Source organism: [Rhizobium] kunmingense (genome assembly GCF_977018605.1).
Map to the genome: position 1 here is coordinate 269656 of NZ_CDRNXG010000001.1, position 110978 is coordinate 380633.

111 protein-coding genes, 1 tRNA gene and 1 pseudogene (2 of these 113 only partly in view) are annotated in these 110978 nt (G+C 62.3%); 48 read left to right on the top strand and 65 right to left on the bottom strand.

Going from position 1 to position 110978, the window contains the following annotated elements:
* The 3 genes in view from AC0JZ4_RS01485 to AC0JZ4_RS01495 are tightly spaced (at most 2 nt apart) and all read left to right on the top strand, a layout consistent with a single transcriptional unit that may run on beyond the window.
* On the top strand, positions 1–522 hold the 3' portion of the coding sequence (locus tag AC0JZ4_RS01485; RefSeq protein ID WP_471884697.1) for an L-threonylcarbamoyladenylate synthase. The gene continues 471 nt to the left of window position 1, outside the view; 522 of the gene's 993 nt are visible here — the last part of the coding sequence; its start codon lies beyond the left edge, outside the window; the stop codon is at positions 520–522.
* Between the two features lie 2 nt (positions 523–524).
* Positions 525–1973: an FAD-binding oxidoreductase gene (locus AC0JZ4_RS01490; RefSeq protein ID WP_471884698.1), complete on the top strand. Its 1449-nt coding sequence runs from the start codon at positions 525–527 to the stop codon at positions 1971–1973.
* Positions 1970–2341, top strand: coding sequence for a winged helix-turn-helix domain-containing protein (locus AC0JZ4_RS01495; RefSeq protein WP_471884699.1), 372 nt, complete (start codon positions 1970–1972; stop codon positions 2339–2341). The genes AC0JZ4_RS01490 and AC0JZ4_RS01495 overlap by 4 nt, the downstream gene beginning before the upstream one ends.
* Before the next feature lie 4 nt (positions 2342–2345).
* Here the strand turns inward: AC0JZ4_RS01495 and AC0JZ4_RS01500 are convergent, their stop codons facing one another.
* Complete coding sequence (locus AC0JZ4_RS01500; RefSeq protein WP_471884700.1) at positions 2346–4937, bottom strand: DUF1217 domain-containing protein; 2592 nt, start codon at positions 4935–4937, stop codon at positions 2346–2348.
* Positions 4938–5273: 336 nt separating this feature from the next.
* Here AC0JZ4_RS01500 and AC0JZ4_RS01505 point away from each other — a divergent pair, with 336 nt between their 5' ends.
* A complete protein-coding gene (locus tag AC0JZ4_RS01505) occupies positions 5274–5840 on the top strand; it encodes a DUF6101 family protein (RefSeq protein WP_471884701.1) in 567 nt (188 codons plus the stop codon).
* A 115-nt stretch (positions 5841–5955) separates the two neighbouring features.
* Here the strand turns inward: AC0JZ4_RS01505 and ubiA are convergent, their stop codons facing one another.
* The 3 genes from ubiA to AC0JZ4_RS01520 all read right to left on the bottom strand — a co-directional run bounded on the left by ubiA (position 5956) and on the right by AC0JZ4_RS01520 (position 10911).
* Positions 5956–6906, bottom strand: coding sequence for a 4-hydroxybenzoate octaprenyltransferase (gene ubiA / locus AC0JZ4_RS01510; RefSeq protein WP_471887748.1), 951 nt, complete (start codon positions 6904–6906; stop codon positions 5956–5958).
* 276 nt (positions 6907–7182) lie between these two features.
* The gene (locus tag AC0JZ4_RS01515) at positions 7183–8439 is read right to left on the bottom strand and encodes a class I SAM-dependent methyltransferase (protein WP_471884702.1); all 1257 of its coding nucleotides are present in this window, start codon (positions 8437–8439) and stop codon (positions 7183–7185) included.
* 171 nt (positions 8440–8610) lie between these two features.
* Entirely contained in the window at positions 8611–10911 is a 2301-nt protein-coding gene (locus AC0JZ4_RS01520) for a Tex family protein (RefSeq protein ID WP_471887749.1), read from the bottom strand.
* A 250-nt stretch (positions 10912–11161) separates the two neighbouring features.
* Here AC0JZ4_RS01520 and AC0JZ4_RS01525 point away from each other — a divergent pair, with 250 nt between their 5' ends.
* From AC0JZ4_RS01525 to AC0JZ4_RS01540, 4 genes are all read left to right on the top strand, one after another.
* Complete coding sequence (locus AC0JZ4_RS01525) at positions 11162–11362, top strand: hypothetical protein (RefSeq protein ID WP_471884703.1); 201 nt, start codon at positions 11162–11164, stop codon at positions 11360–11362.
* Between the two features lie 128 nt (positions 11363–11490).
* Positions 11491–12762, top strand: coding sequence for a phosphoribosylamine--glycine ligase (gene purD / locus AC0JZ4_RS01530; protein WP_471884704.1), 1272 nt, complete (start codon positions 11491–11493; stop codon positions 12760–12762).
* Between the two features lie 101 nt (positions 12763–12863).
* Positions 12864–13346 carry a plant virulence effector HPE1-like domain-containing protein gene (locus AC0JZ4_RS01535; RefSeq protein ID WP_471884705.1) on the top strand — a complete coding sequence of 161 codons (483 nt, stop codon included), beginning with the start codon at positions 12864–12866 and terminating at the stop codon, positions 13344–13346.
* A 266-nt stretch (positions 13347–13612) separates the two neighbouring features.
* Positions 13613–15445 (top strand): methyl-accepting chemotaxis protein, encoded by a 1833-nt coding sequence (locus AC0JZ4_RS01540; protein WP_471887750.1) that lies wholly within the window; start codon positions 13613–13615, stop codon positions 15443–15445.
* Positions 15446–15601: 156 nt separating this feature from the next.
* On the opposite strand, the gene AC0JZ4_RS01545 is transcribed toward AC0JZ4_RS01540, so the two are convergent.
* From AC0JZ4_RS01545 to AC0JZ4_RS01575, 7 genes are all read right to left on the bottom strand, one after another.
* Positions 15602–15907: a type II toxin-antitoxin system RelE/ParE family toxin gene (locus tag AC0JZ4_RS01545; protein WP_471884706.1), complete on the bottom strand. Its 306-nt coding sequence runs from the start codon at positions 15905–15907 to the stop codon at positions 15602–15604.
* Positions 15900–16151, bottom strand: coding sequence for a type II toxin-antitoxin system ParD family antitoxin (locus AC0JZ4_RS01550; RefSeq protein ID WP_471884707.1), 252 nt, complete (start codon positions 16149–16151; stop codon positions 15900–15902). Before AC0JZ4_RS01550 ends, AC0JZ4_RS01545 begins: the two co-directional genes overlap by 8 nt.
* Before the next feature lie 104 nt (positions 16152–16255).
* Positions 16256–18409 carry a glycine--tRNA ligase subunit beta gene (gene glyS / locus AC0JZ4_RS01555; protein WP_471884708.1) on the bottom strand — a complete coding sequence of 718 codons (2154 nt, stop codon included), beginning with the start codon at positions 18407–18409 and terminating at the stop codon, positions 16256–16258.
* A 107-nt stretch (positions 18410–18516) separates the two neighbouring features.
* Positions 18517–18840 (bottom strand): type II toxin-antitoxin system PemK/MazF family toxin, encoded by a 324-nt coding sequence (locus AC0JZ4_RS01560; RefSeq protein ID WP_471884709.1) that lies wholly within the window; start codon positions 18838–18840, stop codon positions 18517–18519.
* A 2-nt stretch (positions 18841–18842) separates the two neighbouring features.
* Positions 18843–19061, bottom strand: coding sequence for an antitoxin MazE family protein (locus tag AC0JZ4_RS01565; protein ID WP_471884710.1), 219 nt, complete (start codon positions 19059–19061; stop codon positions 18843–18845).
* A 64-nt stretch (positions 19062–19125) separates the two neighbouring features.
* Entirely contained in the window at positions 19126–21045 is a 1920-nt protein-coding gene (locus tag AC0JZ4_RS01570) for a DUF2207 domain-containing protein (RefSeq protein WP_471884711.1), read from the bottom strand.
* A 14-nt stretch (positions 21046–21059) separates the two neighbouring features.
* A complete protein-coding gene (locus tag AC0JZ4_RS01575) occupies positions 21060–21611 on the bottom strand; it encodes a LemA family protein (RefSeq protein WP_471884712.1) in 552 nt (183 codons plus the stop codon).
* Positions 21612–21737: 126 nt separating this feature from the next.
* On the opposite strand from AC0JZ4_RS01575, the gene AC0JZ4_RS01580 reads away from it, so the two are divergent.
* Entirely contained in the window at positions 21738–22043 is a 306-nt protein-coding gene (locus AC0JZ4_RS01580; RefSeq protein WP_471884713.1) for a type II toxin-antitoxin system RelE/ParE family toxin, read from the top strand.
* On the top strand, positions 22040–22330 hold the full coding sequence (locus tag AC0JZ4_RS01585; RefSeq protein ID WP_471884714.1) for an addiction module antidote protein: 291 nt from the start codon (positions 22040–22042) through the stop codon (positions 22328–22330). Before AC0JZ4_RS01580 ends, AC0JZ4_RS01585 begins: the two co-directional genes overlap by 4 nt.
* A gap of 34 nt (positions 22331–22364) precedes the next feature.
* On the opposite strand, the gene AC0JZ4_RS01590 is transcribed toward AC0JZ4_RS01585, so the two are convergent.
* The 5 genes from AC0JZ4_RS01590 to AC0JZ4_RS01610 all read right to left on the bottom strand — a co-directional run bounded on the left by AC0JZ4_RS01590 (position 22365) and on the right by AC0JZ4_RS01610 (position 25939).
* Complete coding sequence (locus tag AC0JZ4_RS01590) at positions 22365–23294, bottom strand: glycine--tRNA ligase subunit alpha (RefSeq protein WP_471887751.1); 930 nt, start codon at positions 23292–23294, stop codon at positions 22365–22367.
* 239 nt (positions 23295–23533) lie between these two features.
* The gene (locus tag AC0JZ4_RS01595) at positions 23534–23725 is read right to left on the bottom strand and encodes a hypothetical protein (RefSeq protein WP_471884715.1); all 192 of its coding nucleotides are present in this window, start codon (positions 23723–23725) and stop codon (positions 23534–23536) included.
* Positions 23726–23788: 63 nt separating this feature from the next.
* Complete coding sequence (locus tag AC0JZ4_RS01600) at positions 23789–24652, bottom strand: S49 family peptidase (RefSeq protein WP_471884716.1); 864 nt, start codon at positions 24650–24652, stop codon at positions 23789–23791.
* A 114-nt stretch (positions 24653–24766) separates the two neighbouring features.
* On the bottom strand, positions 24767–25564 hold the full coding sequence (locus AC0JZ4_RS01605) for a tRNA1(Val) (adenine(37)-N6)-methyltransferase (RefSeq protein WP_471884717.1): 798 nt from the start codon (positions 25562–25564) through the stop codon (positions 24767–24769).
* A gap of 153 nt (positions 25565–25717) precedes the next feature.
* Positions 25718–25939, bottom strand: a complete 222-nt coding sequence (locus AC0JZ4_RS01610) for a putative signal transducing protein (RefSeq protein WP_471884718.1) — start codon at positions 25937–25939, stop codon at positions 25718–25720.
* Positions 25940–26050: 111 nt separating this feature from the next.
* On the opposite strand from AC0JZ4_RS01610, the gene AC0JZ4_RS01615 reads away from it, so the two are divergent.
* The 4 genes from AC0JZ4_RS01615 to moaB all read left to right on the top strand — a co-directional run bounded on the left by AC0JZ4_RS01615 (position 26051) and on the right by moaB (position 30548).
* Positions 26051–27067, top strand: coding sequence for a polyprenyl synthetase family protein (locus tag AC0JZ4_RS01615; protein ID WP_471884719.1), 1017 nt, complete (start codon positions 26051–26053; stop codon positions 27065–27067).
* Positions 27068–27253: 186 nt separating this feature from the next.
* On the top strand, positions 27254–29092 hold the full coding sequence (locus AC0JZ4_RS01620; protein ID WP_471884720.1) for a tetratricopeptide repeat protein: 1839 nt from the start codon (positions 27254–27256) through the stop codon (positions 29090–29092).
* Positions 29092–30009, top strand: a complete 918-nt coding sequence (locus AC0JZ4_RS01625) for a 4-(cytidine 5'-diphospho)-2-C-methyl-D-erythritol kinase (protein ID WP_471884721.1) — start codon at positions 29092–29094, stop codon at positions 30007–30009. Before AC0JZ4_RS01620 ends, AC0JZ4_RS01625 begins: the two co-directional genes overlap by 1 nt.
* Positions 30006–30548: a molybdenum cofactor biosynthesis protein B gene (gene moaB, locus AC0JZ4_RS01630; protein ID WP_471884722.1), complete on the top strand. Its 543-nt coding sequence runs from the start codon at positions 30006–30008 to the stop codon at positions 30546–30548. Before AC0JZ4_RS01625 ends, moaB begins: the two co-directional genes overlap by 4 nt.
* Before the next feature lie 107 nt (positions 30549–30655).
* Here moaB and AC0JZ4_RS01635 read toward each other — a convergent pair whose 3' ends face one another.
* Positions 30656–31171, bottom strand: coding sequence for a glycosyltransferase family 2 protein (locus tag AC0JZ4_RS01635; protein WP_471884723.1), 516 nt, complete (start codon positions 31169–31171; stop codon positions 30656–30658).
* 127 nt (positions 31172–31298) lie between these two features.
* On the opposite strand from AC0JZ4_RS01635, the gene AC0JZ4_RS01640 reads away from it, so the two are divergent.
* Positions 31299–32456 (top strand): PA0069 family radical SAM protein, encoded by a 1158-nt coding sequence (locus AC0JZ4_RS01640; RefSeq protein WP_471884724.1) that lies wholly within the window; start codon positions 31299–31301, stop codon positions 32454–32456.
* A gap of 225 nt (positions 32457–32681) precedes the next feature.
* The gene (locus tag AC0JZ4_RS01645) at positions 32682–33344 is read left to right on the top strand and encodes a ribonuclease HII (protein WP_471884725.1); all 663 of its coding nucleotides are present in this window, start codon (positions 32682–32684) and stop codon (positions 33342–33344) included.
* Between the two features lie 558 nt (positions 33345–33902).
* Here AC0JZ4_RS01645 and AC0JZ4_RS01650 read toward each other — a convergent pair.
* The 9 genes from AC0JZ4_RS01650 to AC0JZ4_RS01690 form a co-directional block, all read right to left on the bottom strand.
* Positions 33903–34382: a F0F1 ATP synthase subunit B gene (locus AC0JZ4_RS01650; RefSeq protein WP_471884726.1), complete on the bottom strand. Its 480-nt coding sequence runs from the start codon at positions 34380–34382 to the stop codon at positions 33903–33905.
* Positions 34383–34385: 3 nt separating this feature from the next.
* Complete coding sequence (locus tag AC0JZ4_RS01655; RefSeq protein WP_471884727.1) at positions 34386–35039, bottom strand: F0F1 ATP synthase subunit B; 654 nt, start codon at positions 35037–35039, stop codon at positions 34386–34388.
* 220 nt (positions 35040–35259) lie between these two features.
* Positions 35260–35487: a F0F1 ATP synthase subunit C gene (locus tag AC0JZ4_RS01660; protein WP_028750571.1), complete on the bottom strand. Its 228-nt coding sequence runs from the start codon at positions 35485–35487 to the stop codon at positions 35260–35262.
* Positions 35488–35557: 70 nt separating this feature from the next.
* Positions 35558–36310: a F0F1 ATP synthase subunit A gene (locus tag AC0JZ4_RS01665; RefSeq protein WP_471884728.1), complete on the bottom strand. Its 753-nt coding sequence runs from the start codon at positions 36308–36310 to the stop codon at positions 35558–35560.
* Positions 36311–36369: 59 nt separating this feature from the next.
* A complete protein-coding gene (locus AC0JZ4_RS01670) occupies positions 36370–36717 on the bottom strand; it encodes an AtpZ/AtpI family protein (RefSeq protein ID WP_471884729.1) in 348 nt (115 codons plus the stop codon).
* A 248-nt stretch (positions 36718–36965) separates the two neighbouring features.
* The gene (locus AC0JZ4_RS01675) at positions 36966–38156 is read right to left on the bottom strand and encodes a cell wall hydrolase (protein ID WP_471884730.1); all 1191 of its coding nucleotides are present in this window, start codon (positions 38154–38156) and stop codon (positions 36966–36968) included.
* 205 nt (positions 38157–38361) lie between these two features.
* Positions 38362–40263, bottom strand: a complete 1902-nt coding sequence (locus AC0JZ4_RS01680; RefSeq protein WP_471884731.1) for a potassium transporter Kup — start codon at positions 40261–40263, stop codon at positions 38362–38364.
* Between the two features lie 154 nt (positions 40264–40417).
* Positions 40418–41596 (bottom strand): Mrp/NBP35 family ATP-binding protein, encoded by a 1179-nt coding sequence (locus AC0JZ4_RS01685; RefSeq protein WP_471884732.1) that lies wholly within the window; start codon positions 41594–41596, stop codon positions 40418–40420.
* A gap of 420 nt (positions 41597–42016) precedes the next feature.
* Entirely contained in the window at positions 42017–42748 is a 732-nt protein-coding gene (locus AC0JZ4_RS01690) for a LuxR family transcriptional regulator (protein ID WP_471884733.1), read from the bottom strand.
* A 366-nt stretch (positions 42749–43114) separates the two neighbouring features.
* Between AC0JZ4_RS01690 and AC0JZ4_RS01695 the strand changes: the two genes are divergently transcribed.
* Both AC0JZ4_RS01695 and AC0JZ4_RS01700 read left to right on the top strand, forming a co-directional pair.
* Positions 43115–43996 (top strand): SMP-30/gluconolactonase/LRE family protein, encoded by an 882-nt coding sequence (locus AC0JZ4_RS01695; RefSeq protein WP_471884734.1) that lies wholly within the window; start codon positions 43115–43117, stop codon positions 43994–43996.
* Positions 43997–44173: 177 nt separating this feature from the next.
* Complete coding sequence (locus tag AC0JZ4_RS01700; RefSeq protein WP_471884735.1) at positions 44174–44800, top strand: PRC-barrel domain-containing protein; 627 nt, start codon at positions 44174–44176, stop codon at positions 44798–44800.
* 84 nt (positions 44801–44884) lie between these two features.
* On the opposite strand, the gene AC0JZ4_RS01705 is transcribed toward AC0JZ4_RS01700, so the two are convergent.
* A complete protein-coding gene (locus AC0JZ4_RS01705) occupies positions 44885–46927 on the bottom strand; it encodes an oxidoreductase (protein ID WP_471884736.1) in 2043 nt (680 codons plus the stop codon).
* Between the two features lie 417 nt (positions 46928–47344).
* On the opposite strand from AC0JZ4_RS01705, the gene AC0JZ4_RS01710 reads away from it, so the two are divergent.
* The gene (locus tag AC0JZ4_RS01710) at positions 47345–47632 is read left to right on the top strand and encodes a type II toxin-antitoxin system RelE/ParE family toxin (RefSeq protein WP_471884737.1); all 288 of its coding nucleotides are present in this window, start codon (positions 47345–47347) and stop codon (positions 47630–47632) included.
* Positions 47633–47685: 53 nt separating this feature from the next.
* Here the strand turns inward: AC0JZ4_RS01710 and AC0JZ4_RS01715 are convergent, their stop codons facing one another.
* Both AC0JZ4_RS01715 and AC0JZ4_RS01720 read right to left on the bottom strand, forming a co-directional pair.
* Entirely contained in the window at positions 47686–49041 is a 1356-nt protein-coding gene (locus AC0JZ4_RS01715) for a putative bifunctional diguanylate cyclase/phosphodiesterase (RefSeq protein ID WP_471884738.1), read from the bottom strand.
* A 46-nt stretch (positions 49042–49087) separates the two neighbouring features.
* On the bottom strand, positions 49088–50758 hold the full coding sequence (locus AC0JZ4_RS01720; RefSeq protein WP_471884739.1) for a response regulator: 1671 nt from the start codon (positions 50756–50758) through the stop codon (positions 49088–49090).
* A 373-nt stretch (positions 50759–51131) separates the two neighbouring features.
* Between AC0JZ4_RS01720 and mutL the strand changes: the two genes are divergently transcribed.
* Together mutL and AC0JZ4_RS01730 are read left to right on the top strand one after the other, a co-directional pair.
* Positions 51132–53036, top strand: coding sequence for a DNA mismatch repair endonuclease MutL (gene mutL / locus AC0JZ4_RS01725; protein WP_471884740.1), 1905 nt, complete (start codon positions 51132–51134; stop codon positions 53034–53036).
* Between the two features lie 78 nt (positions 53037–53114).
* Entirely contained in the window at positions 53115–53348 is a 234-nt protein-coding gene (locus AC0JZ4_RS01730) for a DUF2093 domain-containing protein (protein ID WP_471884741.1), read from the top strand.
* A gap of 11 nt (positions 53349–53359) precedes the next feature.
* On the opposite strand, the gene AC0JZ4_RS01735 is transcribed toward AC0JZ4_RS01730, so the two are convergent.
* From AC0JZ4_RS01735 to AC0JZ4_RS01770, 8 genes are all read right to left on the bottom strand, one after another.
* A complete protein-coding gene (locus AC0JZ4_RS01735) occupies positions 53360–53623 on the bottom strand; it encodes a hypothetical protein (RefSeq protein ID WP_471884742.1) in 264 nt (87 codons plus the stop codon).
* The gene (locus tag AC0JZ4_RS01740; RefSeq protein ID WP_471884743.1) at positions 53620–54057 is read right to left on the bottom strand and encodes a putative toxin-antitoxin system toxin component, PIN family; all 438 of its coding nucleotides are present in this window, start codon (positions 54055–54057) and stop codon (positions 53620–53622) included. The genes AC0JZ4_RS01735 and AC0JZ4_RS01740 overlap by 4 nt, the downstream gene beginning before the upstream one ends.
* A gap of 32 nt (positions 54058–54089) precedes the next feature.
* On the bottom strand, positions 54090–55136 hold the full coding sequence (gene lpxK / locus AC0JZ4_RS01745; protein ID WP_471884744.1) for a tetraacyldisaccharide 4'-kinase: 1047 nt from the start codon (positions 55134–55136) through the stop codon (positions 54090–54092).
* Positions 55137–55140: 4 nt separating this feature from the next.
* Complete coding sequence (locus AC0JZ4_RS01750; protein WP_471884745.1) at positions 55141–55875, bottom strand: HAD family hydrolase; 735 nt, start codon at positions 55873–55875, stop codon at positions 55141–55143.
* Positions 55872–57200, bottom strand: a complete 1329-nt coding sequence (waaA, locus tag AC0JZ4_RS01755) for a lipid IV(A) 3-deoxy-D-manno-octulosonic acid transferase (RefSeq protein ID WP_471884746.1) — start codon at positions 57198–57200, stop codon at positions 55872–55874. The genes AC0JZ4_RS01750 and waaA overlap by 4 nt, the downstream gene beginning before the upstream one ends.
* 157 nt (positions 57201–57357) lie before the next feature.
* The gene (locus tag AC0JZ4_RS01760; RefSeq protein WP_471884747.1) at positions 57358–57600 is read right to left on the bottom strand and encodes a DUF4170 domain-containing protein; all 243 of its coding nucleotides are present in this window, start codon (positions 57598–57600) and stop codon (positions 57358–57360) included.
* A 61-nt stretch (positions 57601–57661) separates the two neighbouring features.
* The gene (locus tag AC0JZ4_RS01765; RefSeq protein WP_471884748.1) at positions 57662–58462 is read right to left on the bottom strand and encodes a 3'(2'),5'-bisphosphate nucleotidase CysQ; all 801 of its coding nucleotides are present in this window, start codon (positions 58460–58462) and stop codon (positions 57662–57664) included.
* Between the two features lie 4 nt (positions 58463–58466).
* On the bottom strand, positions 58467–59813 hold the full coding sequence (locus AC0JZ4_RS01770; RefSeq protein WP_471884749.1) for a TldD/PmbA family protein: 1347 nt from the start codon (positions 59811–59813) through the stop codon (positions 58467–58469).
* A gap of 161 nt (positions 59814–59974) precedes the next feature.
* On the opposite strand from AC0JZ4_RS01770, the gene AC0JZ4_RS01775 reads away from it, so the two are divergent.
* Positions 59975–61792 (top strand): monovalent cation:proton antiporter-2 (CPA2) family protein, encoded by a 1818-nt coding sequence (locus tag AC0JZ4_RS01775; protein ID WP_471884750.1) that lies wholly within the window; start codon positions 59975–59977, stop codon positions 61790–61792.
* Positions 61793–61796: 4 nt separating this feature from the next.
* Here the strand turns inward: AC0JZ4_RS01775 and AC0JZ4_RS01780 are convergent, their stop codons facing one another.
* Genes AC0JZ4_RS01780 through AC0JZ4_RS01790 form a run of 3 tightly spaced genes read right to left on the bottom strand, consistent with a single transcriptional unit; the run spans position 61797 to position 65371 of the window.
* On the bottom strand, positions 61797–62675 hold the full coding sequence (locus AC0JZ4_RS01780) for a patatin-like phospholipase family protein (RefSeq protein ID WP_471884751.1): 879 nt from the start codon (positions 62673–62675) through the stop codon (positions 61797–61799).
* A gap of 5 nt (positions 62676–62680) precedes the next feature.
* The gene (gene rsmD, locus AC0JZ4_RS01785; RefSeq protein ID WP_471884752.1) at positions 62681–63241 is read right to left on the bottom strand and encodes a 16S rRNA (guanine(966)-N(2))-methyltransferase RsmD; all 561 of its coding nucleotides are present in this window, start codon (positions 63239–63241) and stop codon (positions 62681–62683) included.
* Positions 63242–63244: 3 nt separating this feature from the next.
* Positions 63245–65371, bottom strand: a complete 2127-nt coding sequence (locus AC0JZ4_RS01790) for a pseudouridine synthase (protein ID WP_471884753.1) — start codon at positions 65369–65371, stop codon at positions 63245–63247.
* Between the two features lie 148 nt (positions 65372–65519).
* Between AC0JZ4_RS01790 and AC0JZ4_RS01795 the strand changes: the two genes are divergently transcribed.
* On the top strand, positions 65520–65975 hold the full coding sequence (locus AC0JZ4_RS01795; RefSeq protein ID WP_471884754.1) for a nucleoside deaminase: 456 nt from the start codon (positions 65520–65522) through the stop codon (positions 65973–65975).
* 45 nt (positions 65976–66020) lie between these two features.
* Here the strand turns inward: AC0JZ4_RS01795 and AC0JZ4_RS01800 are convergent, their stop codons facing one another.
* Both AC0JZ4_RS01800 and ileS read right to left on the bottom strand, forming a co-directional pair.
* Positions 66021–66653: a hypothetical protein gene (locus AC0JZ4_RS01800; protein ID WP_471884755.1), complete on the bottom strand. Its 633-nt coding sequence runs from the start codon at positions 66651–66653 to the stop codon at positions 66021–66023.
* Between the two features lie 137 nt (positions 66654–66790).
* Positions 66791–69790, bottom strand: coding sequence for an isoleucine--tRNA ligase (ileS, locus tag AC0JZ4_RS01805; protein WP_471887752.1), 3000 nt, complete (start codon positions 69788–69790; stop codon positions 66791–66793).
* A gap of 66 nt (positions 69791–69856) precedes the next feature.
* Between ileS and AC0JZ4_RS01810 the strand changes: the two genes are divergently transcribed.
* Together AC0JZ4_RS01810 and AC0JZ4_RS01815 are read left to right on the top strand one after the other, a co-directional pair.
* Positions 69857–70402, top strand: a complete 546-nt coding sequence (locus AC0JZ4_RS01810) for a hypothetical protein (RefSeq protein ID WP_471884756.1) — start codon at positions 69857–69859, stop codon at positions 70400–70402.
* 4 nt (positions 70403–70406) lie between these two features.
* A complete protein-coding gene (locus tag AC0JZ4_RS01815) occupies positions 70407–70691 on the top strand; it encodes a type II toxin-antitoxin system RelE/ParE family toxin (protein WP_471887753.1) in 285 nt (94 codons plus the stop codon).
* Positions 70692–70712: 21 nt separating this feature from the next.
* Here AC0JZ4_RS01815 and AC0JZ4_RS01820 read toward each other — a convergent pair whose 3' ends face one another.
* The 3 genes from AC0JZ4_RS01820 to AC0JZ4_RS01830 are packed head-to-tail and all read right to left on the bottom strand — an operon-like array spanning position 70713 to position 72847.
* Positions 70713–70952, bottom strand: a complete 240-nt coding sequence (locus tag AC0JZ4_RS01820; RefSeq protein ID WP_471884757.1) for a BrnA antitoxin family protein — start codon at positions 70950–70952, stop codon at positions 70713–70715.
* A 4-nt stretch (positions 70953–70956) separates the two neighbouring features.
* A complete protein-coding gene (locus AC0JZ4_RS01825; RefSeq protein ID WP_471884758.1) occupies positions 70957–71961 on the bottom strand; it encodes a bifunctional riboflavin kinase/FAD synthetase in 1005 nt (334 codons plus the stop codon).
* A 37-nt stretch (positions 71962–71998) separates the two neighbouring features.
* Entirely contained in the window at positions 71999–72847 is an 849-nt protein-coding gene (locus tag AC0JZ4_RS01830; RefSeq protein WP_471884759.1) for a TIGR01459 family HAD-type hydrolase, read from the bottom strand.
* A 196-nt stretch (positions 72848–73043) separates the two neighbouring features.
* Between AC0JZ4_RS01830 and AC0JZ4_RS01835 the strand changes: the two genes are divergently transcribed.
* Positions 73044–74165 (top strand): acyltransferase family protein, encoded by a 1122-nt coding sequence (locus tag AC0JZ4_RS01835; protein ID WP_471884760.1) that lies wholly within the window; start codon positions 73044–73046, stop codon positions 74163–74165.
* Here the strand turns inward: AC0JZ4_RS01835 and chrA are convergent.
* Positions 74162–75490: a chromate efflux transporter gene (chrA, locus tag AC0JZ4_RS01840; RefSeq protein WP_471884761.1), complete on the bottom strand. Its 1329-nt coding sequence runs from the start codon at positions 75488–75490 to the stop codon at positions 74162–74164. The two genes, AC0JZ4_RS01835 and chrA, sit on opposite strands and share 4 nt — an antisense overlap.
* A gap of 352 nt (positions 75491–75842) precedes the next feature.
* On the opposite strand from chrA, the gene groES reads away from it, so the two are divergent.
* Together groES and groL are read left to right on the top strand one after the other, a co-directional pair.
* Complete coding sequence (gene groES / locus AC0JZ4_RS01845; RefSeq protein ID WP_471884762.1) at positions 75843–76139, top strand: co-chaperone GroES; 297 nt, start codon at positions 75843–75845, stop codon at positions 76137–76139.
* A 56-nt stretch (positions 76140–76195) separates the two neighbouring features.
* A complete protein-coding gene (gene groL / locus AC0JZ4_RS01850; protein ID WP_471884763.1) occupies positions 76196–77839 on the top strand; it encodes a chaperonin GroEL in 1644 nt (547 codons plus the stop codon).
* Positions 77840–78039: 200 nt separating this feature from the next.
* Here the strand turns inward: groL and AC0JZ4_RS01855 are convergent.
* A pseudogene (locus tag AC0JZ4_RS01855) lies at positions 78040–78135 on the bottom strand (carboxymuconolactone decarboxylase family protein); the annotation flags it as partial.
* A gap of 158 nt (positions 78136–78293) precedes the next feature.
* Here AC0JZ4_RS01855 and AC0JZ4_RS01860 point away from each other — a divergent pair.
* On the top strand, positions 78294–80261 hold the full coding sequence (locus tag AC0JZ4_RS01860; protein WP_471884764.1) for a methyl-accepting chemotaxis protein: 1968 nt from the start codon (positions 78294–78296) through the stop codon (positions 80259–80261).
* Between the two features lie 78 nt (positions 80262–80339).
* Here the strand turns inward: AC0JZ4_RS01860 and AC0JZ4_RS01865 are convergent, their stop codons facing one another.
* Positions 80340–80654 carry a hypothetical protein gene (locus AC0JZ4_RS01865; protein WP_471884765.1) on the bottom strand — a complete coding sequence of 105 codons (315 nt, stop codon included), beginning with the start codon at positions 80652–80654 and terminating at the stop codon, positions 80340–80342.
* Positions 80655–81116: 462 nt separating this feature from the next.
* Here AC0JZ4_RS01865 and AC0JZ4_RS01870 point away from each other — a divergent pair, with 462 nt between their 5' ends.
* A complete protein-coding gene (locus tag AC0JZ4_RS01870) occupies positions 81117–81563 on the top strand; it encodes a DoxX family protein (protein ID WP_471884766.1) in 447 nt (148 codons plus the stop codon).
* A 73-nt stretch (positions 81564–81636) separates the two neighbouring features.
* On the opposite strand, the gene AC0JZ4_RS01875 is transcribed toward AC0JZ4_RS01870, so the two are convergent.
* From AC0JZ4_RS01875 to hisS, 4 genes are read right to left on the bottom strand one after another with little or no spacing between them, the layout of a single operon-like run.
* Positions 81637–82245 (bottom strand): class I SAM-dependent DNA methyltransferase, encoded by a 609-nt coding sequence (locus tag AC0JZ4_RS01875; RefSeq protein WP_471884767.1) that lies wholly within the window; start codon positions 82243–82245, stop codon positions 81637–81639.
* Positions 82246–82276: 31 nt separating this feature from the next.
* Positions 82277–82975 (bottom strand): ATP phosphoribosyltransferase, encoded by a 699-nt coding sequence (hisG, locus tag AC0JZ4_RS01880; protein WP_471884768.1) that lies wholly within the window; start codon positions 82973–82975, stop codon positions 82277–82279.
* Positions 82975–84084: an ATP phosphoribosyltransferase regulatory subunit gene (locus tag AC0JZ4_RS01885; protein ID WP_471884769.1), complete on the bottom strand. Its 1110-nt coding sequence runs from the start codon at positions 84082–84084 to the stop codon at positions 82975–82977. Before AC0JZ4_RS01885 ends, hisG begins: the two co-directional genes overlap by 1 nt.
* Positions 84085–84088: 4 nt before the next feature.
* Positions 84089–85621 carry a histidine--tRNA ligase gene (gene hisS / locus AC0JZ4_RS01890; protein WP_471884770.1) on the bottom strand — a complete coding sequence of 511 codons (1533 nt, stop codon included), beginning with the start codon at positions 85619–85621 and terminating at the stop codon, positions 84089–84091.
* 147 nt (positions 85622–85768) lie between these two features.
* Here hisS and relB point away from each other — a divergent pair, with 147 nt between their 5' ends.
* From relB to AC0JZ4_RS01920, 6 genes are all read left to right on the top strand, one after another.
* Positions 85769–85996 (top strand): type II toxin-antitoxin system RelB family antitoxin, encoded by a 228-nt coding sequence (gene relB / locus AC0JZ4_RS01895; protein ID WP_471884771.1) that lies wholly within the window; start codon positions 85769–85771, stop codon positions 85994–85996.
* Positions 85980–86189 (top strand): type II toxin-antitoxin system RelE family toxin, encoded by a 210-nt coding sequence (locus AC0JZ4_RS01900; RefSeq protein ID WP_471884772.1) that lies wholly within the window; start codon positions 85980–85982, stop codon positions 86187–86189. Before relB ends, AC0JZ4_RS01900 begins: the two co-directional genes overlap by 17 nt.
* A gap of 3 nt (positions 86190–86192) precedes the next feature.
* Positions 86193–86954: a hypothetical protein gene (locus AC0JZ4_RS01905; RefSeq protein ID WP_471884773.1), complete on the top strand. Its 762-nt coding sequence runs from the start codon at positions 86193–86195 to the stop codon at positions 86952–86954.
* Between the two features lie 100 nt (positions 86955–87054).
* Entirely contained in the window at positions 87055–87441 is a 387-nt protein-coding gene (locus AC0JZ4_RS01910) for a hypothetical protein (protein WP_471884774.1), read from the top strand.
* A gap of 54 nt (positions 87442–87495) precedes the next feature.
* Positions 87496–87873: a CopM family metallochaperone gene (gene copM / locus AC0JZ4_RS01915; RefSeq protein ID WP_471884775.1), complete on the top strand. Its 378-nt coding sequence runs from the start codon at positions 87496–87498 to the stop codon at positions 87871–87873.
* Between the two features lie 241 nt (positions 87874–88114).
* Complete coding sequence (locus AC0JZ4_RS01920; protein ID WP_471884776.1) at positions 88115–88819, top strand: HAD family hydrolase; 705 nt, start codon at positions 88115–88117, stop codon at positions 88817–88819.
* A gap of 16 nt (positions 88820–88835) precedes the next feature.
* On the opposite strand, the gene AC0JZ4_RS01925 is transcribed toward AC0JZ4_RS01920, so the two are convergent.
* Positions 88836–89477, bottom strand: coding sequence for a DNA-3-methyladenine glycosylase I (locus AC0JZ4_RS01925; RefSeq protein ID WP_471884777.1), 642 nt, complete (start codon positions 89475–89477; stop codon positions 88836–88838).
* 213 nt (positions 89478–89690) lie between these two features.
* Here AC0JZ4_RS01925 and AC0JZ4_RS01930 point away from each other — a divergent pair, with 213 nt between their 5' ends.
* Together AC0JZ4_RS01930 and AC0JZ4_RS01935 are read left to right on the top strand one after the other, a co-directional pair.
* Positions 89691–90560 carry a L,D-transpeptidase gene (locus tag AC0JZ4_RS01930; protein ID WP_471884778.1) on the top strand — a complete coding sequence of 290 codons (870 nt, stop codon included), beginning with the start codon at positions 89691–89693 and terminating at the stop codon, positions 90558–90560.
* A 152-nt stretch (positions 90561–90712) separates the two neighbouring features.
* Positions 90713–91396, top strand: coding sequence for a L,D-transpeptidase (locus AC0JZ4_RS01935; protein WP_471884779.1), 684 nt, complete (start codon positions 90713–90715; stop codon positions 91394–91396).
* Between the two features lie 149 nt (positions 91397–91545).
* On the opposite strand, the gene AC0JZ4_RS01940 is transcribed toward AC0JZ4_RS01935, so the two are convergent.
* Positions 91546–91851 carry a YjiS-like domain-containing protein gene (locus AC0JZ4_RS01940; RefSeq protein WP_471884780.1) on the bottom strand — a complete coding sequence of 102 codons (306 nt, stop codon included), beginning with the start codon at positions 91849–91851 and terminating at the stop codon, positions 91546–91548.
* Between the two features lie 191 nt (positions 91852–92042).
* On the opposite strand from AC0JZ4_RS01940, the gene AC0JZ4_RS01945 reads away from it, so the two are divergent.
* Positions 92043–92993 carry a LysR substrate-binding domain-containing protein gene (locus tag AC0JZ4_RS01945; protein WP_471884781.1) on the top strand — a complete coding sequence of 317 codons (951 nt, stop codon included), beginning with the start codon at positions 92043–92045 and terminating at the stop codon, positions 92991–92993.
* Positions 92994–93000: 7 nt separating this feature from the next.
* Here AC0JZ4_RS01945 and AC0JZ4_RS01950 read toward each other — a convergent pair whose 3' ends face one another.
* Both AC0JZ4_RS01950 and AC0JZ4_RS01955 read right to left on the bottom strand, forming a co-directional pair.
* On the bottom strand, positions 93001–93285 hold the full coding sequence (locus AC0JZ4_RS01950) for a BrnA antitoxin family protein (RefSeq protein WP_471884782.1): 285 nt from the start codon (positions 93283–93285) through the stop codon (positions 93001–93003).
* Positions 93248–93523, bottom strand: a complete 276-nt coding sequence (locus AC0JZ4_RS01955) for a BrnT family toxin (RefSeq protein ID WP_471884783.1) — start codon at positions 93521–93523, stop codon at positions 93248–93250. The genes AC0JZ4_RS01950 and AC0JZ4_RS01955 overlap by 38 nt, the downstream gene beginning before the upstream one ends.
* Before the next feature lie 144 nt (positions 93524–93667).
* Here AC0JZ4_RS01955 and AC0JZ4_RS01960 point away from each other — a divergent pair, with 144 nt between their 5' ends.
* Positions 93668–94570 carry a LysR substrate-binding domain-containing protein gene (locus tag AC0JZ4_RS01960; protein WP_471884784.1) on the top strand — a complete coding sequence of 301 codons (903 nt, stop codon included), beginning with the start codon at positions 93668–93670 and terminating at the stop codon, positions 94568–94570.
* Here the strand turns inward: AC0JZ4_RS01960 and AC0JZ4_RS01965 are convergent.
* Together AC0JZ4_RS01965 and guaB are read right to left on the bottom strand one after the other, a co-directional pair.
* Complete coding sequence (locus tag AC0JZ4_RS01965) at positions 94567–94986, bottom strand: MAPEG family protein (RefSeq protein ID WP_471884785.1); 420 nt, start codon at positions 94984–94986, stop codon at positions 94567–94569. The genes AC0JZ4_RS01960 and AC0JZ4_RS01965 overlap by 4 nt on opposite strands.
* Positions 94987–95146: 160 nt before the next feature.
* Positions 95147–96640: an IMP dehydrogenase gene (guaB, locus tag AC0JZ4_RS01970; protein ID WP_471884786.1), complete on the bottom strand. Its 1494-nt coding sequence runs from the start codon at positions 96638–96640 to the stop codon at positions 95147–95149.
* A gap of 292 nt (positions 96641–96932) precedes the next feature.
* On the opposite strand from guaB, the gene AC0JZ4_RS01975 reads away from it, so the two are divergent.
* Both AC0JZ4_RS01975 and AC0JZ4_RS01980 read left to right on the top strand, forming a co-directional pair.
* Complete coding sequence (locus AC0JZ4_RS01975) at positions 96933–97244, top strand: type II toxin-antitoxin system HigB family toxin (protein ID WP_471884787.1); 312 nt, start codon at positions 96933–96935, stop codon at positions 97242–97244.
* Between the two features lie 17 nt (positions 97245–97261).
* Complete coding sequence (locus AC0JZ4_RS01980; protein ID WP_471884788.1) at positions 97262–97642, top strand: helix-turn-helix domain-containing protein; 381 nt, start codon at positions 97262–97264, stop codon at positions 97640–97642.
* A 108-nt stretch (positions 97643–97750) separates the two neighbouring features.
* On the opposite strand, the gene AC0JZ4_RS01985 is transcribed toward AC0JZ4_RS01980, so the two are convergent.
* Positions 97751–98764, bottom strand: coding sequence for an MBL fold metallo-hydrolase (locus AC0JZ4_RS01985; RefSeq protein WP_471884789.1), 1014 nt, complete (start codon positions 98762–98764; stop codon positions 97751–97753).
* Between the two features lie 218 nt (positions 98765–98982).
* On the opposite strand from AC0JZ4_RS01985, the gene AC0JZ4_RS01990 reads away from it, so the two are divergent.
* Positions 98983–100392 (top strand): DHA2 family efflux MFS transporter permease subunit, encoded by a 1410-nt coding sequence (locus AC0JZ4_RS01990; protein WP_471887754.1) that lies wholly within the window; start codon positions 98983–98985, stop codon positions 100390–100392.
* A 3-nt stretch (positions 100393–100395) separates the two neighbouring features.
* On the opposite strand, the gene AC0JZ4_RS01995 is transcribed toward AC0JZ4_RS01990, so the two are convergent.
* Entirely contained in the window at positions 100396–101199 is an 804-nt protein-coding gene (locus AC0JZ4_RS01995) for an RlmE family RNA methyltransferase (protein WP_471884790.1), read from the bottom strand.
* Entirely contained in the window at positions 101196–102884 is a 1689-nt protein-coding gene (locus AC0JZ4_RS02000) for a Ppx/GppA phosphatase family protein (protein ID WP_471884791.1), read from the bottom strand. The genes AC0JZ4_RS01995 and AC0JZ4_RS02000 overlap by 4 nt, the downstream gene beginning before the upstream one ends.
* A gap of 269 nt (positions 102885–103153) precedes the next feature.
* On the opposite strand from AC0JZ4_RS02000, the gene AC0JZ4_RS02005 reads away from it, so the two are divergent.
* Together AC0JZ4_RS02005 and AC0JZ4_RS02010 are read left to right on the top strand one after the other, a co-directional pair.
* A tRNA-Gln gene (locus AC0JZ4_RS02005) sits at positions 103154–103227 on the top strand.
* 180 nt (positions 103228–103407) lie between these two features.
* A complete protein-coding gene (locus AC0JZ4_RS02010) occupies positions 103408–104391 on the top strand; it encodes an acyltransferase family protein (protein WP_471884792.1) in 984 nt (327 codons plus the stop codon).
* 44 nt (positions 104392–104435) lie between these two features.
* Here the strand turns inward: AC0JZ4_RS02010 and AC0JZ4_RS02015 are convergent, their stop codons facing one another.
* Positions 104436–105230 carry a pseudouridine synthase gene (locus AC0JZ4_RS02015; RefSeq protein WP_471887755.1) on the bottom strand — a complete coding sequence of 265 codons (795 nt, stop codon included), beginning with the start codon at positions 105228–105230 and terminating at the stop codon, positions 104436–104438.
* Positions 105231–105487: 257 nt separating this feature from the next.
* Between AC0JZ4_RS02015 and prmB the strand changes: the two genes are divergently transcribed.
* The 3 genes from prmB (at position 105488) to AC0JZ4_RS02030 (ending at position 109113) form a co-directional block, all read left to right on the top strand.
* Positions 105488–106402, top strand: coding sequence for a 50S ribosomal protein L3 N(5)-glutamine methyltransferase (gene prmB / locus AC0JZ4_RS02020; RefSeq protein ID WP_471884793.1), 915 nt, complete (start codon positions 105488–105490; stop codon positions 106400–106402).
* A 92-nt stretch (positions 106403–106494) separates the two neighbouring features.
* Positions 106495–107745 (top strand): NAD(P)/FAD-dependent oxidoreductase, encoded by a 1251-nt coding sequence (locus tag AC0JZ4_RS02025; RefSeq protein WP_471884794.1) that lies wholly within the window; start codon positions 106495–106497, stop codon positions 107743–107745.
* A gap of 36 nt (positions 107746–107781) precedes the next feature.
* A complete protein-coding gene (locus AC0JZ4_RS02030) occupies positions 107782–109113 on the top strand; it encodes an NAD(P)/FAD-dependent oxidoreductase (RefSeq protein ID WP_471884795.1) in 1332 nt (443 codons plus the stop codon).
* A 40-nt stretch (positions 109114–109153) separates the two neighbouring features.
* Here the strand turns inward: AC0JZ4_RS02030 and AC0JZ4_RS02035 are convergent, their stop codons facing one another.
* The 3 genes from AC0JZ4_RS02035 to AC0JZ4_RS02045 all read right to left on the bottom strand — a co-directional run.
* Positions 109154–109807 (bottom strand): TetR/AcrR family transcriptional regulator, encoded by a 654-nt coding sequence (locus tag AC0JZ4_RS02035; protein ID WP_471884796.1) that lies wholly within the window; start codon positions 109805–109807, stop codon positions 109154–109156.
* Positions 109808–109984: 177 nt separating this feature from the next.
* A complete protein-coding gene (locus AC0JZ4_RS02040; RefSeq protein WP_471884797.1) occupies positions 109985–110512 on the bottom strand; it encodes a gluconokinase in 528 nt (175 codons plus the stop codon).
* Between the two features lie 33 nt (positions 110513–110545).
* Positions 110546–110978: the 3' end of an AbrB family transcriptional regulator gene (locus AC0JZ4_RS02045; protein ID WP_471884798.1), read on the bottom strand. It continues 599 nt past the right edge of the window; 433 of the gene's 1032 nt are visible here — the last part of the coding sequence; its start codon lies beyond the right edge, outside the window — the gene reads right to left on this strand; the stop codon is at positions 110546–110548.

Consider the following 110978-nt stretch of genomic DNA (forward strand, 5'->3'; position numbering starts at 1 on the left):
GTGATGGATGATCTCGGCGGGAAGCTGGAGCTGATCATCGACGGCGGCGCTTCGCCGGTGGGTGTCGAATCGACGATCATCCGCGTCGATCCCGAAACCGGCACGATACTGCTGCTGCGCCCCGGCGGGCTTGCCGCCGACGAGATCGCCAGCGTTGCGGGCCGGGCGATCAGGCGGCGCGAGGGGCCGGCGGCGATCATCGAGGCGCCGGGCATGCTCGCCTCCCATTATGCGCCGGGGGCGGCGGTGCGGCTGAATGCGACATCCGTCGAAGAGGGCGAGGCGCTGATCCGCTTTCATGATGTGCAGGTTACAGGCATCGAGAAAGCCAAGGCGGTTTTCGATCTCAGCCCATCCGGCAGCCTTGCGGAAGCGGCGGCAAACCTGTTCGAATACCTGAAGCGCGCCGATGCCACGGGTGCGGCGCATATTGCCATTACCGCCATTCCCGACGGGGGACTGGGCGAAGCGATCAACGACAGACTGGCGCGCGCGGCAGCGCCACGCGATGGGGAGACTTAGGCATGGACGTGATGACACCGGCAGCGGACCTGCTCGACCGCTTTGCGGCAATCGTCGGCGAAGCCAATGTGGTGCGCGACCAGACGGAGCTTGCGCCGCGCCTGATCGAAAACCGTGGCCTCTACAAGGGGTCGTCGCCGATGCTTCTGAAACCCGGCTCGACGGCCGAGGTTTCCGCCATCATGACGCTTGCCAGCCAGACGGGCACCGCAATCGTGCCGCAGACGGGCAATACCGGTCTGGTCGGTGGGCAGACGCCGCGCGCCGGCGGCAGCGACATTCTGCTGTCGCTGGAGCGGATGAACAGGATCCGCGATGTCGATCCGGTCGCCAATGTTCTGGTGGTCGATGGCGGCGTCATTCTGGCCGACGTGCATACGGCGGCGGAAAAGGTCGAGCGGCTGTTTCCGCTGTCGCTCGGCTCGGAAGGCTCGTGCCGGATCGGCGGCAATCTTTCCACCAATGCCGGCGGAACGGCTGTGCTCGCCTATGGCAACATGCGCCAGCTTTGCCTCGGGCTGGAAGTGGTGCTGCCGACCGGCGAGATCTGGGACGGACTGCGCCGGCTGAAGAAGGACAACACGGGATACGATCTGCGCGACCTGTTCATCGGCGCGGAGGGAACGCTCGGGATCATTACCGGCGCGGTGTTGAAACTCTTTCCCCGCCCGGTCGGCCATCAGGTGGCGCTGGCGGGGCTTGCCTCGCCCGAAGATGCGCTGAAGCTGTTCGACAAGGCCTCGACCCTGTGCGGCACGGCGCTGACCGGTTTCGAGCTGATGCCGCGCATCGGCATCGAATTCACCAGCCGCCATATCGACGGCGTGCGCGATCCGCTGGAGAGCCCGCATGCCTGGTATGCGCTGATCGACATATCGACCTCGGATTCGGCGGAGACCGCCGAAGTGATGGTCAATTCGCTGCTCGAACAGGGGTTTGAAGCCGGGCTGGTGCAGGATGCCGTGATCGCCTCGTCGGTGGCGCAGCAGAAGGCGCTGTGGCACATGCGCGAAAGCATGTCGGATGCGCAGAAACCGGAAGGCGGCTCGATCAAGCATGACGTTTCCGTGCCGGTGTCGAAAATACCGGAATTCATGGCGCTGGCGGAAAAGGGCGTGATGGCCGCCATGCCCGGCGCCCGCATCTGCGCCTTCGGGCATCTGGGCGATGGCAACATCCATTACAACATTTCCCAGCCGGTGAGTGCTGACAAGCAGGCGTTTCTCGATCGCTGGCGCGAGATCAACGAGATCGTCCATGCGGTTGTGCTTGAACTCGGCGGCTCGATTTCGGCCGAGCACGGGATCGGCCAGCTGAAGCGCGACGAGCTGTCCCATATCCGCTCGCCGATCGAGATGGAGCTTATGCACCGGATCAAGACGGCTTTCGACCCGGCCGGGATCATGAACCCCGGCAAGGTCTTGGCCGGGTCTTCGGGACGCGCCGAATGAGCCATATCCGCAAGGCGACGATTCGCATCGATTTCGATATCGGCGTCCGGCTGGGACCGGGCAAGGCGCAGCTGTTGGAGCTGATCGTCGAGCATGGCTCGATCCGCGCCGCAGGTGCCTCGATCGGCATGTCCTACCGTCGCGCCTGGCTTCTCGCCGACGAGATCAACCGGATGTTCAAGGTGCCGTCGATCGCCACCCGCCATGGCGGCAAAAGCGGCGGTGGCGCGGGGCTGACGGAATTCGGCGAGGAACTTCTCACCCGCTACCGGCGCATGGAAGCGGCGATGAAGGAGGCGGCGGGCGCCGATTTGGAATGGCTGTCAGCCAACATCGATCCGGCCTTCACCCCGCCCTCCAAAGACTGACGGTTTACCGGCCGCCGAGCTGGGCCAGCGCCCAGAGCGTATCGGCGCTGATGCCGGCCGAGCCGTTGCTGCCGTTGAGGATGGATACGGCCGGTGAGTTCAGGGCGGAGTTGTTTTCCAGATCATAGAGCGCGGTGAAGCGCTCGATCAGCCGGTTGAGCTTGGCGGGGTCTGACAGGTCTTCGAGATTGAGGTTCTTCTCGACGACCTTGGCCTGCGCATCGACATCCATGTTGCTGAATTCGGTGGGCAGGCTGTAGGTGACGCGGAAGAACTCGGCCAGCGCATCGTCGCCGAGGATGACATAAGGGTCGGTCATCGTGTCGGCCATGCGCTGGAAATAGAGCGCCAGACGCACGCCTGCATTGTCGTTGCCCTGCTCGGTTTCCAGGAGCTGGCGCAGATACATCGACTGGGTGGCGACGATCTCGCCGCCATTCTGGACCGCGCCGCCCTTGGCCCGGTCGATCTCGCCCTCGGCATCGAAATTGAACGAGCCGACGATCTGGGCGAAGCGCTTGTCATCCTGCTGGTTGACGAAGCTTTCGGGGTCGTCGATGTCGGAGCTGAAGATCTGCTCGAGGAAGTCGTTGGTGATCGTTTCGGGGTCGAAGCCTTCGGCAATCAGGATGACGTCCAGCAGCCGGCGATCGGCAAGCAGCTGGGTGCGATTGTCGAGCCGCTGCATGGCATCGGTATAATACTGGCTGTCCTCTTCGGCGGCCGTGCGGGCGGCCTCAAGCTCGTCGCCTTCGAGATGCCTCGTCTGGCGCAGGATATAGTCCTTGGCGACATTGGTGATCGTGGAGCTGGACTGGGCGAGGACGGGATTGGTCACGTCGCCATCGCTGTTGAAATTGAAGAGCTTGGCGAGCGACAGGAACCGTTCGTCGTTCAGCGTGTAAACATAGCTGGACGGATCGGAGAGGTCGCTTCGCAGGACCTGGCTGATGACGAACTTCGAGACGGACGCGGGATCGATGCCAACGGCGTCGAGCGCGAACTCGTAGGTGATCTGGGCGTCCGAGCTTAGAAAATCATCCAGACTTTCCACCGCGGCCATATCCGACCGGTAGAAGGTGATCGCCCTGTCCAGTTCCTCTTCCTGGGTGTCGTTCCAGCGCGACATGTAGTCGTTGCGGGTGGCGGTGGTCTGCGCCGTCGTCTGCGCCGCCCCGGCCGTCGTCGTGCCGTCGGTGCCAAAGTTGAAGGCGTTCGCGAGCACCAGATATTGAGGGTTCTGCTCCGAGAAACGGTTGGCGTAGCTGTTGGGGTCGGAGAGATCGCTGGTGAGGATCTGATCCAGCGTCGAGCGGACCACGGTGGGTTCGTCGAGATCGAAGGCAGTGCGCAGATACTGGTAGATGCGCTGGTCGGCCAGAAGGTCGTCGACCGTGGTGATGGTGGCGATTTTGCTTTCGAAATATTCCTGATTGAAGATCGCCTCGGCGCGGGTGACGCGTTCCTGGCCTTCGAAATAGTCGGCGACGATATCCTGTCGCTTGCTTTCGCTGAGCGCCCCGCCCGCCGGAACGCTGCCATCGGCGTTGAACTGAAAATCCTGCGCCAGCCTTTCCAGCTGCTGGTAATAGGCGATGCCGCTGCCCTGGCTTCTCATGATGGCCGACAGCTCGGTTCTTCTGGCGCTGGTCTGGTCGATGGGCACGAGCCGTGCGTCCAGTTCGTCGAAACGCGCCTGCGTCTGCGAAAGAGACGCCTGGTCGCGGGCGATCAGCGTGTCGGTTTCGTCCAGCTGTGCCTGCAGGGCATCGATCTCGGCCTGCAGCGCCTGCTGGTCGCCGCCGCTGTTCATTTCACTGCGCTTCGCCTCGATCTGCGCCTCGAAATCGGCCTTGCGCTGCTGGCCGAGGCTGATCGATTGCTCGTATGTGGGGATGGCGGCGCGCGCCGAAATGCGCTCCGCAAGCTCGTTATCCTCGGTTCTGGCGGTGTTGTAGGTCGCGAGCCTCGGGGCAAAGGCGGTGTTGAAATAGCTGTTCGGATCACTCAGGTCGCTGGTCAGCGCGCCCTTGATCGCGGCATAGTTATAATAGGTTCCATCGATGCCATAAGCGGTGAAGACATATTCGCGCAGCTGGTCGTTGCGCAGGAATTCGTCGACGCTGTCGATATTGCCCTGCCCGAACATGACGTTGAAATAGCGCGTGTCTTCCTGCGTCTTGTCCTCGAGCGCGGTGATCTGCTGATTGTAGAAATCGACGACGTCGTCGATCTGCGCCTCGGACTGGGCGACGGCGGTTTCCGGGTTGACGCCGCCGAAATTGAAGGCGGCGGCAAAAGTGGTATAGCGCTCATCGGTCAGGCGGTTGGCGAAACTGTTTTCATCCGACAGGTCGCTTTCCAGCACCTGTTTCATGAAGGCCCTGGCATAGGTCATTTCGCCGAGGCCGTGGGCCGTCATGGCGAAACTGTAGAGTCGGTAGTCGTCGAGGAACTCGTCGACCGTCGTCACCTTGCCGATGTTTTCCTGGTAATAGGCCTGATCGTTGGAAACCTGTGTCTGGCTGGAGATCCGCCTGAGGCTCGCGGTCATATCGCGGTTGACGAGATCATAGCTGAGATAGGTCGATACCATGCGGAGGGCCTCACTGGTCAGTCTGCGCTGCTTTCGCAATGATGCAGCATGAGCCTTGCCCGGAGCTTTTTCCAAGCTTTCCACAGCCTTTGACTAACGATTTGACGCCCTGTCCCGCGGCGGGACGAGAGTGGCCCGTTCACCCTTCGGAAACCGCGATAATTGCGGCTTTCGGTAACCATCAGGGGAAGCAAACTTTCCTTAACCGCGATCTTTAAGCAGTTCTGGCAAGGCCGCCGCCTAATGTGTGCCCATCAGAGGACAAAAGTCCCGCAAGAGATACCGACAACGGAAAACCGGAAGCGGCTCTCAGGTAAAACAAGGGTAGCATACGCGATGAACAAAACCGTTCTGAAGCCCGATTGGGCAGGATCGACATTGAGGCTCGATCCGTCTCGCTTTCCGCAGCAGATCACCTATGCGCTGAGCGAAACATCAGGAAATGTCACGATCACCATCGACGAGCGCGGCGCCGTGCTGCGCAAGATTCTTCCGGGCAGCGGCCTGCCGTTGTCCTTCGCGCTGCCGGCGCGGGCCTTCAAGGGCGTTGCCGCCCGCGCCATCGACCATGGCGACGGCGAAGTCACCGTGACGCTCGAACTGCATCACGACGATCCGGATCTCTGCATCCCGCTGCTCGTCGCACACGATCTCTGCGACATCGCCGCCGACTGGCGTTCGTGGTCGGATGCATTCCGCATTCCGATGCTGATGGTGGAAGCCGACGGCGTTGCCCGTCCGCTGGAAAACCATATCGGCGACGTGCGCGCCCAGACGGCGCGTCCGCGCCGCCGCCACTCCTATTTCGCTGCACGGCGTCCCCGCTTCCTCGTTCGCCGCACCACCGGCACACTCGGCGTGGCGATGAAGATCGAGGGCAAGGAAATCATCGCCCGCAGGTAAGGGAGATGTCCCTCTCCTGCACAAGGCACAGCAAAAAAGCCCGGCTTTCGAGCCGGGCTTTTTCGTTTTGGTGCAGGCCTTGTCGTGAAGGCCGAGTGTCCCTGCCGCGATCGCTTCAGAACAGATAGGATATCAACAGGCCGGCAAACAGCGTCGCGCCGATGCGTGTGTTGAACTTGAACAGTCGCAGGCAGTGATCGGGATTGCCGATGTCCAGAATGAGGATCTGCCAGGCCAGCATGACCGCCGCGGCGACAAGACCGAGATAGGCGACAAAGCCTGCATCCGCAGCGATGAACGAGAAGAGCAGCAGAAGAAGGGTTGCCCCATAGAGGCCGACCAGCCAGCCCTTGGTGTTGTCACCAAACAGGCGCGCGGTCGAGCGGACGCCGATCAGCTCGTCATCCTCCTTGTCCTGATGGGCGTAGATCGTGTCATAGCCGATCGTCCAGGCGACGGCGGCGAGATAAAGCCAGATCGCGGCCCAGGACAGCGAACCGAAGATCGCCGCCCAACCCATCAGCGCCCCCCAGGAGAAGGCAAGTCCGAGAAAGAACTGCGGCCAGTCGGTAAAGCGCTTGGCGAAGGGATAGATCGCCACCACGGCCAGCGAGGCAATGCCGAGCAGGATCGAAAAGCCGTTGAACTGGACGAGGACAAGCAGCCCGACCAGCGCCTGGAGCGCGAGGAAGACCTTGGCGCCGAAACGGGTCACCCGGCCGGACGGCAGCGGGCGCGAACGGGTGCGGGCCACTTCCATGTCGATATCGTGGTCGACGAGATCGTTGTAGGTGCAGCCGGCGCCGCGCATGGCGACGGAACCGACGAACATCAGGAACAGATAGAAGAGGACGGTGGCGATGGAGACGTCCGGATCATCGGATGCGGCATCGGCTGCCAGCGCCACGGACCAGAAGCATGGCCACATCAGAAGCTGCCAGCCGATGGGGCGATCCCAGCGGGCCAACTGCGCATAGGGCCAGAGCCACCGCGGCAGGACGCGATAGACAAAATTGTCGGAAGGCGCATCGGCCACGCGGGCGCCGGTATCGGAAGTATTTGTCATCATGGCCGAGGTTCTAGCGCCGGGGATTTGCGGTGGTCAAGGAGGTCAACCACTGCCGAAGGTGCAAGGAGCAATCCCCTCACTGGCAATTTCTGAAACTTAGCCTGCGGCTAAGATTTCGAAATTGCTTTCTCTCCCACAAGGGGAGAGATGCTGGAGGGCGAGGCACCCTCGAGGCGCTACCTCTCCCCTTGTGGGAGAGGATACAAAATCAAGATCTTAGCCAAATGCTAAGTCTTAGATTTTGTTGGTGAGGGGTTCAAACGCCACTCAAAATCAAACAGCAATCCTGTCCAGCGGCACCCTTTCCTGCTCGAACGCCTTCAGCTCCGCCTCGCGCTGATAGATGTAGTCGCGATTGTCCGGCACGGCATTGCGCTGCTTGACGATCTGGATCTGGAAGATGTGGAAGGCCTCGTGGGTGAAGGCCATTTCGGAGGCGGCGAGGTAGAATTCCCACATGCGGACGAAACGCTCGTCATAGAGAGCGACCGCCTTGTCCTTGTTGGCCATGAAGCGCTCGCGCCAATGGCGCAGCGTATAGGCGTAGTGCATCGGCAGGATTTCGACATCGGAGACGAGCAGGCCCGCCTTTTCGATCGCCGGCAGGACTTCCGCCAGCGAGGGAATGTAGCCGCCCGGGAAAATGTATTTCTCGATCCAGGGATTGTTGTAGATCGCCGGATAGGGCTGGCCGATCGAATGCAGCACCATGACGCCGTCATCGGCCATGACGTCGTTGACCTTATTGAAGAACTTTTTGTAGTTCAGCCGCCCGACATGCTCGAACATGCCGACCGAGACGATGCGGTCGTAGCTTTTGGTCGGCGGCAGATAATAGTAATCCTGCAGCTCGAAGCGGACGCTGTTGGCAAGTCCCCGTTTTGCCGCGCGCTCGCGGGAGATCTTCAGCTGTTCGGTGGACAGCGTGATGCCGGTGACGTCGACGCCGGACGATTCCGACAGGTACATCGCCATGCCACCCCAGCCGGAGCCGATTTCGAGTGCCTTCTGGCCCGGTTCGGCCAACAGTTTCGCCACGATATGGCGCTTCTTGGCGATCTGCGCCTCATCCAGCGAAATGCCAGGCGGATTGAAATAGGCGCAGGAATATTGCCAGTCCTCGTCGAGAAACAGCGCGAACAGCTTTTCGTCGAGATCGTAATGGTGCGAGACGTTGCGGCGATTGTGGTTGACCGGGACCCGGTTGCGGAACTGCGCCTCGATCATGCGGCCGATGCCGCGGACGATCATGCCGAAGGTCAGGCCTTCCGACAAAGTGTTGTCCTTGATCAGCGCCAGGAACTCGTAGATGTCGCCCTCCTCGACCAGAAGCTTGCCGTCCATATAGAGCTGGCCGAGCTGCAATTGCGGATCGCGCAGAAGATCCCGCTCCGCCGCCTCGTCGGTGAAACGGATGGCGACGGTTCGCCCTCCCCCGCCGCCATAGCGCTGTTCACCGCCCGTGCCGCGAACGACAAGTGTACCTACCTTGATGATTTTGCTGAGAAGATTGTGAAGGGACGAGGCCATAAGCCCACCTCCTAAATACTAAGGTTGCCTTACTATCTTTGCAAATCTAATCGCTGAACGCAGGACTGCAAGCACATTCCTGCCGTGAAAATGACACAAAACAACACGCCGTCAAACGGTTGTCTGACGGCGTACATCCAAAGGTGGAGTTGAGTGGGAAGCTCGTCGAATTCAGCGCTTTTTTAAAGCTTCCGCGAGTGCCGCACCGAAAGCGCCCTGCGAGGACGATTTTTCGGTCTTCATGAATTTTTGCTGGGCCGGCTTGGCACGATCGCCGCCGCGCGGACCGGATGGTGCCGGTTCGCCGCCATCCTTGCGCATGGTGAGGCCTATCCGCTTGCGCTTCACATCCACCTCGACGACACGGACCTTCACCACGTCGCCGGCTTTCACCACTTCATGCGGGTCCTTGACGAACTTGTCGGCCAGCTGGGAGACGTGGACGAGACCGTCCTGATGTACGCCGATATCGACGAAGGCGCCGAAGGCGGCGACATTGGTGACCGTGCCTTCGAGCAGCATCCCCGGCTTCAGGTCGGTGATCTCGTCGATACCGTCTGCGAATGTCGCGGTCTTGAAGCTGGGGCGCGGGTCGCGGCCGGGCTTTTCCAGTTCGGCGATGATGTCCTTGACCGTCGGCAGGCCGAACTGCTCGTCGATGAACTGGCGCGGATCGACCGCTTTCAGCGCCGCGCTGTCGCCCATCAGCGTGCGCAGGTCACGGCCACAGGCGGCGACGATCTTCTTCGCCACGCCATAGGCTTCCGGGTGGACGGAGGACGCATCGAGCGGCTCCTTGCCGTTCGGGATACGCAGGAAGCCGGCGGCCTGTTCGAAGGTGCGGTTGCCCAGACGAGCGACTTTCAGCAAGTCCTTGCGGCTGGCAAAGGCGCCGTTGGCATCGCGATGGGCAACGATCGCCTCGGCAATCGACTTGCTGAGGCCCGAGACACGGGCGAGCAGAGGCGCAGACGCCATGTTGAGATCTACGCCGACGGCATTCACCGCGTCTTCGACCACGGCATCGAGCGAGCGGGCGAGCTTGCCCTGGTCGACATCGTGCTGGTACTGGCCGACGCCGATCGCCTTGGGCTCGATCTTGACGAGTTCCGCCAGCGGGTCCTGCAGGCGGCGGGCAATCGAGACGGCACCGCGCAGCGATACGTCGAGGCCGGGGAATTCTGCGGCGGCCGTTTCGGAGGCGGAATAGACCGATGCGCCGGCTTCCGAGACGATGACCTTCGTCGGCTTTGTTCCCGGAAGAGAGGCCAGCATGTCGGCCACCAGCTTTTCCGTCTCGCGGCTGCCGGTGCCGTTGCCGATGGCGATCAGCTCGACATCGTGCTTGCGAATGAGCGAGGCAAGCTCGGCCTGCGTGCCGCGCAGATCGTTCCTCGGCGGGAAGGGATAGACGGTCGAGGTATCGATCAGCTTGCCGGTGGCATCGACGATCGCCACCTTGACGCCGGTGCGGATGCCCGGATCGAGGCCCATGGTGGAACGCGAGCCGGCGGGGGCCGCCAACAGCAGGTCCTTGAGGTTGCGGGCAAAGACGTGGATGGCGTCCTCTTCCGAGCGCTCGCGCATTTCCCGCATCAGGTCGAGCGACAGGGAGACGGAGAGTTTTACCCTCCAAGTCCAGCCGGCGACGTCCATCAGCCAGAGGTCGCCCTTGTCGGAGCCGCGGATTTCGAAAGCGGACGCGATGATGCGCTGGGCGGGCTTTACCGGCGATGTCTCATCCGCGTCGACATCGATCGTCAGCGTCAGCATTTCCTCGTTCCAGCCGCGCAGCATGGCGAGCGCGCGGTGGCCGGGCACGGTTGCCCAGCGTTCGGTATGGTCGAAATAGTCGGCGAATTTGGCGCCTGCTTCCTGCTTGCCGTCCACCACCCTGGCGCGGAGCACGGCGCCATCGCGCATATGCTGGCGCAGGCGCCCCAGCAGATCGGCATTTTCGGAAATGGTTTCGGCAACGATGTCGCGGGCGCCGTCGAGCGCCGTCTTCACGTCGGCAACCTCGCCCTGAACATAAGCCTCGGCGAGCTTTGCCGGGTCGGCGGAACGATCGGCCCAGATGGCTTCGGCGAGCGGGCCGAGGCCGCGCTCGCGAGCGATTTCGGCGCGGGTACGGCGTTTCGGCTTGTAGGGAAGATAGAGATCTTCCAGTTCGGCCTTGGTCGCGGCACCTGCCAGCTTGCGGGCAAGCTCATCGGTCATCTTGCCCTGGGTATTGATGCTGTCGACGATCGAGGTGCGTCGGGCTTCCAGTTCGCGCAGATAAACGAGGCGTTCGGCCAGATTGCGCAGCTGTGTGTCGTCGAGGCCTCCGGTCACTTCCTTGCGGTAGCGGGCGATGAAGGGAACGGTGGCACCTTCGTCCAGAAGACCGATCGCGGCCTTGGCCTGATCCGGGCGGGCGTTGATCTCGGCGGCAATCGCAATGCTGAGTTTCTGGATATCGGCGGCCATCATGTCCTCGTCTCATTCTAAGAGGCGCGACCATAGTCAAACTTTGCGGCAAGACAACATAGCGCCGTGCGGCACTCACAGGATGGTGGAACACGACATCAACCGGTTTCGAAGCCGACGCTCCAAAACGGGACGCCGTTCACACCCCGCTAACGCTGACACGGTGGAGAAACTTCTGACACCTTCTCGCGTTCGAGGCAGTTCCTATAGTTAGGGGCGCCGCATGATGCGGCACCCATTGGAGGTATGAATGCCTAAACGTATCGCCAGCAAGCTGGCAATCGATGCGGCGGTTGGCTCGCAAGAGCTTGAAGCCGCCATCTTCTATCTGACTGAAAAGATCAAAGACGCCGAGTTGAGAAATGAGCCATTTCCGTTCCTTGCCTACAGGAACAAAGTGATTTTCGAGACGACCCTGTCATTGCGCCAGGACAGGCATTCGTCTCTCTGACCAAGGCCTGGCCGCCCCTTTATCCCCAAGGGTCGGCCGCCCCCGCCTGCAGACATGCCGCTTTTCCTTGACCTTTGGCCTTCGCGGCCTTAACCGCCCGGTTACGAAAACCTTGAAGAGGGCGGTTTATGAAGGTTCTGCTGATCGGCTCCGGTGGCCGCGAACATGCGCTGGCTTGGAAGCTTTCCCAGTCTGACAAACTGACGGCCCTCTATGCCGCTCCCGGCAATCCCGGCATCGCGGATCATGCCGAGATCGTCGCGCTCGACATCGACGACCATGCCGCCGTCACCCGTTTCTGCCTCGATACCGGCATCGACTTCGTTGTCGTTGGCCCGGAAGGCCCTCTCGTCGCCGGCATTGCCGATGCATTGCGCGCCAAAAGCATTGTCGTCTTCGGCCCTTCGGCTGCAGCCGCCCAGCTGGAAGGCTCCAAGGGTTTCACCAAGGACATCTGCGCCCGCTACAACATTCCGACCGGCGCCTATGGCCGCTTCACCAATGCGGATGAGGCCAAGGCCTATGTGATCGCGCAGGGTGCGCCGATCGTCGTCAAGGCCGACGGGCTTGCGGCCGGCAAGGGCGTGACCGTTGCCATGACGGAGGAAGAGGCGCTGGCCGCCATCACCGACTGCTTCGACGGCGCCTTTGGGGCAGCCGGTGCGGAAGTGGTGGTGGAAGCCTATCTCGACGGCGAGGAGGCGAGCTTCTTCTGCCTTTCCGACGGCAAGACGGCTCTGGCGCTGGCCACCGCGCAGGACCACAAGCGCGTCGGCGACGGCGACACAGGCCCGAACACGGGCGGCATGGGCGCCTATTCCCCTGCACCGGTGATGACGCCCGAAATGGTCGAGCGGACGATGAAGGAGATCATCGAGCCGACGATCCGCGGCATGGCCGAAAGCGGCTATCCGTTCACCGGCGTGTTCTTCGCCGGCCTGATGATCACCCAGAAGGGGCCGGAGCTGATCGAGTACAATGTCCGCTTCGGCGACCCGGAATGCCAGGTGCTGATGATGCGCCTGAAGAGCGATCTTCTGGAGATCCTTTATGCAGCCGCCACCGGCACGCTCGACCAGGTGAGCGCCGAATGGAGCGACGACGTGGCGCTGACCGTCGTCATGGCCTCGAAGGGCTATCCCGCCGCATTCGACAAGAACACGCAGATCGCCGCACTGCCCGAAACGGGCAAGGGCGAGAAGGTGTTTCATGCCGGCACGGCGATGAAGGACGGGCAGCTGGTGGCAACCGGCGGCCGCGCGCTGAACGTGACGGCAACAGGCACATCCGTACGCGATGCCCAGGCCGGGGCCTATGCGCTGGTCGAAGGCGTAAAATGGGACAACGGCTTCTGCCGCCGCGATATCGGCTGGCGGGCTGCGGCGCGCGAGACGTCCTGAACGTCTGCCGACCATTCGAATTTAAGCGGTTGTTTACCCATTCTTCTGACGGGATCGCAACCACTTGGATCTAAGCATGATGCAAAGCGAGGATTTGCATCATGCGTCATCTGGCCATCACCATCTTTCTTGTTGCCGCCGGCTCCGCCCAGGCGCAATCGGTGACGCCGTTTTCCACGCAGGGTCGCGAAACCGGGTTCAGCGTGGTGCGCAAGGGCTGCGAAAACTGCCCGCCGCCGAAGATCAAGGAACCATCCTACCGGATTCCGGTCTTGAAGGATGGCGTGCAGTCGGTCGCGGTGATGGAGATCGACGGCGAGAAGAAGATCGTGCGCACCGAGCACTGGATGGGCGGGTCACCCGTCCTGCATATCAGCAAGGTGCCGGAATGGATGAGCGCCGAGCAGTTGCAGGCGACCGTTTCCACCGGTGGTGGCCGCAATGTCGAACCCACAGTTCAGGCCGCGGCCGAACAGATCGGCACCATCGATTTCAACTCGCAGACCGGCGCCGTCGAAGACAAGACCGGCACGGCCGAAGGCAGGGCGCCGCATTTCGACGATGTGCCGCTGCGCCAGAAGTAATCTGCAATCCAACTATTTTGCGGATGGCGATGCGCTGCTTCGGCACCGCGCGAGCGGCCTGTTTTATAGTTTCGACGTACAACATATCCGCCTGCGGCATCACGGCGCGTAAAACTTAAAATTTTATTCAACTATGCCATGCATAGGTTGACCTGTGCGATGAAGCACGCATGCGGCGCAGGATGTGCCAATCCCGACAATCGATAGCGCTACGACTGCCGCACACACGGCAGAAGGATCCGCCGTTGCCACCTTATGAGGACGGCATGAAGAACCTGAAGATTTCCCACCAGCTCGTTCTGCTCGTGCTGGCGCTTATCGCCGCCTTCGCAGTCGCGACCTATTTCCAGCTGCGCACCGCGACGCAGGCCATCTACGGCGAACGCTATGCGATGCTGCGCACGCAGGTCGAAAGCGGCATGGGCATTCTCGGCTCGTTCCAGAGGCGGGAAGCCGCCGGCGAACTTAACCGCGAGCAGGCGCAGGCCCAGGCCTTTGCGGCGCTGTCAGCGATGAAGTTCACGCCCGACGGCTATCTCTATGCCTATGACTACGACGTGACGATGCGGCTGCATCCCGACCCGAAGCGGGTCGGCCAGAATTTCAAGGGCAAGCCGGACGTGACCGGCTTCATGTATCGCGACGAGATGGTGAAGATCGGCCGCGCCGGCGGCGGTGTCGCCGATTTCCTCGGGCCGAAGCCCGGCGAGGAAGGCGACGGTTTCCGCAAGAGTTCCTATGCGCTGGCCTTCGAGCCGTGGCAGCTGGTTCTCGTCACCGGCGTCTATGTCGACGATCTGGAGGCGCAGATCCGCGGCGAGGTGATGAAGGCGGTCGGCATCGGCGCCGGCATCCTGGTCTTTGCCGCCATGCTTGCCTTCTTCGTCATCCGCAACATTTCCGGCCCGCTCGGCGCAATCCGGCAGGCCTTGAATGCGGTGGCCGACGAGAATGTCACCATGAAGATCCCGCATACCGACATGCGAAACGAAGTGGGCCTGATGGCGCGCGCGACGGAAGCGTTGCAGCAGAAGGTGCGCGAGCGCCATGCCATGGAGGAACGCCAGCAGCGCAGCCAGGAAGAACTCGACGGCGAGCGTCAGCAGAACCTCGACATGCAGCGGGACGAAGCAGCACTTCAGGCCCGTGTCGTATCCACCATCGGCGCGGCGCTGGAAGATCTTGCCAAGGGCGACCTGACCGTGCGCTGCGGCGATCTGGGCAGCCGCTATGCCGGCCTGCGCGACAATTTCAACGAGGCGATCGTGCATCTGGAAGCCGCGATGTCCAGGGTCAATGCAAAGGGCATCGACATCGGCGGTTCGAAGGAAGAGATTCGTCGCGCCTCCAACGAGCTGTCGCAGCGCACCGAGCGCCAGGCCGCCAATCTGGAGGAAACATCGGCGGCGCTCGACGAGCTGACGGTTGCCGTGAAGCAGACCGCCGACGGAGCCAGGGAAGCGGCGCAGCGCGTCGTTGCCGTATCCGGCGAAGCCAGCCGCAGCGATGCGGTGGTCGCCGAGGCGATCGGCGCGATGAGCGGCATCTCGCAGTCTTCCGGAGAGATCACCAAGATCATCGGCGTCATCGACGAGATCGCCTTCCAGACCAACCTGCTTGCGTTGAATGCAGGCGTCGAGGCGGCGCGCGCCGGCGAAAGCGGCAAGGGCTTTGCCGTCGTCGCCCAGGAAGTGCGCGAACTGGCACAGCGTTCGGCGAATGCCGCCAAGGAAATCAAGGCACAGATCTCGCGCTCTTCCACTCAGGTGGAAAACGGCGTGCGGCTGGTCGGCGAGGCAGGAGAAGCCCTGAAGCGGATTTCCGGCCAGGTGAAGGCGGCGAGCGACATCGTCAGCAAGATCGCCTCTTCGGCGGCCGAACAGGACACGACACTGCGCTCGATCTCCTCGTCGCTCAACCAGCTCGACGCGGCGACCCAGCACAATGCCGCGATGGCCGAAGAAACGACCGCCTCGGCGGAAGCGCTGGCGGCCGATACGGAGGAACTGCTCAACCTGATCCGCAGCTTCCGCATCGGAGGCACGACGGGCGTCGAGCGTCTGCGCGGGATGGCCGGCGAAATGCGCATGGCGAGCTGAGGTTCACGCGATCACGAATACCGTTCCCCGGGGGGTATCAGGGGGATGGGGGAGCCGCCGGGCCATGTGTCCGGCGGCTTTTTTTCTGGATATGACGGGATGCGGACGTTCGGACGGCTTGATGGGCTGCGCCATGCCGCACGATGAGGTTTGCGGTTATTCGCTTTCGTCGAGATGGCGTCGGACATCGACCTTTTCGTGGAGGATGCGGGCAATCTCGACAGAGCCGTCGGCCATAAGAGCGTAGAAGATAAAATGACGCCCCACCGCACGACGCCGATATCCTTCACGGATATCCACCACATCCTGACCTGCTAAGGGATGCTCGCCGATCTGCTCGATCACATCCAGCAACTGATCAATATAGATCTCGGCTTGCTCCGCTGACCAGTGTTCGCGCGTATAGCGCCCGATGCCGCGCAGATCTTCTTTTGCCGTCGGGCGTAGCCGAACGTCAACCACGTCCCGCCCACGAGGCACGAACCGACGCCATCAGCGCTGCCCGATCGAATGGTTCCGCGGGGCCACTGTTCTCGCTTTCGATCAAAAGCTCCCGCAAGCGCTCGATCTTGATCTGCTCTTCCTCAAGCATGCGCAAGCCGGCCTCGACCACCTCGTCGACGGTATCGAAACGTCCACTCTCCAGTTCGCGCGATACGAAACTTGCCGCCTGATCGCTGACGGTCACCTGCACGGGCTTGTTCATCGGTGGCTCCGGATTTGTCCGAGCCAGAGTTTAACACGGAGAAGACCCCATGAAAAAGCCCCGCATTCACGGGGCTTCTGGAGGATTATGCGCGATAGCGACAATCAGCCGTTGATCCTGGAGAAATCGGCAACCGTGCCGGTCGCCTCGCGGATCGCCTTGAGGAGAGCAAGACGGTTGGCGCGGATGGCGGCATCCTCGTCGTTGACCAGCACGTCCTCGAAGAACGTGTCGACCGGAGCGCGCAGCTTCGACAGGGCTTCCATGGCCGAGCGGAAATCTTCCTTTTCGACGGCCGCGGATGCTTCTGCCGACGCTGCCTTGATGGCCGTCCAGAGCGCCCTTTCGGCATCCAGCTTCAACAGCTCTTCCGAAACACCATCGGCGACGACGGTGCCCTTCTTCTCTTCGGCGGCAAGAAGCTGGACCGCACGCTTGGTGCCGGCCAAGAGGTTCTTGCCGTCATCCGACGAGATGAAGGAGGTCAGCGCCTCGGCACGACGGGCGACGAGCAGGAGATCGTCGGTTTCCGGCGTCAGGACGGAATCGATGATGTCATGACGGGCACCCATGTCGCGCAGGTAGACCTTTAGACGGTCGTGGAAGAAGGAGAGGAGGTCGGCATCCTTTGTGGTTGCCAAAAGCGGCAGCCGCACATTCCGCTCCAGCAGAATACGCACCACGCCCAGCGCCGCACGGCGGAGCGCATACGGGTCCTTCGAGCCGGTCGGCTTTTCGTCGATGGCCCAGAAGCCGACCAGCGTGTCGAGTTTGTCGGCCAAAGCAACGGTAATTGCCACCTTGTCCTTCGGCACGCGATCGGACGGGCCCTGCGGCTTGTAGTGGTCTTCAAGGGCGATCGCGACGGATTCGTTTTCGCCCTGCAGGCCGGCATAGCGGCGGCCCATCAGGCCCTGCAGCTCGGGGAATTCGCCGACGGCCTCGGTGCGCAGGTCTGCCTTGGCGAGAACCGCGGCACGATCGACGAGGATCGGATCGGCGCCGACGATCGGGGCCAGTTCCTTCGCCAGCGCGCGGATGCGGGCAACGCGTTCACCTTGGCTGCCGAGCTTGGCGTGGAATGTGACTTTGAGCGCATCGAGCTTGGCCATGCGCTGGTCGAGCGGCTTCTTCAGGTCGAGGTCGAATTTCTTCGCCGATTCGGTCAGCGTGCCGAGATCCGGGATGTCGTGCTGGTCGCGGGTCCAGAAATGCTTTGCGTCCGACAGGCGCGCGCGCACGACCTTGCCGTTGCCGTGAATGATTTCCTTGCCGCCATCCTTGGCGTCGATATTGGAGATCAGGATGAAGTGGTTCGAAAGCCCCTCTTCCGCACCTTGCGGACGGGTGACGAAGCACTTCTGGTTGGTCTTGATCGTCAGGCGGATGATTTCGGCCGGGATCTCGAGATAGTCCTTCTCGAACGTGCCCATCAGCACATGCGGCCATTCAACGAGGCCCGAGACTTCCTCGAGCAGGCCTTCGTCCTCGACCAGTTCCAGGCCGCTGGCAAACGCGAGATCGCGGGCGTCGTGCAGGATCATGTCCTTGCGGCGGTCGGCATCGAGCATGACCTTGGCCTTTTCCAGGCTCGCGACGTAATCGTCGAAGCGGCGCACGGTGATGGCGTCCGGCGCATGGAAGCGGTGGCCGTAGGTGACGTTGCCGGCGACGATGCCGTCGATCTCGAAGGGGATGACCTTCGTCTCGTCATGCTCGGGGCCGAACATGCAGACGATCGACTGCAGCGGGCGGACCCAGCGCAGGCTTTCCGGGCCCTTGCCCTCGATGCCGCCATAGCTCGAGCCCTTCGGCATAGAGGCATAGCCGGAGCGCATCGATTTGGGCCAGGGGAAGGAGCGGATGATGCCGGGCATGGCGGTTTCGATGATTTCTTCGGCGGCGCGGCCGGCCTTGGAGACGATCGCGACGTAATAGTCGCCCTTCTTCGGATCGTTGGCGACCTGGGCTTGCGAGATATCCGAAAGCCCCGCCTTGCGCAGGAAGCCGGCCACCGCCTGTTCCGGCGCCGAGGTGGACGGCCCCTTGATTTCCTCCCGCAGATCGGCGGAACGGGCAGTCAGGCCGCGGATATCCAGCGTCAGGCGGCGCGGCGTCCAGTATTCGCGCGCACCCTCGTAGGTCAGGCCTGCATCCACCAGCGCGTCGGTGACGAGCTTCTTCAGATCGCCCGCCGCCTTGCGCTGCATGCGGGCGGGAATTTCCTCGGAGCGGAGTTCAAGAAGCAGGTCGGGCATGGCTTGGTGTCTTTACGCTGAAAATAATGTCGTCGCGGGCTTAGCAAGCCATTCCGCAAAAGTCACCAGTTGTGATCGGGAAAGTAGAGGCTGAAGGCCCGTCATGCTCAAACGAGACCAAGAAATACCGCCAGCGATCTAGTGACCGCCAACAGCACCTCATCATCCACACGGCCGAAGGGCGGGCCGAGCCTGTCGCGTTTCACCGACATGGTTTTGTCGATCATGATCTGCGATATCTTTTGGAGGCCGTTTTCTGGCGACGGTTCGATCGTGATGCGGACCAGTGGTGCGTCGATGAGTGTCGCCGAGACAAGCAGGACCGTCACTGTACCGGTCTCGTCAAAAAGGTTTGACTGGATGACGAGCGCCGGGCGCGGCTTGCCGAAATCGCCTGACAGCGCGACGGTAACCAGATCGCCGCGCCGCATCGTCAGTCCGTCTCGTCAAGGTCGGCAAGTGCTGCGTCGAGGAAAGGGGCGATCTCGCGATCGGCTGCGTCGGCCAAGGCTGCGATCTTCGACTGACGGCGGCATTCCTCCGCAAAGCCGGGCTTGCGGGTATCCGGCACCCAGATCTGCACCGGGCGAAGGCCGGATGCCCTGAGGGTTTCACGATGTTTCTGGACACGCTTTCCGACGGAAGCGGGCATGTTCACCTCCTGAGACAATGTTACATGTAACGTAATTCATCCATGGGCTGTGATCAAGCGGGCGCTACCACCCGCCTCCTCCGCCGCCGCCTCCCCCTCCACCGGAAAAGCCGCCGCCGGTCGAGAAGCCGGACGAGGAGGACGAGGCTTTCGGCGTCGGGATGGTGGAGGCGATGGTCGAGGCCATGTCGGAGGAGAAGCCGCCGATGCGATCGCTGAAACTGCCGACGCCATCGCCGTGGTACCAGGTGGAGGCATAGGCTGCGGCACCGGCCGCGGCGGCCGTTGCAAGCCAGGTCTCGAAGGCCCGGGCCCAGGGCTTTTCAACACCGAGCGCCACGGCATAGGGCAAAAGCGTCTCGAAATGCTGTGGCGACATGCTTGGCGCACCGGCCATGTTCATGCGGTCCTTTTCGGCGACCGTCAGATAGAGGCGCAGGCCCTCGATCTCATCCATAAGCCGACGGCCGAGCGGGGTCGGGGCCCCCATCAGGAAGAAGAAGACGACATTGACCATGACGATGCCGCCGACGCCGACAAAGACCGGCCACTCGCCCTCGTTCATGCTGGCTAGCAGCCCCATGAGGAACTGCGCCACAACGCCGAGCGCGACGAAACCGAAGAAGGCAAAGGCGATGACGCCCATGATGCGGGCGAGAAGCGTCTTTCGCCGCATCAGCGATTGCGCCGCTTTCAGCGCGAAGAAGGACCAGAAGGCGCCGAAGATGGCGGGAAAGACCATAAAGGCGATGTTGTCGGGATCGATATCGCCGATGATGAACAGAAGAAGAAGTGCGACGATGCTGAGGAAGACGCCGAAGACGACGGCCATGACATTGTGCCGGTAGTATTTGCCACGATGTTCCTTCTCGATCGCCTCGCGGAAGGCCTTGCCGACTTGCTGCACCTTCTCGCCATTCGACTTTTCGATGGCGAAGCTATCGCCGGCAGCGCCCATCCGGGACAGGAGCGCCCTCTGGCCGGGCGGCAGATCCTTCGACGGTTTGCTGTCGGTGATGCGCACGACGACGCGCGAGCCGAGATCTTCCAGCACCAGATAGCCCTTGACCGCGAGATCGAGCAGGCTGGCGGAAAAGGCCGTCCAGCCGCTGCCGGAAAAGCCCTTTTCGTCGATGTAATTGACCAGCGCCGGAGAGATACCTTGCGGCGGATGCCAGCGCGGGATGATGGCGCCGCCCTTGGGATCGCGGCCGATCTTTCGCCAGATCAGCATGTAATAGGCAAGCACGAGGGCAAGACTGCCGAGCGCAAGCAGCAGGTTGCGGTTGTCGCGCCACCACCAGGCGCCTTGCTGATCGGCCGATGGAGCGGCGATGATGCCCTTGGGAAAGCCGGCGACGATGGTCAGCCCCTCCCCGTTTCCGAGCGCCCGCGTGGTGGAGAATGTGGCGTTGGCACCAGCGGCCTGGCTGCGCGCATCGCGGCCGGTTTCGCCATAGGCGCCGGTAAAGGCGGTGGTCTGTGTCACCTCGCCGCCCGGCAGCGTTACGCGGGCCGAGGCGCGGGCGATGCGGAACTGCCAGCCATTGCCGGTGACGTTCCAGTAGAGTTCATCGTGGCTGTCGAAATAGCGGATCTGCCGCGTCGTTCTGTAGGTAATGACATAGGTATGCTCGCCGGGCGCAAGCAGGCTGTTTTCGCCGCCGGCATAGATGCGGATGCCGCGGGAGATGCTTTCAGTATGGGAAGCCTCGGGCCGGCCGTCGCGGGTGACGGAGACGAGATCGAAGCCGACACGGATGGTGCGGCCTTCCGCATCCTGCATGGTCAGCGGAAAATCGCGGAAGATGCCGCGACGGATACGATCACCCTCCGAGTTGACGGTGATCGTTTCGGAGACGGTCAGTTCGCCATCCGTTGCGATGCGGATATCCGAATGGTAGCTGCGAATGAATTCCTCGGCGGTGGCCGGCAGGCATGCGGCCACAAGGACTGCAAGAGCGATGAGGACGTGCCGGATCATCCGCGGTCTCCCGATCAGAATTTCACGCTCGGCACGGCGCGGTCCGCCTCGTTTTCGATCTCGAAATACTCGCGCTTCGAAAAGCCGAACGGGCCGGCGACAAGGTTGGCCGGGAAGCTTTCGACCTTGATGTTGAGGTCGCGGGCCGAGCCGTTGTAGTAACGCCGCGCCATCTGGATCTCGCTTTCGATCGTTTCCAGCGACGTCTGCAGTTCGGAAAAATTCTGGTTGGCCTTGAGGTCGGGATAGGCTTCGGCGAGGGCGAAGAGTTTGCCCAATGCCTGGGACAAGAGACCTTCCGCCTGGGCGCGGCCGGCGACATCGCCGGCGGGCACGGCCTGCGCCTGGTTGCGCAGCTTGACCACTTCCTCGAACGTGCCCTTCTCATGGGCCGCATAGCCCTTGACCGTCTCGATCAGGTTGGGGATCAGGTCGGCGCGGCGTTTCAGCTGCACATCGATGCCGGACCACGCCTCCTCGGCCATCTGCCGGGCCCGGACGAGGCCGTTGTAAATGAAGATCACATAGACTGCGGCAATGGCGATCAGGCCGAGTGCGATATACATGGCGATAATACCCCCAGTTTCTGCCGATACATCTAACGCGATGCATCGTTTATTGAATAGCCTGCGCCCTAAACTTTAACCGGCTGACCGTCATTGCAGCCAAGTATCCGATCGGATACAATTCTCATGAACAGGTTCGAGAAGACATCGCAATTCGACGAATGGTTACGCTCGCTTAAAGATCAAAGAGGAAGGCTGAAGATCCTTGTCCGCCTGACTTCGGCAGAACAGGGAAATTTCGGCGATTGCGAGCCGGTTGGCCAGGGCGTGTCGGAAATGCGTATCCATTATGGGCCGGGATACCGGGTTTATTTCACGCGCAGGGGCGAAACCATCTACCTGCTGCTGATCGGCGGCGACAAGTCGACCCAGAAGCGGGATATTCGCAGAGCCATCGAGATGGCCGGGGCAATCGGAAGAGAACGACCATGACCGAGATCAGCACATTCGAAATCGCAGACTATCTCGATAGCCCAGACGCGATGCTGGAATATCTGGAACTTGCCATGCAAGATGAAAACCCGGACGTTTTCATTACGTCGCTAGGGCATGTGGCCAAAGCGCGGGGCATGTCGCAAGTGGCCGAGCTTTCCGGGCTGGGCCGGGAAAGTCTCTACAAGGCTCTGAAATCCGGTTCGAAGCTACGTTACGAAACAGTCCAGAAGGTTGTTCAGGCGTTGGGTTTCCGGCTTTCGCTGGAAAAGAGCGACGCCGCATAATGGGCGGCATCGCTGCACGATTGGATAGCCGGGCTCAGGCGGACTTTTCGCCAAAATTGGCGCCGCCGGCGTCGGTCAGCAGGAAGGCTTCGCCGCAGGCCTTGGCCAGCGTGCGCACGCGCAGGATGTAGCTCTGGCGCTCGGTGACCGAGATCACGCCACGGGCATCCAGCAGGTTGAAGACGTGGGACGCCTTGATGCACTGGTCGTAGGCCGGCAGCACGCATTTATGGAGAACACCCGCCTCCCCCGGCGCACCGGCGGCGAGCAGCGCCTGGCATTCCTTTTCGGCATCGATGAAGTGGCGATGCAGCATTTCGGTGTTGGCGAATTCGAAATTGTGGCGCGAGTATTCCTGCTCTGCCTGCAGGAAGACATCGCCATAGGAAATCTTCTCTTCGCCTTCGCGGCCGTTGAAATTCAGGTCGTAGACATTGTCGACACCCTGGACATACATGGCGAGGCGTTCAAGACCATAGGTCAGTTCGCCGGCAACCGGCGAGCAATCGATGCCGCAGACAGCCTGGAAGTAGGTGAACTGCGAGACTTCCATGCCGTCGCACCAGCATTCCCAGCCAAGACCCCAGGCACCCAGCGTCGGGCTTTCCCAGTCGTCCTCGACGAAGCGCACGTCATGCAGAAGCGGATCGAGGCCGATCGCCTTCAAGGAGCCGAGATAGAGTTCCTGCAGGTTGGACGGGTTCGGCTTCAGGATGACCTGATACTGGTAATAGTGCTGCAACCGGTTGGGATTTTCACCGTAGCGACCGTCGGACGGGCGGCGCGAGGGCTGCACATAGGCGGCCTTCCACGGCTTAGGTCCGAGTGCGCGCAGCGTGGTGGCCGGATGGAACGTACCGGCGCCGACTTCCATGTCGTAAGGCTGCAGAACGGCGCAGCCCTTGTCCGCCCAGTAGTTATGGAGCGTCAGGATGAGCGCCTGGAAAGAGCGCTTGGGGTCCATATGGGGGGCCATGTGTTCGGGCAGATCGGTCATCGGGATCATCGGCATCGTTTGTTTTCAGGATGCGGACGAGTGCCATGCGGGGGGACATGGGTCAAGGATTTATCGAGGAGCCGTCAGAGGAAGGGATTGGTGACCTCCATGGCCGACAGGGTCAGGGCGACGTTCGACGAAAAATACACGCAGCACAGATGACGTACCGGATCACGGCCTGAAGGACGGCTGCAGCAGGCTCCGGCCTACTCCTCGTCCTTCTTCACCCGGTACTCCCCTGTCACGGGGTCCTTCTCCAGCGTGCCGATCGCGCCGGTCTGGCGTTGTTTTTCCTCGCGCTTGGTCTTCGCCGTCAGTTTTTCGGCATCCTTGATGAAGCGTTTGTAGAGCATCCACCCGCCGCATGCGACGACGACCAGAAAGATGAGCTGGGCCATTTCCCTTTGAAATCCTTAAACACATAGGCGCGCTCCGCCTCAAGCGAAGCGCTTGTGGGCCGGTCAGAGCCCGTATCGGCTCCACAATGCCCTTTCTTCGATGCCGGCGGCAAGCCCCGCACCGGCATCGGCTGCAATTTCGCCGAAGGACGACGGGCTGGCCGACACGCCCGGCAGGCGCTTGCCGAACAGCGTGCGGGCGCTGCCGATCAGTTCCATCCTCGTATCCTTGCCGAAGCGGCGCTTCAGCACCTCGCGCATGTCGCCCAAGCCATCGATCAGGCCTAGTTCGAGGCCGCGGTTGCCGGTCCAGAACAGGCCGGAGAAGATCTCGCCGTCATCGGCAAGCCGCTCGCCGCGGCGCGCCTTGACCATGTCGATGAAGACCTTGTGGATCTCCACCTGCAGCGTCTTCAGGTATTCGATGTCGCTTTCCTTTTCCGGCTTGAACGGATCGAGGATCACCTTGTTTTCGCCGGCGGTGTAGACACGGCGCTCGACGCCGATCTTCTTCAGCATTTCCGGAAAGCCGAAGCCACCGGAGACGACGCCGATGGAGCCGACGATCGAGGTCTGGTCGGCGAAGATCTCGTCACCGGCAAGCGCAATCATGTAGCCGCCGGAGGCCGCGACATCCTCGACGAAGATCAGCACCTTCTTCTGCTTTTCCTCTGCCAGCGAGCGGATGCGCTGGAAGATCAGGCGCGACTGGACGGGCGAGCCGCCGGGGGAATTGACGGAAATGGCAACGACCGGGGCATCCTTGCGGGAAAACGCCTTTTCCAGCATCGGGGCTGCGGTCGCAAGGCTCAGCGTCGGCTTGAACTGGCTGCCGCCGGTCATGATCGCGCCGTGCAGGCGGACCACGGGAATGGCAATCCCCTTCTTGCGGAAACGTTTTGGCAGCAGGCAGCCGAGGAAACCCATGTCTTCTCCCATCATCAATACTCAGGTGGATGGGATGTATGTAGCTTTGCTGCAAACGCAATGGTTTGCGCAGGAATTCAGGGGCTTCCGCAGGATTTCGGGTTCACGGATTGGTCAACTGCGGGCAGAAGCCTTGCCACGGCGGGGGTAAGCGGTGCGGCCATTGTTGAGATCGTCGACCACCGTCTGGAAGGAGTGACCGTCGGTCCCGTGGATGACGAGGGCCGAGCGGAACAGGAGCCTTGCCTTCGATCCCTTGATCGCCGTGACCAGAATACGGGTCGCATCCTCGCCGGGACGGGGATGGACCGGGGTGATCTCCACCCCGCCGAAACGCCTGCCGCAGGCGGCGAGGATTTCGGCGATCGATTCCGGCCGCGCGATCAGCGACAGCTGACCGCCGGATTTCATGATTGCCCCGGCCGTCCTCAGCCACGCCTCGAACAGGCCGTCGGTCAGCGCGTGGGCCTGCGCCTTCAGGCTGTCCGGCGTCTTTCGATCCCCAGGGTTGTTGAAGGGCGGGTTGAGGATGACGTGATCGTGGATTTCATCGTCGAGGCCTGCCGCGACGCGCGCCTTGCCGGTCAGCGTCACATCGGCCTCCACCACCCTCACACGATCCTTGAGGAAGGCGTTTTCCGGCAGATCGATGGTTTTGCGGGCGAACTCCGCCATGATCGGGAATTTTTCGATCAGCAGGATGTTTGCATTCTCCAGCCTTGAGGCGACGGCAAGGCCCGCCGCACCGGCGCCGGAGCCAAGGTCGGCGACGCTGACGGGCTTGTCGGCTGCGACCAGCGAGGCAAGCAGCATGGCATCGATGCCGGAGCGATGGCCCTCGCCTTTCGGCTGGACGACATGGAAACGGCCGCGGTGGAAGGCGTCGATGGTGAATGTTGAAGACACAGACATGCCGCTCACCCTACCCCTCTCCCCGCAAGCGCGGCGAGGGCACAAAGCCCACGCATCGCAAGAGAGGAACAGAAACGATGCGGCATACATTCTTCGCCCCCTCGCCAATGAGAGAATGCGTCGGCAGTTGTATGAGGGGCAGTCGCGTGATCCTCACGGCCGCAGCTCCTCGGCAAGCCCCGCATCTTGCAAGATCTGCCGCGCCTCGTCCGCGCGTGCTGTCTCCACAAGGAACCGCCGCTGCAGAAGCCCGAGCGAGCCTTCGAGCACGCTCATCGACTGGTCGGCGACCATGCAATGGATGCCCGCATCCTTCATCAGACTTTCGGCAACGGACAGGGTGACGACGTCATTGGTGCGGATAAGCTCGATCAATGGGCACCCTTTCGTGAAAAATGCTTTGTGTTTTTAACTTGCCGGTTTGGCCTTGCCGCCCTAAGGACCAGTTTCTATTGTCGTTGAATGCAATTTCCAGGGAGGCCTCACTTGGGCGTCGTCATACCGCTTGAAGAAGGCAAAAACAAATCGGCATCCGTCAAGCCGCTCGTGGATCTCACGAAGGCAGACATGGAGCGGGTCAACCAGCTGATCCTGTCCAAGGCAGGCTCCGACGTGGAGATGATCCCGGAAGTCGCCAACCACCTGATCTCGTCCGGCGGCAAGCGGTTGCGACCGATGCTGACGCTCGCTTCGGCCGCGATGTTCGGCTACGAGGGCGAAGGCCATGTGAAACTCGCCACCTCCGTCGAGTTCATGCATACGGCAACGCTTCTGCATGACGACGTGGTCGACGAAAGCGACCTGCGCCGCGGCAAGTCCACCGCTCGGATGATCTGGGGCAACCAGGCAAGCGTGCTGGTCGGCGACTTCCTGCTCGGTCAGGCATTCAAGATGATGGTCGATGTCGGCTCGCTCGAAGCGCTCGACGTGCTGGCGACCGCTGCCGCCGTGATCGCCGAGGGCGAGGTGCTGCAGCTTTCCGTCGCCAAGAACATGGAAACGACCGAAGACGACTACCTGTCGGTCATCCGCGCCAAGACGGCGGCTCTCTTTGCCGCTGCCGCTGAAGTCGGCCCGATCATCGCCAATGCCGACAAGGCAAGCCGCGCCGCGCTGCGCTCCTACGGCATGAACCTTGGCTACGCCTTCCAGATGGCCGACGATGCGCTCGACTACGGCGGCAAGGCTGCCGAACTCGGCAAGAATGTCGGCGACGATTTCCGCGAGGGCAAGATCACGCTTCCCGTCATTCTGGCGTTCCGCCGCGGCACGCCCGAGGAACAGGCGTTCTGGCGCACGGCGATCGAACAGGGTGAAAGCAGCGACGAGAACCTGCAAAAGGCACTCGGCCTGATCACCAAGCATGATGCGCTGAAGGACACGATCGCCCGCGCCCTTCATTACGGCACGATCGCCCGCGATGCGCTGGCACCGCTGCCGGCCGGCCCGATCAAGGACGCGATGATGGAAGTCATCGACTTCTCCATCCAGCGGGTCAACTGAGCCAAAGGGCGGCGCGGATCGCCGCCCGCTAACGCAGGTGTGACCGGCTTCCCCCCAGGCAGCGGCCTGGGGATGCCGGAGATTTCCTTGCGGACCTGCTTCAAAAAAGACATTGTGTTGTGAATCACTCGGCGCGATCCTGCGGCGAATTTCGCCGCTACGAAAGCTTTCATGAAAGGCCCGTCCATGCGGCAGACAACCCGTCATATCCTGCTTTCCGGCGCAGCCCTTGCGGCATGCCTGGTGTTCGGCACCGCTGCGGGTGCGGCCACACCGGAAGCCAAGCCTGCGACCGAGAAAGCCGTGACGTTTACGCCCGGCCAGGTGAAATCCTTCTCCGGCGCGTTTCTGGCGGCACGCACCGCCGATGTCGACCATGATTATCCCACCGCGATCGCTCTCTATCGCAAGGCGCTCGATTTCGAGCCGGCGAATATCGAGATCCGCGAGCGACTGATGATTTCGCTGTTGCTCAACGGCGATTTCGAGGACGGGTTGAAGGAAGCCGAGGCGCTGAAGGACGATGCCGCCGTAGAGCGCGTGACGAAGATCGTGCGCGGCCTCGATTCGCTGCGCGACGGCAAGTATGACGCGGCCAAGAAGATCCTTGCCTATAGCGGCCCGAACGATCTCGACCGGCTGACGCATCTTCTTCTCTCCGCCTGGGCCGATGTCGGCGCGGGCAAGGGCAAGCGGGCGATCTCGTCGATCAACGCTCTCAAGGGCCCGGCCTGGTTCAGCGTCTTCACCGAATACCATCTCGGTGCGATGGCGATCGTTACCGGCGACATCACCACCGCGCGCCAGCACCTGAACAAGGCCGTCACCAACAATGATGCGGTTGCGACCGCGCCCGACACGTTCATGCGCGCCGTGATGGCGCTGGCGCGGCTGGAAGCCTCGACCGGCAACAAGCAGAAGGCGCTTGACGCCATCTCGGTCGGTGACGGGCTGATTACCAACTATGCGCCGCTGAAGGCGCTGCGCCAGAGCATCGAGAGCGGCGAAAAGCCGGTGCAACAGGTAACCAACGCATCGGAAGGTGCAGCCGGCGTGCTGTTTTCCATCGGCGGCGCCTTGAACCGCCAGGGCGCGGAAGACATGGTGGCGCTCTATCTGCAGATTGCCCATGCGCTGGACGACAAGAGCGCCGATACGCTGCTGCTGCTCGGCGGCATTGCCGAAAAGCTGGAGCAGCCGCAGCGCGCCATCGCCTTCTATCAGCAGGTGCCGGAAGGCTCGCCGATGCGACGCATTTCCGAGCTGCAGCTCGGCATCACGCTTTCGGATACCGGCAAGGTGGACGAGGCCAAGCAGCATCTGCGCGACCTCATCGCCTCGGACCCTTCCGACATCCGCAGCTATATCGCCTATGGCAGCGTCCTTTCCGAAGCGAAGGACTACAAGGCGATGGCGGAAAATTACGACAAGGCGATCGAGATCATCGGTCCCGTGCCGCGCCAGGGCGACTGGTCGGTGTTCTTCCAGCGCGGCATCGCCTATGAGCGGCTGAAGCAGTGGGACAAGGCCGAGCCGAATTTCCGCAAGGCGCTGGAGCTCAATGCCGGTCAGGCACAGGTGCTCAACTATCTCGGCTATTCGCTGGTCGACATGAACATCAATCTCGACGAAGGCCTGAAGATGATCCAGCAGGCCGTCGATGCACGGCCGGACGACGGCTATATCGTCGATTCGCTCGGCTGGGCCTATTACCGCATGGGCCGTTTCGACGAGGCGGTGACCGAGCTTGAAAAGGCGATCCAGCTGCGCGCCGGCGATGCGACGATCAACGACCATCTGGGCGATGCCTACTGGCGCGTCGGGCGCAAGCTCGAAGCCGTCTACCAGTGGAACCGGACGCTGGTTTCCGAGGGCGAGGACGTGAACCACGACAAGGTGAAGGAGAAGATCGCCAACGGCCTGCCGCCGGTCGATCCGAACGCCACCAACACCGTGCGCAACCAGACGGAAACGCCTGCCAACCCGGCAGCACCCGCGCCTGCAACGCCCGATAAAAAGTCCTGATGCTCGACATGATCGTCGATCGGAACAGGCCCGCCTCCCCGGCGGGCCTTGTCGAATTCGCGCCCGCCAAGATCAACCTCGCCCTGCATGTCGTCGGCCAGCGGGCCGATGGCTATCACCTGCTCGAAATGCTGGTGACCTTTGCCAGCGAAGGCGACACGCTGCGCTTCTCTACGGCCGCCGAGGATAGTTTCAGCGTGTCGGGCCGGTTCGGCCGGATGCTGGACAAGGCGGATGTGCCGGGCGCCCAGACGAACCTGGTGCTGAAGGCGCGTGACCTGCTGCGCTCCGCTCTTTCGACCCAAGGACTGTCCGCTCCGCCGGTTGCCATCCAGCTCGAAAAGAACCTGCCGATCGCTTCCGGCATCGGTGGTGGCTCTGCCGATGCGGCGGCGGCCATACGTGGGCTGCTGCGGCTGTGGGATGCCTCTGTGGGCGAGGCGGAACTTGCGGCGCTGGCGCTTGCGCTTGGCGCCGATGTGCCGATGTGCCTGAAAAGCGAGCCGCTGATGGTGCGCGGGATCGGCGAGGACCTGACGCCGCTTGACACCCTGCCCGCCTTTTCGATCGTGCTCGGCAATCCGCTTATCGGCGTCTCGACGCCGCAGACATTCCGGCAATTGCCGACCAAGACCAACCCGCCGATCCCGCCGCTTCGTGGCGACTGGCGCTCCGAGCTTGCCGCCATCCGCAACGATCTCGAACCGGTTGCCCGTGCGCTTGCGCCTCAGATTGCCGAACTTTCCGACATGATCGCTGCGCAAGGCGCATGGCTGACGCGCATGTCCGGCTCCGGCGCCACCTGCTTCGGCCTGTTCGAGACGCAAGCGGAGGCAGAGCGGGCGGCGGAAAACCTTCGCCGCGAGCGCCCCGACTGGTATTTTGCCGCAGCAGAGACGAAAGGAACACGATCATGATCGGCCTGGACGAGACCCGCGCCTTCATTCCGCTCGGCATTGCCGTCATGACCGTGTCGGACACGCGCACGCTCGACAACGACAAGTCCGGCCAGACGCTTGTCGATCGCATCGAGGCCGCAGGCCACAGGCTTGCGGCACGCGCCATCGTGACCGACGACAAGGCAAAGATCGCCGATCAGGTGACCGCCTGGACGCTCGATGAAACCGTAGACGTCGTCATCACCACCGGCGGCACGGGCTTTACCGGCCGCGACGTGACGCCCGAAGCACTCGAGCCGCTGTTCGAAAAGCGGATGGACGGGTTTTCCGCAGTCTTTCACCGGATTTCCTACGACAAGATCGGCATCTCTACGATCCAGTCGCGTGCCACGGGCGGTGTCCTGAACGCCACCTATATCTTCGTGCTGCCCGGCTCCCCCGGCGCCTGCAAGGATGCCTGGGACGGGATATTGAAGGCGCAGCTCGACTACCGCCACATGCCCTGCAATTTCGTGGAAATCATGCCGCGTCTGGACGAGCATCTGCGTCGCGGCTAAAACACGCCGCGATCTTTCAGATCCGTTTGCCGTGCTTCTGCTTCTTTTTGCGCATGTCTTCATCCCGAAACCGGTGACCACTTTCGGGAGACGTGCTGGCTCGCTGATCAGCGCTCCGCCATCACCCAGGCCGGAATGAGTTCACTCGAAAGCTTCGCCGGTTTCTGGCCCCTGGCCAGCGCTTCCAGATCCATGCCGGACCTGGCGGCGGCGATGGCGTTCTTCTTCGGCACCAGCAGGCCCTGTTGCAGCGGCGGCACGGTGCGGCCGATGCGCTTGAGGAAAGGCCGGCGATAGTTGCGCGACGGGGAGAACCGCGCCGGCTGCTTCATCAGCGCCAGATATTCCATCACCTCGTCGATCCAGCCGCTTTGCGGGCGCGCGCCCGGCTCCAGCAACAGCAGCCATTCGCCGCGCGCACTGCGCACTATGTCCTTGATATCCCAATGACCATGGAACCGGCAGCCGGCTGCATCCGCCACGCGGGACGAGCCATCGCGCGAGCCGTGATCGAGTATGATCACGTCACTCACCAGCCCCTCCACCGCGGCCGTGACGAGGATCGAAAGCGTCTGCGCCAGCTCGGCTTCCTGGTCCCTGCATTCCATCAAAACAGTCAGCATTTCCGACCCTTACCGCATCGCAACAGAGAATGCCAGCAAGGAACAAAGTTTGTTCTTGCAATGTTCTATTTTCGAGAGTAGGAATTTAATCATCGAACGCGGGAAACGATCTCGCCAGGAGCCCTCCATGACCGAGCTGTCTGATCTCAGGCAGGGTGCGTTTGCGCCCGCCCATACGGCTGACATTGCCGACGCGCTGGTACAGTCCTCCGGTCTGCGGATCGATATCGACAGGCGGCGCGGACGCGGTGCGGGATTGAACCCGAGCGGCCGTTTCGAGGACGAACGCCGCGAGGCTTTCGACGATGGCTGGCAAACGATCGAGGCGCTGGAAGCGTTTCGTACCGAGGTGCAGGTGGAGAAGCCGAAGACGGCACTGACCCGCAACGATTCCCCCGACCTTCCCTTCGACCGGTCGGTCAATCCCTATCGTGGCTGCGAGCACGGCTGCATCTATTGCTTCGCCCGACCGAGCCACAGTTTCATGGGCCTGTCTCCGGGGCTGGATTTCGAGGCAAAGCTGTTTGCCAAGCCGGATGTGCCGCGACTTCTGGAGCGGGAATTGAGCAAGCCCGACTACAAGGTCAGGGCAATCGCGATCGGCACCAATACCGACCCCTACCAGCCGATCGAGCGGGAATGGCGGATCATGCGCCAGATCCTCGAAGTGCTTAACAAGGCCAACCATCCCGTCGCGGTCGTGACCAAGTCGGCGCTGGTGATGCGCGATATCGACATTCTCTCCGAAATGGCCTCGAAAGGGCTCGCCAAGGTCGGCATTTCGGTGACGACGCTCGACCGCAAGCTGGCGCGCACGATGGAGCCGCGCGCCTCGACACCGGCCAAGCGGCTCGAAGCAATCAAGGCGTTGACGGAGGCCGGCATTCCGACCGCCATCATGGCCTCGCCGATCATCCCGGCGCTGAACGACCACGAGATCGAACGTATTCTCGAATCCGGCCATGCGGCGGGTGCGCGCGAGGCAAGCTATGTGCTGCTGCGCCTGCCGCTGGAAGTGGCGCCTCTGTTCCGCGACTGGCTGTTGCGCAATTATCCGGATCGCTACCGGCATGTCATGTCGCTGATCCGTTCGATGCGCGGCGGCAAGGATTACGACGCCGAGTTCGGCAAGCGGATGAAGGGCACCGGCCCCTATGCCTGGCAGATCAGTCGCCGCTTCGAGATGGCGACCAAGCGGCTGGGCCTGACCCGGCGCGGCATGCCGCTGCGCGACGACCTGTTCCTCCGCCCCAGTGGCGGCGGCGTCCAGCTTTCGCTTTTATAAGGAGACCAATGATCAACAGACACGAAACGCCCAGGAAGCGCTGAGCAATTCCCGCCAGATCTCGGCGCATCCTTCCTATCGCATTTCATTGGTTCTCGGTTCGGTTTCCCCGCCTACAGCCCACCCGAGACCTTTGCCCCGGCCACCGCGTTCCCCGGTGGACAGCGAAGCCGCACTCGCTTCCGGGGCTTGCAGGAGATCGGGACGGCGTGCGAGCTTGCCGCCATGTTCGCTCGCACGCCGCCCGATTCTCCGATGCCTTCCGATAATGTCCTGACCTGCGATTTCAGCCTCGAGCTTGCCGCACGCGATGCCGGTCACTGGCCGGTCGCCGGAACCGACGAGGCGGGCCGAGGGCCGCTTGCAGGTCCGGTCGTCGCTGCCGCCGTCATCCTCGACCCGGACAATATCCCGGTCGGGCTCAACGATTCCAAGAAACTCTCCCTGAAGCAGCGCGAGCAGCTGTTCGAGGCGATCATGGCGACGGCGCATGTCTCGATCGCCTCGTCCGGCCCGAAGCTGATCGACGGGATCAACATTCTGCGCGCCAGTCTCGACGCGATGCGCCGCGCGGTCGCAGGATTGCCCATCGCGCCGGCCCATGTGCTCGTCGACGGCCGCGATGTGCCCAAAGGGCTTATCTGTTCGGGCAAGGCCGTGATCAAGGGCGACAGCCGTTCCGTCTCTATCGCCGCCGCCTCGATCGTCGCCAAGGTGACGCGCGACCGGATGATGACCCGCGCCGGCCTCGTCTATCCGGCTTACGGCTTCGGCAAGCATGCCGGCTACGGGACAAAGCAGCATCGTGATGCGATCAGCACGGATGGCCCGTGCGTGCTGCACCGGATGAGCTTTCGGCCGTTGAAGCAGGATGATACCGCTGACTAAGCACTCGACACACACTGCCATCGTCAAGCACGCCAAGGCAGTGCGTTACTTTCTCGAACCCATATGGCCGCACTGGCACCGATCGCGTGGGGTATCGGTACCGACGCCTGCGTCAAGCCGCACATGCGGCCGAAGCAGCCTCTTCCTTTGTCACACATTGCGCTTTGAGGGTTATTCAGCAGATCTGGCGATCGGTAATCCATTCGGCAGCGATGGGCGAATTCGACTAAGGGAAGCCGGCTTCCATAGAAACAACTTATGGGAAAGCCACATATGGGTCCGCTGTGAAGACCTGATCGTCGATGTTACCGCAGATCAATTCGGCGCTGATACCGTGATCGTCACACCTGAGAGCGATTACAGATATAGCGAAAATGGCCATGACGGCGCTTCCCCGTTATCCGTTGCTGCTCGCCATGAAGCCGTTGCCGAATTATGGCCTTGTTGGCTCAAGGCCCGCGCTGAGAATTAGTTTTCTACCGACCTGCGTACATGACCAGACACAAAAAAGCCGGGCGTTTCCACCCGGCTTTTCGAATTCTGCTCTGACCTTATCGATCAGTTGAGACGCGACTGGACCTTGGAGACGGCATCCTTGAAGAGGGCTGTCTGGGTCGGCTTGTCGGTCTTGGTCGAGATGACCTTCTCCGCGGCAGCGATGGCGATGTCGACTGCGGCAGCGCGCACGGCGCCGATGGCGTCGGTCTCGGCCTGCTTGATCTTGGCTTCCGAGACGGCGTTGCGGCGGGCAACGAATTCCTCGGTCTTCTGGCGTGCCTCGTCGGCGAGAAGAGCTGCCTCGCGCTTGGCGGCGGCAACGATCTCTTCGGCTTCGGCTTCGGCTTCCTTGCGCTTCTTCTGGTATTCAGCGAGCAGCGCCTGGGCCTCTTCGCGAAGGCGCTTGGCTTCGTCGAGTTCGCTGCGGATGTTATCCGCACGCTCGTCGAGCGACTTGGCCATCATGCCCGGCACCTTGAGATAGGCGATCAGGATGAGGAAGAGAACGAGGCCGACAAGCGCAAAAAATGTTGCGTCCATGGATCAGGCTCCCGTCTTGGCAGCCGCAACAGCGGCCTTGATGTCGTCGCCGGTCGCCTTGGCGCCAATCAGCTGATCGACAACGGCGGTGGCGGTTTCTTCAGCGATCGTGCCGACGTCGGCAAATGCCTTGGCCTTGATCTCGCCGATGCGGGCTTCGGCAGCGGCAAGCTTGCCGGCCAGTTCGGCCTCGATGGCGGCGCGGTCTGCGGCGGCCTTGGCCTTGGCTTCCTCGCGGGCCGTCTCGGCAATGCCGTTGGCCTTGGAACGGGCCTGGGCCAGTTCCTTTTCATAGGTCTCGACGGCAGCGTCGGCTTCCGCCTTGAGGCGGCCTGCTTCTTCGAGATCGCCGGCGATACGGCTCTTGCGATCCTCGATGATGCCGCCAACGCGCGGTACGATGACCTTCTTCATCAGGATGTAGAAGAGACCGAACGTGATGACGAGCCACAGCAGCTGCGAAGCAAAATGCGTCGGATCGAAGGGCGGAAACACGCCCGAACCATGCTCTGCGCCCTGCGCAACGCCGGTTTCGGTGTGAACCTCGCCCACGGCCGGCGCGGCTTGGCTTTCCCCAGCAGGGGCTGTGCCCGGCGCTGCAGGCGTTTCAGAAGCGGCCGGCGCGGTCTGCGCATGTGCCGGGGTCACGAACATCATCACCTCCAGGTGTATTCCCCCGCATCGCCCCGAAAATCCAAATCGGTTCTCGAAGGGTCCGATACGTAAAACTCTATAAGTCAGAGCGCGGTCCCGAAAGACCCCGAGGGCTCGCCAAAGGCGCCCTGCACTCTAATGTACGGAACCGCGGCGCGCTGATTTCTCAAACGGCCGCGATCCCGATTTCCCGGAGCGGTATAAACCGCCCCGCTGCCCGTTCTTAGACTGCGAAAAGCAGCAGGAGAGCGATGAGCAGCGAGAAGATGCCGAGAGCTTCCGTAACGGCGAAGCCGAATACGAGACGGCCGAACTGGCTGTCAGCGGCAGACGGGTTGCGCAGAGCGCCCGACAGGTAGCTGCCGAAGATGTTGCCGAGGCCGAGTGCCGTGCCGGCCATACCGAAGCAAGCGAGACCTGCGCCGATGAACTTTGCTGCTTCCGCTTCCATGATGAAACTCCTTCGAATGGGTGTTGCGGCTGATGACTGACGCCTTCAGGACGCCAATGGGTAGTTATCCTTAGTGCCCGCCGGGATGGACCGCGTCGTTGAGGTACATGCAAGTCAGTACCGCAAAGACATAGGCCTGGAGGAAGGCGACGAGGAATTCGAGACCGGTCAGGGCGACGGTCATGATGAGCGGCAGGATGGCGCCACCGATGCCGAGCGCGCCAAGGGCGCTGAGCGAGGTGACGAAGCCTGCGAAAACCTTCAGCGTGATGTGACCTGCGAGCATGTTCGCGAAAAGACGAACGGAGAGCGAGATCGGACGCGAGAGGAAAGAAATGATTTCGATGGCAACGACGAGCGGCAGAAGCACGCCCGGAATGCCCGACGGCACGAAGACTTTCAGGAAGCCGAGGCCGTGCTTGTAGAAACCGTAGCCGACGACCGTGCCGATGACGAGAACGGCGAGCGCGAAGGTGACGATGATCTGGCTGGTGACCGTGAAGAAGTACGGGAACATGCCAAGCATGTTGGCGGTCAGCACGAACATGAACAGCGAGAAGACCAGCGGGAAGAACTTCATGCCATGCGAGCCGGCGCCTTCGCGCAGCATGTTGGCGATGAATTCATAGGACATTTCAGCAATCGACTGCGCACGGCCGGGAATAAGGCCCCGCTGCGAGGTTGCGAAATAGAGGAAGCCCGCGGCGCAGGCGACGGTCGCGACCATGAAGAGGGACGCATTTGTGAACGAAAGGTCGATGCCACCGATCTCGATCGGAACGATCTTGCTGATCTGGAACTGATGGATCGGATCGTTTGCCACCGTCTACCTCTTTCGCTGACCGTCGATGCGGTCTGTTGTCGAAACGGCTTGTCGCCGCTTCACTTTATATCTTTGTCGCTTCGTCCCGCCCGGTCCGGTGGCTCTGCCACCATGCCGACGGAACGCAGCACGTTCAAGACGCCTGCACCGAAACCGAGGAGAAGAAGTATGATCATCCCCCACGGCGCGGTACCGGCAAAACGGTCGATCAGATAGCCCAGAATGGCGCCAACAGCGACCGCAGAGATGAATTCGGAGGAAATCTTCAAGCCAAGGGACATGCCCTTGCGGCTTGTTTCAGATTGCGCTGCCCGCTTCGCCTCTGCCGCCTCATCCACCTTCCTGTCAGCCAAGGCTGCGGAAAGGCGTTTGCGGCGGTCTTCCAGACCTTCGTCACGGTCATCCATATTTCGCGTCCTCCACCGCCGACCGGCTCCCAACCGGAAGAACCGGAATCAAAGGGTAGCGAGGGAAATCGCGCCTTCCGGCCCGTCTTTCAAGTCGCGCGCAACATAGTTTTGAGCGCCTGCGTAGTCAAGGCACCGGGCGCGCTTCATACAACGGAAATTAACCCATGCAATTCATGGGCTTAAACCCGACATGAGCGATTGGGGGTAAAACTGGTGCGGGAATCGGCGCGGCTTCGACGCTTGTATCAGCTCCAACCACCACCATAGGTACGGTAGAAGATGTGCAGACCTATGCGCCCGACCTTCTTCATCGTGCGTCCCCAGTTCGGTTTGACGTAGACGGCATGATAATGTGTCGCGGATCCGACCTCGGGAAGCCAGATCTTGCCGGCGGTCGTCGCCATCGCCACGTCCTTGGCGATCTTCCAGTTTTCCTGCGAGCGGATGCGGTCCTTTATATTGTCGCAGGCGAAGGAAAACTGGCAGCGGTTGCGCCAGTCCTCGTTCTGATAGACGACATCGCAAATCGTGCCGGGATAGGCGGGGTTGCGCACCCGGTTCAATATGACCTGGGCTACGGCGGCCTGGCCGCGCACGCTTTCGCCGCGCGCTTCGAAATAGATGCCGGAGGCGAGGCATTGCTGCTGTTTGGGGGAAAAGCTGTCTTCAGGCAGCGGGTTTGCCGCCCAGGCGTGGTCGTCCTTGCCGATCGGCGGAATGAAGCGGCCGGCGGCCGGCTTCTTGCCGAGAAGCGCATCGAAGGGAGACTGGCGGGAGAAGTCCGGGGCGGCCGGCGCATAGGCGGAAGCCAGCACGTCGGGCGTATCGTTGGTGACGAGGCTGGCGATCATCGGCGGCAGGCTGTTTTCCTGCACCTCGTCCTTGCGTGGGTAGAATTCCGCCACTTCGACCGGCTGCTGGTCATTGGCAGGTTTGACGAAGGCGGTCATCTCGTCGTCGGACGCGACCGGCTTGATCAGCGAACTGGAGCGCTGGAGGATCGAGCCTGCGGAAAATGCCTTGGGCGGCTGCATGACCTCGACGGCAACGACGCGGCCCTTCTTGGCGGCACGGTTGACGCGGTCCTCATCCGGAGTCGCCTCGCCCGGCTTGTCCTTATCCGCCAGAGCCAGTTTCGTGCCGTCGGGCAGCGCGATGCCGGCATCGCCGCCGAGAACGCCCGCACCGCCGGGAAAGGCGAGAGAACCGGCATGCAGCGAGCCCGCCGGCGACTGGGTCATGACCATGCGCCAGGTCTCGGAGGCGGAACCGCGGCCGGCAAAGAGATCGGTGAAATCGCCCGAGGACGGAACCGCCGGGAAGACAAGCCAGGCGGCAAGGCCAAGCAGAGCCGGAGACGCCATCCTGTCCCAACGCAACAGGGACTTGTCGGTACGCGGAAGGCTATTCTTACGCAGAACTCTCTTTGTACGCAAAACGGCAACTCCACGGCACAACCATGACAGCCCCCTCGCCCCGGCATGCCGGGCGGGATCGGGCAGCGACTATGGGTGGATAGTGAATCATTAACCTTGATGAGCGGTTAACGCGAAGGGTGGAAAGCCTTGCGCGGCAGGCTCGATCAGCAGTCGCGCATTTAACGGATGCGTGAATGTGGCGGGAAGGACACGCCAGAGGCGCTCAGATGATCACATGCGAGCCCAGTTCCACCACACGGTTGGCCGGCAGGTGGAAATAGTCGGACGGGTCGGTGGCGGAGTTGGCCATGGCGATGAACAGACGGTCCTGCCACATGGGCATGCCCGATTGCGCATCAGGGATCAGCTTGCGGCGACCGAGATAGAAGGAAGTCGACATGATATCGAACTTGAAGCCGGTCTTGCGCAGATAGGCGAGCGCCTGGGAGACATTGTGCGATTGCATGAAGCCGTAATTCAGCTCCAGCATCGTGAAGCGCTCGGAGAGTTTTTCCATGCGGAAACGGTCTCCGATTGGCACGCGCGGCATGTTGAGCGTGCGGATCGTCAGGATGACGTTCTTCTCGTGAAGGACGTGGTTGTGCTTTATATTATGGAGAAGCGCTGCCGGCGCGGTCTCGGGGTCGCTGGTGAGAAAGATGGCGACGCCTGGAACCTGCACGGGCGCATGATCGCTTTTCTTTTCCAGCATCGGCACGAAGGTTTGCAGCGGCACGTCGATGCGGCGCGTCTTTTCAGACAGGATCGCCGTGCCGCGTTTCCAGGTCCACATTATAATGGTGAAGATCGCCGCCATCATCACCGGCACCCAGCCGCCGTCGTGGATCTTCAACAGATTGGCGCCAAGGAAGACGATTTCGAGCGCCAGAAGCGGCGCGAGCGTCAGGATCGCCACCGTCTGCGGCCAGTTCCAGCGCAGACGGACAAACTCGAAGGCCATCAGCGTCGTCACCACCATCGCGCCGGTGACCGAGATGCCATAGGCGGTGGCGAGCGCCTCGGAGCTTTCAAAGCCGAGAACCAGCGCGATGACGCCGATCAGCAGCAGCGTGTTGACGCCGGGCAGGAAAATCTGCCCGGTATTGGTTTCCGAGGTGAAAAGGATCTGCATGCGCGGCAGGTAACCGAGATGGATCGCCTGGCGCACCAGCGAGAAGGCGCCGGTGATGACCGCCTGACTGGCAATGATGGTTGCGGCCGTCGCCAGGATGATGACCGGGATCAGCGCCCATTCCGGAAACATCAGGTAGAAGGGATCGCGCATCGCTTCCGGATGTTTCAACACCATCGCGCCCTGGCCGAGATAATTCAGCGTCAGCGCCGGAAAAACCAGCGTGAACCACGCCCACTGTATCGGCCGACGACCGAAATGGCCGAGATCGGCGTAAAGCGCTTCGGCGCCTGTGACGGTGAGGAACACCGCGCCGAGCACGATGACGCCGGCAAAGCCTTCGCGCAGCATGAACTGGGCGGCGTACCAGGGATTGAAGGCGTTGAGGATCGAATAGTCGTCGGCGATATGGACGATGCCGCCCGCGCCGAGCACAACGAACCAGAGCGCGGTGATCGGGCCGAAATAGCGGGCGACATGGCCGGTCCCCTTCGACTGGATGGCGAAGAGGCCGACAAGGATGGCGACCGAAATCGGCAGGACGAAACCGTCGGCGGCAGGCGTCACCAGTTTCAGGCCTTCGACCGCCGACATGACCGATAGCGCCGGGGTTATCATCGCATCGCCGAGAAAAAGTGCGGCACCGATCAGACCGAGCAGCATCAGCAGCGCACGGTGGCCGTTCGGCGTCTTGGTCAGGAGGGCGAGCAGCGAGAGCGTACCGCCCTCCCCGTCATTGTCGGCGCGCAGCAAGAAAAGGACATATTTGATCGTGACGATGATGGTCAGCGTCCAGATCATCAGCGAGATCAGGCCGATGATTTCCACATGGGTGACGCCGTCATGAGCGATCGGCTTCAGCGCCTCGCGGAACGCATATAGCGGGCTGGTGCCGATGTCGCCGTAGACGACGCCGACAGAGCCGAGCGCCAGGGCAAACAGGCTTTGGGTCCTGGTCTTTTCAGCGGCGTGATGCTCTGCGGGATGACCCATGAAGTGCCTGACGGGGACGTCAGCCTTTCCGGCGGAAAACAGGGGCTTTCAGATACTGGTCAGTGACTGGCAGGCAAATGATGGCAGACAGGATTTATCGTCAATAGATGGCCCCTGCCGCCCGTCGCGGCAAGGGGATTGTGGAATGCGCCTGTTATTCGAAGACGATGGCCGGCGGCTTGCGGCGGGAGCCTTGCTTGACCTGCGCCCAGACCTTTTCCGCGACCTCCCGGTAGATACCGGCGATCTCGCCATCCGGCTGCGAATGGACGATGGGCGTGCCGAGGTCGGAGCGCTCGCGGATATCGATGGTAAGGGGCACTTCGCCGAGGAAGGGAACGCCGATGCGTTCGGCCTCGGCCCTTGCACCGCCATGGCCGAAAATATCGTAGCGCTTGCCGGTGTCGGGAGCGAGGAAATAGCTCATGTTCTCGACGATGCCGAGGATCGGGATTTCGACCTTGCCGAACATCGTCACCGCCTTGCGGGCATCGATGAGGGCCAGATCCTGCGGGGTCGAGACGATGACCGCGCCGGCAAGCGGCACCTGCTGGGCCATGGTCAGCTGCACGTCGCCGGTGCCGGGCGGCATGTCGACGACGAGCACGTCGAGTTCGCCCCAGGCGACTTCGCGCAGCATCTGCAACAGCGCCGACTGGACCATCGGACCGCGCCAGATCATCGCCGTCTCCTCATCGACGAGGAAGCCCATCGACATGGCCTTGAGGCCGTAATTTTCCATCGGCCGGATCTGGCGTCCACCGATCTGTTCGGGGCGGCCGGAAATCTTCAACAGGCGCGGCACGGACGGACCGTAGATATCGGCGTCAAGCAGGCCGACCCGCAGGCCGTTTGCCTGAAGTGCGAGAGCAAAATTGACGGCGGTCGTCGACTTGCCGACACCGCCCTTGCCGGACGCGACGGCGATGATGGCGCCGATGCCGGGAACGCCGGTCTTGACGTTGACCGGGCCGCGCGGCTGCGCGTTTCCGGCCGATGGATGGCCTGCCGATGCTGCGCCCGCCGGTGCGGGGCCGTGTCCGGTGGGCTTGGCCGGTGCCGGCGGTGGCGAAGATCCTGCCTTGCGGTCGGCGGTGAGTGTCACCAGCGCACCCCTGACGCCGGCCACGCCGGTCACGGCCTTTTCAGCGGCAAGCCGCATCGGCTCCAGCGCGTCAGCCTTGTCGGCCGGCACAGTGATCGAGAAATAGGCTTTCTGATCCGAAATGAAGACGTCCGAAACCATGCCGCGCGAGACGAGATCGCCGGTGCCGTCGGGAGCCGGCACTTTGGCGAGCGCTGCTAGCACCTGGTCCTTGGTTACATCCGGCATCTGGAACTCCTGCTGCATCCTCGACGTGCCGGGCGGACACTCACCCGACGCTCTGTCTTGGGCGCTATATAGGAGCGGAGCTTGCATCCCGGCAAGCCGCCTTGCCGGACGGAATGTCCGGACAGGCAGGATTGACGGAGAAAGAGACGAAGGACGGGCCGGAAAAGAGAAAGCCGTCCCGCGGTCGGCTGCCAACTGGCGCCAGACCGCAGGACGGCTTCTGCTTTTGGTTCGCGTCTCTTGGGACGCTTCTGTGGCCCCCTCTGGACCTGCACAATCGAATGCATGAAGCGTGCCATTTTCGTTTTGGCGGGAATCCGGCCCAGATTCATTCTGTTTGGCCGGAGACCTCCTTTTTACTCGGCATGAGCGCAGCTGGCATCGTGCAGTTGCACACAAATTGTGCGTCGCAACAATTAACTACTTGATGATGCCGGTGCGCAGCGCCTTGGCCACGGCTTGCGTACGGTTGACCGTATCGAGCTTCTTGGCAGCACGGTTGAGGTAGTGGTTGACCGTGTGTTCGGAGAGACCGAGGATATCGGCGATCTCGGCACTCGTCTTGCCGGCGGCGGTCCAGTTGAGGCAGTCGGTCTCGCGCTCGGTCAGGAGATCGTGGACGCGGACATCAACATTGCGGATCTGGGCCAGACGTTCGAAGACATGGGCGCAGACATAGGCCAGTTCCATCATCTGCTGATGGGATGGCGCAGCGCTGAGGCCGCCGAGCGTCACGGCGCCTCTCGTGCCGGAACCATCGTGAACCGGGAAATAGACGCCGCGCGCGACGCCGAAGCGGACGAATGTCTCGCGCGCATCGCGGTTGGCATAGTCGGCCTGCGTATCATCAAGGTCGTAGGTGAACGGGAGCGAGGAACGACGCAGGTTGCGCAGGGCGTAAGCCGCCTGGCCATAGATCTCGCGGTCGAACAGCGACAGCATTTCGGCGGGCCAGTTGGTGATGATCGAGCTGCCGGCCAGACCTGTTGCGGTCGGGGCGGGAAGATTGAAGACCATGAAGGTCTTGAACCCATAAAAATCTGCAAACCGCTTCATGAAGCGGAAGACATCGAACTGCGTCTCAAGACCGGCGATTTCCTCGACATCGATGTCGAAACGAATCAGCTCGGCCGCGGTGTCCGTCTTGGCCATATGGTAACTTCTCTGCTCCACCGAATGCGCCACATCATCTGGCGCAAGCACACGAATCATTCTGGTTTTTCGGAAAACGCGCTGGTTGGAAAGGACGTAAAATAAAAGTCCGGTTTTTCTTCCCGCATCGCGTGTTTTGGCAAGGTTCAGCTTCCACTGCAGAATTGAAAGAGATGTTAATTTTTGGCGTTGGCCACAGCAAAGAATGCTGAGACGTGATCGTTTTTAGCGAAAAACGCTGTGCGATGCACCATGCTTGAATAATTTGCTGTGGACGACAGTTTGACGGCCGCAACGATACGTGGCGAATAACCAGTCGAAACAACTCTTTCGACATAAGAGCTGGCCATGAAAGGGAGGCATGTCATGACGTCCATCACGCCATTTACGGGAACCGTTCTGTCGCCAACGCTGTGCGAACTGGGCGAAGGGCCGAGCTTCGAACCGGAGACCAATACGCTCTGGTGGCTCGACATTCTCGGCCGGGGTCTGCATGCGCTGGATCTGGGCCGCGGCCAGGAGACGATCCATCCTCTGCCGGTGATGGCGAGCGTGGTGGCGCGCATCGATGACGAAAGCCAGCTGATCGGCAGCGACAGGGGCCTGTTCATCCGCAATCGGGCGACCGGGGAACTGGCCCACCACTGCGATCTCGAACCCGGCAATGACGGCAACCGCTCGAATGACGGACGCGTGCACCAATCCGGCAACCTGTGGATCGGCACCATGGGACGCAAGGCGGCCGACGGCGCGGGCGCGATCTATCATGTCTCGAAGGGCGTGGTGACGCAGCTCTATGGCGGCATCAGCATTTCCAACTCGATCTGCTTTTCACCGGATGGCGCAACTGCCTATTTCACCGACACCCGCGTCAACAAGGTGATGAAGGTTGCCGTCGACCCGGCAAGCGGCCTGCCGAGCGGCGAGCCTTCCGTGTTCATCGACCGCTCCGGCGAGCCGGGCGGCACGGACGGCTCGATCTGCGATGCACAGGGCCATATCTGGAATGCCCGCTGGGGTATCGGCGCGCTCGATCATTATGACGCGCAGGGCGTGCTGGTGGAGAGCTACCTGCTTCCCGCCAAGCGCACGACCTGCCCTGCCTTCATCGGTTCGGGCCGCATCGCCGTCACGTCCGCCTGGGAAGGGCTGGACGCCAACGGCCGCGCCGAGGATGCGCAGGCAGGCGCGACATTTGCGGTGCAAACGGGTGTTCGCGACAGAGCCGAACACGCCTACCGGCTGTAGGCGACCTGCCCCGAAAGCTGTCCTGATCCCGGACATCGTTCCCGCATTAAAATGCATCAATGCGGGAACCAAATGTTGCCGGACGTTGTTTGTCCTGTCGAAGCAAGCGGTGAAAACCAACAACAAGACCGCGGGCTCGACAGAAAAAGACGCAACAACAACAAAGGCAGGATCACCATGAAGAAGACCCTTGGAGCAATTATCGCGGCCGCCCTCATGACGTCCACAGCCATCGCGCCGGCGTTCGCACAGACCAGCAATTCGGCACCGGCAGAGCCGGCATCGCCGACCGCACCGGCAACGCCTGACGCCAACTCGACCACCGCTGCGCCTGGCGCAACGACTGGTGCCGAAATGTCGTCTTCGGCAGCCGGCAGCTATCTGACCGAGCAGTCGGCAACCCAGATCAGCGCCAATGACTATATCGGCAAGCAGATCTACAACGCCGGCAACGAGAGCATCGGCGACGTCAACGACCTGATCCTTCAGGAGAACGGCGGCATTGTCGCGGCTGTTGTCGGTGTCGGCGGTTTCCTTGGCATCGGCGAAAAGAACGTGGCGCTGCCGATCGACAAGATCACCATGGCGCGTGACGCCGCCAACAACAACGACGTGCGTCTGACAACGACGGAAACGGCAGAAGCCCTGCAGGCGGCGCCGGAGTTCCAGACGCTGGCAGACCAGCAGGCGGCCACGGACGCAACCACGACGTCCTCCACGACCACAGCACCGGCAACGCCTGCCGCGCCGGGTGCACCTGCTACGGGTGGCGAGACAAACTCGTCGACGGCGCCCAAGCCTTAAAAGGCTGGATGCCTGGAGCGAACACCTCGCTACCAGTGGCGATAGCGATCAGGGGCGGTGCTGCGGCGCCGCCCTTTTTCCTGGTTACAGAAGCGAACAGAGCCGCAACGCATCGTAGATCGCCGCGTGGATATTTCGGCTGGAGACGGCATCGCCGATGCGGATCAGGTCGAAAGCCGATTGCGGTTGCCTGACCGGCAGCGGCGGCTTGCGCGCGATCAGGGCCGGATAGTCGACGGCGCCGAGATTGCGCGAGGACGGCTTCAATTCCAGGAACAGATCGGCATTGGCCATCGTGCCATGCTCGACCACGACCTGTGCGACCTGACGCTCGACGGTCGATGTCGCGTAGTCCGAGCCGAGAACGGCGGTCAGTCCGTTGCCGCTGCGACGCACCGCCTTCAGCCGCGTGTTGATCGTCACCCTGACGTTCTTCTCGGCGAAGGTTCTGGCGTAAGGCACATGATTCATGCCGCCCATTTCGGGTGCGAAGAAGCGCTCGGGGGAGACGAGTTCCAGCTCGGTGCCGGTCGCCGCGATCACTTCCGCCGCACTCATGCCCGGATGGCCGCCATTGTCGTCGAAGAGAAGCACCGGGCCGACCGGCCGGGCAGTGCCCGCCAGAATATCCCAGCTGCTGGTAACCAGGTCCTCGCCCTCCTCCAGTTCCGGCGACTGGGCGAAGCCGCCGGTCGCGACGACGACGAGGTCGGGTTCCAGCGCCAGGACGTCCGCCCCTTCCGCATAGACATCGTAGCGGATCTCGACGCCGAGACGCTCCAGTTCCGACAGCCGCCAGTCGACGATGCCGATCATTTCGCGGCGACGCGGGTTGCGGATAAGAAGGTTGACCTGACCGCCCGCCTCGCCGGTTGCCTCAAGCACGGTCACGGCATGGCCGCGCTCGGCGAGCACGCGGGCCGCCTCCAGCCCGGCGGGCCCGGCACCGATGACGACGGCGCGACGTGGTGACGCCGCCTTCTCGATATCATGGGCGATCAGTGCCTCGCGGCCGGTCGCCGCATTGTGAATACAGAGCGCCTCGCCGCCCTCGTAGATCCTGTCGAGACAGTAGGTCGCGCCGACGCAGGGGCGGATGCGCGCTTCCTGGCCTGCCATGATCTTCCTGACGATATGCGGATCGGCGATATGGGCGCGCGTCATGCCGACCATGTCGAGACGGCCCTCGGCGATCGCATGGCGGGCGGTCGCGACATCGGCGATGCGAGCGGCATGGAAGACCGGGAACTTCGTCGCCGCCCTCACCTCGCCGGCAAAATCGAGATGCGGGGACGCCTTCATTCCCTGGATCGGGATGACCTCGTTGAGATCGGCGTCATGATCGATATGCCCCCGGATGACGTTGAGGAAATCGATGCGGCCGGAGGCGACGAGCCGCCTGGCGATCTCCATTCCCTCCTCGCGCGACAGGCCCTTTTGCCAGTCCTCATCGACGACCAGGCGGGTGCCGACGATGAAATCCGGGCCGACGGCCTTTCTGACCGCCTTGAAGATCATGTCGGAAAAGCGCAGGCGGTTGTCGAGCGAGCCGCCGAATTCGTCTTCGCGCCGGTTGGTGGCGGGCGACCAGAACTGGTCGATCAGATGGCCATAGGCCTCGATCTCGACACCATCGAGGCCGGCGGCCTGCATGCGCGCGGCGGCATCGGCATAGTCGGCGACGATCCGCTCGATATCCCAATCCTCCATCTCCTTGGGAATGGCGCGATGGGCCGGTTCGCGGATCGGCGACGGGGCGAGAACCGGCAGCCAGTTGCCCTTGTTCCAGTTGGTGCGGCGGCCAAGATGGGTGAGCTGGATCATCACCGCCGTGCCATGCTCGTGACAGTCGTCGGCAAGCTTCTTCATCCACGGCACGATCTCGTCCTTGTAGGCGAGAAGATTGCCGAAGGCCGGCGGGCTGTCGACGGAGACGCTGGCGGAGCCTGCCGTCATCGTCAGCGCGATGCCGCCCTTGGCCTTTTCCACATGGTAGAGCCGGTAGCGATCCTTCGGCATGCCGTCTTCCGAATAGGCCGGCTCATGCGCGGTCGACATGATACGGTTCTTCAGCGTCAGGTGCCTGAGTTTGTAGGGTTGCAGCAGGGGATCGTTGGAAATCGACATGGGGTGCGCTCTCGTTCCGTCGAGCCTGGATCATCGCCGAGCGGCGAAAGATGCGCGACAAGCAGACGCGGCGTGTGGTGTCGTAAAGCGGCAGATGCGGTGATTGCGATAGGTTATTTCCAGACGTCTATCGCTTGCTCAATCTTTGACCGAAACGAGAAGCGGCCGGCTTTAAGCCGGCTGACCTGCCATTTCCGGCCCTACCGGAACCAACCGCAATCTGCTACCATCGCTCATGGCCATGCTTAAAGAACAAAACTCTGCCCCGGACACTCTGGTACCGATAGAGGATGCGGATATCGCATCTGAACATCGTGCCTGGATGAATACGCAGATCGAGCAGGCACTCGAGCGAAAGCACAGCGGAAAGGCGTGCTATAAGACCCTCGATGAAACCCGACGCAAATTCGGCTTCTGATGCACGTCCGCTTTCAGGATACGGCCGAAGCCGACCTGGACGCGATAAAGCAGCATATCGAAAAGGAAAGCCCCAGCGGGCTTGAACGAGTGCTGACGGCAATCTTCATCGTCGCGGAGCAACTTGAAAGCTTTCCACTGCTGGGACGTGAAGGCGACGTTGCCGGCACCCGCGAACTCACCGTACCGCGCACGCCCTTTCGGCTTATCTACACGCTGGACGAACCGTACTTCATCGACATTATCCGTGTGCTTCACGGCGCGCGGCAATATCCGCCCGAGTTTTAGGGGCTGACAACCGCCCTCTGCAAAGTCTCGTTTCCGAGCTGCCCGTCGCGCCCTCAGATGCGCTCCATCATCATGAAGTCGTGATAGTGTTCCTGCAGGTAGCGCAGCGTCGCATTGCCATCGACCGGGCGGCCATAGTGGAAGCCCTGGCCCATGCCGCAGCCGAGCTGGCGCAGCATGTCGACATCGTCGCGCTCCTCGATACCTTCGGCGACGACGTCGAGATCCAGCCCCTGGCACATGGCGATGATGGCGCGGACGATATGTTCGGAGGCGCGATCCGAGGTGATGCGGGAAATGAAGGCGCGGTCGATCTTGACCTTGTCGAAGGTGAAATCGCGCAGTCGGCCGAGGCTCGACTGGCCGGTGCCGAAATCGTCGAGCGAGATCCGCACACCCTTTTCGCGCAGCTCGGTGATGATCCGCTGGGCGGTGTCGGCCGAGGTCATCACCGCCGTTTCGGTGATTTCCAGCTCCAGCCGGTTGGGGTCGAGGCCGACGCGCGACAGGGTGGAGAGAATGTTCGACGCCGTGCCGGGGTCCATCAGCTGGGCGGATGACAGATTGAACGACAGGAACAGCTCGCGCGGCCAGGAAAGCGCCGCCTCGGCCGCCTTGCGCAGCAGCGTATCGGACAGCGCGTCGATGAAGCCGCGCTCTTCGGCAAGCGGCACGAAGACGGCGGGCGAAACGAAGCCGAGATCGGCATCGCGCCAGCGCGCCAGCGCCTCGAAGCCGACCACGGCCCCGTCCCGGATGCGCACAATCGGCTGGAAGTGAACATCGACGGCATCGGAAATGATCGCATTGCGCAGCGCCTGCTCGATATGGGTGGCGCGCTTCATTTCCTGGGCGATTTCGGTGGAATAGACGGTGATCTGCGCACGACCGCGGCGCTTGGAGCGATAGAGGGCGGTTTCGGCGCTTTTGAGCAGTTCCTCGAATTCCTCGCCGGCAAAGGGATAGATGGCAAAGCCGAACGAGGCGGACAGGCGGACATTGCGGTCGCCGAGATCGTAGGGGGCCGACAGGACATCCTTCATCATCTGGCCGATGCGCTCCGCCCCGTTGCGCTCGAAGACGAGCGGCAGGATGAAGGCGAATTCGTCGCCGTCGTGGCGGGTGACGGTGGCGCCATCCGGCATGCAGGCCTTCAGGCGGTGGGCGACCTGGCAAAGGATCTCGTCACCGGCCTGCGAGCCGAAAAGATCGTTGATCGGCTTGAAGCCGTCGAGATTGGCGATGCAGATGGTGAAGGGAGCAGGATCGTCGGCGCGCTCGGCCGCGAGCATCCGCACCTTGTCACGCAGGCGGTAGCGATTGCCCAGTCCGGTCAGCGGATCGCTGTAGGCCATGGCCTGCAGTTCGTTCTGGCTAACCTGAGGCACGAGATTGCCCGGTGATATCATGAATTGTCCCGCGTCTCGAAGTTGCCCGAAGGATGCGGGACAAAGATTAAGAAAATCTGGCCGTTTCCGCGTCTGGGTTGCGACTGTGAACGGATACGCCCTCGACCGGTTCGAGGAACCTGCGGATGACCGTGTCGAGCGCTTCCGGGCTGATCGGCTTGAGGATCACGTCATCCATGCCGACCGCATGGCAGGCCTCGCGGTCGCGGTCGAAAGCGTGCGGCAGGACACCGACGATCGGCACCTGGGTGACGCCGTCTTCCAGTGCTCGGATGGCAGCGGAGGCCTCAAAACCGGTCAGTTTCGGCAGGGTGACATCCATCAGGACCAGGCGGGGGGCCCGCTCGCGCCACAGACGCACGGCCTCTTCACCGTCGGCCGCGAGGATGTAACGATAGCCGAGGCTATCGAGGATCTGCGAGAAGACGATCTGGTTGACCTCGTTGTCCTCGGCGACAAGGATATCGATTTCGCGTTCGTTCGGCTGGAAAGATGGGACCCAATCGTCATCCATCGCCGGCGCGATACCATCGTCTGCGCCTTGCAACCCGTCGCGCACGAGCCGCGCCAGATTGTGATCGAAGGATTTCGGATCTAGGACAAGCGCCATGACGCCATGGGCTTCCGCGACCTGCTGGCATTCGCCCGGCATCGCAGCGTCGATGACGATGAGGTCGATGCGGATATCCGCCTCGGTGGCGAGCTGGAGGAACAGCATCAGTTCACCGTCGCTGGAGACGCAGGAGACATCGACGCCACCCTGACGAAGGATGCGCATGGCGCCTGCCTCGGCCTGCGGATCGGCGGTGACGACCAGAACCTTGCCAGGCGGCAGTTCGATGGCCATGTCGGATGCATCCGCCTTGCGCGTCAGGTCGATCTCGACGAAATCGTCGCGCCGCAGATCGTCGCCGTCACCATCAGCGACATCGGAGATATCCTGCTTGAGGGTGACGAGGTAATATCGGCCGGGTCTGCCGATACGGTATTTGTGGACGTAGACGGTGACGATGGAGCCGTCGGGGCGGATGATGCGCTCCGGCAGCCTGACCGGCAGGCCGGTTTCCATCACTTCGCGGTTGATATCGACGAGGCGCTGTTCGAGTGCCGGCGGATTGATATCCGACCCCGTATGGCCGAGGATGGCATCAGCCGGCAGATCAAGGAAATCGCAGTTCGCCTTGTTGATGGCGACGAAAGTGGCGTTCTTGTCCTTGACGCTGATGGGAAAGGGAAGATTGTCGAGCACTTCCTCGGTGATCTGGACCCGCTCGGTATCGAGGCGCCACTGTTCCTCGCGCTTCTTCTCGTCCGTCACATCCTTGACGACACAGATGCCGAAGCCGGAGGAAAGCCGGCGCTTGACGACGCGCATCCAGCGCCCGTCGGCCGGACGCTCGATCGTTTCGGTGCGCTCCTTCCACAGGCCGGAGATCTGTTCAGAAATCCAGTGCTCGCGGCTCAAACCCTTGCGATAGGCGAATGTTTCGGAGGCAAGGCGGATGCCGCCGTCATACATGGCGGTGAGCAGATCACGCATGCGGGTACCGGCCGACAGGAGAGCGGGCGAAACGCGCAAGAGGCCCGCAAACTGGGGGCTGGCGAAGACGAGCATGTCGTTCTTGTCGTACAGAAGTACGGCCGCGGAAATGCCCTCGGCGAACGCCTCCAGAATGGCAGTCTGAATGTTCGGATCCGCCGTGTCCAAATCATTCATGGGATGAAACTCCGTATGCTATCAGGCAACCGCAAGGTCACGCCTAGTCAGCCGATTGCAGGATTGATCGGCCTAACGTCCTTCAAGTCATAGATCGTCCGTGGGAAACATGCTGGCTCCAAGTCTTCAACGGACGATCGGCAGAATGTGACGGTGCCCAGCCGGCCGCCACTTCGATCGTACGCGGAGAGCAAAACTCTCCTGGCTTCATCCAAATCAACAGGGTGAAACTAACGCCTGCAAATTAAAGCTAGATTAATAGCGCGCTACCGCGTCGGCCTATTTGTGAGTTTCAGTCATTTTTACTTCACCTGAGCTGTGGCGTTTTGAATTTGGCTCTTTCCTCGCCCGCTCGAATCCTTGAAAATAGGCCATGCCCGTAAAACTTCTTCCCGAGACCCTGATCAACCAGATTGCCGCTGGCGAGGTGATCGAACGGCCGGCCAGCGCCATCAAGGAACTGGTCGAAAACGCCATCGATGCCGGTGCGACGCGGATCGAGATCGCCACTGCCGGCGGCGGCAAGAGCCTGCTGCGCGTCACCGACAACGGTTCGGGCATGGATGCCGGTGATCTGGAGCTGGCGGTGCGCCGTCACTGCACCTCGAAGATCTCCGCGACGCTCGACGATATCAGCACGCTCGGTTTTCGCGGCGAGGCGCTGCCGTCGATCGGTTCGGTGGCGCGACTGTCGATCACCAGCCGCAGGCCGGGCGATGCATCCGGTTTCCAGGTCTCGGTCGAGGGTGGCCATGCGACGCCGGTAAAGCCGGCGCCCGCCAATGCGGGTACGGTGGTCGAAGTGCGCGACCTGTTCTTCGCCACGCCGGCGCGGCTGAAATTCATGAAGACGGAGCGGGCGGAAGCGGCGGCGATCACCGAGATCATCAAGCGGATGGCGATCGCCTTCCCGCATATCCGCTTCGTGCTGTCCGGCTCGGATCGCTCGACGCTGGAATTTCCCGCCACCGGCAATGATCACCTCGCCCGCATGGCGCAGGTTCTGGGGGCCGAGTTCAAGGAGAACTCTATCGAGATCGATGCCGGGCGCGAGGATGTGTCGCTTTCGGGCTTTGTCGGCGTGCCGACGTTCCACCGCGGCAACTCGGCGCATCAGTTCGCCTTCGTCAACGGCCGGCCGGTACAGGACAAGCTGATCCTGTCGGCGATCCGCGGCGCCTATGCCGAGCAGATGCCGGCCGGTCGCTATCCGGTCGCGGTGCTGTCGATCGATCTCGACCCGGCCTTTGTCGACGTCAACGTGCACCCGGCGAAAGCGGATGTGCGGTTCCGCGATCCGCAGCTGGTGCGCGGGCTGATCGTCGGCGCCATCCGCCAGGCGCTGCACCGCGAGGGCGACCGGGCTTCGACGACCGGCGCAACGGCCATGTTGCGGGCCTTCCAGCCGGGTCCATGGCAACAATCCGAAGGGCAATCGGGCGGAGCAGCCGGGTTCGCCGAGGGTTCGCAGACAGGGAATTCGTCGGCCGGCCCCGCACAGACCGCCTATGCCCATGCAGCTTCGGCACAGGCGCCGTGGAGCGCCGCCTCCTCTCCGTCACGCCCACTCGGTCTGACATCATCAGCCCCCTATGCCCCGAGGCCGATGCAGGCCGGGTTCGATGCGTTTGCGACACCGACGGCGCGGGCGGACGTGATTTCCGAGACTGAGCGCGCCGGCGATGCGGCGGCCACCGGCCACCGTCTGGGTGCGGCGCGCGCGCAGGTGCACGAAAACTATATCGTGGCGCAGACGGAAAACGGGCTCGTCATCGTCGACCAGCATGCGGCGCATGAGCGGCTCGTCTATGAGAGCCTGCGCAAGGCCCTGGAAAACGACCGGCTTGCCTCGCAGGTGCTGCTGATCCCCGAAATCATCGACCTGCCGGAAGAGGATTGCGACCGGCTGATGGTGCATCAAGAAGAACTCGATCGGCTGGGGCTTGCGATCGAGCGCTTCGGCCCTGGTGCGGTTGCCGTGCGCGAAACGCCGGCAATGCTCGGCGAAGTGGACGCATCGGCACTGATCCGCGATCTCGCCGACGAGATCGTCGAGTGGAACACCGCAAGCGGGTTGCGCAACAAGCTCGAATACATCGCAGCCACCATGGCCTGCCACGGCTCGGTGCGCTCGGGACGGCGGCTGAAGCCGGACGAGATGAACGCATTGTTACGGCAGATGGAGGCGACACCGGGATCGGGCACCTGCAATCACGGGCGACCGACCTATATCGAGCTCAAGCTTTCCGATATAGAGAGGCTGTTCGGGCGCAGCTGAGGACACCTCTTGCAAAGCCCTTGGCAAGAACCAACGGATCGGGTTAGACGAAGGCCCATGTTTTTTCGCAGGAGACGAATGATGAACCGGTTTGAGGGAAGCGGCTTTCGCGAAGCCAAGATCCGCTATCTCGACGGTGACTATCAGGTCGTCACCGCCGGCTCCTACGTCGTCTGCGCCGCAACCGGCGCCCACATCCCGCTCGACGAACTGCGCTACTGGAGCGTCGCGCGGCAGGAAGCCTATATCGACTGCGCAACCTCGCTCGAAGCCGAGAAACGGGCCGGCACCGTGCCGAACAACCTCGGCTGAGGCTTACGGTTTCATGACTTGGAACGCTTGCGCGTTTCGACAAGCTCGTCGCCCGCGTCAGGTTTTAGGGCAGGCACCCGGTCAAGAATGGCGAGCACCGCATCGATATCGGCGGCTTCTGCTCGTGCTTTCATGGCCATGATCGCCCGCCTGTGTCCTATGCCATCGGCGATGAAGGCGGATAGCAGCTGGTTCAGAGAGACATTATCCTCTGCCGCTGCCTGCCTTGCCTCTTCCATCACATGATCGGCCAACCTGAGAGGGTAAGTGCTCATCGTGTTTCTCTCCCGTCTTGATGTTCCGCAAGAAATTGCCCGGCGCCGACAACGGATATTCCGAAGGCTACAACGGCCGGGTGGCGAAAATGGCGATCGTTACTGACGATCCATGTGGCGCCTGTAGCAAGGGCACATTCGATATAGATGTCGTCCTTCGGATCGGTGAGAAACGGACGAAAGCGGAACCAGGGCGAAACGGCCGTAGCCTTCGCGATGATGGCATCCAGCACGTCATCGATCTCGTCGACACTCAGCCACGCTTGATCACCGAGCATACCCGGCCGCTTCAGGACGTCCTCGTATTCCAGCGCGATGGCAGGCGATAACGCATATTTCAGCGTGCCTGCCAGCATCCGGCGAACGAGTTGGTGCGCCGCTCCCCGTGAGGAACGCAATGCCGAGAGCACGACATTCGCATCAACAACGATCATGCGATAACAATGATATCACATGAGATATCGCGTCAAGCTTTTCCTCTCACGCCTTCCCGCAGTCGCCGTTCGCGAAAATTGCGCATGGCGGTGTCGATGATGGTCGCCGGGCCTTGCGGGTCGTCGAAGGCCATGTCGACATGGACGATCTTCGAGCGCTCCAGCAGACGCTGCGCCGGGCCGGAATGGCCGACGAGGCGGGCCGCATCCTTGGCGGTGGTGACCAGCGTCAGGCCGTCGCGGGCGGCATCTTCCAGAAGGCCGGTGATCTCGTCCTCGCTGAAATAGTGATGATCCGGGAAGGAGCGTGTCGTATCGACAAGGCCGCCGACGGCGCGGACGGTGCGATAGAATTTTTCCGGGTCGGCTATGCCGGCATAGGCGAGCACATTGGTGCCGGCCAGCGTCTTGTCGCGCCGGGGTTCCAGTGTCGCGACATGGATCGGCTTGCCGGCGCGGGCGGCCTGCCTGACCAGTGCATCCGCCGCCTCGCCATTGCCGACCTTGAGGATGGCGGAGAGCTGGCGCATCTGCTCGGCGATCGGCGCACGCACCGGGCCGCCCGGCACGAGGTGGCCGTTGCCGATGCCGCGGACGCTGTCGATGACGACAAGCGCGAAATCGAGCGTCAACCGGGCGCTCTGGAAACCGTCATCCATGATGATCAGATCGGCGCCTTCTTCGGCAAGCCGTCTCGCCCCTTCGACGCGGCGGCGGGAGATGACCGTCATCGTTTCGGCGGCCAGAAGCAGCGCCTCGTCGCCGACGGCATCGGCGCGGTGGTGATGGGGATCGACCAGCGTCGTGACATCGAGCGAGCCACCATAGCCGCGGCTGAGGAAGCCTGGCTTCAGGCCCATAGCCTTGGCGGCACGGGCGAGCGTGATCGAGGTCGGGGTCTTTCCGGCGCCGCCGACGGTAAAATTGCCGACGCAGATGACGGGAACGGTCGCCGATGCACGCTTGGCATTGCGCATGCGCCGGCCGGCGATCCGGCCGTAGATGGCCGAGACCGGCATCAGCGCATAGGCGCGCCAGTCAGGCTTTTCCCACCAGAAGGGCGGCGCTTCGGATACCATGGTGCTACTTTCCCGTTGCAGGAGAGAACAGCATATCCTCGATCAGGGTGATATCCGCAAGGCAGCGGTCGGCCAGACGCGACAGGGTTTCGCGTGTTCCGGTGCCGGTCATGACGGCGATGGTGAGGCCTGCACCGGCGGCGCGGCCCATATGCATGTCGTGATTGTTGTCGCCGACCATGGCGACCGTTTGCGGCGCAAGGCCGACAGCGTCGCAGAAGGCCAGCATCATGCCGGGCTCGGGCTTGGCGCCGAAACCGCTGTCGTAACCGGCGATGAAATCGACATGCCCGCTCAGGCCGAAATGTTCGACGGTGCGGCGGATCGCCTTTTCGTTGTCGCTCGAGGCAATGCCGAGTTTCAGGCCCCTCGCCTTCAGCCGCGAAAAGACTTCGGCCAGATCGGCGACCGGCACGGAGAATTCGGCGGCGCGGACGAAAAGCGCATCAAGTTCGACGGCAAGCGCTGCCGCATCGAGCGGCGAGCCGGCGTCGACGAGACCTTGCGCGATCTCGGCGGCATTGCCGGCGGCAAACAGGCTGTCGGCAACGGTCTTGCCGGTTTCGCTATCCATGCCGCCTGCGGCCAAGAGGATCGGTTCCAGATCGGCATTGCCGGCCGCGGCGATGCGGGCCGCCTCGCGATTGACCGGTCCCCAGCTCTCGTCATAGCGAAGGAGCATGCCGTCCTTGTCGAAGAGAATGCCCGCGATGGCGGGACGCGCCGATACACCCGTCACCCGCCGCTTCCCGCCATGGCGACCTTCGGCTGCAGGCGCGCCGTCACGGTCAGGGGGTTGAGATAGGGTTCGAGCGCCTTGACCGTCTTGGCCAACGCACCGCGCAGATCTTCCATCGCTTCCTGGCCGCTATCGATCATCTTCTGGCGCGCGGCATCGGTGATCAGCAGGTAATGCACGGCCTTGGCCAGCATTTCCACATCCTTGACCGTGCGCGCGCCGCCCTTGCGGACGAGGTGCTGATAGCTGTCGCGGAAGTTCTGGATATTGGGGCCGGAGAGAACGGCGCAGCCGATCATCGCCGGTTCGAGCGGGTTCTGCCCACCTTCGGCGGTCAGCGAGCGGCCGACGAAGGCGATCTCGGTAAGGCGCAGGTAAAGCCCCATTTCACCGATCGAGTCGCCTAGGAAGATATCGGTTTCCGGCGTCAGCACATCGTTGCGTGAGCGGCGGGCGACGACGAGGCCCTCGACCTTCAGCATCTCCTCGATCGCATCGGCGCGATCGGGATGGCGCGGGACGATGATGGTCAACTGGCCGTTCTTCGGCTTCAAGGCCCGATGGACGGCGGCAGCCGCCTTCTCCTCTCCGTCGAAGGTGGAGACGGCGGCCCAGCTTTTGCGCTCGCCGATCTCGGCCTTGTAGCGGGCGAGCAGCGCTTCGTCGCAGGGCGGCGGGTCGGTATCGCTTTTCAGGTTGCCGGAGACGATGACCGGCCAGGCGCCGAGATCTCGGAAGCGTTCGGCATCGACATCGGACTGAGCGACAACCAGCGCCATCTTTTCAAACAGCGCTTCGGCGATGTTGGCATGGTTGCGCCAGCGATCGAAGGAGCGGTCCGAGATGCGGGCGTTGACCCTGATCTGCGGAATGTGGCGACGGGCCAGTTCGGAAACCGTGGTCGGCCAGATTTCCGATTCCGCCGTGATGCAGGCATCCGGCTTCCAGTAGCGGATGAAGCGCTTGATGGCGAACTTGACGTCGAGCGGCACGTATTGGTGAATGACCTCATCACCGAGCCTTGCGGCGACAAGCGCCGCGGAGGTGACGGTGCCGGTGGTCAGCACGACATGGATTTCGCGGCGGCGCAATTCGCGGATCAACGGCAGGATGGACAGGGTCTCGCCGACGCTTGCCGAGTGGACCCAGACCAGCGGGCCGCGCGGGCGCGGGGCGCTGGCGTAACCCAGCCGTTCAAGGCGACGGGTGCGGTCTTCCTTGCCCTTCAGGGCACGGTAGGCGAGATAGGGTCCGGCGACGGGATAAAGCGCGACGCCGGCGATGCGATAGCCGAGAAGCGCCATGCGGGCGAGACCGGTGCTCATCGCCTGTGCTCCCTGTCGCCGCCAAACACCATCAAAACCTCACCGTTGAAGTCAAAATATATTGCCGCTTTCAATGTTTCACAAATGCGTCAAAAAAGCGGGCTTTCGCCAGCGCCCGCCACAACATGAAACATAATCATATTTATGGCAACCGGCCTCAGGCGGCCTTGGTTTCCGGGTCGAGAAGGCGGTGCATGTGGACGATGAAGTAGCGCATCTCGGCATTGTCGACGGTGGCCTGCGCCTTGGCGCGCCAGGCGACCAGCGCGGTGGCGTAATCCGGATAGATGCCGACGATATCGAGCGCCGAGAGGTCCTTGAACTGGACACCGGCAAGGCTGGAAAGCTCTCCGCCGAAGACCAGGTGCAAAAGCTGCTTCTTGTCGCTCTGTTCCGTCATTTCAACATCCATATGTTCATAAGACTTAAGGCCCTTCCTGTGCGGCATTCCGCCGCAAAGGTCAACCCGCGGCAAGGGCTGCGAGATGGGGCAATAACAGCTCTCTGGCATGCGGCGTACCGGCAACCAGAACGCCATGGCTGACGCTCGTGCGGTTATAGGTCAAGGGCGCGCCGTCGAGCCCGACCAGCGCGCCGCCGGCACGTTCCAGAATGAGGTCCGCGGCGGCGAGATCCCAGTCGTGGGAGTCCTTCCTGACGATCGTGCCGTCGATCCGCCCGTCGGCCGCCATGGCAAGGCGATAGGCGAGCGACGGCACATGCCCGACACGCAGGATCGGCAAAGCCGACTGGAGCTTGTGGACGATCCGTTCGTCGGCGGCGAGCACGAGATCGCCGCTATCGGCTGACGGCGCAAGGCGGAGTTCTGCACCGTTCTTGACCGCCGGCCCGCCGTCAAAGGCGGTGAATTCCTCGCCGAGCGCCGGCGCCACGAGCACGCCGGCGACCGGGCGCCCGCGATGGACGACGGCCACCGAAACACACCAGACGGCATCGCCATTGATGAAGGCGCGCGTGCCGTCGATCGGGTCGACGACAAAAAGCGTGTCGCAGGACAGGCGGGCGGCATCGTCATCCGTTTCTTCCGACAGCCAGCCGTAATTGGGGCGTGCCTTCAAAAGCTGCGACTGCAGGCAGTCATTGGCGGCAAAATCGGCGGCGCTGACCGGCGAACGGCCCTCGTTCTTCCACCAGACTTCCGGCGACTGGCGGAAGAAGCCGTGGGCGATCTCGCCCGCTTCCCGCGCTGCGGCGAGAATGAGGTCGAGATCCTTGCTCCAGTCTGTCTCTGCGGTCGCCATGGGATCAGATCCCCGCCAGCGTCATGCCCTCGATCGCGATGGTCGCAGAGGCGGTGCCGAATTTGCGGTCGATGTCGTTTGCCGGCGTGACACGCATGAACATGTCCTTGAGGTTCGAGGCGATCGTCACTTCCGAGACCGGGAAGGAAAGCTTGCCGTTCTCGATCCAGAAGCCGCTAGCGCCGCGCGAATATTCGCCGGTCAGCATGTTGACACCCTGGCCGATAAGCTCCGTGACGTAAAGGCCGGTGCCAACCGAGGCGATCAGCTCTTCCGGCGAGATATCGCCGGGTTCGAGCGCCAGGTTGGTGGAGGCCGGCGAGACGAGGTTGCCGCCGCGCACGCCGCGGCCGTTGGTGGGCAGGCCGAGTTCGCGGCCGGTCGAGGTGGAGAGGAACCAGTGCTTCAACACACCATCCTCGATCATCACCATGCGCTCTCCGGTCACGCCCTCGCCGTCGAAGGGACGCGAGGAGGAACCCCGCACGATCAACGGGTCGTCGGTGATGTTGAGGCCGGCCTTCAAGACCTGCTGGCCCATCCTGTCGCGCAGGAAGCTGGTCTTTCTGGCAACAGACGCGCCGTTGATGGCGCCGGCAATGGTGCCGACGAAGCCGCGGGCGATGCGCGGGTCGAAGACGACGGTGACGTTGGATGCCGTCTTGACCTGACGCGGATTGATGCGGCCGACGGCGCGCTCACCGGCGCGGCGGCCGATCAGATCGGGGCCATCGAGATCGGCAGCATAAAGACGGCTGTCGAAATCGTAATCGCGCTCCATCTTCGTGCCTTCGCCGGCGATGGCGCTGACCGAGCGGCCGAAACGGGAGGCCATGTAGGAGCCGGAAAAGCCATGCGAGGTTACGAGCACCATGCCGCCCATGCCGGCGGAGGCACCGGCGCCCGAGGAATTGGTGACGCCGTCGACATCGAGTGCTGCCGCTTCTGCGGCAAGCGCTGCTTCGCGCAGGGCCTCGGTCGACACCTCCGTCGGGTCGAACAGGTCGAGATCCTTGTAGGAGCGCGCCAGACGGTCCTCGTCGGCCAGGCAGGCGAACGGGTCATCCGGCGAAACCCTGGCCATCGAGACGGCGCGTTCGGCCAGGACCTTGAGATCGAAACCCGGATTGGCCGAGACGCTGGCGACCTTGCGGCCGACGAAGACGCGCAACGCGAAATCGTCGCTTTCGGAGGCTTCCGTGCCTTCCACCTTGCCGAGCCGGACGGAGACCGAGCGCGAGCGCGAGCGCATGACGACCGCATCGGCGGCATCGGCGCCGGCGGCCTTGGCCAGATCGATCAGTTCGGAAGCGCGGGAGAGCAAAGCGGCGGAATCGATTTCGGAGCTCATATTTGCATGCCTTTCGTTGCTCTCCCATTTATTGTGAGCGGTGAGGCGCATCAAGAGCGTTACACCTTTTCTTGAGATCAGCGCCTGTTCTTAAGATATCCCGCCTGCCCCCGACTGCCCCTCGTCTGCCCACCCTCGCCCGGAAAGACTGGAATATCCGCATGACCGCACCCGGCCCGATCTTCACCCAATTGCTGCTGCTTCTGGCCGGCGCGGTGATCGCCGCACCGATCTTCCGAAGACTGGGGCTTGGCACCGTGCTCGGCTATCTTGCGGCCGGCATCGTCATCGGCCCGATCCTGCAACGGATCACCGATGCGGAGGATGTGCTGCATGTGGCCGAATATGGCGTCGTCTTCCTGCTTTTCGTCATCGGGCTGGAGCTGAAGCCGTCGCGGCTGTGGCAGATGCGCGGCGACGTGTTCGGGCTGGGGCCGATGCAGGTGCTGGTCACCGGGCTGGTGCTGGCCAGCCTGTCCTATGAGGTGGGCCTGGCGTCCTGGCAGGGCAGCCTGATCGTCGGCTTCGGACTGGCATTGTCATCGACCGCCTTTGCGCTGCAATTGCTCAACGATGCGGGCGAGATGAACAACCGGCATGGCCAGCGGTCGTTCTCGGTGCTGCTGTTCCAGGATCTCGCCATCGTGCCGCTTCTGGCACTGATCACCATTCTGGCGCCCGGTACGGAAGAACAGGCGGCGACACCGCTTGTCGACTTCGCCGTTGCGGTCGCCGCCGTCGGAGCGATGATCGTTGCCGGCAAATATCTGTTGAACCCGATGTTCCAGGTGATTGCCCGCACCGGTGCCCGCGAGGTGATGATCGCCGCCGCGCTTCTCGTCGTGCTGGGGGCTGCGGCGGCCATGCAGGCGGTCGGGCTTTCGATGGCGATGGGCGCGTTCCTGGCCGGCATGATGCTGGCCGAATCGTCCTACCGGCATGAGCTGGAAGCGGATATCGAGCCGTTTCGCGGCCTGCTTCTGGCGCTGTTCTTCGTCGCCGTCGGCCTGTCTGTCGAGCTGCGCGTGATCATCGACAACATCCTTTTCATCGTGCCGGCGGTCATCGTCTTCATGGCGGTCAAGGCGCTGGTCATCTACGGGCTGTGCCGGCTGTGGGGTTCGCCGCATAACGACGCAATCCGCATCGCGCTTCTCCTGCCGCAGGGCGGCGAGTTCGCCTTCGTGCTGTTCACCACCGCCACTGCCGCCGGGCTTCTGTCATCCGCGACGGCCTCGCTGCTGATCGCCATCGTGACGCTTTCCATGGCGCTGACACCGCTCGGGACATCGATCGCCAGACGGCTGCAGCGTGATGAGGCACGCGAGGAACTGGAGGAGAATTTCGAGGGCGCCGGTGCCGACGTGATGATGATCGGCTTTTCCCGCTTCGGCCAGATCGCGGCGCAGATCCTGCTTGCCGGAGGGCGCGAGGTGACGGTGATCGACGATTCCGCCGACCGCATCCGTCAGGCGGCGAATTTCGGCTTTCGCATCTATTTCGGCGATGGCACGCGCCGTGACGTGCTCGTCTCATCCGGCATCGAGCGGGCAAAGATCGTGGTCATCGCCACCCAGAAGCGGGCGACGACCGACAGAATCGTCGAGCTGATCCTGTCGGAATTCCCCAATGTGCGGCTGTTCACCCGCTCCTATGATCGTATCCACTCGCTGTGGCTGCGCGAAAAGGGCGTGGAATACGAGCTGCGCGAGACGCTGGAATCCGGCCTCGTGTTCGGCAGCCGCACGCTCGAGGCGCTGGGCATGCCGGAGGCCGAGGCGCAAACAATCCGCGAAGACATTCGCCGGCGCGACGAGGAGCGGCTACAGATACAGGCCGTGGAGGGATTGACTGCGGGACGCGACAAACTGTTCAACCGCCCGGTCAGGCCGGAGCCGCTGCTCAAGCCAAAACGGCCGCCGGTGGACAAGAATACCAGCGAGGCTGCCGATGGCGGACTGTCGGTGGGCAAGTGGTGATCGCTCAGCCCTGAGCGGCCACCTCGATCGCATCCACCGCCCGTTTCAGCTCGTCCTTGACGTGCTCGGACTCGTCCAGAATCTCCCGCGCCTTGAGGAAATCGAGCACACGAAAACGGTTGACCTGCGGGCGCAGGAAGATGTGGGGCGGGTTGAGCTTCAGTTTCAGCGAGATGCTGGCCTGCATCGTCAGCTGGCTTGCGCCGAACAGGCTGTCGATGCGGTTGGGCGGGTGCGTGCCGTCTCCTTCCGGCGCGCCGACCACATCCACCGCGATCACCACATCGGCGATCTCGAGCAGCGGCTCGTAGGGGATGGGGTTCAGGACACCGCCATCGATCGTCACCCGGCCATTGACCCAGACGGGCATGAACAGGCCAGGGATCGCCGCCGAGGCCGCGATCGCCTCGCGCAGGTTGCCGGTTTCCAGCACGACTTCCGCCTGGCCGTAATAATCGGTGGCGGAGATTTTCAGAGGGATCTTGAGGCCACAGAATTCCTGCGGGATTTCCGGCGGAAGGAAGGCTTCGAGAATCGGCTCCAGATTGAAATGGCCGAAGCGAAAGCCGCCGAGCTTGTCGCGCATCGAGGCCGGACCGAGCGCCCAGAGACGGTTGAACAGATAATTGCGGGTGCCGACCGTCTGCAGCGTGTAATCGCGAATATCGACGCCGCGCATGCCGGCCGCCATGCCGGCGCCCATGATGGCGCCGATCGACGAGCCGGCGATCGCCACCGGCCGGATGCCCAGTTCATCGAGCGCCTCTATGACGCTGATATGGGAAACGCCGCGCGCGCCGCCGCCGCCGAATGCCACGGCATAGCGCAGGCCATTTCCCTTCGTCTCGGTTTGCAGATCCGGCAGGGAAAGGCGCGTGTTCATCTCATTCAGCCCGGTTGATAGCGGTAGAATTCGATGCGGGTATCACCGAACATGCGGCTTTCCAGCGGTTTGAACACCGGATCGACGATCAGTTCGGCATCCGACTTTTCTTCCATCACGACGAGCGCGCCCGGCACCAGCCAACCGCCCCTGTGGGCCGAAAGCACGCCTGCCTCGCCGAGCTTCTTGCCATAGGGCGGATCGGCGAAGAGAAAGTTGAACGGCTCGATATTGCCGATCGTGCCGAGGCTCGTCGCGTCGCGGCGCAGGATGCGGGCGCGACCGTGCAGGCCGAGACTATCGATATTTTCCCACAACAGGCCACGGCCTTCGACACCGTTCTCGACGAACAGTGCCTGACGGCAGCCGCGCGACAGGGCTTCCAGCCCGACCGCGCCGGTGCCGGCAAAAAGGTCGATCACCCGGCCGCCGTCTATCGCATCCGGATAGACGTGGCCGATGATGTTGAACAGGCTTTCACGCGTCCGGTCGATGGTCGGCCGGATGTCGTTCGTCTTCGGCGTGGCCAGGGCGCGGCCGCGGAATTCACCACCAACGATGCGCACCGATCAGCCCCGCGGGTTGCGCGGCTTGCCGCCGGCCGGACGTCCGCCGGGGCGGCCACCACCACCTGCGGGACGACCACCGGGCTTGCCACCGCCGGAAGGCTTGCCGCCAAATCCCTTGGCGCCACCAGGCTTGCCGCCAGCGGGCTTGCCGCCGAAACCGGAGCGTGCGCCGGAGGGCTTGCCACCGAACGGCTTGCCGCCGGCCGGACGATCGCCGCGCGCGGGGCGATCACCGAAGGCGCGTTCGCCACGGTTTTCGTCTCTTGCCGGCCGGTCGCCGCGGGGGCGATCCGAGAACGGCCGGTCACCATCGCGACGCGGCTTGCGATCACCGAAAGAGCGCTCGCCCGAGGGGCGGTCACCAAAGGAGCGCTCGCCTCTCGGCTTGTCGCCGAACGAACGCTCGCCACGGGGCTTGTCACCGAAAGAGCGTTCGCCACGCGGGCCATCGCCGCGCGGACGGTCACGGAAACCACCGTCTTCGCGCGGCTTGCGGTCGCCATAGGGGCGATCGCCGAAGGATTTTTCGCCACGCGGGCGGTCGCCGGACGGGCGTTCGCGGCGGTCACCACGATCTCCCCGGTCACCGGCATCACGGCGTCCGCCGAAACCGCCACGGGCCGGCGTATCGGGGCCGTCTGCACGGATCCAGTCGCCCTCGGCGTCGGCCGCGCGGTTGATGACGACGCGGCGGTCGTTTTCAGGCACCGGCTTCTTGAACAGCTGTTCGGCTTCGGCGCGGGCGGAAGAGCGGCTGCCCTTGCCGTCTGCGGTCGGGCGTGCGCCCGGCGCCATCCAGACATTGGCGGTGCGGCTGGTGCCCATCGGCGGGCGCTTCTTCGGCTTGTCCTCGGAGAAGTCACGATCGGAACCGCCGCGGCCTTCGAACTTGCCGCCGCGCGGCTTGTCGAAGCTCTTGCGGTCGTCACGCCTGCCATCCGGGCGCTTGGTGTCGAGACGGCCAAGCGCACGTTCGCGACGGTCTTCACCGCCGCGGTCAGCGGAACGATCATTGCCGCGCTCGGTTCCCCAGGAACCACGTTCCGGCTTACCCGCCGCTTTATCAGCGCGCTGCGGGCGATCTTCTTCTTCATCGGCAGGACGTTCGTTGAAGAGAGGCGCCTCGAAATTGGCCTTCGCCTCATCGATCAGGCGCGGACCGAGCTGGTCGCGCAGCGTGCGGCCGCGCACTTCCAGTACCTGGCCTTCCGGCAGGTCGCCGAGCTGGAACGGGCCGTAGGAGATGCGGATCAGGCGGTTGACCTCGAGACCGAGCGCGCCGAGCACGTTCTTGATTTCGCGGTTCTTGCCTTCGCGAAGACCCATGGTGATCCAGACGTTGCGGCCCTGGCTGCGGTCGAGCGTCGCTTCGATCGAGCCGTAGAGAACGCCGTCGACGGCGATGCCGTCCTTGAGCTTGTCGAGCGCTTCCTGATCGACCTCGCCATGGGCGCGGACGCGGTAGCGACGCAGCCAGCCGGTGGTCGGCAGTTCGAGAACGCGCGACAGGCCACCGTCATTGGTCAGAAGAAGCAGGCCCTCGGTATTGATATCAAGACGGCCGATGGACAGAACCCGCGGCAATTCGCCCGGCAGGTTGTCGAATACGGTCGGGCGGCCTTCCGGATCGGAATTGGTCGTCACCAGACCGCCGGGCTTGTGGTAGAGCCACAGGCGGGTGCGCTCGATGCCGCGGATCGGGGTGCCATCGACCTCGATCTTGTCTTCCAGCGTCACATTGACGACCGGCGTATCGAGCAGCTTGCCGTTCAGCGTGACGCGGCCTTCGAGGATCATCCGTTCGATATCGCGGCGCGACGCAACGCCGACGCGGGCGAGAAGCTTGGAAATGCGCTCGGGCTTGCCCTCGGTCACGGTCGACTGACCTTCACCGACGAATTCCTCGCGCTTGGCAGAGCGGACAGGCTTTCTGACAGGGCCATCAGCTCTTGCGCGCGGCTTTTCCGACGCGGCCGGCTTGCCGGAGGTTTTGCCAAACGACTTGGCGGCGGATTTTACGCCGGGCTTTGCCGCCGACTTGGACGCGGGCTTGCCTTCCGCTTTCGGCTTGATTTCGCGAACGAAGGTCTTGGCTTCGCCGCGCTTCGGCTTGTCTTTTGAATTCATTTGTTGTTTGCCTGAAGCATGATGTCGACGGAAGGGTCCGGACATCCGAGTTCGTGTTGACTGAAAAGACGCGCGCCCGCAGAACGCGCTTCGTGTTGGATGCTTCCTACCAGTTCAAGCGATCCGGGTTAAGAGGAAATTGCCCCAAATGCCTAATAGGGTCGGGTTCATGGATGATGCCCTGGCAGAAGCCAGGAATGCGGCGGCCCGCGGCGAGGTTCCCGTCGGTGCCGTACTGGTGATCGACGGCGAGATCGTGGCGCGCTCGGGCAACCGTACGCGGGCCGAAAACGACGTGACCGCCCATGCCGAAATCGCCGTCATTCGCGAGGCAGCGGAAAAGCTCGGCGAGGAGCGACTGTCCGGCGCGGATCTCTATGTGACGCTGGAACCGTGCACCATGTGCGCGGCGGCGATATCGTTTGCCCGCATTCGCCGGCTCTATTACGGCGCGAACGACCCGAAGGGCGGTGCCGTGGAAAGCGGCGTCAGGTTCTATACCCAGCCAACATGCCACCATGCGCCGGAGGTCTATTCCGGCATCGCAGAGACCGAGGCGGCGGAGATCCTGACCGAATTCTTTCGATCAAGGCGCGACAGATAGCGGATCGGCGGCCGGCATTCTGCGGCCGCCATCAGGCACAGGTTTTTACTGGAAAGGCTTCCACCAGGCGGAATTGTTGCCGGCGGATTCCGCTTCCTTCTTGCGGCGAGCGGCCTTCTTGGTCTCGGGCTCGCCGAGATCCTGCAGGATCGCGGCATCGGCCGAGCGGTATTCCGCCGGCGGATCCGACAGCGAGCGGCGGGTGCCGGTGATGCCCGGATTTTCCGCATTGGCGCGCGCCTGGCGGAAAGCTTCCCACTTCTGCGTCTCGGTCATCTGGCCGCCCTGGCCACTGCCGGCGAGAAGCGGCGAACGATAGCGCGGGTTGTTCTGGTTGTCGGTCGCTTCCTGACGGAGACGCTCACGCGTTTCTTCAGGCGATTCCACCCAGTTCGGATTGTTTTCGCGGTTGGCAAGCGACTGCTGCGGGGCCGGAAGGTTGCCGGCACTGCCCTGGCCGGCAACGACGAGAGCGGGGCGCGGGGCATAACGGATGCCGGCCCTTTCGCGGTCGCGTTCGCCACCAAGCGCCACAGCCGAGCCAAGGTCGTCACCCAACTGCGCCATCGCAGGCTTGTCGGTGCCGTAGGTTGGACCCATGCAGCCGGAAAGGGCTACGGTCGCAGCCAGAACACCGGCCGCAGTCATGGCCATACGCAACGCTTTTGTCGTTTCCATAAAACCCCTACCACAAGCGCCCGCCTCGACGCCTTCAGAGACTACCGCCCTCGACCTGACCGATAAATCCGGCCAATTTCAGGCAGGAATACCGGATGATAGACGCAAGCGCAATCATCCGGCACCATTCATGCGTGTCAGAGCCTGCCGAGCTTGGCCAGCTCGTGCAACGCTTCGGCATCGCGCGCCGAGACGTCCGGATAGGCCGGATCGGAGCCGACATCGGTCGTCACCCGCCACGAACGGGCGCATTTTACGCCTTCCGCCAGCTTCGGCTCGACGGCGACACCGGCCACTTCGGCCAGACGGAAGGCGCTTTCCGGGCCTTCGCCTGACGTGATCGTGATGGCCGAGGTGATGCAGATTTCCTCGAATTCGAGGCCTTCCAGCGCTTTCAGGAGTTCGGCATCCGCAACGTAAACGACCGGGGCCGCTTCCAGCGACGAGCCGATGCGCTTGTCCTTACGCTCGATTTCGAGAGCGCCTGTCACAACCGAACGGACCTTGCGGATCTTCGCCCATTTTTCGGCAACCGCTTCGTTCTTCCACTCGGCAGGAACCTGCGGGAACTGTTCCAGATGAACGGAAACCGCATCCGGCTTCAGCGACAGCCACGCTTCCTCTGTCGTAAACGGCAGCATCGGCGCGAGCCATGTGACCGTGCATTCGAAGATCTTGCGGATGACCGCCAAGGCCGCACGACGGCGCAGCGACGACGGCGCGTCGCAATAGAGCGCGTCCTTGCGGATGTCGAAATAGAAGGCCGACAGTTCGATATTGGAGAAATCGATCAGGGCGCGAGCGATCTTCTTGAATTCGAACGCGTCGTAACCTTCGCGCACGACCTTATCCAGTTCGGACAGGCGGTGCAGCATCAGCTTTTCGAGTTCCGGCAGTTCGGCGTAAGCGATCTCTTCGCCATCGTCATGCGCCAGCGTGCCGAGCATCCAGCGGATGGTGTTGCGCAGCTTGCGGTAGGCATCGACATTGGTCTGGATGATCGTCTTGCCGAGGCGCTGGTCTTCCCAATAGTCCGTGGTCATGACCCACAGACGCAGGATATCGGCGCCGGCATCCTTCATCACGTCCTGCGGGGACACGACGTTGCCGAGCGACTTCGACATCTTCTGGCCCTTTTCATCCATGGTGAAACCATGGGTGACGACCGTATCGTAAGGCGCGCGGCCGCGGGTGGCAGCCGATTCCAGCAGCGAGGAATGGAACCAGCCGCGATGCTGGTCGGAGCCTTCGAGATAGACGTCGGCCGGCCATTTCAGGTCCGGGCGGTCTTCCAGCGTGAACGTGTGGGTGGAGCCACTGTCGAACCAGACATCGAGGATATCCATGACCTGCGTCCACTTGGCATGGTCATGACCATTGCCGAGGAAACGGTCCTTGGCACCGGCAGCAAACCATGCGTCTGCGCCTTCGGCATCGAAGGCCTCGAGGATGCGCGCGTTGACGGCTTCGTCCTGCAGGACATTGCCTTCCTCATCGGCAAACACGCAGATCGGGACGCCCCAGGCGCGCTGACGCGACAGCACCCAGTCGGGGCGCTGTTCGATCATGGCGCGCAGGCGGTTCTGGCCGCCGGCGGGGACGAAACGCGTGTCGTCGATGGCGGAAAGCGCGCGGGTGCGCAACGTCGTGCCGTCCTTCAGGTCCTTGTCCATATAGACGAACCACTGCGGCGTGTTGCGGAAGATGATCGGCTTCTTGGAACGCCAGGAATGCGGATACTGGTGTTTCAGGCGGCCACGGGCAAACAGCGCGTTGCGTTCGATCAGCGCCTTGATGACGCGGTCGTTGGCATCGCCCTTCTTGCCGTTGTCATCCATGACGCGCGCGCCTTCGAAACCGGGGGCGTCGGCGGTGTAGGTGCCGCTATCATCGACCGGGAACGGGATGCGCGGATCGATGCCACGGGCTTCGAGTTCCTTGGCGGAAGACATCCAAGCATCAAAGTCCTCGCGGCCGTGGGACGGCGCGGTATGGACGAAACCGGTACCGGCGTCATCGGTAACGTGATCGCCGGAGAGAAGCGGGACGATGAAATCGTAGCCGAGATCCTTCAGGGGATGAGCGGCCGTGATCGAAGCGAGCTCGTAAGAGGTCACATTGCGCAGGCGCTTGAAGGTGAGCTTGGCCTTGGCGGCGGATTCGTCCGACAGGCCATCGGCGAAGATCAGCCTTTCGCCCGGGCGCGGGCCAAAATCGTTCTCGGCAGTCAGGACTTCGTAAAGCCCATAGGCAACGCGCGGCGAAAACGCGATGGCGCGGTTGCCGGGGATGGTCCATGGGGTGGTGGTCCAGATGACCACATAGGCACCGAGAAGCTCCTGCAAAAGCTTGTCATCAGCTTCGCGTCGAGCGGGATCGCTTGCGCTGATCTCGTCATAATTGAATGTCTGTTCCGGAAGTGGGTATCGGTCGTATTTCGCGGCAACCACCGGGAACTTCACCCAGATCATGTCGCTCTCGTAATCATGATATTCGACTTCCGCTTCCGCCAGCGCGGTGCGCTCGACCACCGACCACATGATCGGCTTCGAACCGCGATAGAGCTGGCCGCTCATGGCGATCTTCAGCAGTTCGCCGGCGATACGGCTTTCGGCGTGAAAATTCATCGTCAGATACGGGTTGTCGAAATCGCCGACGATGCCGAGGCGCTTGAATTCTTCCGCCTGGATCTTGATCCACTTTTCGGCATAGGCGCGGCATTCCTTGCGGAATTCGATCATCGCGTCCGGCTGCTTCAGGTCGGGCTTGGCCTTGCCCTTGGCGCGGTAGTTTTCTTCCTCGATCTTCCATTCGATCGGCAGGCCGTGGCAATCCCAGCCCGGAACGTAGTTCGAGTCATAACCGCGCATCTGGAACGAGCGGGTGATGACGTCTTTCAGGATCTTGTTGAGCGCATGGCCGATATGGATGTTGCCGTTGGCATAAGGAGGGCCATCGTGCAGCACGAATTTTTCGCGGCCGGCGGCGGAAGCGCGCAGTTGTCTGTAGAGATCCATCTCGCGCCAGCGGGCAACGGTTTCCGGTTCCTTCTGCGGCAGGCCGGCGCGCATCGGAAATTCGGTTTCGGGCAGATAGAGGGTTTTCGAGTAGTCGAGCTTTGCGCCCGTTTCGGTCACTGTATCGGTCATGTCTGGCAATCGTTTCTGGCGCCGCTCAGGGGCGCAATGCGGATTGAAAATTCGGTGGCGGTGGCGCGGTTTCGTCAGGCGCCAAAATCCCGGACCTTCCCGCAGCTCAAATCAAGCAGCGCGGAAAGCCGGGCCGATAATTCGTATGATCATCGCGACAATGATCTTCTTCGAGACCTGGGCCGACCGGAAATCTGTCATGGTCGCGGTTATTACGGCGTTTTGAGGCGGAAAGGAAGGGGGATTTCGGTGTTGTATGTGCAGCGCCTTGGCGGATATCGATACAATGTATATCTTTCCCGAAAAGAGGTGACGCAGATGGGCAGGCAGGCAATCTTTACGCTGACGCTCGAGGAGCAGCTCCGCGACGATTTCGTTGCGGCAGCGGAAGCCTCAGAACAGTCACCGACACAAATCCTTCAGGACATGATGCAGGATTTTATCGTGCAGCAGAAAACGGCCCCCGACTATCTGGCCTTCATGCAGGAGAAGGCAGCGATCGCCAGACGCGAACTGGCAGGCGGAAATGGCATTCCGCAAGAGGTGGTCGAAGAGAAATTCGCGGCCATGCGTGCATCCGCCGCTGCAAAGATGCGCTGACGCGATGCAAATACGCTGGGCGCCCGCAGCGGAAAGGGATCGTGCGCAGATATTTGGCTATATAGAATCCCAGAATCCAAGCGCCGCCATCTGGATGGACGAGCTATTTACGGAAGCCATTTCGCGGCTGTTACATTTTCCGTTGCTGGGTAGGCGCGGCGCGATCGCCGGCACGCGCGAGATCATTCCGCATGAAAACTACCGCATCGTCTATCAGGTCGACGATCAAGTCATTTCGATCCTGATGATCATTCACACGGCGCGGCAATGGCCGCCGGCGACGCAATAGGCCCAAAGGCCGCCCGTCCCATCACCCCTTCGGATTTTCCGCCATCACCGCGCGCAGCGCATCGTTGATGCGGTCCTGCCAGCCGGGGCCGTCTTCCTGAAAATACTCGATCACGGCGCTGTCGAGCTTGATCGTCACCTGTTCCTTGACGTCCGGCAGGGCGCGCTTTTCCACGGCCGGTGCGGCCGCCTTCTTCGCCGGCTTGAACAGGGCTTCGGCTGCGTCCATCGGGTTTGCCGGGCGGCGTGGGGTGGTTGCCAAGGGACTATCCTTCGTTGTTGCCATCTGTTGCGAAAGCGATCCTGGCGTCCAGCCGACCGATCGGCGTCACGCCGGAGAGGAGCGCCCTCGCCTCTTCCTCATCGCGCCTGATCTGCGCCACCAGCGGCTCCAGCCCGTCGAATTTCAGTTCGTCGCGCAGATGACCGAAGAAGGAGACGGCGCAGACCTCACCATAGAGCGATCCGGAAAAATCGAAAAGGTAGGTTTCCAGCAGGGGCAGGCCGTTATCGGTCACGGTCGGGCGGCGGCCGTAGCTCGCCACACCGTCGTAAAGCGTGCCGTCGGCGCGGCGGAAACGCACCGCGTAGATGCCGGGCTTAAGCTCCGCCTCGGGGGCCAGCCGCATGTTGGCGGTCGGGAAGCCCAGCTGGCGACCGAGCTTTTCGCCGTCGATCACTTCCGCTTCCACGGTATAGCGATAGCCGAGGAGGCCGGCCGCCTGGGCGACGTCGCCTTCGGCGAGACGCTCGCGGATGCGGCTCGAGGAAATCACCTCGGCATTTTCATCACGGAAGGCGTCGACCAGCGAGACGGAAAAGCCGTGGCGTTCGCCCGACGCCATCAGGAAGGCCGGGCCGCCTTCGCGGCCCTTGCCGAAATGAAAATCGAAGCCGGTGACGACGGCGCTCGCGCCCAGCCAGTCGACCAGGATGGTCTGGATGAAATCCTCCGCCGAGCGCGTGGCGAAATCGCGGTCGAACGGATACTCGATCACCGAGCGAAACCCCATCGCCTCAAGGACGCGCGCCTTGAGCGGCGCGGGCGTCAGCCGGAAGACCGGCTCCTGCGGCTTGAAGACGGTACGCGGATGCGGCTCGAAGGTCAGGACCAGCGCCGGCACGCCGCGCTCCTCGGCAATTTTCAGGGCGCGCTCGAGCACGCTGCTGTGGCCACGATGGACGCCGTCGAAATTGCCGATCGCCACCACGCCGCCCTTCAATTCGGACGGCAGCGGCTCTTTCTTTTCATTGCGGTGGAATACGGTCATTCCGGTCAGGTCCGTTCAGGCGATAGGATGCAGCGGTTCAGGCCAGTCTCGGCATCCAGAATTTCGGCGCCGCGTTTTCCGCCTCCAGCCAAGCCTTCAGGATCGCCTCGTCCGTCTCGCCGTTCACCGTGTATTCCGCGACATGGATACCGCCGGAGATATAGAGCAGGTCGAGACCTTGCGAAAGCGCGCCGCGCACGTCGGTCGGCATGCCGTCACCGATCGCCAGAACCCTGGCCTTGTCGAAATCGCCGCGCACTTCGCGGGCGGCGGCCAGCGACGCCTCGTAGATCGGCGCATGCGGCTTGCCGGCAACACGGCCCTTGCCGCCGAGTTGCTCGTAATAGGCGGCAACGGCACCGGCGCAGGGGATCATCTTGTGGCCACGTTCGACGACGAGATCCGGGTTGGCGCAGATGAACGGCAGGTCGCGGGCAACCCAGGCCTTCAACATGTCGGTATAATCTTCCGGCACTTCCTTCTCATCATCGAAGAAACCGGTGCAGACGATCGCATCCGCCTCATCGGCCGAAACGACCTCGACATCGAGACCGTCGAGCAGGTTCATGTCGCGCTCGGGGCCGAGCAGAAAGACTTTCCTAGGACCTTCGGCAATCAGCTTCCGCGTCACATCGCCGGAGGTGACGATGCGGTCATAGGTGTCGTCGGAGACGTTGAGGGCGCGCATCTGGTTGATGACATCGACCGATCGACGCGGCGAATTGGTGATGAGCACGACGGTCGCACCGGCCGCACGGGCGCCGGCCAGCGCCTCGCAGGACTGCGGAAACGCGGCGACACCGTTATGGACCACACCCCAGACATCGGAGAGGACGACATCATAGCCGCCGATCACTTCGTTCAAATTCCGGATGCGATTTACCATTTCAGGCCCCTTGTCACACTGTCTCCGGTCACATCGCAAACCATTGGCGGGATTACAAGAGCATGGCCGGTTAAAGCGACAGTTGGCAGGTTCGCGACGGCAAAACTTCACATTTCTGCAACGCACCATGTTGTGATCGCAGGTGCGAAATGTTTAATTGACGCGGGGCTGGCTTACTCGAACGAGGAGCCGAGCGATGAAAAGGATCGACCAGCTTGAGGGGCTTCGCGGCCTGCTCGCCGTCTGGGTTGTCGCCGTACACCTGCTTCCCGCATCCGGTATCGAACCGGAAGGCTTTGGACCTTTCCAGGCACTTTTCAATGAAAAAATCCGGGTGCAGATCTTCTGCATCATGAGCGGCTTCGTGATCTTCATGATGATGTCCGCATCGCATGAGGATTACAAAACCTATCTGAAACGCCGGGTGCTGCGCATCTATCCGGCCTTCATGCTCGCCTTCGTGCTGTCGATCCTGACGGCGAACATCGCCTATCAGGCGGTGGCTCACGCCGATTTCGGGAGCGTGCGCAATGCTGGCCGGCTGGTGATCCTCGACGAGAGTTTCCTCAATTGGCCGTGGCACCTGATCAGTCATGCGACGCTCACTCACGGGCTGGTCCCCGAGGACTGGCTGAAATTCGGTTCCTATGCGTTTCTCGGCCAGGGCTGGAATGTGTCCACCGAGTTCCAGTTCTATCTGATCGCGCCGTTCGTGTTCTTCTTCCTGCACCAGCCGCTACGCTGGCTGCGGGTGCTGTTCGTTGTCGGCAGCCTCGCGGTGATGTGGAAGCTGCGCTATTATCCGAACGGCTCGTTCCTGGTCTATTACGCGCCCTATTTCGTAGCCGGCATGGCCAGCTATTATCTCTGGAAACGCCGGTGGCAGGATCGCCGGTTTCTCAACCCGGTCACCGTCATTGCCGCCGCCGTGCTTATCGGTGCAGTGGATCTTGCCATCGGCGGCTGGATCTTCGTCTTTGGCTTTGCCGTGATGATCCGCGACCAGCGGCAGAAGAAGGATCCGGTGACGCGCTTCCTCGAAAAGCCGGCGATGACCTTTCTCGGCACCATCTCCTATTCGCTCTACCTGCTGCACATGGTGCCGCTTTATTGCTGGATGTATCTGCTGAACGGCCAGGGGTTCAGCCAGCCGGTCTATTTCGGGCTGCTGTCGGCGCTGACATTCGCCACCGCCATTCCGCTCGCCATGCTGTCGCAGAAATATGTCGAACAGGCCTTCTACGCCTCGAAGACCCACAAGCTGGCGCAGAACCGGCATGTCGGGCACGGCCATGCCGGCGCCATGGCACGCCGCTAGCCGAGGACGAGCCGAACCACGAGGCCGGCAATAGCGCTTGCCGCAAGCACAGGCACCATGCCGGCCTTGGCAACGAACAGCAGAAAGGCCGAGCCCGCGAACAGGATGGCGGCAACGGGATCAAGGCTGGCGATGACCGGCGCCGGCACGGCGAGGCCGATAGCAGGGGCGAGTTCGGCTGTCTGCACCTCGCGGAAGACGACATGCAGGCCGAACCAGATGGCGAGGTTGAGAATGACGCCGACAACTGCCGCCGTGATCGCCGACAGAGCACCGGACAGCATGCGGTTGCCGCGCAGCCGCTCGATATAGGGTGCGCCGGCAAAGATGAAGATGAAGCTCGGCACGAAGGTCGCCCAGGCGACGAGCAGCGCGCCGGCGATGCCGCCAAGCACGCCGAAGGCCTCCCTGAAACCGGTGAGAAAGCCGACGAAGGAGAGGACGAGGACCAGCGGTCCCGGCGTCGTTTCCGCCAGCGCCAGGCCATCCAGCATTTCGCCGGGCTTCAGCCAGCCATATTGCTCGACGCCGACCTGGGCCACGTAAGCCAGTACCGCATAGGCGCCGCCGAAGGTTACCAGCGCCATTTTCGAGAAAAAGGAGAAAAGGCTTGCCAGGCCTTGAGGGGCGGAAAAGAGCCAGAGGACCAGCAACGGCGATTGCCAGACGAAGATCCAGCCGATGAATGTGGCAATCGCTCTTGCCGCAGGCGGCCTTGCCGGTAGGTCGCCGAGATCGGCAAGGGACGCCGTGACGCCTACCCGCCGTGCGTTGATGAAGCCGGCAATGGCAGCGGTCAGAACCACGAGCGGGAACGGTACGGAAAAAACAAACAGCGCCACGAAGGCCGTGGCCGCGACGAGACAGAGGAAACCGCTTTTCAGCGTCTTCTTCGACAGCCGGATCACCGCCTCGACGACGATCGCCAGAACCGCAGCCTTCAGCCCGAAGAACAGGCCGGCGAGCCATGTCGTTTCCTGCCAGAGCGCATAGGCGGCGGAAAGCGCCGTGATGACGAAAAGGCCGGGCAGGACAAAGAGCAGACCGGAAATGATGCCGCCGCGGGTGCCATGGGTCAGCCAGCCGATATAGGTGGCGAGCTGCTGCGCCTCGGGACCGGGCAGAAGCATGCAATAGTTCAGGGCATGGAGAAAACGCTCCTCGGAAAGCCAGCGCTTCTCCTCCACCACGGCGCGGTGCATCATGGCGATCTGGGCTGCCGGGCCGCCGAAGCTCAGGCAGCCGATGCGGGCGAAGACGGCGATCAGCTCGGCGAGCGTCGGATGTGCGTCAGCCTGTCTATCCGTCTCACCGACCACTGCCATGCGTTCTCCCACCCTCCAGCACCCTATGCAGGCCAGCACCCCATGCAGGCATGCGCCTCTTTAAAAATGTCATGTAAAGACTGTATGACGGAGACCGTCGGCCGCTGCCTTGCTGAGGTCAAACTCACCGGGCAGTCATCACCCGCCCGTGCGTTAACCTGCCGCGACCGCCGTTGTTAATCATGTCGGGCTTCATGCTGCAGAGCGGCAACGAAAATTTCGGGCTCGTTCTTGACTCCCCCCATGGCCACCCTTATCTCGGGCTCCGTTAGCACTCTCAATCGACGAGTGCTAAGCGAGCTCCTCAGGTCTATCCAGACCTGTCCATGTCATTTGATCGAGGGATTAGACAATGGCAAGCACAACTTTCCGCCCCCTGCACGATCGCGTTGTCGTAAAGCGCGTCGAGTCTGAAGAAAAGACCAAGGGCGGCATCATCATTCCGGACACCGCCAAGGAAAAGCCGGCTGAAGGCGAAATCATCGCCGTCGGTCCGGGCGCACGCGACGACAAGGGCGCACTCGTTGCACTCGACGTCAAGGTCGGCGACCGCGTCCTGTTCGGCAAGTGGTCGGGCACCGAAGTCAAGCTCAATGGCGAAGACCTTCTGATCATGAAGGAATCCGACATCATGGGCGTTATCGGCTGATTGCCGGTTTCTCTTTCATCGTAATTTGCTGACACCCCTTTTCAGGAGTTCCCAACATGGCAGCTAAAGAAGTAAAATTCGGCCGCTCTGCGCGCGAAAAGATGCTGCGCGGCGTCGACATCCTCGCTGACGCAGTTCAGGTAACGCTCGGCCCGAAGGGTCGTAACGTTGTTATCGACAAGTCCTTCGGCGCTCCGCGCATCACCAAGGACGGTGTATCGGTCGCCAAGGAAATCGAACTTGAAGACAAGTTCGAAAACATGGGCGCCCAGATGGTCCGCGAAGTTGCTTCGAAGACCAACGACATCGCCGGCGACGGCACCACGACTGCAACCGTTCTGGCCCGCGCGATCGTTCGCGAAGGTGCAAAGGCCGTTGCTGCCGGCATGAACCCGATGGACCTGAAGCGCGGCGTCGATCTCGCCGTTGCAGAAGTCGTCAAGGACCTGCAGGCGAAGGCCAAGAAGATCTCCACCTCGGCTGAAGTTGCCCAGGTCGGCACGATCTCCGCAAACGGCGACAAGCAGGTTGGTGCAGACATTGCCGAAGCCATGCAGAAGGTCGGCAACGAAGGTGTCATCACCGTCGAAGAAGCCAAGACCGCTGAAACCGAACTCGAAGTCGTCGAAGGCATGCAGTTCGACCGCGGCTACCTGTCGCCCTACTTCGTGACCAACCCGGAAAAGATGATCGCCGATCTCGACGACGCTTACATTCTCCTTCACGAGAAGAAGCTGTCGAACCTGCAGGCGATGCTTCCGGTTCTGGAAGCCGTCGTTCAGACCGGCAAGCCGCTCGTCATCATCGCTGAAGACGTCGAAGGCGAAGCTCTTGCAACGCTCGTCGTCAACAAGCTGCGTGGCGGCCTGAAGATTGCTGCCGTCAAGGCTCCGGGCTTCGGCGATCGCCGCAAGGCCATGCTGGAAGACATCGCCATCCTCACGGGCGGCACCGTCATTTCCGAAGACCTCGGCATCAAGCTCGAAAACGTCACCCTCGACATGCTCGGCCGTTCCAAGAAGGTTTCGATCTCCAAGGAAAACACGACGATCGTCGACGGCGCTGGCCAGAAGGCTGACATCGAAGGCCGCGTAGCCCAGATCAAGGCGCAGATCGAAGAAACCACTTCGGACTACGACCGCGAAAAGCTGCAGGAACGTCTTGCCAAGCTCGCTGGTGGCGTTGCCGTCATCCGCGTTGGCGGCTCGACCGAAATCGAAGTCAAGGAACGCAAGGACCGCATCGACGACGCTCTGAACGCGACGCGCGCTGCTGTTCAGGAAGGCATCGTACCGGGCGGCGGCGTAGCCCTGCTCCGTTCTGCTTCCAAGATCACCGTCAAGGGCGAGAACGACGACCAGGAAGCTGGCGTCAACATCGTTCGCCGCGCTCTGCAGTCGCTGGTTCGCCAGATCGCAGAAAACGCCGGTGACGAAGCTTCGATCGTGGTCGGCAAGATCCTCGAGAAGAACGAAGACAACTTCGGTTACAACGCCCAGACGTCTGAATATGGCGACATGATCGCCATGGGCATCGTCGACCCGGTCAAGGTTGTTCGCACGGCTCTGCAGAACGCAGCTTCGGTTGCTTCGCTGCTGATCACCACCGAAGCCATGATTGCCGAACTTCCGAAGAAGGAATCGGCTGGCGGCGGCATGCCTGGCGGCATGGGCGGAATGGGCGGAATGGACATGATGTGATCAGACCATAAGGTCTGATTGCAGCACTGTCCGTGAAAGCCGCCCATACACTTTAGGTGCTTCAGCGCGTCAAGCGCGCTGAAGTGGCGGCATGGACATGATGTAAGACCCATCGGGTCTTGCATCTGAGCCATCCGGTTCAGGATTGAGGAAAGGGCGGTCGCAAGGCCGCCCTTTCTGTTTGCATGCCGGGATAACCTTCATCCCGGCGAAACATCGCGGCCGTCAAACACATCCCGTGCTGAGAACAGTCCGTCGAGTGCTGCGGGAAAACCGGCATAGATCGCCATCTGCATTCAGATGGTTTGGAAACAACAGTTACTATCGGGTGAATTCACAACCCACGAGAGTACTATTTTAGATAGATGCAAAATAATAGCTTAACCGATACTCAATCATAATTACCTGTATCTACCCTCGCTCCCAATGCATTCTCTGCACAAGGGGCAATTCGATGAAGCATATCTCGATCGTCGGCAAGTTCATGGCCATCATGGCGCTGTTCGGCATTTTCGCCATCGCCATCGCGGGCTACAGCAGCTCGCGCATCTACCAGATCAGTGGTTCCTACAGCGATCTCCTGCACAAGGAGAGCATGGCTTCGCTTTCCATCGCCAGGGCCAACCGCTCTATCCAGATGGCACGCGCAGCGATAGGGGATCTGCTGATATCGCGCACGCCGGATGGCATCGCCATGGCGAAGACAGAACTGCAGCATGCGGAGGTGGGCTTTACCGAGCGCATGGATGCGGCGATCGGGATACTGCCCGACAATAAGGACCTCCAGACACTGAAGACATCCGGTCTGGCGCTCCTTCATCAGGCCTGCGCCCCGGCGATCAGGCTTCGTGAGGCGGCCGGCAGCGATGCCGAGATCGCAGCCTCGCAATCCCTCTTCCTTGCCGATTGCCATCCGCAATTCGCCGCTTTCGCCGAAAGCTCCACAGCCATTACCGACACGATCATCGACGGCGTGTCGGGCAGGGCGGAAGACCTCGGCACAGCCGCGAACAACACGGCGCTGACGACGCTCGGCGGCGTTCTCGTCGGCCTCGTCGTCGTGCTGTCCATCGGCTTCGTTGTCATCCGCAGCTGGCTGGTCAAACCGATCAAGACGCTGCAGCAGACGATGATCACGCTTGCCGGCGGCGATCTTTCGGTGGCGATCGACGGCGTGGAACGCCGCGACGAGATCGGCCAGATGGCCGGTGCCGTGCAGGTGTTCAAGGACAACGGCCTGCGCGGCCGTGAACTGGAACAGCAGGCGGAGGACGGCCGTAGTGCCCAGGAGGCGGATCGCCGCCGCACTGCCGAGGCTGATCGTATTCGCGCCGACAACATGGCGCAGGCAACACAGGGGCTCGCCGAAGGCCTGAAGGAACTGTCGGGCGGCAATCTGGGCTTCGAGCTAGACCGGCCGTTCAGCCCCGATTTCGAGGGGCTGCGCGCCGATTTCAACTCCGCGGTGGTGAAGCTGCGCGAGACGATGCGCGAGGTGTCGGAAGCCACCGGCGCGATCGACAGCGGTTCGCGCGAGCTGAGCCAGAGCGCCGGCGATCTTTCCAGGCGCACCGAACAGCAGGCCGCATCGCTGGAAGAAACAGCCGCGGCGCTCGACGAGATCACCTCGAATGTCGCCAACTCGTCGATCCGAACGGATGAGGCGCGCGGCATGGCGGTGGAGGCAAACCAGTCGGCGCTGCAATCGGGTGAAGTCGTCGCCAAGGCGGTAAGCGCGATGCAGAAGATCGAGCAATCGTCGGAACAGATCTCCAGCATCATCGGCGTGATCGACGAGATCGCCTTCCAGACCAACCTTCTGGCGCTCAATGCCGGCGTCGAGGCGGCACGCGCCGGCGAGGCAGGCAAGGGCTTTGCGGTTGTTGCGCAGGAAGTGCGGGAACTGGCCCAGCGATCCGCACAGGCGGCGAAGGAGATCAAGGACCTGATCCGCAATTCGGCCGAAGAGGTGAAGACCGGTGTGTCGCTGGTCAGCGCCACAGGCACCGCGCTTCAGGGTATTCGCAACCATGTGGCGGCGATCAACACCCAGCTCGATGCGATCGCCATTTCGTCGAAGGAACAGTCGGTCGGGATGTCGCAGGTCAATGTCGCCGTCAACCAGATGGATCAGGTGACGCAGCAGAATGCCGCGATGGTGGAAGAGGCAAACAGCGCCAGTGCCACGCTTGCCGGAGAAGCGGTGCGGCTGCGCACGCTGGTATCGCGCTTCGAGCTTGGCCGCGGCTTCGCTGCCGCGGCTCAGGCGACGCCTGCCATTCGCGCCGTGACGCCTGCATCCGCTGCGCGTCAGCAGACCTACGCACCGGCCCCCTCGCCCGCCCGTTCACTCGCCGGCAAGCTTGCCGCCGGGCTGGGACTGGCACCGAGCGCACAGGAAGCCAGCTGGGAAGAATTCTGAAACTTTCCGCAGCCATCGATGCGAAAAGGGGCGGTCGGACCGCCCCTTTTTTAATTAGCTTCTCGCGTTCGCAGACCGTCAGTAGACGTAACGACCGTTATGGGTCTTGCGATAGATGTTGCGCGAGGCGCGATCCTGCATGTTCTCGATCTTCTGACGCTCGCGGCGCGTCACGTAGCCATCGCGCGCCGCACGCGACTGGGCGCGGTCGATACGGTGCTGCTGACGGTCGAGCTGGCGCATTTCGCGCGGGGTCAGTTCGCCACGAACGGCACCCTTGTAGATGCGGTGGTTCTGACGATCCTCGCGAGCATCACCGCGCCATGTCTGAGCAAGGCTCGGAACGGCGGAGGCGATCACGAGGGCCAGGGCGCTGATAATGATCTTCTTCATGTCATTCTCCTCAATCAAAGTCGAACTCGCGTGATGTACCGTTTCGTACGTTTGCGAACTTGCCGGGATAACGGTGAACGCCCCCTGAAAGGTTCATTCACAAAGCGCAACAAAGCGTCACGAAACGGCTCACATTTTGGCGCCCGCGAGACTTACGGGAGTAACTGAAATTGGAAAATATCACGTTATTTCTTATACTTAAACTAAAATTCATTGACTTTTCCCGCGGAGCACGGCGTAAAATATGCTGATGACAGCCAGCGACGTTCTGCGCATTTTTCAGGCCATGCTGATCGGTGAACCGATAAGGTGCCACACGCAATTGTTCACCAATCGAAGACGAAGTGTCTCCAATCGTTCATCTTTCCGGCCAAATAGGAAAGTGGCACATAGGTTCCAGAGAATTCATCGATCGCCGCCGCAGCCGAAGGGGCCTGCCGGCATCGTCATCTGGAGAATACCATGTCTAGCACCCAGAACACCGTGATCCTCGTTGCACGGATCCTGTTGTCCTTCATCTTCATCTATTCCGGCTTCGGCAAGCTTACCGATCCGTCCGGTACTGCCGGCATGATCACCGGCGCCGGCCTGCCGGCCGCGACCGCTCTTGCCTATCTCGCCGGCCTGTTCGAATTCGTCACCGGTCTTGCCGTCCTCGTCGGCTTCCAGACCAAGATCGTCGGCTGGGCGCTGGCGCTGTTCTGCATCTTCACCGGCGCGGTCTTCCATTCCGGCACGGTTGCCGTTCCCGGCTGGCCTGACCCGGCGCTCGGCTGGATCAACGCACTCAACGGCATCATGCTGATGAAGAACTTCACCCTGGCCGGCGCCTATATCCTGCTCGCCACCTTTGGCCCCGGCGCCTACTCGCTCGACGCCCGCCGCGGCGCGGTTGCCGTCGCAGCCTGAACGCAAAGCCCATGAACGGAAAAGCCGCCGGACGCAGGTCCGGCGGCTTTTTAATGTCTCGATTATCGCATGATCAGCGGCGGATATTCTTCGCCAACCAGACGGTGGCACCGCCGCAGGCGGGGTCTTGGGAAATCTGGGCGACGACGGCAAAACCGTTCTTCGTCAGAAGCGCCTGATATTCCTCCCGCGACAGGCTGGCATGGAAAAGCGGTTCACCGCCGAAATTGCCCATCGCCACACCTTCGTAATGCCCCGAAGTGAACATCAGCGCGGCTCCGGGCCCCGCCATGGCACCGAAGCGGGGGAACATCGCCCGCTGGTCATCGGCATTCAGATGGAAGAAACTGTGCCAGGCGATGATGCCGTCGAACTTGGTCGGCACATAGAACTTGCGCATGTCGGCCTCGTACCAGGCCATGCCGGGAAAGCGCTCGCGGGCCAACCCGACAAGCGTCTTCGATGTATCGACGCCCGTGAGGTGGAAGCCGCGGTCGATCAGGTGCGCTGCCATCGGCTCGGCACCGCCGCAGCCGAGGTCCAGAACATGGCCGCGCGGATTGATGATGCGGGCGAAATGCTCCAGCCACGGCCTCTCGAACAGGGTGCGGCCACGCACCTTGTCGAAAGCGACCGCATTGCGCTCGTAGAGCCCGATGATATTGGCGTCCTCGCCTGCCATTACAGTCTCGCCTGCCATTCCAAGCGGCCCATCAGAGTGCCTTGCGCACGGCCTCGACGATCCGGCCAATGCGCGGATCACGATCGTGTTCGCCTTTGCGCGCACGCACGAGGCAGGCTTCCGACTTCAGGATCACGCCATCCGAAAGGATCTTCAGGTGATTGGCCTTCAAGGTCGAGCCGGTCGAGGTGATGTCGACGATGATATCCGCCTGTCCGGCAGCCGGCGCGCCTTCCGTTGCGCCGAGGCTTTCGACGATGCGGTAGAGCTGGATGCCGTGGCTTCCGGAAAAATGCTGCTGCGTCAGGCGCCAGTATTTGGTCGCGATCTGCAGCCTGCGGCCGTGGCGCGAGCGGAAATCGGCAGCGACATCGCCAAGGTCCGCCATCGTATCGACATCGAGCCAGATTTCCGGAACGGCGACGACGACATCGGCATGGCCGAAGCCGAGACGGGCGGAAATCTCGACCTTGCGGTCGCAATCGGCGAGGCCTTCGCGGATCAGATCCTCGCCGGTGACGCCGAAATCCACGGTCCCGGCACCGATCTCGCGGGCGATCTCGGAGGCCGACAGGAACGCGATCTCGATATCGTCATGGCCTTCGACCTTGCCGCGATAGGAGCGTTCGTTGCCGACGGCGACGATCGGAAGGCCGGCGCGTTCGAAGATCGCCGAGGCATCTTCCTTCATGCGGCCCTTGGAGGGCAGAGCAATGGTCATGATGGACATCAGCGCGCCCTCGCCTGTTCGATCCGGTCGAGCCAGAGCGAAAAGCCCACGGCCGGAATATCCTCACTTGCGCCGAGCAGCGTCATCAGCCGGTCGAAGCGGCCGCCGCCGGCCAGAACGGCATTGTCGCGGCTGACCTCGAAGACGAGGCCGGTATAGTAATCCAGCGGCCGGCCGAAGGCGGCGCGGTAGGTGACCTTGTCGAGATCGACGCCGAGATCGGCCATGGCCTCAGCCCGCGCTTCGAATGTGGCGAGCGCCAGGCCCATGGACAGGCCGGCCGCATCCGCAAAGCCGGCAAGCGCTGCCGGCGCCTGCGACAGCGGCAGTTCCAGCGACAGGAATTCCGTCAGGAGAACAAGAGCCGAGCCATCGAGCCGGGTTTCCGCGAGCGCCTGCTTTTCCTTCAGCCGTGTCGCGATTTCGCGCGGCGAGCGGCTGGCATTGGTGGAATAGCCGGTTGCCTGCATCGTCTCATCGATATGGGCGATCAGTGCCGCATCGTCCTGGTTCAGCAGGGCTGCCAGTTCGGGCGGCAGGCCGGAAACGGCTTGCGGGCTGGCCAGCGTCATCAGCAGCTGGCGCAGATGCGCATTGTTGCCGAACGACTGGATCAGCCGCTTCTGCCAGCCGGCCGGCAGGCCGAGCGCCTTGACGACGGCCTCGAACACCGCCTGGTCGCCGAGCGTGACGGTGAGCCTGCGGCCGGGGATGAGGTTTTCGAGGATCTGCATCGCATCGTTGACGGCGCGCGCATCGGCGGCAGCCGTCGCGATCTCGCCGAGATCCTCGATGCCGGCCTGATAGAACTCGTTGTCGCCTTCACGGCGCTGACGAAATACCTCGCCGAGATAGCAGTAGCGGCGCGGGGTGCCGGTGGCGTTGGCGATATGGCGAAGGCAGACGGGAATGGTGAATTCCGGCCGCAGGCAGAGGCTTTCGCCGGTCTCGCTCTCGGTGAGGAAGATACGCCGGCGCAGATCTTCGCCCGCCATGTCGAGGAACGGCGCGGCCGGCTGGATGACCGGCGTATCGATGCGTGCGGTGCCGCGTGCGGCAAACTCATCGAGCAGACGGCCCGAGAATTCGGGCATGTTGATCAGAGGCATGGCATCAGCCCCGTTCTTCCAAAAACTTGATCCGCCTGCGATCATCCGCCTGAACTGCGAGGATTTCCTTCACCTTGGCAACCAGATCGGCCTCGGCAATAGTTTCCTGCGCCACGCGGGCTTCACGCCACGAGGCGTTATCCTCGATCTCGCCGGACAAGCGCTTGCCCTCGATCAGGTCCTTGATCTGCACGACGCCGGTTTCGCGCTCGTCACCACCCTGAATGATGGCAATGGGGCAGCCGCGACGGTCGGCATATTTCAGCTGGTTGCCGAACTTCTTCCAGTTGCCCTGATACATTTCGGCGCGGATGCCTTCGGCACGAAGCGCCTGCGTGAAGCGCTGGTAGCGGCCCATGCTCTCGACATCGCCATCCATGACGGTGACGAGAACGGGGGCGACAACTTCGTCCTGACCTAGCTTGCCGAGGTTCTTCAGCGCCGTCATCAGGCGCGAGACGCCGATGGAAAAGCCGGTGGCCGGGACCGGCTGCCCCATGAAACGCGACACCAGACCATCATAACGACCACCGCCGCCGACGGAGCCAAAGACGACCTTCTCGCCCTTTTCATTGGTGACGTCGAAGGTCAATTCGGCTTCGAAGACGGGGCCAGTGTAATATTCGAGGCCGCGCACGACGGAGGGATCGATCTTGATGCGATCAGGACCGTAACCGGCGCTGGTTGCCAATGCACCGATGGTGTTCAGTTCGTTGACGCCTTCGCCGCCGTTTGCCGTGCCGGCAACGAGTTCAGCCAGTTGCGCGGCGCTTTCTGCGTAATCCTTGATGCCGACGAAGAACAGGACCTTTTCGATCTGCCCGGCATCCAGCCCCGCGCCCTTGGTGAAGTCTCCGCTCTCATCCTTGCGGCCTTCGCCGAGCAGCAGCTTCACACCTTCCGGGCCGAACTTGTCGAGCTTGTCGATGGCGCGCAGCACGTTCAGGCGCTGGCCGGCCTTGTCGTCGCCGCCGAGGCCGATCGCCTCCATGACGCCGTCGAGAACCTTGCGGTTGTTCACCCGGATCACATAGTCGCCGCGCTTGATGCCGAGCGCTTCCATCGTGTCGGCCATCATCATGCACATTTCGGCATCGGCCTGCACGCCCGGTGCGCCGACGGTATCGGCATCGAACTGCATGAACTGGCGGAAACGGCCCGGACCGGGCTTTTCATTGCGGAACACATAACCGGCGCGGTAGGTGCGGAACGGCAGCTGGATCTCGTTGAAATTTTCCGCCACATGGCGGGCGAGCGGCGCGGTGAGGTCGTAACGCAGCGACATCCACTGGTCGTCGTCATCCTGCAGGGAGAAAACGCCTTCGTTGGGGCGGTCGCTGTCAGGCAGGAATTTGCCGAGCGCATCGGTATATTCGAACAGCGGCGTTTCGACCGGATCGAAACCGTAACGCTCGTAGACCTCGCGGATCTTTGCCGTCATCTCGTTGGTCGCATGGATATCGGCAGCCGAGCGGTCGACAAAACCGCGCGGCAGGCGGGCCTTGAGTTTCTGGGGCTTCTTCTGTTTGTCGCTCATGATCGGATATCCATTGCTTTGTGGCCTGTTGGAAAGGCCGAAATACGAGCGGTTTCTTAGAGGATGAAGCCTTGAGCGGCAAGGGCGGCGGCTGGCGAAGTGTCGGAGCGGATGGTATATATCACTCCACCTTTAGGGATCATCGCCATGAACAAGCGCGTCACGATCGAAATGCCGGATGAGATGCTGAAACTCGTCGAGGAATATGCCGCCGAAAAGGGCGCGGCACCGGATGCCTATATGCTTGGAGTGATCGAGCAGCATCTGGAGGACCTGCACGACATCGCGCTGGCGGAAGCGGCGATGGAGCGGATTCGCAACGGTGAGGACAAAGTAATCGGCTCCGAGGAGTTCTGGCGTGGTTTGGACGATTGAATATTCCACGCATGCACAGAAGCAGGCCAGAAAACTCGATCCCGTCACCCGCAAGCGCATCCGCCAATTTCTCCATGAGCGCCTTGCAGCACACGAAAATCCTCGCGAACTCGGTGCTGCACTCAAAGGCCATGCGCTCGGCGGCTATTGGCGATACAAGGTTGGCGATCATCGCCGGCAGGTTTACCGTTAATCCATGATCCTCGAAGCTCTCCAGTTTGCTGCCACCCGGCCCGTCACGGCCGCCGAGTTCCGGCCGTTCATCCGCTCCTCGGTCAATCTCTGGTCGCGCGCCAATCGCTGCGCCTCCGCCTGGCGTCCGCATGAGGAGATGTGCAAGAGCCATATCCGCGAGACGATAGCCGGCATGCGGCAGCGGCGCACGGCGGTCGTGCTCGGCTCCGGCCTGTTGCGCGATGTACCGATCCTCGATCTGGCGCGTGCCTTCGATACGGTCGTGCTGGTTGATCTCGTGCATCTGGCCGGCGTCAGATGCTGGATCGGGGCAAGGCGGCTATCCAATCTGCGGCTGATCTCCCGCGATCTTTCGGGACTTTCCGATGTGCTGGCGGGAGGCGTTGCGGAGCCGCTCTCATTTCTGCGGCAGGTGCCCTATGTCGATCTCGTCGTTTCGGCCAACATCCTGTCGCAGATCGGCGTCGGCGCCCGCCGGCAGCTTGAGCTTGACCGATCCGGCAAAGCGGACGCGACCGTCGCCACGCTGGTCAGGGCGCATCTCGACGGCCTGTCCGCCCTGCCCTGCCGCACGGCGCTGCTGACCGATATCAGCTACCGGGTGACGGATCGCGGCGGTGCGGTGCTGGAAGACGCCGATCTTCTGTGCGGCGTGCCTGCGCCCAGGGCCTCGGCGAATTGGGACTGGGTGGTGGCGCCCTATGGCGAACTGGGGCGCGACCGGCAGGCGGTGCACCGGGTGATTGCGGCACGACCGGCGTGAGCAGCACGGGCAACACGACGCCATGACGCAACACGCCGATCAGCATGACGTGATCCCTGCCCCAGTTGATTTCGCCCCGTAGGCGCATATTTTTCCCACCATGAAGCAACTCGCCGCCATGATGATGTTTGCCGCCTGGCTGCTTTACGGAGCGATGCCGGCCATGGCCCGGCCTGCCATCCCGATGGCAGAGGCTTCCTTATCCGTGGGTGAAGCACCGCAACACGCGCAGCATCACACGACGAAGGCATTGGATGCGCATGTCGCGTCATCCGACCAAACCATGCATCATGACGGACAACAGCCCTGTCCACATGGCAGCGGCAAGGGCTGCGTTGCGCCTTTCTGCGCAGCCTGTCTGGTGCTTCTGCCGGAGATCGCCTTTGGCGATCCCGGCCGGTTCATCCACCCGCAGCCGGAGCCGCAGGACGGTCCGGCGCTTGTGCTTGGCAAGACCCGGCCGCCGGTGCCGCCGCCCCGCGCCTGAGATCTCTTCGCGCTAACACACGACCCGATTTTCAAGGACACGGAAGGATACCTCATGTCCAGGACCACGATCATCACGGCTGCCGCGATCGCCTTCGCCTGCGCCACACCGCTCGCCTTCGCCCAGGAAATGAAGGGCCACGACCATTCCGCCATGCATTCGACCGCGGGCAACGACAATGCATCGACCACGGCCTACAAGGCTGCCAATACGAAGATGCACGAAGGCATGGCGATCGCGTTTTCCGGCGATGCCGATGTCGATTTCGTCCGCGGCATGATCGCCCATCACCAGGGTGCGATCGACATGGCGAAGGTCGAGCTCGAACACGGCAAGGATGCGCAAATGCGCAAGCTCGCCGAGGATGTGATCACTGCGCAGGAGGCGGAGATCGCCGACATGCAGGCGTGGCTGAAGGCCAAGGGGCTGTAAGGATAGCGACACCCGCCCTTCTCCCCGTCCTGACGGGGAGAAGGTGCCGACAGAAGGATAAGGGGCCCTCATCCTCTCGCTTCGCTCCTGCCCTTCTCCCCGCAAGCGGGGCGAAGGGGTACGCCGCTCCCCTTCAGCCATACTCGACCATACCGCATTCAGCGTCACCCAAGCTTTGCCGCTCGTGCCGCTTGCCCACCTCCGCATCCTCCTCCATATCTAATGACGGAGATCTGAGGACATGCGCGCGATTACCGCCATCGGCTTCGATGCCGACGATACGCTCTGGCAGAACGAGCACTATTACCGGCTGACGGAGGAGCATTTTCAAAACCTGCTCGGCGATTTCGCCGAGGGGGCGGATGTTTCCGCACGGCTGCTGGAGGCCGAGAAGCGCAACCTCGAATATTACGGCTTCGGCATCAAGGGCTTCACCCTGTCGATGATCGAGACAGCTGTCGAGATCACCGAGGGCAAGGTGCCGGCGAAAACGATCGGCAAGATCCTCGAGATCGGCCGCGACCTGCTGCGTCACCCCGTCGAATGCATGCCGCATGTGGAGGAGACGCTCGAAGCGCTGAACGGACATTATCTGCTGGTGCTGATCACCAAGGGCGACCTGTTCGACCAGGAGCGCAAGCTGGCGCAATCCGGCCTTGGCGATTATTTCGACGCGGTGGAAATCGTCTCGGAAAAGAACGCAACGACCTATCGGCGCATCTTTCACAAGCTGGCCGACGGGCCGGAACGGGCAATGATGATCGGCAATTCGCTGAAATCCGACATCGTGCCGGCGATTGCCGCCGGGGCCTACGGCGTGTTCATACCCCACGCGCTGACATGGGTTCTGGAACATGTCGATGCCCCGGAGGATGCCCCGCGGTTTCGCCAGATCGAGCATCTGGGCGAGCTTTCGGGCGTGCTCGACAGGATCATGGCCGCGTGAAGCGGTCCTTGCGAGTTCACGGCCGCCTGAAATTCAACCGCGCCTCGGCCACCTCCGCCTGGCAGAAGCAGCCGTCGAGATGGTCGTTGACCATGCCCATTGCCTGCATGAAGGCATAGACGGTGGTCGGGCCGACAAAACTCCAGCCGCGTTTCTTCAAGGTCTTCGACAGTGTGACGGACACCGGCGTGGTCGGGTTGGCGCGCAGCGTATCGAGGTCCATGACGGCTGGCCGCGTCTCGGCACCGGGTTCGAAGCTCCAGAAGAATCTGGCAAGCGAGCCGAACTCGGCCTTCAATTCGATGGCGCGGCGGGCATTGTTGATGGTCGAGACGATCTTGCCGCGGTGGCGGATGATGCCGGCATCCTTCACCAGCCGCTCGATATCCTCCTCGCCGAACTCCGCCACCTGATTGAAATCAAATCCGGCAAAGGCTGCGCGAAAATTCTCGCGCTTGCGCAGGATCGTCAGCCATGACAGGCCGGACTGAAAGCCTTCGAGGCAGATCTTCTCGAACAGACGGAAATCGTCCGTCACCGGACGCCCCCATTCCTCGTCGTGGTAGCGGCGGTAATCCTCCAGCCCGCCATGCCAGAAGCAGCGTCCCTTGCCATCCTCACCGATGATGATGCCCGCCATTTCCTTCTCCCAGACCATCGCTTTTCCAATCGTTAACGGCACTTGCGCCAGGTTCAGCATCGCGCAACCATGTTTGAACACCGGCGGGTAACCCTGCCAAAAGCTATATCGGATTTAGCGCCCGAAAGCCGCCACCCGTTTACCATTCGCTTTGAGCTTGCATTCACCATCCGCTGCAACGGGCCCGGTTTATAGGGGGCCTTTCGGTGATTGTAACGAGTGGATCCGATCATGAAGGCGAAACTTCTTCTGGCGCTTGGCCTTGCCGCGCTTTTTTCGACATCGGCCCTGGCCAATGACCGTTATCGCGAACGGCCACCGGTGAAAGTGAGCCCCGACCTGGCGGCTCCGTGGCTGATGCAGCTCGGCGCCCAGCCGCAGCGCGGCGAGGCCCGAGGACAGGCCAGATCGCAGGCAGGCCAACAGGTTCGCCAGCAACAGCAGCCCGTCCGGCAGATGCGCCCGCAGGTGGTGACGGGCCAGCGCAACTATTACCCCTCGGCGCCAAGCCGGCCGGGTGCCGCCCGTCCGGTTCAGGCGCAGCAGCCGGCCCGAGCGCCGGTGGTGCGCCGCGGCATATTCGGCGACAACACCCAGGTGCAGCAGGCGGCCGTGCGGCCGAACCGTGTCGTCAAAAGCCAGCTCGAGCCGCAGTTCCTGCCGCAGACCGTCGCCTATGATACGCAGTATCCGTCGGGCACGGTGGTGATCGATACCAACAACCGCTTCCTCTATCTGGTTCAGGATGGTGGACAGGCGATGCGTTACGGCGTCGGCGTCGGCAAGCCGGGCTTCGAATGGGCCGGCGAACACAAGGTGACGCGCAAGGCGGAATGGCCGAACTGGGTACCGCCGAAGGAAATGATCGCCCGCGAGGCGGCCAAGGGCCATTACCTGCCGGCGCGCATGGATGGCGGACCGGAAAATCCGCTCGGCGCCCGCGCGCTCTATCTCGGCTCGACGCTCTACCGCATCCACGGCACCAATGCGCCCTGGACGATCGGCAGCGCCGTGTCTTCCGGCTGCATCCGCATGCGCAACGAGGACGTGACCGACCTCTACGGCCGCGTGCCGGTCGGCGCCCGCGTCATCGTGATGTAATCGCAGACCACCGCCACCTGTGGCCGGATCGCAACGATCCGGCCCATTTGTGACGGTCCGGCAGGTCACAATCGACCGGGCTTGCCTTGCCCTTACGCCTCTAGCGGGACATTTTGCCTCAGCTTATAGTTTCAGTTGAACGAGGGGTAAGGATGAAATCGCGTAAATTGTTGCTGGCGTTGGCCGGCGTGATGTTTGCAGTCGCCACCACCACGGTACCTGTGAACACAGCGAGCGCCCAGGCGCAGACGACCGCAAGCGATGTCGCGCCGAAGATGCGCAACCGCGAGGTACCGGCCAAGTATCAGCGCCGCAGCGTTCGGTTCACCACCAACGAGGCGCCGGGCACGATCATCGTCGATACCAACAACAAGTTCCTCTACTATGTCGAGGGCCGCAACCGCGCGACGCGTTACGGCATCGGCGTCGGGCGTGAAGGGTTCGGCTGGTCGGGCGAGGTGAAGGTCGGCCGCAAGGCGGAATGGCCGACATGGACGCCGCCGGCCGAAATGCGCGCCCGCGAGGCACGCCGCGGCATCAAGCTTCCCGTCGTCATGCAGGGCGGCCCGGAAAACCCGCTCGGCGCTCGTGCGCTCTATCTCTACAAGGGCGGCCGCGACACGATCTTCCGCATTCATGGCACCAACCAGCCATGGTCGATCGGCCTCAACCTGTCCTCCGGCTGCATCCGCATGATGAACAAGGATGTCGAGCATCTGTATTCACGCGCGCCCGTCGGCACCAAGGTCGTCGTCATCGGCCCCGGCTCGAAGCCCGGAGACGTCGCCTTCAGGGACCGCGGCATCGACATCTTCCGCACCATCTTCGGCGGCTGACACTGCCATGAACCGGAGGCGTTTCGCACGCCTCCGGCCCTGTCTGCAGACATAAAAAGGCCCGGCGCGGATCGTCCGGCCGGGCAAGAGGCAGGGCTATTGGCTATCACCCTGCGGGGAAAACTTCAGATCCTCAATGAGGCACGCGGTCAGCGTCTGGCGGAGCGCTGGAACCGCGTGCGGGCACGCTGTGTCGCGGCCCCGGCCAGAAGCCTGGACGGGTCGTCGAACGTGCCGGAATGATCGAGCGCGGCGACGACATCGCGGCGGCTAAGTCCGATATCGTCAAGCATCCGATCATCCATTTGCGACAAGCCCTGGGACGCGATGCGATTGCGGAGAGCGCGCCATGCGGATTTGAGGCGAGCCACGACGCTCGTCCCTACCACGCCGGCCGAGGCAATCGCCGGGCCTGCTGCAAGCTTGAATTCGGTTCCGCATTCGGTCGTGCTCATCGCGATATCCTTTCATCGGGCACGGTCAGGCGTCTCCCGCCGCGGTAGCGAACGGGACGACGGTAAGACAACGGCGCTTCCTTGGAGGCGCTTTTGCTTTTCAGATTTGCACACGTTATCGGCGAAACGTATTGATCAGTCCAACGAATGTTTCTAATGATGATTATCAACTTCACTGATGGATTGCGCCCATGTCCGCTCCCCTCGATATCGACCAGTTGCATACTTTCATCGCGATCATCGATACCGGCAGCTTCACCAAGGCGGCAGACCGGGTCTTCAAGACGCAATCTGCCGTTTCGATGCAGATGCGCAGGCTGGAGGAGCGGATCGGCAAGCAGCTGTTTGCCAAGGATGGCCGCGGCAACCGGCTGACCGCCGAGGGCGAGAAGCTGATGAACTATGCAAGGCGCATCATCCGCCTCAACAACGAGGCGATCGCCGCCTTCGACGACAACCGGCTTGAAGGTACGATCCGCATCGGTACACCGGACGATTATGCCGACCGCTACATGCCGGAAATCATCGGCCGGTTTGCTAAGACGCATCCGAATGTCGAGCTTTACATCGTCTGCGAGCCCTCGATGAGCCTTGCCGAGAAGATGGCGCGGGGCGAGCTGGATATCGCGCTCGTGACACATAACCCGCGGCAGCGGATTTCCGACGTGGTGCGGACCGAGCCGCTCTGCTGGGTGGCATCGGCCAACCATCCGCTGAAGGACGACGCGCCGGTGCCACTGGCGCTTGGGCGACGCGACTGTCTGTGGCGGCAGCTTGCCTGTTCGGCGCTCGATGCGGATGGGCGGGAATATCAGGTTCTGTTCACCAGCTGGTCGGCGACCGTGGTCGCCGCCGCCGTGATGACCGGCATGGCGGTTTCGGTCCTGCCGGAATCGGCGCTGCGCCCCGGCATGCGCGTGCTGTCTTCCGCCGACGGCTTTCCGCCGCTGCCGCCGGTTCAGATCGGCCTGATGAAACGGCCCGGTCTTTCGCCTTCGCTGATGAACGCCATCACCGACCACATCACCGCCTGCCTCGACAACATCTCGCCGGCGGCGGTTCCGGACGATCTGGACGGCGATGCCAAAGGCGGGCGTCAGGCACGCGCCCGTTCGGGCCAGTTGGTGACGACGGGGTGGTGAAGCGTATCTATCCCGCGCCGGCCTTGCGCGCGGAGACATAGGCGCGCAGGACATTCTGCATCTTCGTCAGATGCCCCTTCCCGTTACTATCCTCGTAGAAGAAATCGAATACCTCGCGGTCGACCTTCAAATGCACCGAGCGCTTCTCGGGATGAACAAGCTCAGCCTTGTCCCAGAAGTCAGCTCCGAGATCCTCTACCGCTGATGCCGAGCTCCCGGTGCCTAGCTTGCCGGCATCCTTCATCGCTCTCAGCTCAGCCAGAGAGGCTTTTCTGATATCTTGATCGCTCATCTCGACCTCCTTTCCAGGCTGTTATGAGTCGCCGGACGTTGCCGCGATCGGTGAACACGACGACGAAGCACTCGTCATCGACCATTCCCAATGCAATGTGACGAAGTTCACCGTAGTCGGCCCGGTCGTCCACCCTTACGGTGACAGACCGCTCGAAGATCAATGCGGCGTGGAGGATATCCACTCCCCGCTCGCCCAGAACCTGCTGACGCTTCGCCTCATCCCATTCGAACTCCACGGTCGCCCCCGCCTACCCAAGCTCGTGCGATCAAATCGTACACCGAAAGCGTACACACACAAGGCCAGTTTACGGTTGACGCGAGAACCAGAGATCATAATTTAGGGTCGCACACAAAGCCACCTCCGATCGGATAAACCTATCATGCTGACACTTCGCCAGATGCGCTATTTCGAGGCGCTGGCCGCCACGCGGCATTTCGGCAAGGCGGCGGCGATGGTGCATGTCAGCCAGCCGGCGCTTTCCACCCAGATCATGGAAATGGAAGACAATCTCGGCACGAAGCTTGTGGAGCGCAACCGCGCCGGCGTGCTTTTGACGCCGAAGGGGGAGGATGTGCTGCGGCGTATCCGCATCATTCTCGGCGAAGTGGAACAGCTGAAGGAAGCGGCGCGCGACAGGGGCGGCGTGCTGTCCGGGCTTATCCGCATCGGCATCATCCCCACCGTCGCCCCCTATCTGGTGCCGCGCCTCGTGCCGCATCTGCGAACGGCCTATCCGGCAATCGAGATCGAGCTGAAGGAGGCGGTGACCGACAGGCTGATGGCCGAGCTTGCCGACGGCCGGCTCGATGCAGTGATCGCGGCCTTGCCTGTGGAGGCGGAGAATATCGCGGTGACATCGCTGTTTGCCGACCGCTTCTTCATGGCGATGGCAAAGAACGACCGCGATGTGCTGACCTCGCCACTCAGTGAAAACCAGGTGGATGCCGACCGGCTGCTGCTGCTGGAGGAAGGCCATTGCCTGCGCGACCAGGCGCTGGCCGTCTGCGGTACGGCCGGCAAACGCAGCCTCGTCAATTTCGGCGCCACATCGATGGCGACGCTGTTGCAGATGGTCTCGCACGACATGGGGATGACGCTGATCCCCGAGATAGCCCTGCCATCGGAGACGGTACGCAACAACCTCAGAATCGTGCCGTTTGCCGAGCCGGTCCCTGCGCGCGAGATCGGGCTGATCTGGCGCAGATCCAGCGGCCGATGCGACGACATGGCGGCGCTCGGCCAGGCCGTGGTCGCCGTCGCGCCGGTTGCAACAGGCGCCTAGTTGAGTGCCAGCCAGACGACCTGCCAGACCCACATCAGCATCAGCGTGAAGAAGCCCGCCATGAACAACGGACGACGGTAACGCAGCCGGTTGCTGGTCAGATGGACGTAGGAATGGGCATAGCGAGAGGCGACGAAGAGCCAGCCGAGCGCGACCGTGCCCCAGTTATCGGCTGTCGATGCATAGAGCGTCAGGCTGACGGCATGGAACAGGACCGGAAGCTCGAACTGGTTGCGGATGTTGTTGTTGACCAACAGGCTTTCCGCCGGCTCGGTCAGGTTTTCCCGGAACTGGCCGGCTTGCGCACTGCCGGATCTGACGGCGGCGAAGCGTCTTCTCGAAAGCAGCCAGTAAAGGAAGAAGACGAGCGCCGCATGGGCGATCATCGGCCAGAGCGTGGCATTGGTGGACAGCATGTTTCCTCCCGAAGCATTTTAGAAACGCTGTGCATTCGAATGGACGCACAGTGCTCTATTTCCCTTGATCTACGCATAAAGGGTTCGGCCCGGATCACAAATGGAAAAGCCGGACCGCTTTGGCGGCCCGGCTTTCTGTTGCGACGGTCTTTTGGGACCGTTACGAGCTGACGCCCGGATAGTTGGGGCTTTCGCGGGTGATCGTCACGCCATGCGGGTGGCTTTCGCGAAGGCCGGCGCCGGAGATGCGCACGAAGGTGGCCTTCTCCTGGAAGTCCTTGATGTCCTTACCGCCGACATAGCCCATGGCCGCCTTGAGGCCGCCGGCCAGCTGGTGCAGCACGGCCGAGACCGGGCCCTTGTAGGGAACCTGGCCCTCGATGCCTTCCGGCACGAGCTTCAGCGTGTCGCGCACTTCCGCCTGGAAGTAGCGGTCTGCCGAGCCACGCGCCATGGCGCCGACGGAGCCCATGCCACGATAGGCTTTGAACGAGCGGCCCTGGTAGAGGTAGACTTCGCCCGGGCTTTCGTCGGTGCCGGCCAGCAGCGAGCCGACCATGACGGCCGATGCGCCGGCGGCAATCGCCTTGGCAACGTCGCCGGAGAATTTCAGGCCACCATCGGCGATGATCGGGATACCGTGCTTGTTGCCTTCCTCGACGGCGGCCATTACGGCGGCCAGCTGCGGCACGCCGACACCGGCAACGACGCGGGTGGTGCAGATCGAACCCGGACCGATGCCGACCTTGATGCAGTCTGCGCCGTAATCGATCAGCGCCTTCGTGCCTTCCGACGTCGCGACATTGCCGGCGATGATGCGGATGGCATTCGACATCTTCTTCACTTCGGCAACGGCATCGAGAACCTTCTGGGAATGGCCGTGGGCGGTATCGACGACGATGACGTCGACGCCTGCATCGATCAGGCGCTCGGCGCGCTCGCGGCCGTCTTCACCGGTGGAGATGGCGGCAGCAACACGCAGGCGGCCCTGCGCATCCTTGGCGGCATTCGGGTTGAGCTGCGACTTCTCGATGTCCTTGACGGTGATGAGGCCGACGCAGCGGCCGTCATTGTCGACGACAAGAAGCTTTTCGATGCGGTGCGAATGAAGAAGACGCTTGGCTTCGGACTGCTCGACACCGTCCTTGACGGTGATGAGGTTGTCCTTCGTCATCAGTTCGAAGATCTTCTGCGACGGGTCGGAGGCGAAGCGAACGTCGCGGTTGGTCAGGATGCCGACGAGGCGGCCCGGACGGCCGCCGTTCTCGACGACCGGAATACCGGAAATGCCATGCGACTTCATCAGCGAAAGGGCTTCGGCGAGCGTCGCATCAGGGCCGATCGTGACCGGGTTGACGACCATGCCGCTTTCGAACTTCTTCACCTGGCGAACCTCTTCGGCCTGTTCGACCGGCGTGAGGTTGCGGTGGATGACGCCCATGCCGCCCGACTGCGCCATGGCGATCGCCAGACGGCTTTCGGTGACCGTGTCCATTGCCGACGACAGGATCGGCAGGGTGAGGTCGATATCCTTGGCGATGCGGGTGGAGATATTGGTCTGGCCCGGCATGATTTCCGAGTGTCCCGGCTGGAGGAGCACATCGTCAAAAGTAAGCGCTTCCGCGCCGGTTGCCGAGATTACGATCCGTGCCATTGCCAGTTCCTTCGTTTGAATAGGCAGAATCCGCCGGAAAAGGGCAAAGTCCCTGTCCGGTTGCTTCTGCAAGAAATGCTTGGAAGTTGGCGAGGGCTGGTAACACGATCATGACAGGAAGGAAATAGAAAAATCCCGGAGGGGAGACCCTCCGGGATTGCATAGCTCATGGCGTGGGCAAACATTTCGCATTGTGGGCCCTCCCGGATCAGGCGACAGTACCCTGTCTGCCGCTCGAAGTTCCCATACCTCCGATTGTTTCCGATTTGGGAACTTGCTGCATGGAAAGCGAATGAACGTCATCGCCAAATCCGCGCTGGTGAACTTCTGGAGCAGTTTGCCGAGTGGCGCTCCACGGCAGGCCGCTCAGGCTGCGATGACAGAATGGTATGCGACGGCTTCAAAGGCCACATGGAGCAATTTCGCGGAGTTGAAGAAGACCTTCAATTCGGCGGACATGGTGGCAGGCAACAAAGTAATCTTCGATGTCGGCGGCAACAAATATCGCATCGTGGGTCTGGTGGCGTTTCGCTCCAAGCGCATCTACGTACTTTTTGTCGGCACGCATACGCAGTATGATGCGATCAACGTAGGCGAGCTTTGAGAGACAGGGAGATCGACATGCTGAACCTCAAGTCCTTTCGCACCCTGCAGAACGAGGCCGAATATAAGGCAGCACTCCAGGAAGTGCGACCGTATTTCGAAAGAGAACCTGCGGAAGGGACGGACGAAGCCGCGCATTTCGATGCACTCGTGTTGCTGATCGAGCAATATGAAGCCAGGCATTACCCGATCCCGGACGCGAGCCCGATCGAGGTCGTTAAATCGGTCATGGCCGCCAATAACTACACGAGAGCCGACCTTGTGGCCGTCATCGGCTCGAAGGCGCGGGCAGCGGATCTTCTCAACGGAAAGCGGGAAATCAATCTCGAACAGATTAGAAAACTCGCCAAGGAGTGGAACATTCCACCGGCAGCCTTGATAAGTGGCGGTTCCGCCTGAGGCGAAAGTTCATCAGTGCGGTGGCGCCGCGTCTTGCTGAGAAAACAAAAAGACCGAGGCCACCCGCGCGGGTGGCTTTGGTCGTTTCACAGCATGTCACCCAACAGATCAGATGTCGAACTGATAGCTCTTCGGTACGAAACGGTAGCCGGTTTCCTGCTTCTCCGCATAACCGACGGCCGGGAACGGCATGTGATAGCCGAGGAAGGCGACCTTGTCGGTGGCGATCATGTCGAAGACCTTCTTTCGGGTTGCAGCGGCGGCCGCCTTGTCCATGTCGAAGCGCACTTCCCAATCCGGGCGCTGCAGCGAGAGAACGAAGTGGTTTGCCGTATCGGCCGTCAGGATCAGCCGCTTGCCGCCCGATTCGACGTTGAAGATCATCATGCCGGGCGTGTGGCCGGCGGCCAGCATGCCGGTGATGCCAGGGGCGACTTCGCCGCTCTCGCCGATGAAGGTCATCTTTTCGGCGAGCGGCTGGACACTGGCGAGCACGGCCTTGTGATTGCCTTCGGCGCCCGTGCCGGCGCGGGCGGTATCGACCCAGAAGTCATATTCCGTCTGACCGGTGATATAGCTGGCATTCTCGAAAGCCGGCTTGCCGTCTTCCATCAGGCCGCCGATATGGTCGCCATGAAGGTGGGTCAGCACGACCTTTGTGACATCCGCCGGCATGTAGCCCGCAGCGGCCATGCCCTCGATCAGACGGCCCGCACCCATGGCGCGGCCGGCCTTGCCGAAACCGGTATCGAAGAGGATGACCTCGCTGCCGGTATCGATCAGCGTCGGCGAAAACGCGTTGACGAACTGGTCCGCCGGCAGGAAGTTTTCCGACAGCAACGCGCCGACGGTCTCTGCCGACTGATCGGTGCCGAAGGTCTCGTTCGGCGTGCCTGAGGCGCGGGCGCCATCCTTGACGACGAGGACGTCGAAGGAGCCGACCTTGAACTTGTGAATATCCGGTGGGGTGACACGGTCGATGGCCAAATCACTGCTCGCTTTGCTCGTATCCTGGGCGAAGGCCGCCCGGTTTGAGATGATCGCCGGTGCGGCCAGCATGGTCATGCCCGCAGTTCCCAGCAATGTTCTTCTTCCGATGCCCGTTCCCGTCGTTCCGGCCATGGCCCGCTCCCTTGCAATCGACATATCAGATGCGTCAACTTAGCGCCCGGTTGCGAAAAGTTGACGATCATCACGCCAGAAAAGCAGATGTTCACGCAGACGTGAGACGCGGCCACAAGAGGGCAATAAAGACGATACGTGCATTGGCACGGGCGGCCTTGAGGTTTACAGGGGATGGCATTCTTGTCGGGGCCCCAAGCCGAATGTCATCCGTTTCCATGAACCGCATCATTCCGCTCATCCTCGCCGTCGCGCTGTTCATGGAACAGATGGATTCGACGGTGATCGCCACAGCACTGCCGACGATTGCCGCCGATCTGGGTGTCAGCCCGATCACGCTGAAACTGGCGCTTACCTCCTATATGGTGGCGCTTGCAATGTTCATCCCGATCAGCGGCTGGATGTCGGACAAGTTCGGCGCGAAGAAGATCTTCCGGCTGGCGATCTGCGTCTTCATCGTCGGTTCTATCCTGTGTGCGATTTCGGATTCGGTGGTCCAGTTCGTCCTGTCGCGCTTCCTGCAGGGCATGGGCGGCGCGATGATGACGCCGGTCGGGCGTCTGGTGCTGTTGCGCACCACCGAACGCCGCGATCTCGTCTCGGCCATGGCGCTTCTGACCATCCCTGCCCTTGTCGGGCCGCTGACCGGCCCGCCGCTCGGCGGCTTCATCACCACCTATTTTTCCTGGCACTGGATCTTCATCATCAACGTGCCGATCGGCCTGATCGGGCTTTACCTGACCGGGATCCACCTGCCGGACATGCCGCCGATGGAAACGTCACGGCTCGACTGGGTCGGCTTCCTGCTCACCTCGGTTGCCGCCTCCGGTGTCGTTTTCGGGCTTTCGGTCATCGGCCTGCCGGCGCTGCCGCCCGCGTTGGGGATCAGCGCCACGTTACTCGGGTTTGCGGCCTGCTTTCTCTATGTGCGGCATGCAAGGCGGCACCCGCACCCGATCCTCAACCTGAAGATCTTCAACGACCGGGCTTTTCGGGCCGCAACGACGGGCAGCACCCTGTTTCGCATCGCCACCGGCGCCATCCCCTTCCTGATGCCGCTGATGCTGCAGCTCGGTTTCGGGCTCAACCCGTTCCAGTCGGGCCTCATCACCTTTGCCGGCGCGATCGGGGCGCTGACCGTGAAATTCGTGGCACGGCGGGTGTTCGCCTTTGTCGGGTTCCGCACGGCGCTCCTGGCTGCCGGGCTTCTGGGAACTGCGATGACGGCAGTGAACGGGTTCTTCACGCCCGAGACGCCGCATATCTACATCATCGGATCGCTGCTCGTTGCCGGCCTGTTCCGCTCGCTGTTCTTCACCGGCGCCAATGCGATGAGCTATTCGGAGATTTCCGATGCACAGGCCAGCCAGGCGACCTCGATGGCATCGGCGATGCAGCAGGTGAGCCTTGCGCTCGGCGTGGCATTTTCCGCCTTCATCCTCGAAATGTCGGCCTTAAGCTCCGGCGGGCATCTGGAACTCGACGACTTCCACCTCGCCTTCTTCATCGTGGCGGCGGTGTCGCTTTTCTCGATCATCCCGATCTTCCGGCTGGACCCGTTGACGGGAACATCCGTCTCCGGCCACCGCGCGACGAAGATCGAGGCGCGGCCGGAAGCCGGAGAATAGGGATCAGCCCTTTTCGCCAGCCAGATTTTCGCCGGCGCGATCTGCATCGGCAAGCTCTTCACCGCGGAAATCCTCTTCGGCGTCACTCTCGGCGCCCTCTGCCGACTCGGCGTTCCGGCGACCCTTGAAGTGCTTGGCGAGCAGGAACATTTCGACCGATTCCTGCCGCGACGAGGCGGGCTTGACGTGCACGACCTGCTTGAAATTCCTCTTCAGAAGGTCGAGCAGATCCTTTTCCGTGCCGCCCTGGAAGGTCTTGGCCAGGAAGTGACCGCCCTCGGCCAGAACCTCGATGGCGAAATGGGCTGCCACTTCGCAAAGATGCATGGTGCGCAGGTGATCGGTGCGGTGGTGGCCGGTCGTCGGCGCCGCCATGTCGGAGAGGACAAGGTTGGGCGTGCCGCCGATCGCTTCCTTAAGCAGTGCCGGGGCGCTGTCATCAAGGAAATCGAGCTGCAGGATTTTTACGCCCGGAAGCGGATCGACCTCGAGGAAGTCGATGGCGGCGACGCGCGGATCCTCGTCGGTCGAATTGGTCACCTTGGCGGCGATCTGCGACCAGCTGCCGGGCGCCGCGCCCAAATCGATGATGCGGCGCGCGCCCTTGAGGATCTGGTGCTTTTCGTCGATCTCCAGCAGCTTGAAGGCCGCGCGGGCGCGGTATCCTTCGAGCTTTGCCCGCTGGACGTAAGGATCGTTGATATGGCGCTCGAGCCAACGGCGAGACGACGCCTTCAGCTTGCCCTTCTTGACCTTCTGGCCAAGCTTTCTGCCCGTCCTGTTAATGCCGACCGGTGGTTTCGTCATCGCCGTCTCAAACCTTCTTCGGAACTGCCATGCGCCTGCTTGCGCGAACGTGCCCGCCGCCAGACACCGTCATCGGCCATCATATCTGTCAAAAGCCCCTCGCGCAGGCCACGATCGGCCACACGCATGCGGTTCGACGGCCAGCGCCTGCGGATCGCCTCCAGAATGGCGCAGCCGGCGAGAACCAGGTCTGCGCGATCCGGCCCGATGCAGGGATTTGCGGCGCGGCCGGCAAAATCCCAGGACAAAAGCTTGGCCTGCATGGCCGTGACTTCCGCATCCGACAGCCATAATCCATCCACCCGTCGCCGGTCATAGCGCGGCAGATCGAGATGCACGCCGGCAAGCGTCGTGACCGTACCGGACGTGCCGATCAGGTGGAAATCGTGATCCAGACTGCGCTTGGCCGAGGCGATCGGCGGGCAATCGAATTTCGACAGCATGCCCTCGACTTCACAAACCATCGCCTCGAAGACATCGGGCGTGACATCGCGGCCGCCATGGCGCTCCGAGAGCGTCACCACGCCGACGGGGAGCGAGGTCCAGTGGGTGATGTGATTGGCAAGCCGCGAGGAGCGGTTGTCGTTGATATTGATGACGGCGATTTCCGAGGAGCCACCGCCGATATCGAAAAGCACGATAGAGCGCGCCTCACGGCCGATCAGCGAAGAGCAGCCGGAAACCGCCAACCGGGCTTCGGTCTCGCGGTCGATGATTTCAAGTTCGAGACCCGTTTCGGCCGTGACGCGGGCAAGGAATTCCTCGCCGTTTTCCGCCGCGCGGCAGGCCTCGGTGGCGATCAGCCGCATCTTGCGGATCGGCCGCGAGGCAAGCTTGGAGGCGCAGACGCGCAGCGCCTCGACCGCCCGGTCCATGGCATCGGCCGACAGCCGGCCGGTCGCAGCCAGCCCCTCGCCGAGCCTGACGATGCGCGAGAAGGCATCGACGACGCGGAAATGACCGGGCCGTGTCGGCTGGGCGATCAGCAGGCGGCAATTGTTGGTACCGAGGTCGAGTGCGGCGTAGAGATCGTCATGGAAGCCGAGCGCCGTATCGACGGCCGGCATTCCGGAAACGGCGACACCGCCGTTACGATCGACCGAATGCGAGGAGATACCGCGTGCCAGTGCCGGCTGCGACACGCCGCCGGTCAGGCCGCCCTTCGCAAGCCCGCCCTTGGCGTTGACACCCTTGGCCTGGGTGAGAGGACGCCCCTGAAGACCGCGGCCAGCGCGGTTCTTCTTGCGCCGATTGCGGCCCTTTGCAGTGGTATTGGCGGAAGTCCCGGATGCTCCGGCCGCAGCACCGCCCGCCCGCGCGGCGCCGGCGTGCGGGTGGATATCCGAAGCTGCGCCATCGGACGACCGCGCCTCGCCCGCCTGACGGCCGGCCGCAGATGCGGAACCCGAACCGGAAACTGCATTGGCAGGATTGCTCGCAGCATCGCCCGGCCTGGCACCGGAGCGCGACCGTCTGCGCTTGCGCTTGCGCGCAGGCTGATCCTGGGTGGTCTCGGGGCGCGCGGCTTTATCGGCTTCAAGAGCCGGTGGCGCATGGTTATGGGAAGACGCATTGCGGTTCTTGCCGCCGCGCTTCCCCTTCCTGCGGCGAGGAGGCTTGCCTGCCCCGCCATGAGCCGCCGTCGCCCCGCCTTCTGGCGGCTTAGCGCCGCTATCGGGGTCCATGGGTCGTTCTATCCATTTCGCCGCGCACAACCTTTGCAAAGGCACGCTGCAGCGTCTGATTGTTTCGTTGGCTCAAGGATAACAGCGACGGGGCCATTCGCCAATGCCTTTTTCGGACAGCCGGATGCAAGGCTGCGGCACCGCCCGGAAGGCAGCGGATCGTCACTTTTCAAAGCAAATGATTTTTTTGCAAAAAAGGTATTTGCAAGTCGCAAAGGTTTGGTTATAAGCGCCGCACACCGATGAGCCGGCCAAACGGCTGATCCTGCTGGGGAATAGTTCAACGGTAGAACGACGGACTCTGACTCCGTTAATCTTGGTTCGAATCCAGGTTCCCCAGCCAATCTTCCCTTTTTATTGCCGTTGCATTCCGGCATGCGCCGTGCCCTGTCGCATGGCTGGTGGTTCCTGCCGATCGCGATCGTTAATGGCGCGCCGGTTAACCACTTCGTAACTTCCGGCTCGCGTCGTGCAGGCGTTTTCCCTTACCCTCGACTTCAAGTTAAGGCTTGAGGAGAAGGAAATGAAGTTCGACTCCATTCAGTCGCTCAGAGCCATTGCCGCACTGATGGTGGTGATCGGACATTATCCGCTGGTGAATGTGGCGATCGGGGCGGCGGGGGTGGATATATTCTTCGTCATCTCCGGCTTCATCATGGGCACGGTCGCGCTGGGTACGACGCCGTCGCATTTCCTCTACAACCGTATAGTCCGCATCGTGCCGCTCTATTGGGGGATGACGCTTCTCATGTGCGCGGGCGCCATGGCCGGGGTGTTTTCGACCTTCACATTCACGTTCGACGAATTGTGGAAATCGCTTCTCTTCATTCCCTATACCGGCGCCGACAACCTGATCGCCCCGCTCCTGGTGGTCGGGTGGACGCTCAACCTGGAAATGCTCTTCTATGCCGTCTTTGCCATCGGCCTCTGGCTGCACGCACCGCTTGCCTTCACCCTTTTTGCCCTCTGCGCGCTGGCGCTGGCCGGACAGCTTGTTTCGTTCGAGACCCCTGCTCTGACATTGTGGACGTCCGGGCTCCTGATCGAATTTGCCGCCGGCCTGGTTCTCTCAAGGCTTTCCTTCGGTTCACGGCGGGCCGGGATTACGGCGTTGGTGCTGGCGCTTTTGGGCTTCGCGCTGGCGGAACAGATCATGGGGCATGACGAGCGCTACCGCCTGCTGTCGTGGGGCGTGCCGGCATTTCTTGCCGTTGCGGGCTGCGTGTGGCTGGAAAAGGCGGGCGCATGGCCCGACCGGCTGATGGCCCCGTTCAAGGTGATTGGCGATGCATCCTATGCGCTCTATCTGGCGCACGGGGTGATCATTTCCTGCGTGCACAAGCTTTTGGCGCCCGGCGTGACCGCCGGCATCGTCAGCGTGGTCGCCTCTGTGGTGATTTCGATCCTGATCCACAAGATGATCGAAAAGCCGTTGATCAACTGGCTCAAGTCGCTCTACCCGCGTCGTTCGCAGCGGCTGGCCGGGCCGAAGATGGGGACGGTCTAAGCCGCGCCTGCCGGAGCGCCCGGCGCATGGCCCTTGCCTTACGTCTATCGTCGCGCGCTCAGGCGGCGCAGGTCATCCAGTTCGGCGGCAGTCAGCGACCTTACCGCACCCTTTTCGAGATCGCCGAGGACAAGGTTGCCGATCGCGACGCGTATGAGCCGCAGCGTTGCGATATCGAAGGCTTCGAGCATGCGGCGGATGTGGCGGTTCTTGCCTTCGTCCAGCTCGATTTCCAGCCAGGAATTCCGCTCGCCCTCGCGAAGTCTCATCGCCCGACGGGCCTTGAGGACGTCTCCGTCATGCGACGTCCCCTCGCCCATCGCGTTCAGCATCGCGTCATCGATATGGGCGTCGATCTGGACATGGTAGGTCTTGGCCACATGCGTCTGCGGGTCGAGGAGCGCGTTGGAAAATTGCGTGTCGTTGGTGAAGAGAAGCAGGCCTTCGCTTGCCTTGTCCAGCCTGCCGACCGGCGACAGATGGGCGTGGTCGTGGCCTTTCAGACAGTCGAAGACGGTCGGACGGCCTTGCGGGTCATGGCGGGTGGTGACGAGGCCGCGCGGCTTGTTGAGCATCAGATAGACCGGCGCCTCGGCCGCGACGATGTTGCCGTCGACGGCGATCCTGGCCGCATCGAGGTCGATCCAGGCTTCGGTATCGGTCACGACAGCGCCGCCGACCGTGACGCGACCGGCACGGATCATCTCTTCCGCCTGGGTGCGCGAGCAGAAGCCGAGTTTTGAAAGGGCGCGCGGCAGCGTGACCCGCTTACTGGCAGCGGACACCGCATGTCCGGGCTTGTTCGGGACCCGAGACGGCTTGGGGCCGGATGCCGCCATGCGGGCAGCCGGGTTTGTCGCGCGACCCTTTCGGGTGCCGACCTTGCTGTTCTCGCCCGATCTGGCGGTTTGCGGTCGCGTTGGCCGCCTGCCCTTGTCTTTCATCCATCCGTTCCCGACGCATAAGGCCAAAACCGTCCGGTTTCGGTTGACCCATCCGCCCTTGCCATTCTAATGCCAGTTCAGTCCAGCCCTATATGGTCTGGCAAGGATCAAAGCCGCGCTTGAAAGCGCGACGGAACTGAAGCGAGAGCCCGTTGAGCCAGGACGATATTACCCGCGAACTTGTGACGCTGCGCGATTACTGGCGCTACGCGATTTCCCGCTTCAACGCGGCCGAGCTTGGCTATGGCCACGGCACGACGACCGCCGGCGACGACGCGGCCTTCCTGCTGCTCGACAGCCTGAACCTGCCGATCGACGCGCTCGACCCGTTTCTCGACGCCAGACTTCTGCCATCCGAGCGCCAGTTGCTGGCCGAGCGGATCGAGACGCGCGTCTCCACCCGCAAGCCGTCATCCTACATTACCGGCCATGCCTATATCCAGGGCGTCCGCTTCCATGTCGACGAGCGAGTGATCGTGCCGCGCTCGCATATCGGCGAGATCCTGTTTTCCGAATATCTGGGCGAACAGGGATCGAGCTACCTGCCGGACCCGTTCGCGGTGGAAAGCGCGGTCGATATCTGCACCGGTTCGGGCTGCCTTGCCGTGCTTGCGGCAAAGTTCTTCCCCAATGCGGCGATCGACGCGGTCGACCTTTCCGCCGATGCGCTGGAGGTGGCGAAGATCAACGTCGCCGAGCACGAGGTCGAGGAGCAGGTGTCGCTCTACCATGGCGACCTGTTCGGCCCGTTGAAGGGCAAGACCTACGACCTGATCATCACCAACCCGCCCTATGTCGATCACGCGGCGATGGCCGGCTTCCCGGCCGAGCATCAGGCGGAACCGGCCATGGCGCATGACGGCGGCGAGGACGGGCTGGATCTGGTGCGCCAGATCCTTGCCGAAGCCGGTGCCTACCTCAACCCCGAGGGCGGGCTTCTGTGCGAGATCGGCTCGGGCCGCGAGATCCTTGAAGAGGAGTTCCCGCAGCTGGAATTCCTCTGGCTGGAGACGGAAGCATCGCAGGACGCGGTTTTCTGGATTTCGGCAGAAGCGTTGCGCGCCTAACCTTAAGCCAACACTCCATTTTTCGTTTGCCTGTGCATCATCGGAACGGCATGTTCCGGTGATCGTATCGCAATGGAAGCGGGTGAAGGATCATGGCGGCAGCGGATGTCATCGTGCTTGGGGCCGGCATTGTCGGCGTGTCGACGGCGTTACAGCTGGCGCGGCGCGGCAAGACGGTGGCGCTTGTTGATCGCGGCGAGCCGGGGCGCGAGACATCCTATGGCAATGCCGGGCTGATCCAGCGCGAGGGCGTCGTGCCTTACGGCTTTCCGCAGCAATTCGGTACGATCCTGCGCTATGCGCTGAACAATCGGATCGATGCGCATTTCCACTGGCGCGCCATGCCGTCGGTCTCGTCCTTCCTGGCGAAATACTGGTGGCACTCCAACCTGTCGCGACACCAGCTGATCGCGCGTGCCTATGCGCCGCTGATCGAGCATTCGATTTCCACCCATAACGAACTGATCGAGGCGGCGGGCGCGCAGGCGCTGATTGCCAAGGACGGCTGGACGGAGGTGTTTCGCAGTGCCGCCAAGCGCGATGGCGAGTTGCGCGAGGCCGAACGGCTGAAACGCGAATACGGCGTCGCCTTCGAGGCGCTGACCGCCGCCGAGCTTGGAGCGCGCGAGCCGCATCTTTCGAGCGATTTTGCCGGCGCGCTGCGCTGGCAGGACCCGTGGTCGGTAAGGGACCCGCTGGCGTTGACGCAGGCCTATGTGCGGCTGTTCGAAACGCTCAGCGGTTCGGTGCTGAAGGGCGATGCGCGCAGTCTTTCCAAAACTACGAGCGGCTGGCGGGTCGTCGCCGGCGATGGCACCGTTGAGGCAAAGGATGTCGTCGTGGCCCTCGGGCCGTGGTCCGACGTTGTCACCAGGCCGCTCGGCTACCGTTTTCTTGTCGGGGTCAAGCGCGGCTATCACATGCATTACGCAGCCCGAGACAATGCGACACTGAACGGCTGGATCATGGATGCCGAGCGCGGCTACCTGCTGGCGCCGATGAACCAGGGCATCCGCCTGACAACCGGTGCGGAGTTCGCCCGCCGCGATGCGCCGAAGACGCCGGTGCAGCTCGCTCGCGCCGAGGCTGCGGCGAAAGATGTGTTTCCGCTTGGCGAGCGACTGGACAAGGAGCCATGGATGGGCGCTAGGCCCTGCACGCCGGACATGATGCCGGTGATCGGCAAGGCACCGCGGCATGACGGGCTGTGGTTCGCCTTCGGCCATGCACATCACGGGCTGACGCTCGGGCCGGTGACAGGACAGGTGATCGCCGAGGCGATACTGGGCGAGAAGACACTGATCGATATTTCCGCCTATCGGCCGGAACGGTTTGGCGCCTGAACGGCAAAAGGACAGGATTTCAGGATGGTGCTCCAGATGGGCCAGAAGACCAGCGACCAAGCCGGCGAGATCAGGACCGGCCATACGAATGCGGGACACGCCAACTCCTGGTATGCGGCATCCGCCCGCGACCAGCGGGTCCGGCCGACGCTTGCCGGCGATTTGAGCGCCGATATCTGCATTATCGGTGCGGGCTTTACCGGCATATCGGCGGCGCTGGAACTTGCCGAACGGGGCTTTTCGGTGATCGTGCTGGAGGCGGAGCGGATCGGCTTCGGGGCGACCGGGCGCAATGGCGGACAGATCGTCAACGGCTACAGTCGGGATCTCGAAACGATCGCCGGGCGCTATGGCCGCGACAAGGCGGTCGAGCTCGGCAGGATGTCGCTTGAAGGCGCCGCCATCATCCGCGAGCGGGTGGCGAAATACGCGATCGAATGCGATCTTGCCGACGGCGGCTTCTTCGCGGCCTTCACCGACAAGCAGATGCGCGAGATGGAACACCAGAAGACCGACTGGCAGCGCTACGGCCATCCTGGCCTGGAAATGGTATCGAAGGCGGATGTCGGGCGCTATGTGAAGACGGATCGCTATGCCGGCGGGATGATCGACACGCTGGGCGGCCATATCCATCCACTCGACCTGGTGCTCGGCGAGGCCGCTGCCGCCGAGGCGCTCGGGGTGCAGATATTCGAGGGATCGCGGGCGATCGCGGTGGATGCCGAGGCAAAAAGACCGGTGGTGAGCACGGGTGCCGGATCAGTGACGGCATCCTATGTGCTGATCTGCGGCAATGCCTATCTGGCACCGCTGATGCCGGAAATCCATGGACGGATGATGCCGGTTTCAAGCCAGGTGATGGTGACGGAAAGGCTGGATCCGACGCTGATCGAAAGCCTTTTGCCGGCCAATTACTGCATCGAGGATGCCAATTACATTCTCGACTATTATCGCCGCACCGCCGACAACCGGCTGCTCTATGGCGGCGGCATCGGTTATGGCGGCACCGATCCGAAAGACCTGACCGGCGTGATCAGGCCGAACATGCTGAAGACGTTTCCGCAGTTGAAGGATGCGAAGATCGATTATGCCTGGAGCGGCAATTTCGCGCTGACGCTGACACGCATCCCGCATATGGGCCGGATATCCGACAGCGTGTATTTCTCCCATGGCGACAGCGGCCATGGGGTAACGACGACGCATCTGCTCGGCAAAATCCTCGGCGAAGCGGTCGCCGGGCATGCGCAAAGGTTCGATGTCTGGGCTTCGCTGCCCAACCTGCCGTTCCCCGGCGGGCGGGCGCTGCGTGTGCCGCTCACCATGCTGGGCGCATGGTGGTACGGATTGCGCGACCGGCTGGGGCTGTAGAGCACCAGTCCGGCCGGGCCATGAAGTCCGATCGCCGGCCTCAGGCCGTTTGCGGGAAGTGCCCTTTCAGGAAATAGGTCGCGTGGGTGCGCACGATCGACTTGAAGCGGACGGAGATCTGCTCCGCCTCGTGCGGCACCATAAGTGCCAGACGCAGGGTTGCGCCGGCCATGTGGAACATGACGAACAGCGTCTGCAGATAGCTTTCCTGCTGCGGTTCGGCGACGAACCGCTTGGTTGCGGCAAAGAAGCCCTCGGCCTGAAGGCGTGTCTCGGCGATGTCGAGATCGGCCAGCGACTTGTCGGCCTGAATGGCGTTCAGGAGATCCTGCGTCGACGGTTCGGCACGCATCCGCTGGTAATACATGTCGAACAGAGCGTCCGTCGCGCGCAAAGCGTCGTCGGCGCTGTCGATCTGCTCGATATAGCCGGAGATGAGGCCCCGGACTTCCTCGACATAAAGCTCGTAGAGCATGCCGATGATGGCCGACTTGTTGGGGAAATACTGGTAGACGGAGGCGATCGGACCACCGGAAAGAGCTGCGATCTCCTTCATCGTGACGGCGTCGATGCCCTTCTGCCCGATCAGTTCCTTGGCAACCTTCAGGATCTCGCCGATACGTTCACGACTTCTTTCCTGCTTCGGTACCCGGCGAAGTGCTGCCCGCCCGGAACCCTGGCTCGTGTCCTGCATGCGAAACCTTTTCCTACCTCAAACGCCCCTCAGCCAATGTAATGCCAAGAGACAGTTCACCTTTTATTGGGCGTTATACGTGAAGGGAGTGTTTTCAGATCACATGCAGGACAACGAAATTGTAAAAAAGATTCAGGTTCCTTCAATGTGGCAGAACAATACGATCACATGTCGGATTTAGACCTGCCACAGCGTCTTGAGGTTCGCGATCGCATCGTCGACGATTTCCGGCACGGTGGCATCGATATCGACGGTGACAACTGCCTCCTCGCCTTCCGGGCTTTCGAGCGTGGCCAGCTGGCTCTGCAGCAGCGAGGTCGGCATGAAGTGACCCTTGCGGTCGCCCATGCGGGAGGCAAGCAGCTCCGGGCTGCCCTTGAGGAAGACGAAATAGAGCGGCTCGCCGGCCGAGCTGCGCAGCTTTTCGCGATAGACCTTCTTCAGCGACGAGCAGGTAAGGACGATATCGCGTCCGCTTTCGCGCGCGGTGTGCAGTTCCTGGCCGATGATTTCCAGCCACGGCCAGCGATCCTCGTCGGTCAACGGGGTGCCCTTGGCCATCTTCTCGACATTGGAGGCCGGATGCAGCCGGTCACCCTCGACGAATTCGCAGCCGAGGCGCTGCGCCAGCAGTTCGGCGACCGAGGTCTTGCCGGCGCCGCTGACGCCCATGACGATGATTGCCTTCGAGATAGTGTCCGTCATGTATTTCCTCCTAAAGTGTCTGTAAATTTCGGTTCAGTTCGATTTTTCAGTCCTGCCGATCACCACCGGCATGAGAACCGACAGGAAAAGCAGCCTTAGCACATGATGGGCGCCGACATAGGTCGGATCCGCATGCAGCATGACCGACATCGCGGCCATGGTTTCAAGCCCGCCCGGCGAAAAGGCGATCAGCGCCGCATCGAGGGGCACGTCGGCTATATAGGAGACGAACGCCGCAAAGGCCGCCGCCATCAGAACGACGACGCCGGTGACGACGACACCGGATATCGCGGCAAGCCGGATATCGGCCAGCGACACACCGGAAAAGCGGCTGCCGATCAGGCAGCCGAGCAGGATATAAGTGGCCACCAGCAGCCAGTTCGGCACGGCGCCCTCGACATAACCCGTCACATGGGTGGAAATGGAGACCACCACGCCGCCGAGAAGCAACGCCGCCGGAAACCGC

Coding starts and splice junctions, on each gene's coding strand:
- AC0JZ4_RS01490 (WP_471884698.1), top strand. CDS start 525: ATGGACGTGATGACACCGGCAGCGGACCTGCTCGACCGCTTTGCGGCA.
- AC0JZ4_RS01495 (WP_471884699.1), top strand. CDS start 1,970: ATGAGCCATATCCGCAAGGCGACGATTCGCATCGATTTCGATATCGGC.
- AC0JZ4_RS01500 (WP_471884700.1), bottom strand. CDS start 4,937: ATGGTATCGACCTATCTCAGCTATGATCTCGTCAACCGCGATATGACC.
- AC0JZ4_RS01505 (WP_471884701.1), top strand. CDS start 5,274: ATGAACAAAACCGTTCTGAAGCCCGATTGGGCAGGATCGACATTGAGG.
- ubiA (WP_471887748.1), bottom strand. CDS start 6,906: ATGACAAATACTTCCGATACCGGCGCCCGCGTGGCCGATGCGCCTTCC.
- AC0JZ4_RS01515 (WP_471884702.1), bottom strand. CDS start 8,439: ATGGCCTCGTCCCTTCACAATCTTCTCAGCAAAATCATCAAGGTAGGT.
- AC0JZ4_RS01520 (WP_471887749.1), bottom strand. CDS start 10,911: ATGGCCGCCGATATCCAGAAACTCAGCATTGCGATTGCCGCCGAGATC.
- AC0JZ4_RS01525 (WP_471884703.1), top strand. CDS start 11,162: ATGCCTAAACGTATCGCCAGCAAGCTGGCAATCGATGCGGCGGTTGGC.
- purD (WP_471884704.1), top strand. CDS start 11,491: ATGAAGGTTCTGCTGATCGGCTCCGGTGGCCGCGAACATGCGCTGGCT.
- AC0JZ4_RS01535 (WP_471884705.1), top strand. CDS start 12,864: ATGCGTCATCTGGCCATCACCATCTTTCTTGTTGCCGCCGGCTCCGCC.
- AC0JZ4_RS01540 (WP_471887750.1), top strand. CDS start 13,613: ATGAAGAACCTGAAGATTTCCCACCAGCTCGTTCTGCTCGTGCTGGCG.
- AC0JZ4_RS01550 (WP_471884707.1), bottom strand. CDS start 16,151: ATGAACAAGCCCGTGCAGGTGACCGTCAGCGATCAGGCGGCAAGTTTC.
- glyS (WP_471884708.1), bottom strand. CDS start 18,409: ATGCCCGACCTGCTTCTTGAACTCCGCTCCGAGGAAATTCCCGCCCGC.
- AC0JZ4_RS01560 (WP_471884709.1), bottom strand. CDS start 18,840: ATGCGGCGCGGCGATCTGGTTACCGTCGCGCTGTCAGGCGATTTCGGC.
- AC0JZ4_RS01565 (WP_471884710.1), bottom strand. CDS start 19,061: ATGCCCGCTTCCGTCGGAAAGCGTGTCCAGAAACATCGTGAAACCCTC.
- AC0JZ4_RS01570 (WP_471884711.1), bottom strand. CDS start 21,045: ATGATCCGGCACGTCCTCATCGCTCTTGCAGTCCTTGTGGCCGCATGC.
- AC0JZ4_RS01575 (WP_471884712.1), bottom strand. CDS start 21,611: ATGTATATCGCACTCGGCCTGATCGCCATTGCCGCAGTCTATGTGATC.
- AC0JZ4_RS01580 (WP_471884713.1), top strand. CDS start 21,738: ATGAACAGGTTCGAGAAGACATCGCAATTCGACGAATGGTTACGCTCG.
- AC0JZ4_RS01585 (WP_471884714.1), top strand. CDS start 22,040: ATGACCGAGATCAGCACATTCGAAATCGCAGACTATCTCGATAGCCCA.
- AC0JZ4_RS01590 (WP_471887751.1), bottom strand. CDS start 23,294: ATGGACCCCAAGCGCTCTTTCCAGGCGCTCATCCTGACGCTCCATAAC.
- AC0JZ4_RS01595 (WP_471884715.1), bottom strand. CDS start 23,725: ATGGCCCAGCTCATCTTTCTGGTCGTCGTCGCATGCGGCGGGTGGATG.
- AC0JZ4_RS01600 (WP_471884716.1), bottom strand. CDS start 24,652: ATGGGTTTCCTCGGCTGCCTGCTGCCAAAACGTTTCCGCAAGAAGGGG.
- AC0JZ4_RS01605 (WP_471884717.1), bottom strand. CDS start 25,564: ATGTCTGTGTCTTCAACATTCACCATCGACGCCTTCCACCGCGGCCGT.
- AC0JZ4_RS01620 (WP_471884720.1), top strand. CDS start 27,254: ATGCGGCAGACAACCCGTCATATCCTGCTTTCCGGCGCAGCCCTTGCG.
- AC0JZ4_RS01625 (WP_471884721.1), top strand. CDS start 29,092: ATGCTCGACATGATCGTCGATCGGAACAGGCCCGCCTCCCCGGCGGGC.
- moaB (WP_471884722.1), top strand. CDS start 30,006: ATGATCGGCCTGGACGAGACCCGCGCCTTCATTCCGCTCGGCATTGCC.
- AC0JZ4_RS01635 (WP_471884723.1), bottom strand. CDS start 31,171: ATGCTGACTGTTTTGATGGAATGCAGGGACCAGGAAGCCGAGCTGGCG.
- AC0JZ4_RS01640 (WP_471884724.1), top strand. CDS start 31,299: ATGACCGAGCTGTCTGATCTCAGGCAGGGTGCGTTTGCGCCCGCCCAT.
- AC0JZ4_RS01645 (WP_471884725.1), top strand. CDS start 32,682: ATGTTCGCTCGCACGCCGCCCGATTCTCCGATGCCTTCCGATAATGTC.
- AC0JZ4_RS01650 (WP_471884726.1), bottom strand. CDS start 34,382: ATGGACGCAACATTTTTTGCGCTTGTCGGCCTCGTTCTCTTCCTCATC.
- AC0JZ4_RS01655 (WP_471884727.1), bottom strand. CDS start 35,039: ATGATGTTCGTGACCCCGGCACATGCGCAGACCGCGCCGGCCGCTTCT.
- AC0JZ4_RS01660 (WP_028750571.1), bottom strand. CDS start 35,487: ATGGAAGCGGAAGCAGCAAAGTTCATCGGCGCAGGTCTCGCTTGCTTC.
- AC0JZ4_RS01670 (WP_471884729.1), bottom strand. CDS start 36,717: ATGGATGACCGTGACGAAGGTCTGGAAGACCGCCGCAAACGCCTTTCC.
- AC0JZ4_RS01680 (WP_471884731.1), bottom strand. CDS start 40,263: ATGGGTCATCCCGCAGAGCATCACGCCGCTGAAAAGACCAGGACCCAA.
- AC0JZ4_RS01685 (WP_471884732.1), bottom strand. CDS start 41,596: ATGCCGGATGTAACCAAGGACCAGGTGCTAGCAGCGCTCGCCAAAGTG.
- AC0JZ4_RS01690 (WP_471884733.1), bottom strand. CDS start 42,748: ATGGCCAAGACGGACACCGCGGCCGAGCTGATTCGTTTCGACATCGAT.
- AC0JZ4_RS01695 (WP_471884734.1), top strand. CDS start 43,115: ATGACGTCCATCACGCCATTTACGGGAACCGTTCTGTCGCCAACGCTG.
- AC0JZ4_RS01700 (WP_471884735.1), top strand. CDS start 44,174: ATGAAGAAGACCCTTGGAGCAATTATCGCGGCCGCCCTCATGACGTCC.
- AC0JZ4_RS01705 (WP_471884736.1), bottom strand. CDS start 46,927: ATGTCGATTTCCAACGATCCCCTGCTGCAACCCTACAAACTCAGGCAC.
- AC0JZ4_RS01710 (WP_471884737.1), top strand. CDS start 47,345: ATGCACGTCCGCTTTCAGGATACGGCCGAAGCCGACCTGGACGCGATA.
- AC0JZ4_RS01715 (WP_471884738.1), bottom strand. CDS start 49,041: ATGATATCACCGGGCAATCTCGTGCCTCAGGTTAGCCAGAACGAACTG.
- AC0JZ4_RS01720 (WP_471884739.1), bottom strand. CDS start 50,758: ATGAATGATTTGGACACGGCGGATCCGAACATTCAGACTGCCATTCTG.
- mutL (WP_471884740.1), top strand. CDS start 51,132: ATGCCCGTAAAACTTCTTCCCGAGACCCTGATCAACCAGATTGCCGCT.
- AC0JZ4_RS01730 (WP_471884741.1), top strand. CDS start 53,115: ATGATGAACCGGTTTGAGGGAAGCGGCTTTCGCGAAGCCAAGATCCGC.
- AC0JZ4_RS01735 (WP_471884742.1), bottom strand. CDS start 53,623: ATGAGCACTTACCCTCTCAGGTTGGCCGATCATGTGATGGAAGAGGCA.
- AC0JZ4_RS01740 (WP_471884743.1), bottom strand. CDS start 54,057: ATGATCGTTGTTGATGCGAATGTCGTGCTCTCGGCATTGCGTTCCTCA.
- lpxK (WP_471884744.1), bottom strand. CDS start 55,136: ATGGTATCCGAAGCGCCGCCCTTCTGGTGGGAAAAGCCTGACTGGCGC.
- waaA (WP_471884746.1), bottom strand. CDS start 57,200: ATGAGCACCGGTCTCGCCCGCATGGCGCTTCTCGGCTATCGCATCGCC.
- AC0JZ4_RS01760 (WP_471884747.1), bottom strand. CDS start 57,600: ATGACGGAACAGAGCGACAAGAAGCAGCTTTTGCACCTGGTCTTCGGC.
- AC0JZ4_RS01765 (WP_471884748.1), bottom strand. CDS start 58,462: ATGGCGACCGCAGAGACAGACTGGAGCAAGGATCTCGACCTCATTCTC.
- AC0JZ4_RS01770 (WP_471884749.1), bottom strand. CDS start 59,813: ATGAGCTCCGAAATCGATTCCGCCGCTTTGCTCTCCCGCGCTTCCGAA.
- AC0JZ4_RS01775 (WP_471884750.1), top strand. CDS start 59,975: ATGACCGCACCCGGCCCGATCTTCACCCAATTGCTGCTGCTTCTGGCC.
- AC0JZ4_RS01780 (WP_471884751.1), bottom strand. CDS start 62,675: ATGAACACGCGCCTTTCCCTGCCGGATCTGCAAACCGAGACGAAGGGA.
- AC0JZ4_RS01790 (WP_471884753.1), bottom strand. CDS start 65,371: ATGAATTCAAAAGACAAGCCGAAGCGCGGCGAAGCCAAGACCTTCGTT.
- AC0JZ4_RS01795 (WP_471884754.1), top strand. CDS start 65,520: ATGCCTAATAGGGTCGGGTTCATGGATGATGCCCTGGCAGAAGCCAGG.
- AC0JZ4_RS01800 (WP_471884755.1), bottom strand. CDS start 66,653: ATGGAAACGACAAAAGCGTTGCGTATGGCCATGACTGCGGCCGGTGTT.
- AC0JZ4_RS01815 (WP_471887753.1), top strand. CDS start 70,407: ATGCAAATACGCTGGGCGCCCGCAGCGGAAAGGGATCGTGCGCAGATA.
- AC0JZ4_RS01825 (WP_471884758.1), bottom strand. CDS start 71,961: ATGACCGTATTCCACCGCAATGAAAAGAAAGAGCCGCTGCCGTCCGAA.
- AC0JZ4_RS01830 (WP_471884759.1), bottom strand. CDS start 72,847: ATGGTAAATCGCATCCGGAATTTGAACGAAGTGATCGGCGGCTATGAT.
- AC0JZ4_RS01835 (WP_471884760.1), top strand. CDS start 73,044: ATGAAAAGGATCGACCAGCTTGAGGGGCTTCGCGGCCTGCTCGCCGTC.
- chrA (WP_471884761.1), bottom strand. CDS start 75,490: ATGGCAGTGGTCGGTGAGACGGATAGACAGGCTGACGCACATCCGACG.
- groES (WP_471884762.1), top strand. CDS start 75,843: ATGGCAAGCACAACTTTCCGCCCCCTGCACGATCGCGTTGTCGTAAAG.
- groL (WP_471884763.1), top strand. CDS start 76,196: ATGGCAGCTAAAGAAGTAAAATTCGGCCGCTCTGCGCGCGAAAAGATG.
- AC0JZ4_RS01860 (WP_471884764.1), top strand. CDS start 78,294: ATGAAGCATATCTCGATCGTCGGCAAGTTCATGGCCATCATGGCGCTG.
- AC0JZ4_RS01865 (WP_471884765.1), bottom strand. CDS start 80,654: ATGAAGAAGATCATTATCAGCGCCCTGGCCCTCGTGATCGCCTCCGCC.
- AC0JZ4_RS01870 (WP_471884766.1), top strand. CDS start 81,117: ATGTCTAGCACCCAGAACACCGTGATCCTCGTTGCACGGATCCTGTTG.
- AC0JZ4_RS01875 (WP_471884767.1), bottom strand. CDS start 82,245: ATGGCAGGCGAGGACGCCAATATCATCGGGCTCTACGAGCGCAATGCG.
- hisG (WP_471884768.1), bottom strand. CDS start 82,975: ATGTCCATCATGACCATTGCTCTGCCCTCCAAGGGCCGCATGAAGGAA.
- AC0JZ4_RS01885 (WP_471884769.1), bottom strand. CDS start 84,084: ATGCCTCTGATCAACATGCCCGAATTCTCGGGCCGTCTGCTCGATGAG.
- hisS (WP_471884770.1), bottom strand. CDS start 85,621: ATGAGCGACAAACAGAAGAAGCCCCAGAAACTCAAGGCCCGCCTGCCG.
- relB (WP_471884771.1), top strand. CDS start 85,769: ATGAACAAGCGCGTCACGATCGAAATGCCGGATGAGATGCTGAAACTC.
- AC0JZ4_RS01905 (WP_471884773.1), top strand. CDS start 86,193: ATGATCCTCGAAGCTCTCCAGTTTGCTGCCACCCGGCCCGTCACGGCC.
- AC0JZ4_RS01910 (WP_471884774.1), top strand. CDS start 87,055: ATGAAGCAACTCGCCGCCATGATGATGTTTGCCGCCTGGCTGCTTTAC.
- copM (WP_471884775.1), top strand. CDS start 87,496: ATGTCCAGGACCACGATCATCACGGCTGCCGCGATCGCCTTCGCCTGC.
- AC0JZ4_RS01920 (WP_471884776.1), top strand. CDS start 88,115: ATGCGCGCGATTACCGCCATCGGCTTCGATGCCGACGATACGCTCTGG.
- AC0JZ4_RS01925 (WP_471884777.1), bottom strand. CDS start 89,477: ATGGTCTGGGAGAAGGAAATGGCGGGCATCATCATCGGTGAGGATGGC.
- AC0JZ4_RS01930 (WP_471884778.1), top strand. CDS start 89,691: ATGAAGGCGAAACTTCTTCTGGCGCTTGGCCTTGCCGCGCTTTTTTCG.
- AC0JZ4_RS01935 (WP_471884779.1), top strand. CDS start 90,713: ATGAAATCGCGTAAATTGTTGCTGGCGTTGGCCGGCGTGATGTTTGCA.
- AC0JZ4_RS01940 (WP_471884780.1), bottom strand. CDS start 91,851: ATGAGCACGACCGAATGCGGAACCGAATTCAAGCTTGCAGCAGGCCCG.
- AC0JZ4_RS01945 (WP_471884781.1), top strand. CDS start 92,043: ATGTCCGCTCCCCTCGATATCGACCAGTTGCATACTTTCATCGCGATC.
- AC0JZ4_RS01950 (WP_471884782.1), bottom strand. CDS start 93,285: ATGAGCGATCAAGATATCAGAAAAGCCTCTCTGGCTGAGCTGAGAGCG.
- AC0JZ4_RS01960 (WP_471884784.1), top strand. CDS start 93,668: ATGCTGACACTTCGCCAGATGCGCTATTTCGAGGCGCTGGCCGCCACG.
- AC0JZ4_RS01965 (WP_471884785.1), bottom strand. CDS start 94,986: ATGCTGTCCACCAATGCCACGCTCTGGCCGATGATCGCCCATGCGGCG.
- guaB (WP_471884786.1), bottom strand. CDS start 96,640: ATGGCACGGATCGTAATCTCGGCAACCGGCGCGGAAGCGCTTACTTTT.
- AC0JZ4_RS01975 (WP_471884787.1), top strand. CDS start 96,933: ATGAACGTCATCGCCAAATCCGCGCTGGTGAACTTCTGGAGCAGTTTG.
- AC0JZ4_RS01980 (WP_471884788.1), top strand. CDS start 97,262: ATGCTGAACCTCAAGTCCTTTCGCACCCTGCAGAACGAGGCCGAATAT.
- AC0JZ4_RS01985 (WP_471884789.1), bottom strand. CDS start 98,764: ATGGCCGGAACGACGGGAACGGGCATCGGAAGAAGAACATTGCTGGGA.
- AC0JZ4_RS01990 (WP_471887754.1), top strand. CDS start 98,983: ATGAACCGCATCATTCCGCTCATCCTCGCCGTCGCGCTGTTCATGGAA.
- AC0JZ4_RS01995 (WP_471884790.1), bottom strand. CDS start 101,199: ATGACGAAACCACCGGTCGGCATTAACAGGACGGGCAGAAAGCTTGGC.
- AC0JZ4_RS02000 (WP_471884791.1), bottom strand. CDS start 102,884: ATGGACCCCGATAGCGGCGCTAAGCCGCCAGAAGGCGGGGCGACGGCG.
- AC0JZ4_RS02010 (WP_471884792.1), top strand. CDS start 103,408: ATGAAGTTCGACTCCATTCAGTCGCTCAGAGCCATTGCCGCACTGATG.
- AC0JZ4_RS02015 (WP_471887755.1), bottom strand. CDS start 105,230: ATGGCGGCATCCGGCCCCAAGCCGTCTCGGGTCCCGAACAAGCCCGGA.
- AC0JZ4_RS02025 (WP_471884794.1), top strand. CDS start 106,495: ATGGCGGCAGCGGATGTCATCGTGCTTGGGGCCGGCATTGTCGGCGTG.
- AC0JZ4_RS02030 (WP_471884795.1), top strand. CDS start 107,782: ATGGGCCAGAAGACCAGCGACCAAGCCGGCGAGATCAGGACCGGCCAT.
- AC0JZ4_RS02035 (WP_471884796.1), bottom strand. CDS start 109,807: ATGCAGGACACGAGCCAGGGTTCCGGGCGGGCAGCACTTCGCCGGGTA.
- AC0JZ4_RS02040 (WP_471884797.1), bottom strand. CDS start 110,512: ATGACGGACACTATCTCGAAGGCAATCATCGTCATGGGCGTCAGCGGC.